The sequence below is a fragment of the Sporocytophaga sp. genome, assembly GCF_017745095.1.
GTDB lineage: Bacteria > Bacteroidota > Bacteroidia > Cytophagales > Cytophagaceae > Sporocytophaga.
On record NZ_JAGHZZ010000015.1, the window covers coordinates 1 to 106,599 of the forward strand.

Genomic DNA, 106,599 nt, shown 5'->3' on the forward strand with positions numbered 1-106,599 from the left:
TTTATGCACTCTGAAAAATTTGGAGGGAGGCAAGTTTTCTTCAAAATATTTCAGCGTTTTAGCAACGGTAATTATCCTTGAATCAGTAAGATAAACTTTGGAATAATTTGAATCAGCATCGCAACGAATAATTTCATCGCTGGAAACTAAAATATGACCATCCTTTACTGATAATGGAATTTTACTATTTGTATTTGAGCGTCTGGATGTTAAAAGTTCCTGCAATTTATCATTCGAATAGAGGCTTTGATTCCGCTTTTTGTATTTTTCTATAGTCTTTTCAAGCTTATCTACATCAATAGGTTTGGTAAGATAATTAAGAGCCAGGTGATCAAAAGCTTTGTCACGGTATTCGCCATATGCGGTGGTAAATATTACCTCATAATCAAATTCGGTAGTTTGGTCCAGTATTTCAAAGCCTGTATTGTTTCCGAGTTTTATATCCAGAAATATCAGATCAGGACTGTGTTTTTTAATCAAGGCAATTGCCTGAGGTATATTGGAAGCTGTTCCTGCAAGATGAATTTCAGGTAAAAACGCATTAATGATATCTTTCAAGACCTCAATAGCAGAGGGTTCATCATCTATAATCAAAGTCTTAATTGACATGCACAGATTTGTTTAATATTGGTAAAGTGATTACAAATTCAGTACCGGAAATTTGATTTGAATTAAATTTTAGTTCAGCATTTACTGAATGCACTTTGTTAAGTATTTCAATACGTTCCATTATATTTCTCATAGCTGTGGATCCATCTTTATTTATATCCGTTGAAGAAAAACCTGTTCCATTATCTTTTACGGAAAAAATAATATAGTTATCATCTTTTGGGTTAACTATTATGGAAAGTTTTGCTTTATGTCCTTCATTAATCAAAGGAAAAAGTACATGTTTAAAAGCATTCTCCACAATTGGTTGAACAAACATTGCCGGTATATAATTACCATTCAGGCTCTGATCCGGTTTATGAAAATCTATTTCTACCTGATTATTCATCCTGAGATTTTCCAGTTGAAGGTACATCTCAAGACTTTCAATTTCTTCTCCTAGTGTAATATATAATTCTCTTGAATGGTCAAGGTATTTTCTTATTAAATTAGCAAATAAAACCAGATATTTATTGGCTTTGCGCTTATCTTCTTTTATCACAAACTGCTGAATAGAATTCAATGTATTGAATAAGAAATGCGGATTCATCTGGTTTCTAAGGGCAGTTTGTTCTAATTGAAGTGCTCTTAGTTTTCTTTTTTGTATTCGTTTGTAATTTATAAACCACAAATAAATAAGTATGAAAATAGCTGCAATGATGAGAAAAATAATCAGTGATAGAAACCAAATGGATTCAGAATAATGAGCTTTTATAGTAAAAGTCTGGTCAGCTGTTTGTTTGCTGATTTTGCCATGTTTAGAAATGGTACGGACTTTAAATGTATATTTCCCAGGTTTTAAACCGCTATATATAACCTCATTGTTGCCGGCATTTAACCATGACTTGTCAAGGCCTTCAAGCATGTATTGATAAGTCATATCGCCGAGACTGGAAATAGATATACCTGAAAAGCCAAATGTTACATTATTCTGATTCCAATCAAGATTGATTTTTTTGCCATATATATAGGGGGCATTGTTCACTTCCATAGATGTGATAAATACCTGTGGACTGCTTTCTGAGATTGATGCTTGAGACGGTATGAAATATGATAAGCCTCTTTCTGAGGCTACAAATACGGTGTCTTGTTTCAGGCAAAAGGAGCTTAACTGTATTGGTAACAATCCTTCAGAACCAGAATAGGAAATTATTTTTTGATTTGGGATATCAAAGTAATTCAAGCCACGATTGGTCAATAACCAGATATTGTTATTCTTATCAGTATGTAGCTCCGAGATAATGTCTCCATTGAGGCCTTTGGATTCGGTAATTTGAATGGTAGTATCCTGATGAAGGATATATAAACCATGACCATAAGTTGCAACGGCAGGGTAGCCCGCAAGATTTTCAATTGAAGTTATTCTTTTGCCTTGAAGGGTATTTCCAGAAAACTTAACTGTATTAGAAGAATCCGAGTAAGTTTTTAGACCTCCTAAGGTTCCTACATAAAGGGTATTTCCTATGAATGCAGCTTCAGTAGTTCTGTAATGATATAGTTTTTTAATTTCATTTTGAATACTGAAAAGACCTACATTGGATGCAACTAACAAAGTGGCTTGAGTAAAGCTAAGATCTTTTACAGCCACATCTGAAATAACTTTGCTAATCGTATTTGTATACTTATACAAGCCAACATCGCATCCAATCCAAATTGTGCCCCGGTCATCTGTTAAAATTCTTTTGACACGGTTATATGTTTGTCCTTCTTCTATTTGAATTTCTTTTATGTCGTTATTTTTCCTGTTAATGATGTAAAAGGTGCCATGATCAGTGCCGGCATAAATAATATCTCCGTCAGAATATAAAGAAATGATGGAATGCAGTAATTGACCTCGCTCATCTCTTAGTTCAAAAAAAGGTAGTGAAGGAGCCATATAAATTCCTTTTCCCAATGTGCTTATCCATACATTTCCTTCAGAGTCTTCAATTAAAGATGTAATGGTTGTTCCTGTTAAGTATTGTTGGGATCTCTTGTGGCTTATGTGAAATAGGCCATTGCCAGTACCAAACCAGGAGTTTTCTTTTGAGTCTTTTAAATAACACAAGACTTTTTCTGCAGGTGCTTTGATGGAGAAATCATTTCTCTCTATTGAATTTTTATGCGCATTAAATTTGAATAATTCAGGCATCCTGTATGACCTTGAATAAAAATAAGCAGAAGCATCTTTTTTAAGGAGTGCAGATTTTGTAAATATAAGAGCGCGATTTTGAGAGGCTGCAATAAGGGTATCATTCTTTTGCACAAAGATATTTATCGCATCAAAGGTTCCTTTGTTGTCAGAATATATTTTGATCGAATTGTTAGGTAGTAATACTTTTATTCCTTCCTCCTTTGAGGAAAACCATACATTTCCATTGTGGTCCGAATATGCAGTTATAGCTAAATATGTAAAGCTGAGTTTTTTAAGAAAAGGGGTGTTTCCTGAATGATGAATGACGCCATTATAGTAATAAGATAGCTGACCATTATAACTCAGAAACCAAATTCTACCTTTATGATCTTCAACGATTTTAAATATTTCATTGTCAGCAAGTCCGTTTTGAGTGGTATAGTATTTAAAGTCGTTTCCATCAAAGCGGCCGACCCCACTTTCCGATGCAATCCAGATATATCCTTTAGTGTCTTGTATGATATCATAGCAGACATTGCTGGGCAATCCGTTGCTGGAAGTAATATTTTTTAAAACCAGTTTTTGAGAAAATACCGGAAAGAAGAAAGATATTAAAAGGATAAATATTAGGAAAAATAATTTTTTACTGAACATAAAATAAAAATATCGATTTTCGTTAAGGAAAAAAATGCTATCATTCATGTAAAATTTAAATTAAAGAAAAATCTCCTGATCTGGCAGTAGACTATTTGATTTTTACCTGTAACTATGAGAACTTTAAAATCAGGCGCCATATCAATTGGCTTTTTTCTGTTTATTTTTTTTCTACATTCCTGCGGATGTAAGTGTAATTGTATCAAAGGATCAGAATGTTCAAAAGTAACAATAAGTCTGATTTCAGATGGTAGTTTAATTCTTGAAAAGGAATATTGTCAAAGCTACGATCCTTATGATGACAACGAGTTAATTATAGATTCAATTAATCAGCTTATAAAGGCGTATCCAGCAGATGAATATAAGATTGTTTCAAAAGATACAACGTATATTTTTGACAAAAAAGAAACCAGACAATGTACAGGTAATCCTGTGGACTATTTTTGTGAATGTTCTAAATAAAAGGTAATCGAAAGATATATAGAGGTAAGTACATTGAGAACCACTGTGTATATTGGTATAGTAAAGATTTTTATTTTAAATACTTCATTAGCAGATGTTCAGCAGAATCTTATCCTCATAAGTAAATTATCTGAATGAAGATGACCAGTAATTTTGTTATCTTTATTGTATTAGTTTTTATAAGTTATACTTCACGAGAAGTATTCCTCGCTGGGGATGATAAGTATCTTCTATTTAGCATATGAAACAATTTTTTCTTTCGAGCATTGCAGTTGTCATGATCTTAGTTTCCGGATGTAACAACTCATCTAATGTATCGGAAATGACCAATAAGCAAGATGTAGGTGCTAAAGCAACCAAACCCGCACCAGAAGCTGGATATACACTAATTAGTGAAAAAATATTCCAGATAAGTAAGAAGGATTATAAAGAATGTTTTTCAGGAACCTGGGACATGAAGGTACCTTTTTTAGTTAATTTGCCTGGGAAGGACATAAGGAATTTAGCTAATGATAGTATTAATAAAATTGTGAATCTGTCTCTGGAAGATACATTAGACTATGAGAATAATGTATATGAAGTAGTATACGATTGTGATACTTCTGATTCTCCTTTTTCAAATCCTTCAACTGTTGAATTCTACAGCAAGCTTGGTAAGAATACACGAAGGGTTTTGAGTCTTAGTATATATGTTAATTACGCTGCAGGAGGAGGAGGTAATGGTTTTGGTACAAATCTTTATTCATTTAATATTGATATTGCTCAAAATAAGATATTATTGATTAATGACTTGTTCGATAATGAAAATATAAAAAAGCTATTGAAATATATCATTGAAAATGTAGAAAGTCCGAATGAGTCAATGTCTTTAGATGAGGACTTTAACGTTTTTGGCAATTCTGAAGACTTTCCTGATTATGGATCGATTGAATACGTAGGATTTAGAATTGAGAACACATCCCTTATCCTTAATTATAGTTTGAGTTACGGAAGAGGTAATGCAATTAATGAAATTGTATTACCATTAAAAGATATCAAACCATTTGTAAATAAGAAATACAGATGGCTCTGTGAAGGTTAATAGTTGAATGAATTTATTAATAGCGGTTATATCTACCTGTGTTTGTTGGAATAATCAGAAGTAGCATGAAAATTAATGATATTGAGAAGAGTATAGTCTCTTTGCTGGCCTTGGTATTTTCATTCTTAGTATGGAGGTTTAATTTCACATCCGTTAAGATTGATTTAGTTGTAGATTTTTTTTTCATGTGTTTGCGGGTTTGATATATTTTTATTGTTCATTTAATATCGATAACAAGACTGTAAGGCTTTTCTGTCTTATATTGGGAATTCCGATCTATGTGACACTGCTTTTCGGGTATTGTATTGTCTTTGCAATTACAGCAAGTTTATATTTAGATCCATTGAGTATGATTCCGCTAATTTCACGGTCATTGTGATCTTTATAATATACCTCTTCTATCTGTGGATTACCGGACTGAATTTATTCCGTGAGCAAATCTTCATGATTCACTAATTTGCACTAGATCTGAATTTTATCGAAATAATTCATCCTTTCCCTAATATTTCCTACAAATAATTCACTTTTCAGCATAAAGAATAAAACTTCATATGCCTATCCTGGTTATTCTTTTACTCCGATATAATGACAGTTTAATTGCAAATTGTTTTACTAAATGGTATTAACTCCCAGTTTAAGTTTATTCCGAATTTTAAGATATACCTGGAAGGTCGATCTTTTGATCATTGCAACCTGCTTCGCCACGTACTATGTACATGAACATATAATACCTAAGTCTATACAATTCCCACCTATGCTACCTACTTTACTTGGTACAGCGCTTGCCTTTTTTGTTGGTTTTTATAACAACCAGGCTTATGACAGGTGGTGGGAAGCCCGTATTATCTGGGGAGCTTTGGTAAATGACTCCAGAAGCTGGTCGCGCAATATATTGCAGTACACAATTCCTGGAAATATAAATGCAGAAGAACTGGAGCTTATCAGGAGAAAAATGATACTTCGTCAAATTGGTTTTGTCTATGCGCTAAAAGAAGCATTAAGGAAAAAGAATGACGGATATTATAAACAGTTCTTTACTCTTCAGGAACTTGACCTAATAAGCAAAGAAAGTAATATACCTAATGCGATCATTTCTCTTAATGCAGTGGATCTGGAGTATTTGTCAAAGCAAAATTGCATAAGCGAGTTTCGCTTTATGCAATTCAATGGGTTTCTTACATTGTTTACGGACCATATGGGGAAATCTGAGCGTATTAATAATACCGTGTTTCCTACCTCTTATATTTATTTTACAAAGCTTTTCATTTGGGTATTGGTGATTTTTATAACCTTCATTCTTGCTGATACCGTTGGTATCTGGTCAGTGCTGCTTGGTTGGATTATGGGTTTTATATTTCATGTGTCGCACCAAAATGGTATGGCACTCATGGAGCCTTTCCAGGAGGTTCCTTCCGGTATGCCACTAAATCAGATTTCAAGAGTCATTGAAATAAATCTTCTTCAGATGTTGGGAGAAAAGAATGTGCCCGAGCCTGTAACTTCTGTTAATGGGGAGTATATTCTATGATCACATATTAGACAGGATGAAAAAAATCAGGAGTGAAAAATTAAACTGGTGCGGTTTAGTTTTTACTCCTGAGATTTACATAAATGAAGTTTTTCTCTAATGAGAAAAGTACTTTAAGTCAATACTATTTCACTATCAGCTTTCTCACTTGCTTCTGATCTCCGATCCTGGCAACTAAAACATATACCCCAGGTGTTGATTGACTTGCATCCCATGAAAACTCAAGAGGCTGTCCACTTTCAACATTACCCTCATAAATTTTTTCCTGAAGTATTCCTGTCATATCGTATATCTCAAGCAGAGCTTCACCTCCGTGAACAGCACTCATTTTGATATTAACAAAGTCGGAAGTCGGATTCGGATAACAGTCTGCAATGACTGGTTGTTCAAAACTGTCAGCCATTCTCGCAGCACTGTTTATTACTGTCAATTGTAATGTATGAGGTAAACCTGCAGTACCTGTAGCATTGATCCCTGAATATGGTATGGCATTAATAGTGTAGGTTCCAGGAGTGAAGGTTCCTATATTAAGTTCGCCATTATTGTCTCCAAATAAAGTAAATGGAGCATCATTTTCGATTCTAACAGTGCTACCATAGGTGAATTTTACACTTCCTACATTTCCTTCTGTAGTAGCAAAAGCATTCCAGTATGGATATGCGAATGTCGCCAGGTCCAAGGTATATTCGTCACTCGTTCCAATCACAGTTCTGCCTGTTCCATTATCGAAATTAGCCAGAGCGAAGCCTGACACAGATATGCCAGTGAATTCAACAGCAACTTCATCATAACTTGTATGCCCGGTATTGTCAGTTGCAGCCAGCCTGAACCAGTAAGTTCCAGGTATATTAATATTGTTGACCTGCGCATTCAGAGAATGTGGATTTGTTACATCAACAAATGGTATTGGCCCTGATATTGAAGTCCATAGAACAGAAGTGATACTCCCATCCGGATCAGAAGCAGTACCGCTCAATGTCACGGAATTGGTAGGAAAGGCAATGCTCTGGTTTGTGCCTGCATTGACAATCGGCACTTGTGGAGTATTTATAATATATACGGAAAAATTAATTGTGTCTGAGGCAAGCAACGTACCTCCACCATTAATGCCTGAATATTGTTTGGCGATTAAAGTATAGTTACCTTGTGAAGCAGGCCATACATTATAGTCACCAGCATTGTCTCCGGCAAGTGCAAATGGTGCTTCACTGTCCACCATATATGTACTTCCATTAAGGAAGAACTTTACACTGGCTGGATTAACTACTGAATTAAAACGGATGTTTATTGGTTGCCCTCCGGTAATTGATATTATATCACCTTTTTTTAGCAAGTTTCTGTCTTTCTCTGTGTTCGCATTTACTACAGAAAAGTAGGGAATTGAAGTAGCTGGTGCATTGGGGTTATATTTCCAAAGAGAAGTCTGACTTCCATTCTTTGACATAAAGAACAATACATCGTTGACATTCTCTATATTTTTTGTGAATGGGAAGGAGGTGCCCGGAAAAATATCTTGTACAAGTTTAGTATTAAAACCAGTGAGATCAGATTGCCATAGTTGATAAGTTTCAAAATCTTCAACGGAATAATAATCTTCTCTTGAATGGTTCGCATAAAAAAGGCGATTGCCGGATACTGTCATATCACTCGGATCAACATAGCCAGGCATGTCGTGTACCTTGTATGTTCCTGCTGTTGTACCATCACTCCTCCATAAATCAGTAGGAGGGCCTTGCTGATCAACATTAAAATACAATTGATCATTTACAACACCAAAGTTGAAAACTGATACATCTACTCCAATGTTTTCCTTCAAAATTGTTGTCCCATTGGCAGTTCCATCACTGATATACATTTCGGAGTAATCAGGGCGCGCAAAGTATAGTTTATCTTTAAATACTGACATTGAGCTAATCCATCCGTCCAGAAATTCTCTCACAATCACGGTTCCTTCAGAAGTACCGTTGCTTTTCCATAATGTAGAACCTGAAGAAAAAAGCAGATTGTCATTAAGAGTTTGCATATTAACCGGACTGATATTTTTCAGAAGCGCTGTTCCTGCTGTCGTGCCGTTTGTTTTCCATAATGTATTGGTTGCTGACGCTGCTACCCTTAGAAATATTGTGCTTCCTGCAATTTTTGCTTCAGTAGCATGAATATTTTTAATCACTTCTGGAGATCCGGTAGAAACTTTGAATAATTTCCATACACCCGACTGTGAGGCACTATAGTATAATTCATTATTGAATACACCAAGTATTTCTAGGCCTGCATACCTGCCTACGATAATTGTTCCTGCATAAGTGCCATCGCTCACCCATAAACGATGAGTACCATCAATTACTGTCTTAAAATAAAAAGAGGAATTAAGAATATATGTTTTTACTGTTTCGTAAGGAGCAGGTTTACTTCCGAGATCTCTAACCACATTGGTACCGGTAGTTGTTCCATCTGACTTCCATAAGCTGTCATTGTGGAAAAAATAATAATTACCCAATGCGTTAAATGCACCATAGCTATTCTCCGGTACGTTTTTAATAAAGACAGGCTGGGAAAATGAATTTAGGTTCAGCATTGTCAAAAAAAGCATGCTGAGGATTGTAATCTTTTTCATCATAGTTTTTCGTGTGTTAAGTTGAAACAAAATTTTTTACAATTATTAATACAGGCTTAACAAGCCGGAAAAGTGTTAGAATAATTTTCATCAAAAAGGTCAAATATTGACTATTCTTCTAAATGAATTATTCTGTTAAGGTGGTAAATAGGTAATAGGTTTTTCCATAGTTTTATAAAAATAAATTGTTAAAGAATGTACTTCCGGAAAGGAATTTGACTGTAATCCGGATTATACTATAACTGATATTAAAAGTAAAGCAACTATAATCATTATCTGGTTTATAAAAGTGATATAGTTGTGGTTATAGACTAAAAGCAATTAAGACGCCAACGGCCTATGTTGTTTGTCTCTGTGAACTGATAGATTTAGAGAGAAGTTTTTAAGCCACAAAGTCCTCACATTATCTGGTTTTGGTAAATATCCATTATGATTTTTCATAGTATTAAAAGTTGGGAATAAAAATATTTTAATGAGTTCAATATTAATATTTTAAAATATACGAGGCAAGTTTTGTTGTTTTTAAGAACATATAACTTTGTTTATGTTCACAGATGTGATTTGAAAAATCACCCAAATACAGGTTTATTCAGTATGAACTTGCGAACTTTATTCTAAGGAATGGCGCGGGTTTATTTTGTTCAAGTGGTTGGAAGGTTATTCATAGGAAAGAAGGGTGTATTATTCTTAACATATTAGGAGAAGAAATATTAAATAAGGAAGTTGTTCAGGATGGTGGGCTTTGTGATATGTTCAAACTAACTTTAGCAGGAGAAAAAAGAATTTATTATTTTGAAACCAGTATAGTAGTACATGGTTTTGTTAAGGTGGGAATAGAATAAAGTAAAAAATAAGGCCACTTATTTATTTCTTAATTTTATAAAAAAGATGAATTATATCTTGATTTTGAGAATAACAAATGTATTGTTAAATAGAAATATTATTTTGAGTTCAGTGTTAGGATAAAAGAATATGGCAAAAACAGATTTTAAGACGATTGATGAATATCAGGCTGGATTTCCCTTAGAGATTCAGGAAAGGATGCAGACTATTCGTCAAATAATTCATAAGGTTGTTCCTGAAGTGGAAGAGGCAATTAGTTATCAAATTCCATGTTTTAAGTATAATGGATACTTGATATATTATGCAGCTTTTCCAAATCATATTTCACTATCAAACCCTTTTAGCGCTGAATTTTTAAAAGAATTTGAAAGCGATCTGAAAAATTATAAAGTTTCTAAAGCCGTGATTCAATTACCCAATAATGATGGTCTTCCTGTAGATATGATTACTAAGATGATCGAATTTAGAAAGCAGGAAAACGAACAGAAGTTGAAAACGAAAAAAAAGAAGTAAAGCAAATTAAAATTCTGAGCAATGAATAATACAAAAGTATTTAAAATGCCCTTTGCAAGTGTGTATCCACATTATATAAATAAAGCAGAGAAAAAGGGCCGCACAAAAGCAGAAGTAGATGAGATTATTTTTTGGCTTACAGGTTATAATCAACAGGCATTGCAAGATATAATTGATACTAAGATTGATTTTGAAACCTTTTTTGCCCAGGCACCACAAATGAACCCCAATGTTTCAAAAATTACAGGGGTAATTTGTGGTTATAGAGTGGAAGAGATTGAAGACGAATTGATGCAAAAGATCCGTTATTTGGATAAGCTGATTGATGAGTTGGCAAAAGGAAAGGCAATGGAAAAGATTTTAAGAAAGTAAAGATTATTAGATTACAGTTATGAAGTTTGTAATTATTTCTGACACTCATGGAGAGCATCGGAAATTAACACTACCCAAAGGAGACGTATTAATACATGCCGGTGATATTAGTCGTTGTGGAGAGGAAGATGAAGTCCTAGATTTTTTAGAATGGTTCAAGGAATTGAATTTTGAACATAGAATATTTATTGCAGGAAATCATGATTTTTTCTTCGAGAAAAATTCTGAAGAAGATATTAAAAAGCTAATCCCTTCCAATGTGACATATCTTTGTGATAGTGGCATAACTATAGAAGGAATAAAAGTTTGGGGTTCCCCAGTTACACCTTGGTTTTATAACTGGGCTTTTAACAGGCATCGGGGAGAAGCCATCAACAGACATTGGGAGTTAATACCTATAGACACTGATATAATCATTACTCATGGACCAGTACTAGGTATACTGGATCAAACTACAAGAGGGCAAAATGTTGGCTGTAAAGATTTGTTAAACACAATAAATGCGGTAATTCCTAAAGTACATATTTGTGGCCATATTCATGAGGCATATGGACAAGAGAATATTTCTGGCACAATGTTTATTAACGCCGCAGTAGTTGATGTAAATTACCTTTTGAAAAATGAACCGATAATTTTTGAATTGTAAGTAAATGAAGCTAAAATATAGAAGCGGAAATATTAATGATCTGGATGGCATAAAGCAATTGGCGAATAAGTCTTGGGGAATTTTTCGGTCAATGCTGTCATCGGAAAATTGGGAGATTTTACACAATAATCTAAATAATGATCAAACATATAAAAGTTTGTTTAATCATTCTGATTGTATTGTTTGCACAACAGAAGATGAAAAAATAATAGGAATGACCTTTCTCGTGCCTAGTGGTAATCCGACAGATATATTTGATAAAGACTGGAGCCACATCCGTTTTCTTTCCGTTGACCCTGACTTCGGAGGGCAAGGAATCGGCAGGCAACTTATATTAAAGTGCATTGACCTTGCAAAATCGAACTGTGAAAGAACAATTGCTCTTCATACTTCTGAAATGATGGATAAGGCAAGACATATTTACGAGAGCCTTGGTTTTAAAATTTTGAGAGAATTAGGTGAACGGTTTGGGAAGAAATATTGGCTCTATAAACTTGATATTTAGAAAATCCAAGGCAGTTCTTTAGATTCCAATTAAATCCATGCTGGAAAATCTCACAAAAAGCTAGGATAATAAAACCAATCTTTAGATTATGGTTTTCTAACTGTCCAAATCACTTTCATAAATTTTTCTGTTATATTCAACATTATCTCTCCATTGCTCAGGATCGTGAGTTAAAATATATTTCAAACCAAGTTCACGTCTTTCCGCTAGTAATTCTTTCCTGGCTTTTCCAATCGACTTTTTCAGTTGTGATAAAGTTAAGTCCGTGCAGTAAACAGGACTTCCTGGTTGTTGTCTCCACGAATCTTGAAGGGAGCCACAATCCAAAGAATCAAATCCGCTATCATTCACAAGAGTAGAGACCAATTCTTTTGCTTGCTTATCATCACCGGATATAGGTAGTGCTATACGTGATGCTGTGCCTTTGGGAAGATCAGAACTTACAAGGGAACCAGAAAAAATACTATTGTAAACCTTTATAACAGGTTGTTGAAGTTGATTTGATACCCAAATACTTTCAGGCATTCCTGCTTCTAGATCTTTAATTTTACCATCTCTGATGGGATAATAGTTACAGGTGTCAATAATGACGGTATTGGTAGAAATATTCTTAAAAAGATTTCGTGGTAAGTCAAGTATAGCAATCATAGGGATACTTACTACAATTACATCAACATCATTTACAACCTCATTCAATGTAGTTGCAACAGCTCCTGTTTCTGAGACTAAACTTTGAAGCTTTTCAATTCCACTTGAATTAGTCATTTTCACATTATGACCTGCTCTTGTATATTGTCGTATCAATGTGCCACCAATCTGTCCTGCTCCAATAATTCCTATTTTCATATTGGTCTATTATTTAAAAATTAAAACCCTTTTATTTATAGCCTTTATATAGCGCTTGTCAATGCTATAAGACAAATATATATGCTTAAATGTTTGTATGGGTGGGGGAGATTGGACTTTTATTGCGGGGGATTCGGACAATCAAATAATTGCTTGATAAAGAGGGACTATTGGTTCCTCTTTATATTATTGTTCAGGTCTTATATATTTCTTTCCTCTTAAGTTGCTAATACCAGTGGTTCCTTCAAAGAATCCGCCTAAATTTTCTGAATGTTTATTTGACCAGAAAACTGTTTGATTTGTTCTGTTCTTATTTTTTATTCATAAAACAGTTTTTGAAGTATTCTCCATTCTTTACAAGGTTCATCGCAGTATATATTCTTGTTAAGAAGTAAATATCAGCTTTGAGGATTTTTTTAAAGCTACTGACATAATGCTGTCACAAGCCCCCCTTTTCTTTGTATCATCATTTAAAATATTAATAACTAAACCTTTGAAATACATGGAAAACGCAGTAGTTAAAAATCAGAAAGTTGTAATCAGTTCAAACCAGCTTTTAGGTCAGTGGCAGGGACATCGCAGATTAACCCGTCGTGTTATTGAAGCCTTTCCCGAAGACAAATTGTTTAATTATTCAATTGGAGGGATGCGCACCTTTTCTGCTCTTGCAATGGAAATGATTGAAATGGTTTATCCGGGAGTACAAGGGTTGATTGATGGGAACTGGAAAGATGAAGTGAAGGAAAAGCCCAAAACTAAAGAAGAGCTCCTTAATCTTTGGGACGCAGTCACGGAAAGAATTGACAGACTATGGCCATTGATTCCTATCGAAAGATTCCAGACAGTTGAGGCCGCATTTGGACTATATGAAGATGCTTTATATTCTACAGTTTTGTACTTTATTGACAATGAGATTCATCACAGAGGCCAGGGTTATGTTTATCTGAGGTCATTGGGAATTACGCCACCGGCATTTTATGAAAGATAATTTTTAAGAATTTATTGAAGATATCCTAAGATTCATTTCTTTAGGATATCTTTATTTAACAGATTAGAAAATTGAACTTCATTGTTTATTTAATTCAATGGAATATGGCAAAATCTAAAATCCTTGGTGAGACAAAAGACTCAGGGTTTCAGTTTGGACTTAGGAAAACATTTAATATACCAATTGAAGAAGTGTGGGACTTTATGTTTTCTGCAAATGGACTTAAAATTTGGCTTGGATCAGTAGCGAAGGAGTTAGTAGAGAAGGAACATTATAAAACCAAAGAAGGTACAGAGGGGGAGATAAGGCTTATAAAAGAACATTCTCATATAAGACTTACCTGGAAGAAAAAAGGATGGGATAATGTTTCGCAGCTTCAGGTCAGGATTATGAACAATAATGGTAAAACAGTAATAAGTTTTCACCAGGATCACATGCTGGATGTTAATCAGCGAAGTGAAATGGATTTTTATTGGAACAAGGTGATGGAAAAGATTTCAAAGGAATTAGAAAATAAATCTTAGTTTATGATTGTTGTTAAAGTTAGTTATACTGTAAAACCAGAGTTTGCAGACAAGAATAGAGAAAACATTGCTTTGTTTTTGGAGGATTTCAGCCAGTTAAATGGTGAAGACTTTCGATATAATGTCTATGAAAGCGAGGATAGAAAGACATTTATGCATTTATCCCACTATAAAAATGAAGAGATTCAGAAAGAACTATTGAATGTTCCATCATTCAAATCTTTTCAGAAGCAAAGAGACGATAGCGGATTAGAAATGGAGCCGAGAATAGAAGTGTTGAATCTGGTTGGAGCAGCTCATCTTCTTTTTAATTAGACGGATATAGTCATTATTAATAGCAAGAAGTGTTAGTGAAATTTTTTGAAGAAACATTTAAGTTCTTGGTGAGGACTGTTGACCTTATATTGATTTTGCTAACTAGTGGAGTTTGAAAAAGGAAATAATCAAACATGAAGATACTACTAGAAAGTATTGCTACTTTATACAATTAGGTAAATGGATGAGGTAATATTGTGCAAAGCATTCGTTGATATAGACTGGTGAAACAGAGTTCCATGCTGAGGCCCTCTTTGGTAATTATCCATTATATGTAGATTTTTAAAAGAAAAGACTTTCTCTCTTTAGAGAAAGTCTTTTTTATTATCAAGAAAAAACAATTTCCAAGTTAGTTAAACCAATAGGGGGATACCTGAATTTCTGTTAGTGAAATGATAGTCCACCAATATTCAGGTTTTGTCCATTTTTTTGCAAAGGCGATTAGCTGACTTTTGTTTTTATAGTTTAAGGGAGTTTATCAATGAGGATATTTCTGTTTATGTAACATTAGTTACACAAGAAGGAAATCCACCAATGTACCTTTCCGAATTGTAAAAAAATCTAAGCATAAAATTTAAGAGCTTCATTTTACTTTGAAGTCCAGGAATGTTGTGATTTTTAATTGTGTACCATTTAATTCTGCATCATTTATCAACCCAGAGTAATATCATTTTTAATCAAAACCAAAAACAAATGAAAAAAACAATTTTACTGTTATGTTGTACAATGCTGTGGCATCTTTCGATGGCTCAGCAACCCATCATTCCGAGTGTAATTAAGGGGTTGACCATTATGCTCGAGTATCAGGATTATAAATTTGCAGAAACGGAACAGGAGATTTCCGATCTAATGAACAAGCAAAATTATACTCTTAATGGTAATCTGGGCTCTGTGAGAGATTATTTTTATGCTCAGACAAATGGAAAGGTTACGATTACAAGCACTGTGGTAAGAGTCTCTTTTCCTGAAAAATATGAATACTACCATTCCAACGGTCGTCAATATGTAGAGGATGCGATTGACTGGATCAATGAGCATTATCCGGAAGGATTTCAGGGGTTAACTGAGGATCCTATGGATGGAAAACTGCTACATATGAACTTTCTTGAAAGAGGTCCTGATTTTCCTGGAGTTACAAATGGAGTAAACAGAGAGATGTACTTAAAAAATAACACTAATGGAAGGATCAGAGTGGGGCAGGGTAATATAAGTGGAGCTCCTGCTGGCTACCCAATTGCGGTTGGTACGATTTGCCATGAAATGGGACACAGTGTAATGAGTTGGCCGGATTATTACCATCCTGCATTCTGTAATTTTGGTAATTACGACCTCATGTCAAGTGCTCAGACAGAACACGGTCCAATGCCTATCAATGCTGCTCTCAGATATCAGAGAGGGTGGGTTGATAATGTAATTGAAATACCAGGAACTGTTACTCAAAACTATACGCTTACAGCCAACGATTATTCGACGGTTCACATTTACAAAAATCCTAATAATTCAAAGGAGTATTTGGTTTTTCATGCACTGAAAGTAGGTGGATATTATCAGTCGCCCGTTGCTGGGCAAGTTATGCCGGAAGGATTAGCTATTTGGTATGTGGATGAAGATAGGGGATCTGACGCACCCGTTCCTGGAAACTATGATTTTATCGTCCGTTTGGTACAGGCAGATAATTTAGATGAAATGAGCGATTATGACTCTCCGGATCAAAATGGCGATATATATGACTTATATGGTAATTTCAATAAATCGTTCCCGGGAGTGCATCCATTAAGATGGAAAGACGGAGGTGAAATCGGAATAAACATCACCAATATAAGCAACCCTGGTGCTACCATGTCATTTACTGTAAATGCAAGACCTAATACAATTGTTGCAAGTTCTGATATATATGGAACCATATCCCCCAAAGGAACATTAAGTGTGGCTAATGGTCAAAGCAAAACATTTACATTTACTCCCAATCCTGGCTATGAAGTGGATGCTGTAAAAGAAAATGGTGTAGCTGTGACTGTCCCTAACCCATATGCAATGCCTGCAGTGACCGGAACAAAGAAGATTTCTGTTTCTTTTAAAAGAAAATCACCTGTGCCAGCTCTATTGGCTCCATGGCAGAAAGCAAGCATCGGTGGGAATAGTTTGGACTTTGTAGCCACCACGAATAATAGCATCTATCTTGAGACATATGGAAATACAGTGACTAATTCTATAGATACGTTTACCTATGCTTATCAATCTATCAATGGCAATGGAACGTTTATTGTGCATCTTGCTAATTTCAATACAATTAAAGACAGTCGTGCAGGCCTTATGTTGAGGGAATCATTGGATGCAAACTCAGAATATTGGGCTGTAGCGAAATATACTCAGGGAGGTGCCATTGCAATGCATCGCAGTGCTGCGGGAGCAGTAACAGAAGATAATCCTTCAGGGTTAAAAGATTTAGAAATATATAATCTTTATAACTGGTTAAGGATTGTAAGAAATGGGGACTATATAGAAAGTTCATGCTCAAAAGATGGTGTGACCTGGAAGACTCTAGGAAGCAAGATTTATCCAATGTCCTCCCAGTTATATATCGGAGTATTTGCTGTAAGTCCGAATAAATCCTATCCCAAAACTGCGACTTTCGATAATATATCTTTCTCCACATTACCAAGCCCATCAGTGACTATTACTTCGCCTGTAAACAAGGCTACATTTGCTTCCGGAACCATTACTATAAATGCAACTGCATCTCCTGGTAATGCCAATAATTCGGTTTTAAAAGTTGATTTCTATAATGGGACTACACTTATAGGAACTGATAATACAGCTCCTTATAGTTTGGTATGGACAAACGCACCTCTGGGGCTGCAAACTATTGTTGCAAAAACCACTGATACAGATCTTTTAGTAGCAACATCAAAAAAGGTAAATGTTGATATTCTGTGTCCATTTACAGATCAGAAAATTACAACAGGAAGTGTTATCGGTACGGCGGGTTCTTATGGAGGAACAATTTATACCCGCGACAAAGTTTTTGATGGTGATGTGACAAATTACTTTGATTCTCCTACCGATGAAGGTTGGGTAGGGCTTGCCTTACCTTCGAGATATAAAATAACAGGAATAAGATTCTTCCCAAGAAAAGACTTCACAAGCAGAATGACTGGTGGAAAATTCCAGGGAAGCAATACAGCTGATTTCAGTTCTGGTGTTATAGATCTTTATACTATTGCTACTGAACCTGCATATAACTGGAACTGCATTGATATACCTGGGGGAGCAGTGTTTAAATATGTACGATATGTATGCGCAGGTGGAGGCTTTACTAATGTAGCAGAAATTGAATTCTATGGTGTTTCGGCCAACGTTATCCCGACTGTAGCTTTTGCTGCTCCTGCTAGCGGTGCAAGCTTCGATGCTCCGGCAACAATTAATATAGTGGCCAATGCTACTGATGTGGATGGAACAATCGCCAAAGTAGATTTTTATAATGGAAGCGCTTACCTTGGTTCTGATGACATTGCACCATATACTTATACATTGTCTAATCTTGCCGCAGGATCGTACGATCTTATAGCATATTCAAAAGATAATGTTGGATCTGTTTCTGCTCCTGTAGTTATTCCAGTTTCTGTTGTTGTTTCTACTGCGGATATATCAGGACCTTCTTGTGGAAGCAATAACACAACCTTGACTTTTGAACTGAGCGCAGCCAAAAAAGCAAATGCAACAAGCTACAATTGGTGGTTTACCGGTTCAGCACAGAATGTTGCATCTGTATCTGGTTCTCCATACAAAATGACTATGATATCGGGAAGTTCTTTTAGTGCAGGCAATGTTTGCGTAGGAGTGAATTATAGCGCGTCACCTTGGTACGCAAGTTATTGCAAAGCCATCACTTTGTGCTCTGCAAGAATAGGTGAAGAAGATATGGAAACAGGTACAATGAATGAATCTTTTATCTACCCGAATCCATCTGCTGATATATTCAATATAGACTTAAATTCTAATGCACAGTCAGTCTCCATTGTGAACAATATGGGAGTGACTGTCTACCAAAAATCGGATCTAAAACAAGGAGAAAAAATTTCTGTAGGTACTGATTTTGAAGCTGGTATTTATTTAATATCCATCAGGTATAACAATGCTAAGCAAGAGATGTTGAAAATGGTGAAGGTTAAGTAATGGAGAGATCGTTTGGTATTCATTGAATAATAATAGCACAGGTTCCAGAGCCTGTGCTATTTGTTTATGTTATAGAAGAAATGTTTTTTTGGATTGGTGTTAATATTGCAAATCATCTCATTTTATTAATATTTACCTATCTTTATAGTAGAATGATTCATTGAATGGAACTTTATACAGAAGAAATAAAGCTAGGCGAATTTTCAAACATTAGTTTTTATAGCGCCTTGGAGGCCTATTACAATATGGGGTTTGTAATAGTAAATGTAAAGGATATGGAAAATATTGAAATACATGCTGATAATATATTTCTGGGTAGTATACAATTTATACATAGAGCTCTGCAAAAGCTAAATAAAACAATTCCTGAACCACTTGATTATCCAAAGAGCTTATCAAAATATTTAGGCAGAAGAATCTGGGAATCAACTATGGATGAAATCGCCAATAATCCGGATAAATGGAATGTATTCGTCAAACCTAAAGGATACGTTAAGAAATTTACCGGCAGGCCTGTCAGATCCACTAAAGATCTGGTAGGCTGTGGAGATATAAATATGAACACTCCTGTATGGGTTTCTGAACCTATAAATTTTACTACTGAATGGAGAGTTTTTGTAAGGTATGGTAGAGTTTTAGGAGTAAAGTTGTATAAAGGAGATTGGAGGAATCATTTTAATTCTGAGGTTATAGAAGCTGCAATTTCTGATTTTGAAGGTGCTCCAGCAGGTTATGCTCTTGACTTTGGATTAACCAGTGATAATAGATTTTTATTGATTGAAGCAAATGATGGGTTTTCTTTAGGAAACTATGGCTTGTTCTACGTAGATTATGCAAAACTATTGTCTGCGAGATGGGCTCAATTAACAGGCAGTAATGACCTTTGTAATTTTTAGAAATAAAAAAATCTTATTGTTTAAGTATAATCCTTAGCAATCAGCGAAATACCACTCTTCTGTGAATTTACAGTTTTTCGGTTTACCGTTTTTCAATTGAAATGTATATTTTTACAGTAATGCCAAACCAGTTAATGATGGCAGATACAAGTTTTACTTTTTAATTTTTAAACACCTGATGAGAAAAATATTTTTCTTTTTGATTTCTCTGATTCCATTACTGACTAATGCTCAGATGAATACATGGGAACGTTTTCATGGCGCTGAAATTAAGCATCCATTTAAAGACTTCATACTTCCTGATCCAGATGTAGATAGTCTTGGTAATAAATGGATTCTCAATAATCAGAAAAAAAGTCTATGGAAGATACACGGAACAGACACTACTAAGTTTGAGAATTTTCCCGATGCTAATTTCACTTTAGGTGTTTTTCCCAATGGTACTGTTGCTCTGTTTGGATATTCTGGATCAGCAGAAAAGGGATATACCAATTATATGGGCTATTGTGACGGAACAACTTTGAAGTTTTATTCAGAGTCAGTTATGAGAGATGTATTGACATCAGCGTCTAACTTTACAGGAGTATTTCAGACTGACAATTATATTTGGATACGTAAGACGGACAGATTAATTCGTTTTGATAAAGTAAATTCTTTTAAAGAATATACTATGGCTGAACATCTTACTACAGGCTCTATGGGGCAAGTTATTCAAGGGAGAGATTATTTGATCATTTTTATGGATCGTGTTCCATATATATACAGGGATGCTGAAGATGTATGGAAAAAGTTATTGCCAGATGACCCGATTTCGGCGGGCTATATACTTACTACATCCAACGCGGTCTACATGATAGGAACCCAAAAGTCCTATCGATTTATGCTTAATTCTGGTACTTTGGAAACATCTGATTTCGGGCCTACTCCGGACCTTGGTACCCTTTCCTCTATAGATGAATTTAATAGGGATTTCTTTGCATATAGTTATACAAGAGGTCTGGTGGTGACATATAAGGGGCAAGTTTCCATTTATAAATTTACTGATTATGTTGATGGTGATGCCTTAGATTACTACAATGAATATGATTATTGGAGTAAAACACTTGAAAATGGCATTTCCATGTTGACTGTTTCTGGAGGTGATGGAAATCGTATGGAAGAGTTGCATTTCAGCTTTCAAAATGGAGTTGTGAAGTTTGAAGGCAAAACAGGTGTTCATAACTCCTTCATGTATAAAGAGCTCAACGGAGATAAATTTTACTATTATACCACCTATGTTAAGGCAGGCGAAAGCTATATGACTATAGTAAAAAACGAACTGGATACAACAAAGGTGCGTATGCCAGAAGAATTCAATGGCTCTGTAGTGCTTGCAGATTCCAGCTATTTATATGTAGGAGGGGAATACCCTTACATCTGGCGTATGAACAGAAACCAATATTTTATGAAAGGTATTTTATTCTATGATACCAATCGAAATGGTATTAAAGATGCCGAAGAGGTTGGGATTAACAAATATGCTATGGAAATAAAGCCTGCAGGTATAAAAGTATTTGCTGATCAGAACGGTTACTTCAGTTTTGCTGCCGAGCCAGGACAGCAATATATTCTTGAAATACCGGCTGATTCTATTTTCGATTATGTGTCCAAAGAATTTCCATATACCCTTTCAGGATCTGAAGTCAATATGATTGGTTTTACTATCCGTGATTTTAAACCGGAGGTTAGAACAAATTTTTATTTACCATGGCCTCGCTGTAATACCACAGCAAGTGCAACCCTGAGAATTGAGAATCCGGGAATTCTGGACATTGAAAAAGTAAGACTTACTCTTATTGGTGATCCTCTTGTGAAAATTACCTCAATGGATGCTGTAGAAAAGACTACGGATACACTTGTTTTCGAAGTAAATGATCTTGGATCTTTTAACTCTAAAACGCTTTTGTATGACATTACCTTTCCTAATGGAAACAGTGTAGGCAAACCATTGGTATTTAAGTTAATTTCCGATTTTTATTCATCTGGATTGTTAGTGCATTCCGATATGGACAGCTTGAATACTACAGTTAAATGCTCTACTGATCCCAATGATAAAGCTGTGACCCCAATTGGACTGGGGGATAATCATCTTACCTTGTTCAACACTCCGCTTGATTATTTAATACGTTTTGAAAATACTGGAAACGATACCGCATATGTTGTTGCGATTCATGATACTTTGGATGTTAACCTTGATGCTTCTACGCTTGAGGTTAAAGGCTCATCTCACGATGTAATTACAGAAGTTAATAAAGATGGCAAAGTAATTTTTCATTTTGAAAATATCATGCTTCCTGATAGTACTACTAATAAAGAAAAAGCTCAAGGATTTGTACGTTTTACCATAAAGCCTAAGAAAAACATAGCTGAGATGACGGTAATCAGGAATAAAGCTGGAATTATCTTTGATAAAAATGATCCGGTTATTACCAATGAGGTTTTTAATACCTTTGTAAGTCATTATCCGGTTGTAGCCTCTGTTGAGGGGCCGAAAGAAAACAACAAACTGATTTATCCTAATCCTGCAAGCACTCAAATCAACATTAAAGGTGTTGAAGGAACCTACACTGAAATATATGATTTTACAGGAAAGCAAGTGTATCAAACAAATGAAACCATTATCAATACATCAGATTGGTTGAGCGGACTTTATGTTTTTAGAATATTCGATTTGAATGGAAAAGCTTTAGGTGTAGAGAAGGTCCTTGTAGTGAAATAAGAGAAAGCATAAAACGATAATAACTCTCATTCAAGACTTATGAGAAAGAACCATTTTACAATTAGTAGAATGGTTCTTTTTTATTTATCTGATCTATATTAGAGATTTAATTCCATCCACCTCCCAAAGCCTGGTAAATATTGACCTTAGCATTCATCTGTGATTTTTTGGTTTCTATAAGTTCGAATTTGGAATCTAGTGCATCACGTTGTGTCATCAATACTTCCATGTAATCAGCCCGGGCAGAATTGAAAAGAGTTGTAGAGATATCGATTGAGCGGGTAAGTGCCTCCACTTGCTGTGTCTTAAGACTAAAGCTTTGTTGCATGTTGTTGATATTAGCAAGCTGATTGGCAACCTCAATATAGGCTTCCAGGACAGTACGTTCATAATTATACACTGCCCGTATCTGTCTTGCGTTGGCCGAATAGTAATATGCTTTGATTGCATTCCTGTTGATCAAGGGAGTGACAAGGTCTCCTGCAAGATAGTATAGTATCGATTCAGGAGTACTGAAGAAATATTGGGCATTATATGCATTGTAACCTGCCGCCCCGGTGATTTTTAATGAAGGATAAAAGTTTGCTCTGGCGGCCTTAATGTCAAGTCTGGCAGCCTGTAAATCCTGTTCAGCTTGCTTTATGTCAGGTCGGTTATCTAAAAGTTGAGAAGGAATACCAGCATAAATTGTATCAGGCTTAAGATCTATAAAGGTTTCGGAATGCCTTAATATCGGCTGAGGGAATCGCCCAATAAGGAAATTAATTCGATTTTCAGTTTCCGTTATTCTCTGCATGATGTCAAACTGACGACTTTGGTTTTTGAGTACTTCAGCTTCAAACTTACGTACGGCAAGTTCAGTGACCTTAGCTGCTTCTTTTTCTAACTTTACTATTCTCAATGCATTCTGTTGGATTTCAATATTCTTTTTAAGAGTTTCCAGTTGATTATCCAGTGCCATCAATTCATAGTAAGCATTTGCTATTTCAGCAATGATTTGGGTAACCATAAAATTTCTTCCTTCCATAGAAGACAGGTACCTGTGCATGGCTGCTTTTCTGGCATTCCGAAGTTTCTTCCAGATATCAATTTCCCATGAAGCTCTTGCCGAAAGGAGAAGATCAGAGAAAGGCTCCGGAAACCTTTTTCCGGGAGCTATATCTAAATTTTCATCAACACTTCCTAATCGGGTATATCTACCCATCTTATCTATGCCAGCACTAGCTTTAATATCCACCGAAGGAAGATAGTCACCTTTTCTTGACCTTATTTCATTCTGAGAAATGTTAATCTCCTGAAGCACAATATTAAGGTCCTGATTATTTTTTAATGCAGTATCAATAAGGAGATTTAGATAAGGATCATTAAAATACTCCTTCCATTTTACTTTAGCAGTATTGGTGGTGTCCTGAGAATCTTTATACGCTGCAGGTACTGTTCTATTTTCGGATTTGTGTACCAATGATGGTATACAACCTGTAAAGAAAATAGTAAAGAATAAAATGAAAGTATATTTATTAAGTCTCATTGTCCTCATCTGATTACTTTCTCAGGGTTCAATTTCTTCTGTTAAAGGATTGTCGTACTCATCCTGTATAAGTTTCCTGCCAGCAGCCAGGTTTCCAAATACGTAATATAGTCCGGGTACAATAATTACCCCGAACACTGTTCCGAAAAGCATTCCTCCCAGAGCGGAAGATCCTATGGTTCGGTTCCCAATGGCCCCCGGACCATGTGCTAATACAAGAGGAATCAATCCTGCAATGAAAGCAAATGAAGTCATTAATATCGGGCGAAAACGAACTCTTGCCCCTTCTATTGCTGCACTATATACAGATGCTCCTTCACGTTGCTTCTGCACTGCAAACTCTACGATTAACACTGCATTTTTTCCTAATAAGCCAACCAGCATAATCAATCCGACTTGTGCATAAATGTCATTAGCCAATCCCATAAACTTAAGCAGGAGAAATGAACCGAATATTCCAACTGGTAATGACAATAGAACAGCAAGTGGCAAAATAAAGCTTTCGTACTGAGCAGCAAGAACTAGGTATACAAAGGCAAGAACAATTAAAAAAATGTATATAGCTTCGTTTCCTCGTTCAACTTCATCTTTCTGGAGTCCTGCCCAGTCTATATCATAATTTTCAGGTAATGTTGTCTCTGCCACTTCCTGTATAACCTTTATTGCTTCACCACTACTGTATCCAGCTGCAGGAGCGCATCTGATGGATGCAGTGGTATACATATTATACCTGTTGATTTCATATATCCCTTGTGTTTTTTTGATCTTCATAAAGGAGGAATATGGAACCATTTCATCACGGTCATTTTTAACATACAATTTCATAAGGTCTGAAGGCAGCCGTCTGAATTCAGGAGAAGCTTGGACAAAAACTTTGAAAAATCTGCCAAATTTTATAAAACCTATGTCGTAAGAGCTACCGATTAATATAGAAAGGTTATCCATTGCTTTGCCAATTGAGACGCCTTTCTGCATCGCTTGTTGATTATCTATCTCTATTTCATATTGAGGATAATCTGTTCTGTAAAAAGTAAACAATGAGGTAAGTTCTTTTCTTTTTTCCAAAGCAGCCATGAATTTTTCAGTCACTTCACCAAGCTTATTGTAGTCGACATCATTGTTCTTGTCCAGAAGTTGTACTGCGAGACCACCGGCTGCACCATAACCTGGCACCGCAGGTGGGTCAAAGAATTCTATCTGTGCACCGGGAATGGTCTTTGCTTTTTCTTCCAGCTCTGCAATAATTTCCTTTACCGTAAGATCCCGTTCATTCCATGGTTTTAGATTAATAAGACAGGTTCCGGAATTAGAGCCACGTCCCTGTGTCAGGATTTCAAACCCTGCAAGGGATGAAACTGATTCTATCCCTTCAATTTTTTTAGCAATATCCTGAAGCTGTCTGCTTACATCGTAAGTTCTTTCCAAGGTAGAGCCCGGAGGTGTTTGAATAACAGCATAGATCATTCCCTGATCCTCAGAAGGAACAAAGCCTGATGGAATATTTCTTGTGATCACCACAATACCTAAGCTGAAGGCTATTAGTATTCCAAATGTGACGAGCCTTCGGTTTACTATAAGTTTTAACAGGCTTGAATATTTTGCTGTAAGTTTGTCAAACCCTTTGTTAAAGCCATTAAAGAATTTATCAATCAAAGATTGTTTCTTAGGTTTGCCATGCTTATGTTTGAGTATCATAGCGCACAGAACCGGTGTAAGAGTTAATGCAACGATACCGGAAAGAACAATGGACGCAGCCATTGTAATGGAGAACTGCCTGTAGAAGATTCCGACCGGACCAGTCATAAATGCTACCGGAACAAATACAGCAGTCATTAATAGGGTGATGGCAATTACAGCTCCACTGATTTCTCCAAGTACTTTTTTAACTGCGTGATAAGGAGGAAGATGTTCCTTTTCCATTTTTTCATGGACGGCTTCTACAACAACAATAGCATCATCCACCACTATACCTATAGCAAGTACCAGGGCAAACAGGGTGATAAGGTTAATGGTAAGGCCAAAAGCTTGTATTACAAAAAAAGCTCCTATCAAAGATACCGGTACTGCCAATGTTGGTATCAGCGTGGAACGCCAGTCTCCAAGGAAAAGAAATACAACCAGCGCCACGAGAATAAATGCATCTCTTAATGTATGAATAACTTCTTCTATAGATGAGTTTAGAAAGTTTGAAACATCATAACTGATTTCATATTCCATTCCCGGAGGGAAAGTTTTTTTTAGCTGTTCAAGTTTAGTTTTTACTTTTTCAATAACTGCTGTGGCATTGCTTCCATACGTCTGGTTAAGGAGTATAGCCGCAGAGGGGTATTGATCTTTGTTGGAATAGATATCATAGTATTCGCTCCCTAATTCCACTGTTGCAATATCTTTTAGGCGCAATACCTCTCCATCGGGACTAGCCTTTATGATTACATCCTGGTATTGCTCAGGATCGCTATATCTTCCTGTATAGGTTAGTACATATTCGATTGATTCGGAGCGCTTGCTGTCAGCTCTTCCCAGCCTTCCCGGAGAACCTATAATGCTTTGTTCATCCAGTGCTTTCATTACTTCATCGGTCCCTATATTATAAGCTCTCATGCGGTCAGGATTTAACCAGATACGCATGGCATATTGCCTGCTTCCCAGAATTCTTGCTTGTCCTACACCTTTGATCCTTTGAAGTTCAGATAATATATTAATGTAAGCATAATTGAAAATCAATTTCATGTCGGCACCAGCATTCTTGCTATATAGATTAATATACATAAGCATGCTTGGCATCATTCGTTGTACTACAATACCTTCCAGCTGTACCAATGAAGGCAGCCTCATTTTCATTTGCTCAATTCTGTTCTGTATATTTACGAGGGCCTGATTCGGATCTTCTCCCAGATCAAATACTATCTGAATATTCGCTTCTCCGGAACTTGCAGCCGTTGAAAACATGTACTTCATTCCTGGAACTCCATTAATAGCCTGTTCCACAGGAATGAGTACTGAACTTACTAATACAGTGGAGCTTGCTCCCGGATAAGAAGCGTTAATCATAATCATCGGAGGAGCTATTTCCGGGAATTGTGATTTGGGCAAAGAATACATGGAGAGCAAGCCCACAAAGACAATGACCAGCGATATAACGATAGCAAATACAGGCCTGTGAATAAATATATTAAACATCTTATCCTCCTACATTTTATTTATTACTCAGCATGTAAATTCAGATTGGGGATTACTTTCTCCGGTGGAAGGTATTCGTAGTTTATTTTATCACCCTCCTTAACAATACGCAGCCCTTCAAGCAGGATTTTATCTTTTTCACTTAAGCCACTTATAACATATAAGTCAGGCATCTCTGTTAATATTTTGATCTCTCGGGATTTAATAATATTGTTTTGATCTACTACATATACATACTTCTTGTCTAAGACCTCATAGGTTGCTTTTTGCGGAATGATCAAAGCATTTTTGATTGGGACGGTCATGAGTATATTGCCAGTCTCTCCATGTCTGAGAAGTCCGTCAGGGTTAGGGAAGGAGGCTCTGAAAGCTATATTCCCTGTTTCATTGTTAAAATCTGCTTCTATCGTTTCAATTTTTCCGGGATAATCAAAGATTTTATGATTGGCCAACTCCAGATTTACTTTTATAGAAGTATCCTTTGACATAGGTTTATAATCAAGATATTCTGCTTCTGGTACATTAAAATATACCCACATAGTACTATTGTCTGATAGTATTGTAAGGAGATCTCCTTCTTCTATGAGACTTCCTTTTCTTACATGAAAACGATCCATTATACCGTTGAAGGGAGCTTTGATTTCAGTGAAATTCAAATGCGTCTTAGCGAGTGCTAATTCAGCTTTGGCCTTGTCCAGTTTGGCTTTAGACATAGATAGTTCGTTTTTTGATACGATGTTACTATCGGCTAGAAGTTTCGTGTTTTTGTATTCGATTTCTGCAAAGTTGACTTCAGCCTGAGCCTTCTGATATTCGGCTTTATAGGAGACCGGCATGATTTGAAACATGGGTTGTCCTTCCTTTACTTTCTGCCCCTCGTCTACATATATTTTCTGGAGATAGCCGCTTTCCAATGCTTTAATTTCAATGTGCTGGATTGCATGGATCTGAGAGACATATTGCCTTGTAATGGTCGTGTCTTTTTTGAGAGGGCTGGTTACCAAAAATTTAGTGGTACTTTCCTTTTCTTCTTTTTTAGACTCACATCCTAAAAATATCATAGCGCACAGAAAAACTATGAGATATAGCTTCATCATACAGATTACTTTAAAATTATATAGTTTACCCTCTAGAGGAGAAAAATTAACTAAATGAGGCAGCTTAAGTTTTGAATTATTTAAAAAGAACGTGGTGTTGCTCTTTTTTTCCCTAAGAAATAAAAAGTTATGGAAGCAGGTTGTCCAATAAAAGGGCTGGATTTTGAATTCAGGGAAAGGAAATAAGGGAATTGTGTTTTTAAACCAAAGTAATGGAAGAATGCAGCTAAGGATATAAAAAAGCCCGAGGATATAATCTTCGGGCTTTTTCACTTAAAACTTATAACCTAGAACTTATAACTATTTTGGAAGGTGTATAAAACCATACTTCCATAAAATAAAGAATAAGATGCCTATCAGGATGGATAATAATAGTACTATTGATAAGAACGGACGCTTCTTTTTAGTAAATGGATCATTTAAGTTAACCTTTGCTCCTTTAGGTAAATGAGCTAGATTGGTAAGCGTATTTCCAAAGGGAATATTAACATTGGCTCTAGCGTTTATAGCCCAGCCATTCGCATCTAAAAGAGGAGCAAGGTTACGCTTACGTAACTTAAGAAATGCCATCACCATAGGAGGGCCGGAAATAATTAAGACAAGCCCAATGAAAGCTAATGGCATTTTCCACCATACTAATCCCATAAATCCTGCAACAATAGAAACTGCTGCAGATCCAATTGCACCAAGGGCTAAACCAATTGCAGCAAAAATTCCGACAAACTTTCCAACATCAAAAGGCTGTGCCGGTGGTTTGGGAGCAGTTGCAGTTGTGATTTCAGTTGAAGCATCTTCAAGGCCTTTGGTAGATTTGGTCTCTACGTTTGCCTCTTGCTCAGCGGCAATTTTGTTGATCTGTGTTTCTATGAATCTATAAACCTTTTTATATGGAGACCAGAAAGCCTGGGCAATACTGATAGGATTGTCAACGATTTTAATGATGGTTGCATCCCAGTCTCGGCCATCTCTGTCATAGAATAAGGCATTTCTCCCAACTACTAAATTATCTATATCTCCATTCGTCAAGGCCGCTGCTATCGTCATTTTTTCACTTGTTGTTTTGGATACACATTCACAGTATATTAAAAACATACCGCTATAGGTGCTCATTGTATAGTGTTTAGGTAGATCAATAACTTTTATACAAAGGTCGCAGCTACGTTGATCGACATATAATGTGCCTGCCTGAAAAATTGCTTTTGAATCAGGAGAATAAAAATCGTAGAATGTGACAAAATTCTTCAGCAAGGTATATAAATCACGATAATAGCGGACAAGCTGGTCAACTAAGATAATATTATTGGCTTCATGTTCCAGTGCTATATCTTCTGCTATCAGAGATTTTAATTCTTCAGGATGGTTACTGGACAGAATTTCTCTCACGCGGTTAATACCTAATGCGGAAACTGATGTTCCTACCGCTTCTGCTTTCCATTGAACAAATGCGGTAAAGATATCTGATATAATTTTCCAATCGACTTCGCTTAATGATTTCTGATTTGGGAATAGTTTATTTGCAATGAACTTGTTAAATGAGTTCATAGTAGTTTCCCATGCTGGATTAATTCCTGTATAAAGTGGCAAATCTTTTTTAGCCTCTATTTTCGCCAGAGGATAGCTTGCAATTTCTTCTATGCAGGTTGAAAGATCTTTTGTACTAATGGCTTCAACACGGGCAACAAGCAAGTTCAACACATCTGTAGAGCGAGGGTCAAATGCTGCCAGTTTGCAACGCAGGAAGTAATCTTCAATTTTTGATTTAATTGTTGTATAGTATTGATAGGCTTCTTCTGTCTGTTCACCGAAAGGAAAAATGGAGGCTGTATAAGCATCGGCTTTATCATGCCAGCTTGCATATAAGTTACATTGTTCCAGAAACGTTGTCATCTGCTCAATAGAAATACCTTGCTTACCACCTCTGTCAGTCGAAGAACCCACGCAGGAAATCACTTCTTTGAGAAGTTGAATAAGCTTTGGATCATTCGTGGTATCCTCTGTAATTATGCCGTCTCCATTGAACTTTGATAAAGCAAATATTTTTGGAATGTCAGATGTCTCTTCAACAGTAAGTATTTCAGAATCTTCTTTATTGATATTCTTTAGAATGACTTTAGCAGAAGATAAAAGTTTACGTCCTGCCTCGGTTTGATCATTAATAGCTGATATGGGAAAGTTTGCTTCTTGCTTTAATAAATCATCAGGGTTTTTGATGATAGACGTAACCCAATCGACTGCTGCTACAATTTCGGGCACACGGATCTTTCCGTCCTTATCCTTATCAATAAGTTCTAATGTTTTTGGATCGATTTCAAGATCATTAACAGGACAGCTTAGTGCTGTCCATAACTTTTGATCAAGCGAACCTAAATGTATCAGGTCCTGACCAGATTCAATGTTTACACGTTTTATACCTCCAACGGTGGAGAAATTCCAGATATGATTATTGTTCACTGAGGATGAGCTTTATAGAAATATTACTTTGACTTAATGGAAGTCAAATTAGCAAATTCTTTACACTGTAAAAAATGTCGCAGGTTTTCAATACTTGTCTTTTAGTCACAATAAACTGGTGAAGAGAGTCATTTTCTTCACCTTATTCTTAAATTTATTAGTCTTAAATAAATGTTTTAAGAGGGAAAAATGAAAAATATATACACCTGATATATAATGAATAAGTTATAGCCAATTTTAAAAATGACAGACGGATCAACGATTACTTTAAGAGTAATGAAGTCGACATGGGGAATATCTATTCGGCTGACTGCAAGACTTATTGATGATGAGTCGAAATCAAGTCAATATTTTGTGACTGACAAAATTGGATTAAGTACTAATTCTATAGGAATTAAACTAGTCGAAGAGGAGATCTTGATGTTGACTAGCGGACTGCGATGGGTTTCAAATGAAATTGAAAAAAGAATTGAACCGGATAAATTTGTAGTCATTGAGCTTGTTAAAGTTGAGTTTGCTGAGGCAGACTTCCAATCAGAAGGACTTTATTATGGAATAGCAACTTGGGCTTCTGAACATTTTGATTTCACTTTGCCTAACTATGAAGTCCACTTTGACAAAAGAGAAAACAAATACAAATTTCCGGACATAGAATTGAGAGAAGGGAATTAAAAACCTGCTATAAGAACGTGAAAATCAAGCGCTGGTTCAGGTTAAGGTTGTATTTTAGCTTTCAAATAAGTATGGTTTTATGGCATCTAGTTTTATACGACATGGAGATTTTGGTTTCTGGGCAAATGATGGGTTTGTAGAAGCTATGCAATTGTGTTTGATTAATGAAATTGAGTCCAATCAAGCTGATTCAGTTGATTGGGTAGCCGCGTTTAAGGTAGAGTTGGCATTGCAATCTTTTCCAATGATTTACGGGGGAATGTCTATGGAACTAGATGATTTTTTGGACACAGATGAAAGAAAAGAGATTGTCTTGAGATTGATTGATCAAATTATGAGTCACATAAATTCTGTATCAGATTATCTCATAGGGACAACGATGCACACCTTTCGAAAACGAAGCATGCAAATATTGCAAGAAACCGGTAAAGTGGATTTTAAAAATGAAAACGAATTCCAGAAAGCAGTCAATGATTCGAATTGGCTTGGGTCTTCAATTCATGAAATTAAAGATCGTTATACTCATTCATTTGTATTACTAAAGAGACTGATACTAGGACAGATTAAGACAACGGCATCATCACCGATTGATTACTGGAACTACTAGGACTAGCCGTATTTGATGATAATAATCAGCTGATCGAAATGTGTTTTAGGAAACTAATTTGTACCCCTGAGTTCGCGCTTGATGCATCTACTTTTCTCTATGGTGGGACAAAAGCATGGAGTAGTAGGTCTACAAGTTTTGGAAATATAATAGTGTTGAAAATTTTATAACAATAGCTTGAACAGATAAAGAAAAAGCCATTTTACTATTCAGTAAAATGGCTTTTAATCATTTTGATGAAATTAAGTTTTAATTACCAACCACCCCCTAAAGCCTGATAGAGATTGACCATTGCACTCATTTGAGCTTTTTTGGTTTCAATCAAATCAAACCTGGAATCTAGTGCATCACGTTGAGTCATTAATACTTCCATGTAATCTGCACGTGCAGAGTTGAAAAGACCTGTTGATATATCAATAGATCTGGTAAGGGCTTCAACTTCTTTTACTTTCAGGTTGTAGCTATTTTTCATGTTGCTGATATTAGCTACCTGATTGGAAACTTCCATGTAAGCTCTTAAAACAGTACGTTCATAATCGTAAACAGACTGAATTTGCTTTGCATTAGCAGAACTATAATAAGCCTTTATGCCATTTCTGTTAACCAGAGGTTGAACCAGTTCACCTGCCAGAGTATATAAAATAGACTCCGGAGATTTTATTAAGAAATTCGGGTTGTAAGCATTGTAACCAACGCTTCCTGTAATTCTAAAGGAAGGATAGAAGTTAGCTTTTGCCACTTTTACATCCAGTTTTGCTGCTTCCAGATTGTGTTCAGCCTGCTTAATGTCAGGTCTGTTCTGTAACAACTGAGAGGGGATACCAGTATGTATTGAATCAGGGACTAATTCTGTGAAGTTCTGAGCATTCCTTGCTACAGGTTGCGGGAATCTACCTACAAGAAAATTAATATAGTTCTCGGTTTCAGTTATCCTTTGCAGAATAGCATACTGGCGGCTTTGATTCTTCAGAACTTCTGCTTCAAACTTCCTTACAGGTAACTCTGTAACTTTAGCAGCCTCTTTCTCCATTCTTACGATGTGTAGGGCATTTTGCTGGATCTCAATGTTCTTCTTAAGAATTTCCAATTGATTGTCTAATGCCAACAAGTCATAATAAGAGTTGGCAATTTCCGCTATCAATTTGGTTACCATGAAATTTCTTCCTTCAGAAGATGCAAGATATCTGAGCATTGCTGACTTCTTCGCATTACGAAGTTTTTTCCAGATATCTACTTCCCATGAGGCCCTTGCAGCTACAATAAGGTCTGTAAAAGGATCGGGAAAAGGTTTTCCAGGGGCGATTTCTAAGTTTTCATCAACCGCTCCCAGTCTTGTATATCTTCCCATTTTGTCTAGTCCAGCACCAACACCGATATCAACGTTAGGTAGGTAGTCACCTTTTCTGGCTCTTATTTCATTTCTGGCAATGTTGATTTCCTGTGTAATGATATTCAGCTCTTGGTTATTTTTAAGAGCAGTATCTATAAGGACATTCAGATAAGGATCATGAAAGAAATCTTTCCAGTTTACCTTTGCCGTATTTGTCGAATCCTCTGGACTATTATACTTTGCAGGTACAGTCTTATTTTCGGTTTTGTGTGTAATGGATGGTATACATGCAGTACACAAGAGAGAAATACCGACTGTCCTGAAGTGTTTAAAAATTTTATATTTCCGCATTGTGTTCAATTTCAACGTGTTCTATTTCTTCAGTTAAAGGGGTTTCATGTTCATCTCTGATAAGCTTACGGCCACCGGCAATTGTGCCGAATATGTAATACAAACCAGGGACGATAATTACGCCGAAAATTGTTCCAAAAACCATTCCTCCGAGAGCAGATGAACCTATGGTACGGTTACCAATAGCACCGGCACCGTGAGCAATAACCAATGGAATCAATCCCGCGATAAAGGCAAACGATGTCATTAGAATCGGCCTGAAACGAACTTTGGCACCTTCTATGGCTGCATCAAGGACCGTAGCGCCCTGTTGTTGTTTTTGAACCGCAAACTCAACAATCAACACGGCATTTTTTCCGAGAAGACCGACAAGCATTACTAGTCCTACCTGAGCATAAATATCATTTGCAAGACCCATTCCTTTAATCATTAAGAATGATCCGAAAACCCCTGCAGGCAGAGAGAAAATAACAGACAATGGTATGATGAAGCTTTCGTACTGTCCTACAAGAACGAAGTAAACAAAGACTAGTACAATAAGGAAGATATATACAGCTTCATTCCCACGTCTTGTTTCATCATATGAAAGTGCTGCCCAGTCTATGTCAAAGCCATGAGGTAAGGTTTTAGCAGCTACTTCTTTTACTGCTTCGATAGCTTCACCACTACTATATCCTCTTGCAGCACCACCTCTGATACCTGCAGTGTTGTACATATTGTATCTGTTGATCTCATTGGCTCCCTGCTTCTTTGTAATCTTCATGAACGCAGAGAATGGAACCATTTCACCTTGGTCATTTTTTACGTACAGATTCATTATATCAGAAGGGAGCTTCCTATATTCAGGAGCTGCTTGCACGAATACTTTGAAAAAACGTTGGTACTTAATAAAACCTAGTTCATATGTACTACCTACAAAAGTCGATAGCGTATTCATCGCGTTTCCGATAGAAACTCCTTTTTGCATCGCCAATTGATTATCGAAATCAATCTCATATTGTGGATAGTTTGCACTGAAGAACGTAAATAGACCTGTTAACTCTTTGCGTTTTTTCAGTTCACCGATGAATTCATTTGTTACTGATTCAAGTTGCTTATAATCTCCACTGTTAGTTTTATCCAATAATTGTAGAGCAAAACCACCTGCAGCTCCGAATCCAGGAACAGCCGGAGGATCGAAAAACTCAATTGTGGCCCCAGGGATTTCCTTGGCTTTTATTTCCAATTCCTCAATAATTTCAGTTACAGAATGGTGTCGTTCTGACCAAGGTTTAAGGTTAATCAAACAAGTTCCGGCATTAGATCCTCGACCTTCAGTAAGTACCTCATAACCTGCTATAGAAGAAACAGATTTTACGCCTTCCACCGTATTAATCACCTCCACAAGTTTGTTAGAAAGGTCATTTGTTCTTTCCAGTGTGGAGCCTGGAGGCGTTTGAATAATAGCATATAGCATTCCTTGATCTTCACTTGGTATAAAACCTGAAGGTAAGTTGTTAGCAATTAAATATATACCTATGGTAAATATTGCAAGTAATACTCCAGTGACTAATCTTCGGTGTGCAATCAACTTTAACAGGCCAACGTATTTGTCTGTAAGTTTTTCAAAACCTCTATTAAAGCTGTCGAGGAATCTGTTCATTAATGTCCTCTTTCTCGGTTTTCCATGCTCATTTTTCAATATCATTGCGCAAAGAACCGGGGTAACTGTAAGTGCCACAACACCTGAAAGAACTATAGAAGATGCCATGGTAATAGAGAACTGTCTATAGAAAGTACCCACAGGTCCAGTCATAAAGGATACAGGAACGAACACAGATACCATCAAAAGGGTAATAGCTATAACGGCACCGCTAATCTCACCAATAACCTTTTTTACTGCCATATAAGGCGACAGATGTTCTTCGTGCATCTTGGCGTGCACGGCTTCCACTACCACAATGGCATCATCGACCACAATACCAATAGCCAATACGAGCGCAAACAATGTAACCATGTTAATGGTAAGCCCGAAAAGCTGCATGCAGAAAAAGGCTCCAATCAATGATACTGGAACGGCCAATGTAGGAATAAGAGTAGATCTCCAGTCGCCAAGGAATATAAATACTACCAGAGCCACTAGGATGAATGCATCCCTTAATGTATGAATAACGTTTTCTATGGATGCGTCAAGGAAGTTGGAAACATCGTAACTGATTTCATATTCCATTCCCGGAGGAAAAGATTTTTTCAATTCTTCAAGTTTGGTCTTCACCTCATCAATTACCTGGCTTGCGTTGCTACCATAAGTTTGCTTAAGTACTAGTGCTGCTGAAGGATAACCATTCAGGTTAGAATAAATATCATAATATTCACTTCCCAATGTAACAGTTGCCACATCTTTCAATCTAAGAAGCTCACCATTAGGATTGGCTTTAATGATAACGTTTTCATATTGTTTCGGGTCATTGAATCTATCTGAATATGCCAAAACATATTCAAGTGCTTCCGCACGTTTGGCATCTCCTCTACCAATTCTACCCGCCTTACCTATAACACTCTGATCATTCAGAGCTTCCATTACTTCGTCTGGAGAAATTTTATAGGCACGCATTCTGTCTGGATTTAACCAGACACGCATAGCATATTGCCTACTACCAAGTATCCTAACTTGACCAATACCCTTTATACGTTGAATTTCCGGTACCATGTTAACCCCTGCATAGTTAAACAGGAACTTCATGTTGGCATTCTTGTCTTTACTGTAAAGGTTGACATACATTAGCATACTGGGAATTACAGGAGTAATTACAACCCCTTCTCTTTGCACCAGTATAGGCAATCTGTTAGTTACCTGTTGAACACGGTTAGAAACCTGCACCAAAGCTTGGTTGATATCAGTTCCTGGTTCAAATACAACCTGGATATTTGCTTCTCCCGCACTGGTAGCATCAGAAGTCATGTACCTCATTCCCCAGGCACCATTTATGGACTGCTCTAATGGGATAATAACCGACTCAGCAAGCGATTTGGCACTCGCGCCAGGATAAGACGCACTAACCATCACCACCGGAGGAGCAACCTCAGGGAATTGTGATGTAGGCAAGGTTTTTATAGACAGTACGCCCAAGAATATTATCACAAGTGATATTACAATTGCGAGAGCGGGTCTATGAATAAATTTACTGAACATCTTCTTCCTATTAAATATTTAACTTATTCTCCATATATGTTTTTCAATATTTAAAACCTATTCAACATATACTTTTAACTTTGGTAATACTGATTTTGGATCCTCGTATTTGTAGGTAATCTTGTCATTATCTTTTACCTTTCTTATCCCCTCAAGCATTATTCTTTCATTTTCGTTTAGGCCTGCTTTAATGACATATATATCCGGCATTTCTGCTGCTATTTCAATTTCTCTTGATTTTACTGTATTATCCTTTCCGACAACATAAACATATTTTTTTTCCAACACTTCAAATGTTGCTTTCTGAGGAATCAAAATCGCGCTTTTCATTGGAATAGTCATTTGAATATTACCTGTTTCACCATGTCTTAGCAGCGCTTTTGGGTTAGGAAATGTAGCTCTGAAAGCGATAGTTCCTGTTTCATTGTTGAAATCAGCCTCGATGGTTTTAACTGTTCCAGGATATTCGAACAGCTTGTTATTGGCCATTAATAAGTTTACTTTCAATAAATTTTCTGTTGTCGTATTGGATTTATAATCCAGATACTCTGCTTCTGGAACATTGAAATAAACCCACATTTGATTGTTATCAGAAATGGTAGTAAGCATATCTCCTTCGTCAAGTAGACTCCCCTGTCTTACATAAAAGTGGTCCATAATGCCATCAAAAGGAGCGCGGATATCTGTAAATCCGAGATGAACATTTGCTAATGATAATTCAGCTTTTGCCTTTGCTAATCTTGCCTTTGCTAAAGCAAGTTCATTTGGAGAGACAATATTGCTGTCTGCAAGTCTTTTGGTGTTTTGGTATTCGATTTCTGCAAATTCGACCTCAGCTTGTGCTTTTTGCTGTTCGGCCTGGTATTGGGTAGGCATGATCTGAAACATCCGTTGTCCTTTTTTAACAAACTGACCTTCATCAACTAAAATGTTCTGGAGATAACCTTTTTCCAGAGCTCTTAATTCAATATGCTGAATCGACCGGATCTGACATACATAATCTCGTGTGATCAAGGTGTCCTTTTTTAATGGACTGGTAACCAAAAACTTGGTTTCTTCTTCCTTTTCCTCTTTGTGTGATTCGCAGCTTGCGAAGAACAAGGTACTTACGCCAATAAGTATGAGAAATTTCTTCATCATTAATTTAAATTTATTTCAAAGTGAAAAAATAGGGGAACATCCTGAAGGAAATTTGAAGACAGTAAAAACCATTAAGAAAATTTCCTTAGATAAAAAGGAGATTTACCCCTAAAATGAAGAGGCAGATAGAGAAAATATTATTGATTTTTTATAAGAAAAAAATCAATCGCAGCTGAGGAGAAAATGTCAACAGTTGTAAACTTTTAAAAAAGAGATAATTATGTGGTTTGCCATTGTTTCGAGTTGAAAAATAGGGGAACATCCTGAAGGAAATTTGAAGACGGTGAAAACCATTAAATAAAAAATCAGAAAATTTCCTTAGATGAAAGAGAAATTTACCCCTAAAATGATGAAATAGATTGGGATATATTTTTTTAAAGAAAGACTGGAAAAAAATACGCAAAAACTTATTAGCTCTATTGATTCTGAATTAATATAATGTGTATTTATAACCTTTTTGTTAGTGATAGAAAATTCACTTAAAATGGTGATTGGAATTTTGGAAAGTTTTGGAAAAGAAATCAAATGCTTATTAAAAAATAAGCAAGAGCAAGATGGGATTCTTGCTCTTGCTCTCACTCAATTCTGTATTATAAAGAGTATCTTAAAGTAACTCCATAAGTTCTAGGATCTCCAAGTACACCTGCATATTGACCGGCATTACCAGCAGCTGGTAAAAGTTGTTCAAAATAATCTTTATCCAGGATGTTACGTCCCCATACGAAGAACGTTAATCCGCTTGTTGCCTTGAATCCAAGTCTAGCATTCAGTAAAGTGTAACCGTCTATATTCAGGTACTTTGAAGGAGATGCGCTTGATGAATACTCAGAACGAAAGTAAGAATCAACACCTAGGAAGAATCTTCCTGTATTTCCTAATAGCTTACTTTCGTTAGTGTTTACTTCACCACCAACAGAACCTGCCCATTTAGATATACCTGGAAGTCTTCCTCCTGATACATCTTTGAATGCATTCGGAGCACCTGTTTCTTCAAGAGGTACAGGAGCATTTTTAAATGAAACATATTTTCCATCCGTATAAGCTGCTGCAGCATTGAAAGCAAGGTTTTGAGAAACTCTTATGCTACCATCTAACTCGATACCCTGCACTCTTACTTTTTCAGCATTTGCAAGATATCCACGGTTTACACCAACCTCTGCAGTTTGAACTTGAGTTTGGTAATCTTTAATAGAAGTGTTGAAGACAACTAAATTCAAGGTAGTGTTAGAAGTTGGATTTGTTTTAATACCAAACTCAACATGCGTTACATACTCTGGTTTTACTTTTGCAAGGTCTGTAAGAACGTCACCATTCGCTGTTGGTAATCCTCCAAGGTTTACACCCACCGGCTTATAACTGTTTGAATATGTTGCAAAGGTATTGATCTGTTTTATTGGCTTATAAGCAAGCGTTACCTGACCAGAGAAGTTAGTATTTTCAGCTTTTGCATGATAGTATTGATCAGTATAAACCACACGTTTAAGTGCAATTAAAGCAGGGTCTGTCGTCTGCAATCCACCATATGTCTGACGATTAAAGTCTACTTCTTTGAAGTCATAATTGTAACGTAGACCAGGTAATAAGTGTAGGTTTTTGGCTATTGCCCAGTCAAGCTGACCGAATACGGCACCACTGAAAGTATTTAACCATGATTTGGTTTTAATTCCATATCCATCAAGTAGACCAGGTGTTTGCCAAAGGTTGCTTGTGGAGTTTTGAGAGAATCTCCACTGTGCAGCTCCTGATTCTTCAATGTGATATGGGTCAGTTACAAGTCTCTGGCCTAAAGCAAAGACTCCCACTACACCACTGAGACGAGAAGAGAACTCACCTGCATAACGTACCTCCTGAGACCATTGCTGATGTTTTGAAGTAGCCTGTGATAATCTTAATACTGGTAAACCTGTGAAATCCCTATCATTTGATGGATCCCAGTTCCAGTAACGCCAAGCTGTCGTTGAAGTCAAAGTTCCTTTTCCGATTTTAATATCAGCATTAAGAGATACACCACCAAGTTCATTGCCTGAGCGCCAAGGTGTATCCTGATCAACTTTTCTGTCAAATGGGTTCTGGCTAGGAAGTGTATAGTTCAAATCTGCTATGATCTGGTTGAACTGACGGTATGCCGGACGCTGGGTCGGAGCAACACCAGCTATAACTTGCGCATATCCTTCTGGATTTTGTCTTGAAGCGTCTCCGGCAAGGGTTAATCTGATGTTGTCAGTCAAGTTATAAAGCAATTGAATTCTACCGCCTAAGTTATTTAAATCGTTGATATACTTCTGGCTTTTAACATTGTATATTAAACCATCACGCTGAGTTCCGGAGAAAGAAGCACGTGCTGCAAGTTTTTTAGTTATTGGACCTGTAACAGATGCTTTTGCCTGGATGTATCCATAATTACCATAGCTAACTTCGAAGTTAGCACCTGGCTGGAATCTTGGAGCACGTGTAGTAATATTAAATGCACCGGCAGTTGTGTTTTTTCCGAATAGTGTTCCCTGAGGACCACGTGAAACTTCAATTTGTTCAATATCAATGAAATCAAGAGTGGTTGCTGCAGGGCGAGCATAGTATACACCATCCACATAAAACCCGACACCCGGATCAATACCGTCATTGGTAAGACCAAATGTAGAACCAAGTCCACGGATATTAAGAGTTGTATTTCTAGGGTTTGAAGAATACAATTGAACAGTTGGCACAAGCTCCTTTACGCGGTTAACATTAAAAGAACCAGAGTTTTCAACCTGAGATCCGCCTACTACAGAGATTGGAATTGGTATTTCCTGTGCGACCTCTTTTCTTCTTCTGGATGTCACCACAACCTCATCCAACAGCTCATCTACGGCAAGTGATAAATTAAGAGGAGTAGGGGTTGAAGCAGTAATTTGAAGTTCCTGAGTTTTAAATCCAGTTGCAGAAATTTGTAGAAAATAAGGTAGAACATTAGGAGCTTCTATTGAGAAATTTCCATCTGCATCAGTGGCTGCAGTTGCGTTCGTACCTTTTATAAGGATTATAGCTCCAGGTAGAGGTAAGCCCTGGTTATCTTTTACAGTTCCTTTCAGGTCATTTTGCGCGATTGCAAAACTTCCGATAAAGAGGAAGGCAATAATAAGTTGTAGTGTTTTAGTCATTGGAAGTTCGAGTTTAAATGTGAAAGTTTCGAAGGTCGTGGTCTTTAGTTTTTTATAAGTCTTTCGAGTAAATATTTTAAATATATTATATATACTATATAGAATTAGTAGACAAATGTAGCTATTTTTTTCATTTCAGTTATTCATTTGATTGAAAATTTTGAAAAAAAATTAATGTACTTGAATTTTCGTTAGTATATATCTTGAAATACAGGTAGTTGATTGCTTTAATTTTTCTGGATAAATGTATTCATTAAAAGTTTGAAATTTTTCTCTCCTTGAATCTGATTCAAAATCACCCATTACTCACTATATATTATATAGTGTAACCAGCATCATTTCCTATACTAATAATCGGTAAATTTTACTGCCTTGTTTGGAAAGATTCTAAATAATACTTAATCTTGTGCCTTTATTTGAATTTAGTCTAAATAGAGTAAGTATGAGTTTATTAATTAAAATGTTACAAAAGAGGGTATTTTTTAGTCTTGTATTTATAATAGGAATGTCCTTGCCAAATCTGAGCAATGGACAAGGGAATTTCGGAAGTATTTCCGGTATAGTTCAGGATTCCGCAGGAAAGAAGCTGGAGCATGCAGCTGTTACAGTAAAAGGTAGTAACCTTTCTGCTATCACTGATTCAAAAGGTGCTTTTATATTAAATAATGTTCCTGCAGGTAATAATGTGCTGGCTATCCTTAAGGTTGGCTTCAAACCGCTTGAAAAATCGGTGGAGGTAGTTGGTGGTGAAACAAGCTTTGTCACAAATCTTGTCCTGGATGAAGATATCCATGAACTGGATGAAGTAGAAGTCATCATTGGAAGACAAAAATTTGCGAAAGCAGAAAGCGATCAGGTTGCCAGAATGCCGCTGAAAAACATGGAAAATCCGCAGGTATATAATGTTGTGGGAAAAGAACTCATGAAGGAACAAGTGGTAATGGAAAGATCTGACATGTATAGAAATATTCCGGGAGCTGTTCCAAACTTCTCAGCAGGTGGATCTCAGGGATTAAACATCAGAGGTTTTTCCAATACCAATGGCTTGAGAAATGGCATGGTAACAAGTGCAATTTTTCTTCTGAATCCGATAGTCCTTGAGCGTTTAGAGGTTTTAAGAGGACCGTCTGGAACATTGTTCGGCAGTAATAGAAATACTTCTTTCGGTGGTGTATATAATTACGTAACGAAGAAACCTTATGAAACACAAGGTGGAGAATTAACTATGACCGTGGGCAGTTTTAACTCTTCAAGAGTTACGGCAGATATCAATACACCTCTTAATGAGAAAAAGAATGTATTGTTCAGATTAAATACTGCATGGCAATCAGAAGGATCTTTCCAGGATCAGGGATTTGCAAAGATTTATACCATTGCACCAAGCTTTACATATAAAGTAAATGATAAGCTTCAATTTACGGTTGACGCAGATTTTACAAGAGGAAACTATACCAATCTGAGCACAGCCATTGGTAATATGACGAATGTAAAAGTAAGAAACTTCAAAGATCTTAAACTTCCATATAATCGCTCATTGATAAATAATAGTGCTGATATCGAGAATGGAGTCAACAACGTTCAGGGAGAGATGGAATATAAGTTTTCTGATAAATGGAAATCTCAGACGAAATTCTTATATTCTGAAGGGTATTATAAGGATTTTATATGGACAACCTTGTCTTATATAACAGATTCAACTGTGATCAGACAATTCAGAAATCAGACTCCGGAGACCTTCGGAAATATTCAGGCTCAGCAAAATTTCATTGGTGATTTTAAGATAGGTCCGTTTAGAAACAGGATGGTAATTGGATTTGATTATAATAAGAATTACAACTCGCTTAACAGGACTGCAATGACCAACTATGATACTATAAATATCAATAAGCCTGTTAAAGATTATAGCGCAGATAAGATCAACGAAATTTCTTCTAAACGTGGATTCAGCGCTACGACCTTCAAGTCTGAAAGCTTTGGTGCGTATGTTTCAGATGCGCTGAACTTTACACCTAACTTAATGGTCATGTTAAGTCTGCGTATAGATAAATATTCAACAAAAGGTAACTATGATCTGGCTACCGGCATTTATTCCGGAACTTACGAGCAGGTTTCCTTGTCTCCTAAATTAGGTCTGGTGTATCAGCTTGTTCAAGACAAAATCACTTTATTTACAAATTACATGAATGGTTTCGTAAACCTTGGTCCGGTTGCTCAACCTGATAACACAGTATTGGTTCTTAATCCTCAATATGCTAATCAGTTGGAGGCAGGTGTGAAATTTGATGTTATAAAAAATAAATTGGCAGGTGGTATTAGTTTGTATGATATATCTGTTAAAAACTCGACTCGTATTGATGTTATCAATGGCAAGAATTTTACGGTACAGGATGGAACTCAAAGAAGCAAAGGTTACGAACTTGAATTAATAGCTAATCCGGTTAAAGGGTTAAACATTATTGCAGGATATGCCAATAACGAAAATAAATATACCAAAGCTTCTGCTGCAATAGAAAACAAGTATGTTACAGCGAGCCCTAAACATGTAGGTAATCTTTGGGTAAGCTATACAATATTTAATGGTGTTCTTGATGGAGTTGGTTTGGGTGTTGGTGGTAACTATGTTGGTGAATCATGGTTCGAAAGTTCTAATTCATTTGTATTGCCATCTTATACGCTTTTGAATGCATCAGTATTTTATGAGCGCCCGAAATACAGAATTACTCTTAAAGGTAACAATCTGTTAAACGAACACTATTGGAATCCTACCGGAACTCCTCAGAAACCAATTAACTTCCTGGCAAGTGTCGCATACAAGTTCTAAAATCAGTATCAAAAAAATAATTGGTCAAATACACCTCTGGCTCGGACTATTGTCCGGGCTAGTGGTATTTATATTGGGTTTTACCGGCTGTATTTATGCATTTCAATCCGAATTAAAGGAATTGGTTTATGCAGATAGATACTTTGTGAAAACCAAAGGCCTAAAATCATTACCGATAAGTGTGCTTAAAGAAAGCGCACAAAAAGCATTAGGAAATGAATATCCCATTACCTTTCTTCACTACATTCCGGAAACCTCTTATGCATATCGTTTCAGAGCTTCAAAGACAGAAGCAGAAGCTTTGACCTATGGAAGTAAAGTGCTTTATAATAAAATGGCATTTGTAGATCCATATACTGCAAAGGTTTTATTTGTGGAAGATACAAAGTGGGAGTTTTTTAATGTTGTATTGCAAATTCATTACGATCTCCTTTTAAATAAAATAGGTCATCAGATTGTTGGATGGAGTACCGTAATTTTTGTTGTGATGTTGATCTCAGGTTTAGTTCTTTGGTGGCCCAAGAACAAAGCAGCTTTAAAGCAACGTCTTTATTTTAAATGGAAGCTTACCACCAAATGGAAACGCAAGAATTATGACCTTCATAATATCCCTGGATTTTATTCATTTGCACTTGCCTTAGTAATATCTCTGACAGGCCTCTGGTTTGCCTTTGAGTGGTTCAGACCACCTATAAAATATATTGCTAATGGAGGAAAGCCTTTGATAGAAGAAAAGAAAGTTTTTTCGGATACCACTGAAGCAGCTTCTCCTGACCTTGTAGATATTATAGAGAAGAATATCAGAGAAAGGAATATAAAAGGAGAATTTTTTTATATGACATTTCCTGAAGCTAAAAAAGCTCCGATCGTGGTTACGGCTATGCATAACAAAGATAATTTTGTTAAAAGAAGTCAGTATTTTTTTGATAAGAATACCGGGAAGGAGTTAAAAAGTAGTCCTTACGAAAGTAAGAATAGTGCTGATAAATTCGGATTTATGATATACGATATCCACGTAGGAAAAATAATAGGTTTACCAGGTCAGATATTAGCTTCCATCACAGCCTTGATTGCTGCCTCCCTACCGCTTACGGGAGTAATGATATGGATCGGAAAAAAAGGTAAGAAGCCTGATTCTAAGTCAACTAAAAAATCAAAAAGAACTATTGTGTCGGTATAGTCTCAAATTAATTTGAGGATGAGAGTCTAGGTCTGCTTACAATAACTTTAGTTGTTTTTGTAAGAAAAGCTTCAATAGCATTGTCCCACGAGTCAACCTTTGTCGTTACCAATTCAGGATTTAATTTTTTAGCTTTTATAAGTTCCAAAACCTTTTCAGCGTCTGTTCTGGCATTTGCAAGACCTGTTTTGAATGTGACACCTTTACTATACATTTCTATTAAAGGCATTTTCATTTTCTTTAAATAGATGCCGGAGCTGGATATCAATCCATTTGGCCTGACATATTTTATCGCTTTAAATAATCCTTGTTTATCAGAATTTGCTTCTACTACTATATCATATTGTTCATTGATGTTGGAAGAGGATTCAAGAACATTGTCTGCTCCACATCGTTTAGCCAACTCTAACCTTTCACTACTATAGTCCATATAATCGATCCTTGATGCTCCCATAGCATTTGCAATCAATACAGTATAAAGACCAATGCTTTTAACTTTTCCTCCGATTACAAGAATACTTTTATCTGGATTTTTTTCAAGCTCAGGTCCAACGTTTCTATAAGCATCGGGAATATTGTCGCTAAGACTTGCCAGATGAATAGGATTAATATGGTTGGGTATTTTTAAAAGCATTGCGTCAGCAAAAGGTACTTTTATCAGATCAGACATAGCTCCGCCATATTGAAGATGAGTACCGAAGCCATATGTAGACACAGGAGGGGTGTTACTGCAAGATCCTGTAACTCCATTGTTGCAATTAATGCAGCTGCCACAGGAGATTTGAAAAGGAACAGTGACTACATCTCCAGGCTTTACTGTTTTTACCAGTTCGCCTGTCTCTATAACTTCTGCAACACACTCATGACCGAATGGAAACGGACCTTTGAAAAAATTTTGTCCAAACAATTTGTGAAAATCCTTATCTACTATTCTTAATACTGAGCCGATATTAAGTTTAGTGCTCAAATTGTTAAAAAGATAAACGTCATCCAGATCACACTTAGCCGATGCAAAGGGCCTTACAATGGCTTGTAAGCTGCCATTAATAACGGGGGTGTTTGTTTCCCTCCATTCGAGCTTTTCTTTTTTTATATAGTATAGTTGATTCATGAGATGTTCGGCATAAAAGTTTGTAAGTATATATAAATACTCTGATTAATAATAGATTTCTGTACACATAGTGCGTAAAAAATATCAGCGCAGTTTTTCTGCGTAATTCTGAAATATTATTATTTAATATTTTTTTTAAAAAAAATATTTGTGCGCAAATTGATTGCGTAGTTTAATCTCAACTTTGAATTATCAATCGGGGATAACAAGAAATACCGATAAAGTAATTAAACGATACAACGATGCGATTCAATTTTTTAAAAGGAAAAAATGTAGTGAGAAACTACGAAGGAGCTAAAGCTTATGAATTAACTCCAGAGATGGAGCTTTATTCTGCAGTTGTAACTGCAGGCCTCAGCGATTCATTTTATGAAAGCGGACATGAACGTTTGAAGAGAATTCAAAGTCTTATGATAGAAAATGATGCAGCGTTTGTCGCTAAGCTTGCTGTGTATGCTCGAACGTCTATGCATATGAGAAGTGTTCCGTTGGTACTTGCGATTGAACTTGCTAAATATTACTCAGGTACAGACCTTGTAAGCAAGACTGTAAAAGGTGTAGTGCAACGTGCGGATGAAATAACAGAACTATTGGCATATTATCAATTGGCAAATGGTAGAACAGGAACCAAAAAACTAAATAAACTATCCAAGCAAGTTCAGAAGGGCTTGTCCCAGGCGTTTAATAGTTTTGATGAATACCAGTTTGCAAAGTATGATCGAGATGGAGAAGTAAAGCTTCGAGATGCTTTGTTTCTAATCCACCCAAAAGCTAAAGATGGTGAGCAACAAAATATTTTCAATAAGATAGCTTCGCAGTCGCTTGAAGTACCATATACCTGGGAAACAGAATTATCTGCCTTGGGACAAACAAAGTTTTCTGACGAAAAGGAAAAAGCATCTGCCTTTAAAGCTAAGTGGGAAGAACTGATTGAAAGTGAAAAGCTAGGATATATGGCATTGCTTCGAAACCTTCGTAACATCATTCAGGCAGATGTTGACTATACATGTATGCAAAAGGTGTGCTCCAGACTGAGTAATGCGCATGCTGTTGCAAAATCCAAACAGTTTCCGTTTCGATTTCTTGCAGCTTACAGAGAGGTAAAAGAGTTGAAGTCTGATTATGTTACAATGGTCCTTAGCGCCCTGGAAGATGCTGTTGTGGCAAGTGCTCAGAATATAAAAGGTTTTGATGAAACAACAAAGGTAGTAGTAGCCTGTGATGTTTCTGGTTCAATGCAAAAGCCCGTATCTGCTAAGAGTAAAGTATTATTTTATGATATAGGGTTGATGTTGGCGATGCTTATGCAGTCAAAATCCAAAAGAGTAATCTCTGGAATGTTTGGGGATAAATGGAAAATCATCAACATGCCCAATAATGGAGTGCTTGCCAATGTAGGAGAGTTTTATCGAAGAGAAGGGGAAGTGGGCTATTCAACCAATGGACACCTTGTTATAGATGACTTGTATCTGAGAAAAATCGTGATGGATAAAATAATGATTTTCACAGATTGCCAACTATGGAATAGCACAGGTGGAAGTTGTTCAATAGCAGACTCCTGGAAAGACTATAAGAAAATAGCTCCTCAGGCGAAGCTTTATCTCTTTGATTTGGCCGGATATGGAAACAGTCCATTACGTATAGAAGAGAACGACGTTTTCCTTATCGCAGGTTGGTCTGATAAAGTGTTTGATGTACTGGAAGCAATTGAGAACGGAGAGTCAGCTATCAGTAAGATCAAAGAGGTGGAGTTATAGCTTTGTGCTTAAAGCAAAAGGCTTAAAGATCAAAGTAAAAGTTGCTGTATATTAAGCTCAGTAAGGGGGGCTTTATGTCAATATATTGAAGCCCTATGCTGGAAGTCATGCGAAGGATCTGAATAGCAAAGAACTTAGATCCTTCGCTGAACTTAAGATGAAAATAATTATGATCCTGTAGCTTAAAAGGAAAAGCTGCGGAAAAATCACTAACCGCGGAGTGTAGGGATAGATCTGGTTGCGACTATGCGTTGCAATGAGTAGAGTTTACAGTGCACCGAAATATTTCAAATGGAATATCTTAGGGAAGCGTATTTACAGCCTTGCTGCTCGGAAACGAGAATGTGAGTTCGAATCTCACCAGGATTACCTTAAGTTGTATTTAATAAGTATTAAGTAGTAAGAATATGAAAATTCAAGCCGTTCTCTTTTGGAGAATGCTTTCAGGTTTGGGAGATAAAAATTGAAATGCCGTAGGATTGGGATACTTCGCTCACTTTGGGGTAGGGTCCTGACTGCAATGTCAGGAAGAGGTGCAAATCCTCAATAGCGGTCCCCGCCCTGATTCGCTTTTTGCTTTCGGTTTTTAATGAACAATTAAGATGTCGTAAATGGGAGATCCTTCGTGGCTGAACTTTATAGTTTAGCAGGTTCGATCCCTGCGTCAGCAGCAATGCTGAATTTGGCTCCCATTGAATATTACTCTTAGTAATGAACAGTGCCGTAAGACAGAGATACTTCGAACCTTCAATGAAAAACTCTGTCTGAATTGTCGCCTGTTTATTTTAAATGATTAAATTCAAAATACTTTAAGCTTTGTGCTTTCTGCTTTAAGCTTATAAGAATGGTGTCGTAGAGAAGAGTTACTTCGGCTTTTAACCGGTAGGACGTGGGTTCGAATCCCACCAGAGTGACAAAGAATTAAACTCACTCTGTAGCTCAGTGGTAGAGCAACTTTGTACTCTTTTCGAATTATAACCCATTCTTTATTCTTAGTAAAAGTAAATACTGATGACAAAATGAGATTTTTGAAACTGATTTTAAATAAAATACTTTAAGCTTTGTGCTTTTTGCTTTCAGCTTAAAAAGATTGGTGCCGTAGAAAAGAGTTACTTCGATTAAGGTTCGACAGGTCGTGAGTTCAATTCTCACCGGATAGATTTTCTTTATCCGTAGCTCAGTGGTTAGAGCAGTTTGTACTCTTTTCGGATTGTTGCCCAATCTTTTTTGAAAGTGTTTTTTGCCTTTAGTGTTATGTTAAGGCTAATAGAATGATGCCGTAGAAAAGAGTTACTTCGGCTTTTCACCCGGTAGGACGTGGGTTCGATTCCCATCAAAGAGATATAAAATAAATCTCTCTGTAGCTCAGTGGTAGAGCGACTGTACTCTTTTTGAATTGTTGCTCATTTCTTTAATTTAATGGTTAACTTTAAACTTAATACTTATTACTTACAACTTTTAAACAGGTGCCGTAGAAAAGAGTTACTTCACTGAAAATGAATCTAAATACTTTTTTCAACTTTAGTCCTGTTATTTTATATTGGATTTGAAAACAAAAGTGAGTCATGCAGGAAGTAATTAAGAAAGAGATATTAGAAATAGAAAAAAGAGAAAATATCAAGATACTTTATGCTTGCGAATCTGGTAGCAGGGCTTGGGGATTTCCTTCCAGAGATAGTGATTATGATGTGAGATTCATATATATAAGACCGAAGGAATGGTATTTGAGTATAGATGATCATAAGGATACATTAGAGTTGCCGATTAATGATCTTTTAGATATAGGTGGTTGGGACATTCGGAAAGCATTAAAGCTTTTTAGGTCTTCTAATGCTGTCATCTTTGAATGGCTTCAGTCACCGATTGTTTATAAGGAAGAATCGAATTTTAAAGAGAAGTTGTTTAAACTTTCTGAGGATTATTTTTCTTTGAGAGTAGGAATGCATCATTATCTGGGGATGACAATCAATCCCTTTAAAAATGATTTGCAGGGTGATATAGTAAAAATTAAAAAATGCTTGTATGCTTTGAGATCTTCTTTGGCCTGCCGATGGATGAGAGAGAAACAAACAGTTCCACCAATGGAGTTTGGTATTCTTAGATCCTTGATTGTAGATGAAGGAGGAATCAATGGGCTGATAGATCAGTTATTAATTCGCAAGAAGGATAATTCGGAAGGCGATACAATTTCCTCTTCTCGTTTATTGAATCATTTTATTCAGAACGAAATAAGAGAAAGTGAATTATATTCCATGAGTCTTGAGAAATCAACTGGCTCTACTGAGGTCTTGGATCAAATTTTCAGAGATTTGTTATTTGAAACTTATAAGTAGGAGGTATGATAGATATTGAATATTTAAGAAGAAAAAGCAGGATATTGTTAGAGTGTATCAGTGGTAGTAAGGCTTATGGTTTGGATCTTCCAACTTCTGATACGGATATTAAAGGTGTTTTTGCTCTTTCTAAAAAAGATTTTTATGGATTAACTTATACTGATCAGGTAAATAATGAAACCAATGATATTGTCTTCTATGAGTTAAAACGATTTATTGAATTGCTGGTTAAAAATAATCCTAACCTTCTGGATCTTCTTTCATCTCCGGAAGATTGTATCTTATATAAAGATCCTGTTATGAATCTTATAAAGCCAGAAATGTTTTTATCCAGATTATGCAGGACTACATTTGCCGAGTATGCAATGACTCAGATAAAAAATGCAAAGGGATTGAACAAAAAGATCAGTAATCCAATGGAGAAAGAACGAAAGTCTGTTCTTGATTTTTGTTATATAGCAAAAGATCAGGAAGCAATTTCGCTGAAGGATTGGCTTATAGAGAAAGGATATGATCAGAGTAGATGCGGCCTTGTTAAGATTGCCCATATGAATGATATATATGGTCTCTATTATGATTTTGACAGCACATTAAAATTCAAAGGTATTATTCATAAGGAGTCTGCAAATGAAGTTGCATTAAGTTCAGTTCCAAAAGGAGTAGAACCAGAAGGGATTTTATCTTTCAATAGAAATAGCTATTCTGTCTATTGTAGAGAATATAAAGAATTTTGGGAGTGGGTGGGGAAAAGAAATAATGAGCGTTATGAAAATACTGTTTCGCACGGAAAGAATTATGATGCAAAGAATATGATGCATGTTTTCAGGTTACTTGATATGGCTGAAGAAATTGCATTATATAAGAAAGTAATTGTGAGAAGACCCAATAGAGATCAATTATTAGGTATTCGTAGAGGTTATTTTATGTATGAAGATCTTGTAAAGCAAGCTGAAGAAAAGATTGAACATATTCATTCGATTTATGAAAGAAGTGATCTTCCGGATTTTCCTGATAAGAGTAGAGCAGAGAATCTTTTGGTTGCTATGCGTGAAAGTTTATATTCCTTATAAAGGTGAATTTTGAAAATTGAAAATCTATTTATTATCTTTGTATCAGAATTTTTAAAAAAATGAAACAGCAATCAATCTTTAATATTTTCATAAATCTGCAAAGGTCAGGGTATCCTCTATGCTCTTTCCGGGATTGTTGTTATTGAAAGAAACTAATATTCTTTATATATAAGCAAAGCCCGGACATTAAAATCCGGGCTTTGTTATTTTATAAGCAAAATGCTTTGTTCACTATTACTAGGATGTATAAAGCGTTAACATCCAATAAACTTTAAACTTTAAGCTTTAAGCTTTCAACTTACAATGTTATTAACAATTACTACAACACATAAACCTGCGACTGATCTGGGATATTTAATGCACAAGCATCCCGACAAGTTGCAAAGCTTTGACACCTCATTTGGCAAGATGCATGTCTTTTATCCTGAATCTTCAGAGGAAAGATCAACCATTGCATTACTTTTGGATGTGGATCCCATAGCTCTGGTGCGCAACCATAAAGGGCCTTCCGGTGAAGGGTTTGCTTTGGAACATTATGTAAATGACAGACCATATGTAGCATCTTCTTTTATGTCTGTGGCGATAAGCAAAGCTTTCAGGTCTGCTATGAGCGGTATATGTAAAGATAAACCTTATCTGGTTGAAAAGGTACTTCCAATTGAAGTGACGATACAAGTATTGCCATCCAAAGGTGGAGAAGCTTTCTTAAGAAGTCTATTTGAACCGTTGGGGTATAAGGTAAGCTTTGGGTTTATCCGGATTCTGGGATAGGTTCAATACTGAGTTGGTTTGTCTTGACTGCGAGTTAATGCCTTGGTCTGCTAAGGCTCAGGCATTACTTAGAGATCAATATGCTTCAGTAGGAGCTGCTTCCTCTGCTGCATTGTCATTTGTTACAGATGTGCTTCAGAGGGCTGAGAACAGAGGCATTGCAACGGATAGCTTATTGTCAGAATTTGTTTCTAAAAAAGAAATGTCTGGTCATTTTGTAGATTCATACAGAAGGTATTGCTGGCCTGTAAATTCCATAGATGATTACAAACTTGCACCTTTTCACATTCTTGCAACTGAAGGGACTGTACATATTGACAAAGACCATATCTGGCAAATGGAAAATATCAGATCCATTTGCGAGGCAGATGTGAAATTGTTTACCGTTACGCCATATAAAGTAGTTGATTTAAAAAATGAAGAATCAGTAAAAGAAGTCACCAACTGGTGGAATGATATGACTGAATCTGGAGGAGAAGGAATGGTAGTAAAGCCATTGAACTTTATTAGCATAGGACAGAAGGGTGTAATACAGCCAGCCATTAAATGCAGAGGGAAGGAATATTTAAGGATCATATATGGACCTACTTATTCTACTGCTGAAAATTTAGCTAGGCTGAAGGAACGTAGCGTAGGAGGAAAGCGAGCACTCGCATTGCGTGAGTTTGCATTGGGAGCAGAGGCTTTAGAAAGGTTTGTAAGAAAAGAGCCTTTAAGAAAAATACATGAATGTGTGTTCGGAGTATTGGCACTTGAAAGTGAAGCCATAGATCCGAGATTGTAAATGTTTAAGAAATTTAATTATGAGTTTAATAATAGTAGATGTAGAGGCTGACGGACCAATTCCTGGGAAGTACAGTATGGTGAGTTTCGGAGCGATTGTGGTAGAGCCGTCATTATTAAAGACATTTTATGGAAAGGTGAAACCTGTTTCTGGAGAATGGATACCTGAAGCACTGGCTGTAAGCGGATTTTCAAGGGAGGAACATTCCTCCTTTGATGAGCCTATCGTTGTGATGTCTTGTTTTGAATTATGGCTGAAAGAAAATGTAAAAGGTAAACCTGTGTTTCTTTCAGATAACCTTGCCTTTGATTGGCAATGGATTAATTATTACTTCCATTTATATCTTGGTAGAAATCCTTTTGGATTCAGCGGAAGACGGATTGGAGATCTGTATTCAGGGATGGTGGGAGATATCATGAAAGGATCAGAGTGGAAGAAATTCCGAATGACAAAGCACACGCATAACCCTGTAGATGATGCAAGAGGCAATGCGGAAGCAATGTTAAAATTAAAAGAACTGGGATTGAAGTTCCCTTTTAAATAACTTAGACTAATATTTTATGAAATTAAAGAAATTGTTTAGGCCCGTAGGAGTGAAGGAACTGGAGCTTATAAAAGAATCAGGAATGAAGGCTTATCCTCCTCGTTTTTCATGGCAACCAATTTTTTATCCTGTGCTCAATTTTGAATATGCAGCGCAAATCGCAAAGGAGTGGAACACTGAAGATGAAGGTTCCGGCTTTGCAGGCTTTGTTACGGAGTTTGAAATTTCTGAAGTATATTTTCTTAACTTCAAAGTTGAGAATGTAGGAGGTAAGATCTATGAAGAGCTTTGGATTCCTTCTGAACAACTGGAAGAGTTTAATAGCAATATTGTGAATGGCATTAAGATAGTTGCGGGCTTTTATGGAGGCAGATTCACCGGTGAACGAAGCTATGAAATCTGAAATTAATAGGATTGCTATTTAGCAATCCTATTTTTTATTTTTGTTTTGAATAGTTTCAATCATGCTTTCTAGAGTTTTCATGTTTGTTTTATAATCTGAAAGATCTAAAATCTCAACTATCAGCCTTGGCTCTTTCAATAAATTTAATTGCTTTAAATTAAGAGTAAGTGGAGTATTATACTGGTACGCCCAATGTATTAAGTCTACACAGTTTACCTCAATAGCCCTTTGTGCATAATTTGTTTGGTTATACCTGCTTGGTGGGAATCTCCAGTTACGCTCCGGATCCTTTGGTTTTTCAGACCAGTGCTTCTACTAAGTTAGCTTGATTCCCAGTATAAAATAAAAATCCCTTAAAGATATGTCTAAGGGATTTTTACAAAAGAATTTAGTAAATCTATCCTCAGACGCTTGAGTGTATTATAAAGCAACAGAAGGTATATGAATGTCTAAATATCATTTTTATAAAGTTTATTAAAATAAAAAAACCGGACTATGTGGCCCGGGTTTTTGTAATGAATTTATTTTTGAATCAATACAAATCTTCCTCAGGCCTGATGAAATCAGGGGAACAACAGAAGTAGAATATGTTTTGAGTTTGTGTCATATCAACAATTATTAATACAAAGGTAAGGCTATTTTTTTTGTATCGTGCAAGTTTGGATTGAAAAATAAATTTAAAAATACTTTTATAAATATATATAAGTGTAGAATAGAACTTTCTGGTATACTATTCAGTTTCTCAATTTCAGAATATATTCTTTTTGTCCTTTTTTAATTAATCTATTTTTCCCGAAATCAACTTCGTTCTAAATAACTCTAAATACCACAATCCGAATTTCGTTTCGCCAAAACAGCCAAAAAAGCCCTGAAAATGGCATTGGCACAGGGTTTGGATCTGTATATGCATTACCGGTAATACTCCATCATCTTTTTCGGAGGATAAATATTAAAAGACTTAAATGTAAATAATCTAAAAAATTTAAACAACGGAGGTTACAATGCATAACATCGACAGAACAACTAATGAAATGGAATTCGGTTTTGAAAACGAATATAATGAAGGGCCATTTGGTAATGAATATGGTCATGAGCTGGGGCATGAATATGGACACGAATTTGGTCACGAATATGGCCACGAGTTAGGTCATGAGTATGGTCATGAATTAGGTCATGAGGGAGAAGGTCCTTTTCACGAAACTATGGAAATGGAGCTTGCTACTGAACTTTTAGAGGTTAGTAATGAAGCCGAGCTCGAACAATTTTTTGGAAAGTTAGTGCGAGGTGCAATCGGTGCAGCATCAAGTTTTGCAAGATCTTCAGCAGGAAAGGCACTTGGTGGTATTCTTAAGAACGTTGCAAAAAAAGCATTGCCTGTTTTGGCAGGAGCAGCAGGGGGAGCATTACTGGGACCTGCAGGAGCTGCTATTGGAGGCAAGCTTGGAAGCTTTGCTGCAAATGCATTTGAACTTGAACTTGAAGGACTCAGTGCTGAAGACAGAGAATTTGAAATAGCAAGAGCCTTTGTAAGGTTTGCCGGAGATGCTGCACAAAATGCCGCAAGATATGGAAGAGGAGGTGATCCTAATCAGATTGCAAGAAACGCATATAATTATGCGGCAAAAAGATATGCTCCAGGATTGCTTAATGGCTGGGGGAATCAGTATCCACAAAGAAGAGGAAGAATCCCAAGATCAGGAAGATGGGAGAGAAGAGGTAATGCAATCATAATAAGATTGTCATGAGACGCTCTGGAGAAAGCACAAGGTATCTGATCAATGAAGCCTTGTCTTTGTTAACGAGGCTTAATCAAATGAAGCCATTTGGCCTTACTATGCCTATGGTTTCGGCAGCTTCCGTTTCTGATGAAGCACTGAAAGGAATCACTGATCTTCTGATGGATGGCAATAGAGAATTGAATGACAGAGTCTGGGCTTTTATTGATCTAATGAAAAGTAATAAAAGCAGACATATGTCTGCTTCAGATGCTCAAGGTCAGTTTTCTATTATCAAGCTCAGATTGAACGAGCTGCTTGATCAGTTGGATATCTTCGCTGATGTGCTTTCTCAGCGTTCTGAACATGAGACAGGTGTATGGGTGGCGGGACTCGATGTGCTTGCAGAAAGTGCATTGGATTTACCAGGTAAATTTTTTGATCCGCCTCCGATCATTTGTTTTCTCGAAAGAGGTCATGGTGCTGCAATCAGAAGAGCTCGTACCAAACTTCCTGGAGGTGATGAAAATCCTGTAGCAATTATTCAGATCCCAAGGGAAAGAATGGTAGGCAGTGGCATTGCATCTTCTTTGATACATGAAGTAGGACATCAAGGTGCCGCATTGCTGGATCTTGTTACTTCTCTGAGAACTGCTTTAAAGCACAAACAACAAGTTGACAAGGCCAATGCTCAAGCCTGGGTTTTATATTCCTTCTGGATTTCAGAAATCATTGCGGACTTTTGGGCCATAGCTCATTTAGGGATAGGAGCCACTCAAGGCCTTATCAATGTGGTGAGTTTACCCAGATATTTTGTCTTCAGAATTGGTAAAAATGATCCACATCCTTTTGCATGGATAAGGGTGAAGATAAGCATTGCCTTTGGCAAAGTGCTTTATCCTCATGCACAATGGAAAAGAGTAGAGAAGCAATGGGAAGAGTTGTATCCAAAGAAAGGGTTAAAAAAGCCTGTATTGGATATTATCGCTGGGCTTGAAAAGGTCTTGCCTGAGTTTGCACAGATGGTTTGCAATCACAAAACCAAAGCACTCAAAGGACTTAGACTCAAAGAAGTGTTTCCTTATAAACACAGACAACCGGATGAGTTAAGGTTTTTATATAATTCCTGGCGGCACTCTCCGCATCTGATTGCAAAAGCTCCGCCAAGTCTTGTTTTTGCAGTAATAGGACAAGCGAGAGCAGACACAACCATAGATGCTCTTACGGAAAGTAGGATACTCATGAGGTTACTTTCAAAGTGGGCACTGATAAGATCAGAAAGTAGATCTATTAAAGAAAGTAAAAGGATCATGGGAAGTTTTAAAAAATATATTTCAGTTTAATGATCAATTTAAAAAGATAAGTTTATGGCAAAGACAACAGATGATATAAATTTATGGCTCGAGGGAAGCCAGAAGTCAGGTTATGAGATTGAAATCAGCCCTGAAAGAATTGATGAAGGAAATATTATAAATGTACAGGTAACTTCTAATATTACCCAAACCAAGTTAGTTGTTGCATTAATATTTAATAAACAATTCATAGAGGCCTATGTCCTCAAAAGAATTGGAAATGGTAAAGCTTATAAACTTGAGCTTCCGACGTCTGAAATTTATGAGGAAGATGATGAACGCTTTAATGCTGGCTATTTAGAAAATAAAAATATACTTCCAGGTGAATATTCAGTTTGTCTCTTAGGCTTTGATAATAATGGTAATGATGTTTGGAAAACGAATACTAACTATATTAAGAGTTGGATTGATAATCACAATGATCAAAAATCGAATAAGAGATTTTCGAAAATTCAAGCTCGAGATTTCATAGAGAAAGAAAAAAAGAATAATGATAATACTATCATTTGCTACAACCTTAGTCAATACTTAATTGGAATCCGAGAAATTAAAGTCCACGCAGATTTTATAGACTTTTCGGATGACCCTAAAGATGAAGACAAACCTTCCGAAAGCAATGTCAGCCTTAAGAGAAGCCAAAGTCCTTTAACTCCTGATCAGGTACTTTGGGTAATCATAAAAAACGGAACCATTTCATTTAAGAACTATAAACGTTTTATAGATGATGTGATGTGCGGTCCAACAACAGGAGGTAAAAGGAGCGGAGCAAGTCTTCCTTTCCCTAAAGTAGAGATGTATAGTATGCTCAAACATGCCACTGAGTGCTATATGATGCAAGAATGCAGGACTTATAATGATCCCAATGGAAATACAAGGCCCTTTATTGAAGATTCCTTTTTTGTAAACCGTAATATTGATAATAGTGCGGAGTCCAGAAGAATGGGTTGGAAAATTACAGATAAGCGTCTGGAGTTATTAAAAGATGAATATCTTGAAAGACTTGAAGATGATAGCCGAACTATTCCATACTTTAAGCTCATTCGTGAAAAACTTCATGATGTTCCATTAAAGGACAGTTCTTCTCTATCTTCAAATTGTTATGGAATACTTCGTTCTGAAATTTCTCAACCTTGTTTAATGGATTTAATATGGAGTTATTGGCAAGAGCAAGGCATGCTTGTACAAACCATAAATGCGATAAGTCTCAGGTTTCAGAATATTAGTCAAAATGGAAATAGAGATCCTCTGATGCGTTTTGCCGTAGAACCCTTAAGGGGACTAAGCAATCTGCTTTGGGGTTATGCTCAGGATGAACAGCACCGTTTAACCATTGCCAGACGTGCTTATGAATATGATCATCAGTTTGGCTTGCTATTGCAGGGCCGAGCCGTTCCTGTTATTCGTTCGGTGGAGAGCAGATCACAATTTATAAGTTCTTTTCACCGATTACTTTACAGCTGTACTGTATTCTTTAAGGAAGACGATGATACTACAAGAATTGCAGATAGTTTTCTAATGCTGAATCAATTGAGAGAGCTACACATGATTCTTGCGGAAGGAGCGCATAATCAATATGGTAGTCTTACTTGGACCGCAAGACAGGAAATGTTGATGCAACAATGGTTAATTTCAAGGCCTGAATTGAGAGAATTTCTTGGTGGGAAAGCTATGGTCCCTTATAAGGAGGAATGGATGGATAGAGTAGATTCAATGAGGTCTATCCAGGGATGGGGTGAAACAAGTGTAACTAATTTTGCTGACCTGGCTACTTATGGAGAGCAGATATTGCTGTCTATCCGCTTTGGCAATTGGAGTATGGTTACAGACAGAGCTCAAGTGATGAACTGGGTAAGAACATTCAGAGATGAAATCCAGATGTATATTCACGCATACAATGCTGTGACTGGTGTCGACCTTTCAGCCGATAGTCTCGATCAGAAGGAGGATCGTTTTATTCAACCTTCTTTGTTGATTCAGCGCAAAGTAAGAGCTTCATTACCTAGTGGAGTATTAAGTAAAGCTGGAATGAAGAGGCTTTAAGGCCTTTTCATTCCATAATAAATTGACGTGGTTATTTAAATCTATAAAAACATACTACTATGTATTATTCCGAAGATGACAATTATTTTAATAACGGTTATGACGAAGGTGATTTTTATGATGAACCGGACTATTGGGATGAATCTTACTCAGGTGACTTCTATGACTATGATGATGAACCTCAGAATTGGAGAGGTTCAACTGGCTATCAATATCGTCAATATTATCCGAACAACAATGCTGATTTTGACGAGTATGATGATAATGTTTATAACGATGATGATGGATTATCGGATCTTGATTCTATAGCTGATGATTATACTCCTTATGGATCTTTTGATCAGAGGGTGGGAGGAGCTATTCCGAGAACTTCTGTACGGATAACAATGCGAGACCAAAGACCGGTATTTAGAGGTGGACAATCCAATCCGGCTGTTTTTCAGGATTCTGCTGGGTTATATAGTCAACGTATCTTTAACAGAAATCATGTCGGAGGTCCGTCAAAACCTTTTGTTTATTTACCAAATGCTGATGGGAAAAGGAAAGGTTTAGGTGGAGTAATGTTTGTACCTCAAAGACGAAGCAAATCTGTTGATTTTATCACCTGGAATAATAAACCAATTCAAGGAAATAGAAATGTTTCTGCTAAACCAGAGCGACCTTTCATAACATGGCTTGAGCAAAAGAAGAAACAAGATCCTGGATTTACCAATAGGATTAGCAAAGTTGACATGAGAATCAATGGAACTTCTTGTAAACATTGTGCAAAGGGTGTTAAAAATAGTATAGCAAGTATAGTAGGGCCTAGAGCAAATGTTAATGTTAGAGTACAAGGTCCAAAAACCAAGGCTATATCGTCACAAACCGGAGCAAAAAGACCCGGAATAAGAAGAGTAGTTCTCAATGGGTCCGGAATACCATCAGGAGTGAGAACTCCGCTGTCAACTGTTAAAAATGCATCTGCTAGACACATTCCTAAAGTTGAACAAAGAACATCTCCGAGAAAATATGTCACGCCTTCTCAAAATACTACTAGTGGTAGAACAGATTTGAGAAATAGACCAAATTCTGATTTAAGAAACCAGACTTTCTCAAAACAGATTCCTAAACCAAGAAATTTGGCTTTTGCTACTCCTTCTACAAAACCTAAAGCATCAGTAATTCAAAAAAATGCTTCGGGATCCGGAGGAAGCAGAAGACCTGCTAATACAGGTACTTTTGATAGAAATCAAAATGCAAGATCTACTTTAACATCAGGCAGACAGGTTACAAGACTAGTAAAACCAAGACATATAGATAGAATATCGTCAGATGAACTAAATAAGGGGTCGTTTATTGAAGGAAGTGAAAAGTTAAAAGCAGCAGGTCTGGTATCAGTTAAAAGCCAGGACGGATCGATTGATTTTATTCAGAATCAAAACGGGAAAAAGATTATCAGGGCAAGATGGATTCCTCAAAAGGGAAGGCAACCGCAGCAATGGTTGATGTTTAGTCAGAATGAAGGACCTAATCAAAAGCCAAATCAGAGCCTTTCACAAAGACCAATTGCTGGTAATGTTCGCCCAGGTGCTCATGGAGCAGGAAGACAACGGGTAGTAACTAATTCAACAAATTCCAGACTCGTACAACCTTCAAAACTTAGAAAGGAATTTTTCTGAACAGTGAGATCTTGAAAAGATTATTTATATGACTTCATATTATTGAATTGAGTATTTAAAAAACAAGTATGCTGATTATAGATTGTCATTGTCATGCGGGTAAAGGAGATGGTCTTCAAGGTCCTTGGGATACAAATGCTCCTTTGAAAAAGTTTCTTCAATGGTCAGAGGAAGCTGGTATAAAAAGAACCAATCTTTTTTCAGCTTTCCATTCTGACTATTCTCTTGCTAATGCAAAGGTTGCAGAAGTTGTCAAACGTAATCCGGAGAAGTTCTATGGCTTTGCCTTCATTAATCCAATACGAGATCAAGGAAGGGTTTTCGAGATGGTAAAAATTAGTGTACAGGATTTCGGATTTAAAGGAATCAAGGTTCACAAACACGATGCCCGGATATCAAGAGAAATATGTGAAGTGGCCAGAAACTTTTCAGTTCCTGTGCTCTATGATGTGATGGGAGAAGTGCATGTCATCGAATTGCTGGCAACAGAATATCCTGATGTAAATTTTATAATTCCTCATTTAAGCAGTTTTGCGGATGATTGGAAAGCACAAATAGCTTTTGTAGACCATCTTGCAAGGCATCCTAATATATATACTGATACGTCGGGGGTCAGGAGGTTTGATGTACTGGAGATGGCTTTAAACAGGGCAGGTGCTGACAAAATACTTTTTGGAACTGATGGGCCCTGGCTTCATCCTGCAGTTGAACTGGCAAAGATATATGCCCTTAAGTTATCAAGGAGAGAACTCCATGATGTATTAGCGGGAAATTTTTTAAAGCTGATAGCAAATGTGAGATACAGGCCAAAGAGAATTCCTACAGAGTATGTTAAAAGGAATTTAGAAGAAAACCGAAATTTTGCGGACCCTTGGCTACTTCCGGACATTCAATTATAATTTATTTATTAGAAGAGGAAGCCTTGCGGAGCTGTAAGGCACGGTCAGTAACACCGAGCTTGGATGCCGCCTTCTGAAGGTTCCCGTTTTCTTCTCTTATTACAAGATCTATAGCTGTTTCGGCAGCAGACTCTTTGATATCCTTTAAATTCATGCCTTGCAATAAAGCTCTTCGTATAAATGTTTCCATATCATCTTTTTCCGAATCCTTTTTGTGAAAATCCGGAAAAGGTCTGTCGCTTTCAGGAATTGTTCCAACAGAAATAGGGCCATTGCCTACGTATCTCATAGCAATTCGGTTTACCAGTTGATGAAGTTCTCTGATGTTTCCAGGATAGTCTCTCGTCAGCAGAAAATCATATACAAGATTATCAATAGGGGGTAGTTCTTCCACTTTAAGGCATTTTTTTAAAAAATGATTGACCAATAATGGGATGTCTTCGCGCCGTTCTCGCAATGGCGGGAGATGACATATCCAACCGGAAATTCTATAATACAAGTCCTGGCGAAAATGTCCCTTTTCAATTTCTTTCAACATGTTTCTGTTAGTTGCAGAAACAAGTCGGAATTCGGTTTCCTTCCACATATTGCTTCCAATTTTTTTATAGGTGCCTTCCTGAATTACCCTTAGTAATTCGGGTTGAAGATTTAGAGGAAGTTCGCCTATTTCATCAAGGAATAGTGTCCCCTTGTCTGCTAAAGCAAATGCACCATCTCGCGCTGAAATGGCATTTGTATAGGAACCCTTTTCATGTCCGAAAAACTCACTACCTGACAGATCAGACACAATAGTAGTACAATCAACAAGAACCAGATTCCCTTTGGTTTTTCTTGTATCCAGTGTATGAATTAGTTTTGAAATGAGTTCTTTACCTGTTCCGCTCTCTCCAAGAATTAATACAGGAACAGAAGTATAGACAGAAAGCTCTACAATTTCTCTTAGTACAGATTTCCATATCCGACTTTTACCTATTAAACTATTTTTGACAATAGACGAATTGATAAGGCTATCTACTGAATGCCATCGTTTGATTCTTGAGGCTACCATTTCTGCAGCAACAGCAGGTTTTTCCCAGTGTAGGATATCTGAAACTCCTGCTCTTAAAAGATGCCAGGATTTAACAGTTCTTAATCCTGATGCGTCCAAAGCTATTGCAATAATCTGATCATTTCCTTCCTTTATTCTGCCTTCAATAAAAGAATAAATTTCTTCAACAGAACTGGAAGAGTTAAACGAAATTACTCCTGGCATCGAAGCATGACAATCGTTCCAATCAAAGATATCAACCCCATTGGGCTTTATTGAATCCATAATTTGAGCATCATTAGATTCCTCTTTAGCGAAATTATAATACCATGCACTAGGTTTTATATAGGTTGTTTTCATGGCATGAACATTATTCAAGTCTCATTCATTAGAAAAATTTTGAATTCAATAAAATGTCTCAGTATACCAACTACTGAATTGTTGGGAAAGAGAGGTAGTTCTCAAAAATTGTAATCAAATAGTAAAAATTAATTAAAATAAACAAAAGGTATTGTTAACCAATTTATTATGTGGTTTTCGAGATTCTTTATAGGACAATTTTATTTTACATGTTTTTATTTAATTTGTTGAAAATTAGTTTGTTGTATTGTTTTTTGAGTTTGGTGAGGGTGATTTTGATGTTTTGTATTGAAAATTAATTGATTAAGTGGTTTTAGTACTGATTTGATTATCAGTCTTTTTTACACATTGAAAAATGATTGACTTTAAAGCGATATAAAAATTCTGGCTTTTTAATTTGACCAATTTATATTTGCGGATATATTTTAAAAAATCATTCAATGCTTACCCATCACGTTTTATTCTGGCTGAAAGCCGATACTACTGAAGATCAAAAGAAGGCTTTCCGTGCCGGTCTTGATTCTCTTGTTAAAGTGGAAACAGTTAAGTCTATGTATGTAGGAACTCCAGCTCCTATTAGCAGACCAGTTGTAGATACAACATATACCTTTTCACTAGTGATAGTATTTGATGACCTTGCAGGTCATGATGTTTATCAGGTACATCCGGTACATAAGGCATTTCTAGAAGAATTCAGACAGTATTTTGAGAAAGTAGTCATTTACGATGCTCAGTAACTTTTAAATATTCTGCTTTTAATGAAAAGAGCTCTTCAGGTTTCAAAACGAGGAGCTTTTTTTATTTGATTTAAGGGTATTTTGGATATTTAACCCCTACAGCTCTCATTGCGGTCATAGCTGATTTTGAGTGTACCTTTCTAAGGGAATATAAGGGAGGAGATTAACCTTTTGATCTGTCTGATGTTGAATTTAAAATGGGTGAAGGTATGAAAAGGATATTCGCTTCTTTTGTAGTTATTGTGGCTGTATTTTCCTGGGGATGCAATAGTAATAGCTCAGGAAATGATACGGGAGACCGCGTAAAAAGCGAGCAGAAGGCTTTGAAGAAAAGATCCAAGTCGGAGCAGAATCTTGATAAGCAACACGCTAAAGAAAATGTGAAATTCGAAAAGAAGAGAAGGAAAGCCGATGAAAAATCAGGCAGCGTTATTGAAATTCCCAAAAGTGAGCGTGGAGTGGAAGAAGCGAGAAAGGATAAAAAGAGAATGGATAAAGATATGCTTTTTTGATTTCTTGGTACTATTTTGATAATTAATTATATTTTTTTATCTTAAGGGTAAACAAAAAACTACTCTTATGAAAAAGATTTTTTATTATGTAATTCCATTATTGGTATTTTTCAGTGCTTGTCAAAATGAAAAAAAAGATTTGATTGGTCCCGAATACCAAGTGGCACCAGTTGGTTTTAATCTTACTTCTAATTTTTCATCTAACTTGAGCAATGTAAATTTTGCAACTGGTGATAAGCAATTTTTCAATGCTCAGTTTAGTGAACGTGCAACCTGGACTATCACGTTAAAAGGACAGACTTCACAAGCTATTAAAACGATTACGGGCTTAAGTGATAGAATAGATGAAAATAATTCATTGTGGTTAGGTACTCATGATGAATTGATGTTCTTTCGATCAGGCGAGGATGTTGAAGCAACCCTTTCTATTCTTGGGTTTAAAGATTCTTATAAGCTGAATTTTAAGATCACTAATGCAAGAGTTTACCCCGGCGCAAAAGAGATGGGAAGTGGTTTTGAAGGATTTGAATATAATCAACTTGATTGGTATTACAGTCCTTACCCGAATAAAACTGTAGGAGGAAAAGTTTCTTCCCCGGTAATAGAGGGAAATTATGCCTTTAAATTGTCAGGAGTAGATGATAATAATGATTATTTTATTGGTTCAGTAAGAAGGACAATCCCTAAGAATTTTCTAACTTCTGCAACTAAAGATTTTTATGTGAATGTTTTTGTTTACGGGACTGGAAGCAATACATCTAAATTGAAGGTATCGTTGAAGCACGATTCTGATTCAAAGTTTCCTTATGGGGTACCTCAAGGTTATGTTGATACTGAGGATGATGCCTATGAATATGAAGTTCCTTTAAATTTCAAGGGGTGGCAACTGGTTAGCATAAAATATAGTTCTTTTACCAGAACATTAGACAGGGATTTTGGAGGAAGTGGTCCGAATACTAAAGACCCGAGCAAACTTGTATTTGTGGATTTTGCCTTGCTTACCAAAACTATAGGTGAAAAGGCTGAAGTTGTTTTAGATTATCCTACTATTACCTTTGATAAGGCATTTATGCAATAAAATAAATTGTTCAATCTTACCAGTTTTATAAGGAGTTGACTAAAAGTTGGCTCCTTATATTTTTATAAATGATCTCCTGTCTAAAACTGTTAGCTGGTAAAATACTGTAACCTTCCAGCATTATACTTTTAAATCTTTGAATATGTGAATAAAATATTTGAATAGTCTTTTAATGAACAGTTTTTTTTTACCATTTTTAAAGGTTTAAAGTAAAAAAGACGTATACTATTTTATAATTATTAAAATTAATTTTGTTTTATGGGGTTAGGATTTTCGATCAAAGGGAAGGTGGATGGAACAACTGATTCAGAATCAATTCTTCAAATAATTGCAGATTACACTGAAGCTGAAAGTAAAGGAATTTTTGCTACTTTTCTTGAAATTGATCTGGAAGAGGATACACTTTACCTAAGCTTTCATCCTTGTGAAGAGCCGGTAAGCTTATTTGTTGAAGACGGAACACTTTTCTGCTCAGCAAAAACCAATAGTGTAGGACCTGGCTATCACGCATATCTCATAGACTTTTTTGAAAAGGCCGGTAAAGACTTATCTATAGACTGGATTTGGAATGAAACAACGGATGATGAAAGCTATGGGGATGAAACAGGATATCAGGAACATAAAAATTTTAATGATTTGCAGGAATGTATGGCTGAATGGCTGCAAATGCTCTCTACAATATTCCTGAAAGATGATCAGAAAGGATATCTGGTTTCTCTGCCTGCTAATACACCAAGAGTTGCACATAAAGATTTCTTTGTAGCTTCTTCTCTTGGCTTCTGGTCCAGAAACTGGTTTGAAGAACTACAGAATAAAGACTTAACTGAATTAGAAAAATATGGAAAACAATTTTTTATCTGGTGGGATAGAGAGCCAGATGCACGCTTCCTCGTCAGAACAGGTGTAGCCCTTCTCAATGCTGACTGTGGCTGGCATGCTCCTCTTGATGATGATGAAATGATGCTTTATGAAATCATTGATAAATGTTTTGAAGAAGCAAGAAGACTGAATCCGGATGTGATTGTGCCTGAGAAAGATTGGGAATATATTAAAGCATATCTCGCAGGTGAGGAAGATGTTGAAATTCCAGAAAGCCCTCTTGGATTCAGAAAGAATGCAGTAACGTATGATATTGCAGGTGAATGGAAAATAACTTTACCAGGATTCTTCTACTCAGGCCTTGATGAAGAAACGGAAGTGTTCTGGTTTGGCGATAAAACTGTGCGAAATACAGTTTATTCATTCGATGCAGAAACTACCCCTGAGGAGATGCTGGCTTCATTGCTCAGTGAAGAGGATTATCCAAGTGCTGAAAAGATATTTTTTAATGATGAGAAAATAAAAGGCCATGGATATGTCTACTACTATATGAATGCGGAGGAAGAAGCTGAATACTGGCTGCTTCAAGCCGTAAAAGTAGAAGAAGGTTCATTCATATTTACAACCATCTGTTTCGCTAGTATGGATGAAAAAGATTGGGCTATAGAAGTCTGGAATTCCATTACGCACTGATTTAATAAAAAATAAAAAAATGAAAAGAATCTTATTGTTAGTGGTGTTCCTATTAAATATGGTTGCAGTTGAATCCTTTGCAACTCATATAAAAGGCGGACAGATACTTTATCAAATTATTGGTGACAAAGCCTCTGTCGCTCTTATTACATATACCAATAGAAGTGCTGTAGATGCAGGTGTAGATGATCCAACCGCATCAATAGATTTTGGAGATGGAACTTCCTCCGAATATCCCAGGTCTTCAAAGCGACTAATAAATGATGATACCTATGAAAATGTTTACATGGGAGAACAACATAGATTTCCGGGCACAGGTACTTATAAGATTGGCTATACTGAATCAAATAGAACCGGAGATATAAAGAATATGTCCAATTCTATAAATACTCCATATTATGTTGAAACACTTGTAAGTATAGTTTCTGGTAGTCAAACCACATATTCAGGTCCGTTGTTTTTATCTGCTCCTATTTTTCAAGCAGAAAAAAATAAAACCTTTACTAATAACATTTCAGCATATGTTCAAAATGGAGATAGTCTTGCTTATAAGCTAGTTAGCTGTAAACAGGCAAGAAATGTCGATGTGTCAAATTATTTTATTCCTAATGGTTTTAAAATTGATCCCTATTCTGGACAGATTACTTGGGATAACCCGTCAATTGAAGGAAGGTATAATTTTGCTGTTATGGTTGAACTATATAGGAGTGGAGTAAGAATAGGTTATGTAATCAGAGACTTTCAGATATATGTTAATAAGGATCAACTATCCGGACAAAAATTTGACATAACATCATCTCACAGTCTAACTCCTGGCAACAGTATATCTTTGGATCCCGGCAATGTTTTTTCAATGGAGGTATTCTTTCAAGATACTGCAAATAGTATAGCTAATCTTAAGTATTTCGGGGAATTACAGAATGAAGATGGCGTGTTTAATATAACTATTGAACAAGCTAATGCAAGCGCCAGGGAAACTTCAACAGCATTGAAGAGCCCTCTTTATAAGGCAACGGTGACAATGAATGTCGAAGAGAAGCATAAAAGATCAATGCCATACAATCTTATTTTCAGAGGAGAGACCAAAGGAAGCTCAGCTACTATAAGTAATGATTTAACAATTCAGTTATATATTGGAGTACCGGTTCCTCTTGGGATTAATTCTAAAAGTGCTAAAAGCAAGGCGAACTTAAGTTTATATCCTGTACCCGTCACAGATCGTTTCACTATAAAAAAGGAAAGCAACGTCTCAGGCACCCTTATTATATATGACATAGAAGGGAAGGATGTGAAGAGAATTTATCTTAGCAATGGTGCGTTGGAAACTCAATATAGTATTGAATTACAAAGCGGCACTTATATGTATAATTTTAATTCAGACAATGGCGAAGAGTTCTCTACGGGCAAATTTCTAGTTAATTAAAGAATCGAGTTAGAAAGTTATTAATAAAGAACGCCCGAACTTTAAACAAGTCCGGGTGTTTTTTATATCTTAAAATTTACAACTTAATAGATGTCATCCAAAGCCATGAACTATTGCTGGATTGGCAATTGTTAACTTTCAACTTTCAGCTTTAGGCTTTTCGCTTTTTTCTTAAAACTTATTACTTCTCAGTATTCCCATAGATGATGTTCGTATTCCAAAAGTTCGTTTGCAGCCCACTGAGATGCCATAATTCCTTTTGTTTGGTCAGAGTATATGTCAGCAAGATAATAATCCTTGGCATTGGAAACCTTTACGATGTATGAGCTGAAAAGCCGGAGTTCAAAGGCATCTGCTAGGTTTTTATGCTGTGCTTCGTTTTGAGTGTTGTACGAAATAGCTTTTGGATTATTTTTAAATAAGTTATTTTTTAGTTCATCGAAGCTAAAGGAAGCAACTATAGATTGCAGCCCTTTGATATTGGCCGGGTGATCAGCTGGTATGAATAAGCTTATAGATAATATATTGTATATCAATTTTGATTTCTCTTTATCAAAGATAATTTCCTCCTTAATTTCAAGTTGATACAAATCATTGGCAAGATACTCTTCAACTGCCGGTATCTGAAATCTCCAGTCTGGGCCATAAGCAATAAATGCATCAACTGTATCTGCAGGATTATTGACATTAATAGAAGGAACTGCAGAAGGTATTTTTAGCCTTTCTTGTAATTCGGTTGACGTTAATTTTAAAGCCAGAGAGTCATTATCATATGCAGTTATTTTATTCTTTTTTGCAGCATCAATAAGTAGTCCAGGCAATTCATAATTTTTGGCAAATAATCCTTCATTCTGTTTTTCTCTTAAATCCAAAGCCCTTGTTATGGTCTTTTTATGCATGGCATCACAGGATCTTTGTTTCAGATTTTGTCCAAAGGAAAAAAAAGAAAAAATGATAAAACACGTTGATAGCAAGTAACTTTTGCTGTTTAGGTAGTTTGATTTACAGGTTTTCATATGCATATTTCGTTTGTTTGAATCCTGTAATGAATAAGAAATAAAAAAGATACAGCGTTAATGAAAAAAATATTAAATTAATATTCCATTAGAAACTCCTTTTAGATTTAAATATTGCTGTTTGGAAAATTATAAAGAGGTAAATCAGGAAGAAGAAAAAGCAATTATTGAGAAAGCTAAAAAAGATCCTGAACAGTTTGGCATTCTTTACAACCGGTATTATAAACCCGTTTATATTTTTATTCATAAGAGGACAAATGATAAGGAATGTTCTGCAGATATTGCTTCACATGTTTTTTTAAAAGCGCTTACAAACCTTAAGAATTATATTCATCAGGGATTTCCTTTTTCATCCTGGTTGTATAAGATTGCTCTGAATGAAGTAAATGAGTACTATAGAAAAAAAAATAAAAGGAGAGTTGTAAGCATTGAAATCACTGGCTTGGAAAGGTTGACTGATGCATTAATAGAAGGTGAATCAGATCTTGAACTAAATGAAAAGAGATTTCATCTTTCAGAAGCATTGAAGCAACTTGACGCTTTAGAAATACAATTAATAGAGCTTAGATTCTTTGAAGAAAAATCATTCAAAGAAGTCGGGTATATTCTCAACATTACGGAGAACAATGCAAAAGTTAAAACATATCGGTTACTTGATAAGATAAAAGCTGCAGTGCTTTTGAACTATAGATAAATGAAAGACTTTGATATTATAGATGATTATAAACAACCTTCTGACGAAGAGATAGAGAAGAGTCAGAACTTCTCTGAACTCATGGCCAGATATAATATGTCGCATAAAAATGGTAAATCTAATAACAGGATTAAGTTTATTGGTGGAACTATTCTCTTAGTTTCAATTGTATCAATACTATCTTATTATGTTATAAATAAATATGATAATCATAGAAACGAGGAGTTGGAGGTTAAGCCAAAGGCCTTAATACTTCAGGTAATTAAAGATTCAGTTTTTGATAAAAGAACTTTGGTACAAGAAAAAGATACACTAATAAAACCAATTCAAGATCATGCTGTTTCTTTAAAGGAAAGATCATCGAAGATGAAACATTCTTCTATTGATATTACAAAACAACTAAACCCGAAAGACTCAGTACATAATACCTCAAAAGAATTATTACAAGATAAACCTGTAAAGACCGATTCTATTATAGATCCAGCAAAGAATAAAGTAAAGGTGAAAAATGGAAATCAGACTATATATGAACAGGATCAGCAGGAGTTGGAAAAGAAATTCTTGGAAAGATATTATCAAAAGAAAAAATAAATAAAAAGCCCCGACATGTCGGGGCTTTTTATTTCAAGTTTAATATCGGATGATCGCGTATAAACGGCCATTGTCATAATAATATTTCCAATGATCTGTTTTACGATTGTTGTTAAAATTACCTTCAGACTCCATTATTCCATTAGGGTAATAAAATTTCCAGTATCCGGATTGAAAGCCATTGTTAAAGTTACCTTCAGCTCTAAGTCTGCCGTTTGGATGGTAGAACTTCCAATATCCTGAAAACTGGCCGTTATTGATATTACCTTCTTTTTTCATTGAGCCTGTGTCGTAATAAAATTTCCAATAACCAGAAGGCTGGCCATTGTTATAGTTTCCTTCACTTTTAATTTTGCCATCAGGATAGTAGTTAACTTCGCTGCCTCCAACGTCCCCTGGAGCATAATCGAAAACATATATACTGGTGTCATTCAGGAAATAGTTGGACTCACTCTGTACCACCGGTGAAGGATCATATCTTCGTCCTCTTCTGCTTGTTGTCCACTCGCATGAACTCAAAGTAACAAGACAGAAAAAGATAATAGTAATGTGTTTTACTTTCATAAATTTTCTTGTTAAAGTATAATTTGTATCCAAATTTAATAAAATCTTTATTCACTTATATAAGATTTTATGGATATCAAACCTGGTCGAAAGCAGAAACATAGAAAAGTCCCTTATCCATTGTTTGCCATTGTGAATGAGTGTTATGAGAGGATAACATGATCATTGGTTGTATTTTGGATTCTATTTTACTCAGAAAACCCCTGTCACTAACTTTAAAGGACTTAGTAATAGGTGATTTAGGATCCCCATAATATATGCCTGAATGGCAGTTGAATGCAGCCAATACAGACTCAAATAGCATGGGGACAATATTTTCAAAGCCTTGTTTTACATATACTGAATCGAATGCAATGAAATGATAATTTTTGGGGTTAAAAACCTTTGATAACTTGGGAATGAAAGGTAGTATATTTTGTGCAGCAAGGCCGGACAAACCGGGTAGGGTCTTAAACTGCCAATGAGCTGGAACAGCTTGTACTCCGGCGATTATTTCACCTTTATTTCTGATTACAAAATAGTTGTTATCCCGTCCTATATAGTCTAGTACTACCAATTGATAGGCGCTGTAATATTCTTTAAATAATTTTTTTAATTCATCTATTCTTTCTTTTTCAAGTCTTGAAAATCCTGGAAAGAATTTAGGATTAAACCTGCTAAAGCTAAGAACCTCATAGATTCCGGCAGGTTTGTTTCCTTGTTTTCTGGAAAGTTTAAGAGAATATTTATTTGCTTCTTCAATATAAGAATATACTATAAATGGTCTTGGCTCTGATTTTCGAATATATTCGTAAGCCTTTTCTTTTAATAAGGTCCCCATTCCTTTTCTTCCAAATTCCGGCAATATGGAAAGGTATCTTCCGTAAAATCCTTTCTCCGGATAGCCTTTGTTGATTAATATTCTTTCAGATAAGCAGAAGGTGCCGATAGGGTTATCACCCTTGTACAGTGTAAAGAAGTGCGGATTGACTGTTTTTCCTGCCCGCTCTCTGATATTTCTATGGCGATAGCTAAGTCCATGACTTCCATAGAATGTCCTTTCCAGAATATTCAACACATCTTCAGTTGCAAAGGAAGAATATAGGATTTTAAAATCCAGATCATGGAAGATTTCTTCCTGATGTTTTTCAATTGAAGTGATCATGGTGGAGGAAATAAGGAAGAGGTAATTTATTCGATTTTTCCTTCAAACTCAATTTCTATGAGAATGTTTTTCTCTCTTTAAAAGATCAGAAAAAAATTCTCAGGCCAGCATGAATCATCAGCAGATTGCCATTTATCTTTTTCCTGTCAAAAAAAAGGTCATTGGAGGCATTAACTCTAGCAGATCTTTGATTGATGAAATCAAAGGATGTACCGGAAAGAAAAGTACCTTTTAAATTAAAAAATATATTGTCATTCATTTTTAATTCAATCCCACCGGCTGCTCCCAGATCAAAAGCCCATGAGCTGTTGAAGGATGAATTTGTATTAAGAGAATCTGAACTCTGATCATCACTGACACTGGCAAATGTAAGAAAGGTTTTAGCTCCTGTAACAATATCTGCAAATGGAATTACCCTACTCGCCCATAATGGTTTAAATCTTATCATTCCATGAAAGTATGCAATATTATGATTAATGGTAAGATTCGCATTTACAGCGTTACCAAAAGCTGTTTCAATGTTTTCATTTGACTGTTGTCTTCCGAAAGTTAAATATGCAGCCTGGACACCAATACTAATAGGCCTTTCTCGGAGCTCCCTTAAAAGACTTACATCCAGCCCTACACCGATATTATTATTGTTTCTGCTAAATTCTCCAACAGGAAAACCAACAGTAAGTGTAGGAACCAAGCTCCATTGAGCCAGGACTGAAAATGGCAGAATGGAAAAAATAAATATGATAAACCTTAAAGTCATTTTAAAGGATTCTGTAGCTCACTTATTAAATGACTTAGAAGGGGAATTGTTTAGGGGATTTATGGAAATTTACGAATGGAGCGAAAAGCGAAAAGCCGAAAGCTTAAAGCAAAAGGCATAATGTTAAAATTGGAAGAATATTAATCTGCGACTTACCTGTCTTCTCGTAGATAAAAACAATCTATTGATTGTTAGGTGAATATTGATAATTTAATCTGTGTCAACTTTCAACCTTTAACTTTCTGCTTTAAGCTTTTCGCTTTCAGCTCAATGTAGTTTCCTTCCAGCTGTACGTGTCATTTTTTATTTTCCAAATGAATCCGTCTATTACATAGTGAGTCAGCTGTGGAAGAGCAAGCAAAGGAACAATGAATGCCAGGATATTTTTGTCAGTTAACATCGGGAGAAATTTAAATAAAAAGAAAACTTCTTTCCTGCTTTTCCATACAAGGGAATCCCACAAGCCTTCTTCCGTATAAGCCAAAATAAAAATGATTACAATAAATAATACTAATCCAAATGAGCCGAATGTCCAACTATTGATGGTGTTGCCTGAAAATACTCCCAGCTTCTTTTTCTTTCTTCCGTAAAACCAAATAAGAGCCATATAGGGAATCCCGTGTGAAACAACGTTAAGAAGGGTAAAGGTAAGATCCCCGTTATAGTATACGATACCTGCATACCATGAAAGCAAAGTCCCTGCGATGAGAAGATTCTTCGGGATATTTATGTGTCTGTTAATTACTGAAATGTATATTTCCTTGATTAAATAAATGAGAATTATGGCGATGTAACACCATGTTAACACATCCAGCAATATTTCAGGTTGTTTATAAATGATAAAATCACCTTTGATAAACCATTCAAAGGTTCTGTCTCCGGATAAATGCCAGTATATAATGGGATAAACAGTTGCAGCGTATATTAATACTGTATCTGCTTTTTGAGATAAAATTGATTTTTCGTTTCTCGAATAAATTCTTAAAAAGCCATACTGTTGTCTTATGAAATGAAAAACAGCGATGTAAGCCAACACTCTCCAAAATGTCAGTGCATCAAATTCATACAGTATTACACCAGCTATAAAACATATAACTGGTGTATTTACAAGCATTAATTTATGTTTAGTAAAAACATCTTTATCAAAGTAAGTGCGGAATATTGTGCTGTATACATGTGCAACATCTATAAGTAGCACAAGAACAACCCATTGAAATGTGGAAACTTCATTGTCTTCAGAAAATATTTCAGGAAAAACGCCGATTAACAAAAGGCAAAAGAAGGGTGGAGACAAAATGAACAACAGATCATTTACCGGTGTTCCAATCCATTTTTGTTCTTTCAATAATTGCATATTATGACTTGTTTAAAAGCTCTTTTGCAGCTCTTGTGCCTTGATAAAAGGCTTCTTCGAATATCGATATTCCGCTGAGATCTGAATGGGCAAAGAATATTTTTTCTTCTATGCTCTGCCTTGCATTTTTCCTCTCATCACTCCATATAAATCCTGGAATTGGTCTCACCATGCCATGTCCCCAGCGCCATATATCAATGTTTTCAATGCTTTTAGCTATTTCAGGATGTATTTGGGATAAATCATTAATAATGTGATTTCTCCAGTACAAGGCATCTGTGTCATAGAGTTTTTTTCTTTCTGCGACTGGATCACCATCTGTAAGAGGTAGATAATAAGTGATCACTCTTTTATCATGAAATGTATTTTCATTCTGGTGATTGGCATTCACATATCCCAGAGACTTGCTATCATAGAATACATTGTCCCAGCTTAGCGGAGCTCCTTTTCTGTCTTTAAATTCCTTGATTGTAATATTTGCCACCATCCAAGGTGCATAAGAGAATGTTGACTGCGAAATCGTTTCATGACTACGGTCCAATAAGCGATTGGCTATGAATTGTGGCGTTGCCATTATACAATTGCTGCCTATATATCTATGAGTCTTATGGGTTTGGCTGTCAAGGTAATCTACCAGCACCTTACCATTTTCTATTTTTACAGAATAAACTAATTGATTGCTTATGACTTTATCCTTAAGTTTTTCTGAAAGTTTTTTTACAAGAAACCCGTTTCCTTCTGGCCATGTAAGCACTGTACCTTGTGATGCATTAGCTGCTTCTCCTTTTCTGGCAGCGAAGTAATGTATGCCCGCCCAGGCAGAAGTATTGTTTACATTTGTTCCATAGTCATCACGACAACAGTAATCTGCGTACCAATAAAGATGAGAGGAGGTAAATCCTTTTTGTTTAAGATACTCGGCCATTGAAATTTTATCAAGAGCTGTGAATTCACTGTCTTGGCTTGAAAAATCAACAGGGATAGTAAAAGCATATTTTCCATCCATACCTTTTCTTCTTCTGAAATCTTCCATCAGAAGCATAAAGTCTTTTATTTCCTTGCGTTCTTTTTCCGATAATCCGAAATTCGGAATAATACCATCCTGCCAGTACCCGTTAATAAATAAACGTTCCTCCGGATCAAAACAAAGATAGTAATCATTATATACAGGCAAACCTTTACTGTTAAAGGAAGTCACGATGTTGGCTTCTTTGAGAAAATCAAACAGATCCTCTGAGTTTTCAGGATTAGGAATCGGAAGATAATGCGCACCCCATGGATATGCAGAAATATTATTGCTTCCATATGCTGAATTACCACCTGCGCTATTCTCTAGCTCGAGAACCTTGAAATGGTGATTTCCTTTTTTGTGTAAATATCTCGCCGCTGAAAGTCCTGCAACACCTCCTCCTACAATAATTGTATCGATTTCTTCAATAAGTGTTGGCTCGGGGATCTTATCAAATCTAAGTTTATGTCCTATGGCCACTGATGCTCCAACGATTGATGCTGGAATATCATTTGACTTTTCCGAACAGGAGAAAGAAGATGCGACCATGGTAGCGCCAATGGCTTTCATGGAGTTGATAAGAAAGGATCTTCTGTTAAAGAGAATCATGGAGTATCAGTGGAGGTATTCGCTCCATTCTTTTTCGAAGTAATGAACGATCGCTTGGTTGTTCAGCTTGTTTATCTCTGTTTTTTTCTTCTCCATATCCTTTGGGAAGATCAACATCTGCTGAAATGTTTCATGATTCAGAAATCTAAGATTAGAGATAAAGTTGTCTGGAATGGAATATTGAGTACCTTTGACAGCGAGTATGTATCCCCAATCACCAAAGGAAGGAACAAAAGCATGATATGGCAAGGTTTTAAAGCCTACAGACTGTATTGTAGTATCTATGCACCAATAGGAGAGAGGGGCTACGAAAGGAGATGTAGACTGAATTACAGCTGCCCCATTTTCTTTTAATGCACGATATATTAATCTGTAAAATGTATCTGTATATAATTTGCCTATTGAATAATTGGAAGGATCAGGAAAGTCAATGATAATAAAGTCAAACTGACGAGGACTGTTTTCTTTCAGCCATTTAAAGGCATCGGCATTGATTACCTTTACCTTTTTGTCAAGCAGTGAGCCTTTGTTAAGGTCAAGCAGCATATGGTTGTTTTTGAATAAACTGGTAATAGCTCCATCGAGATCTACCAGAGTTATGGTTTTTATTGTATTATATTTTAAAAGCTCTCTTACAGCCAAACCATCTCCTCCTCCTAAAACAAGCACATCATTGTGTTCCTGCAAGCCTTGCATTCCCGGATGTACCAGTGCTTCATGGTATCTATACTCATCAAAAGAGCTAAATTGAAGATTACCATTTAAAAAGAGTCTTAGCTCTTTTGAATTTTTTGTTAACACTATCCTTTGATAAGGAGATGACTTGGCATAAATGACCTTATCCGGATAAGACAAGCTTTCTGTAAAGGCCATTATTTTTTCCGAATACACAAATCCTGCAAGCAACAGAATAATTACTGCTATAGATTGTGTTTTTAATACCGAAGCCCACTTTACTTCTTTTTCAAACTTAATGCACAATACTGTAGCTACTACCACATTAAGAATGCCGAAGAAAAAAGAGGTTTTTATCAGTCCCATATAAGGTACAAGAACCAAAGGGAAAATAAGGCTTGCGAGCAATGCACCTATGTAATCGTAGGTGAAAATTTTCGATACAAGATCTTCAAACTCAAGCTTGTTCTTGAGAATACGCATGAGTAAAGGTATTTCCAGGCCAACAAGTATACCGGTGAGAGAAACCAGCATATAAAGAAGAAATCTGAAAGATTCTACTTCTTCAAACAGGAGAAATAAGATAGTTGAGCTTGTTCCTCCTATCAGCCCCACCATTATTTCAAGTTGAATAAACCAAGCCAGCAGGTTCTTTTTAAAATATTTTGAAAAGAAGGAGCCGATACCCATAGAAAACAGATATACTCCTATGATGGTGGAGAACTGTGTTACAGAATCTCCAAGCAGGTAACTTGCTAATGTTCCTGCAATTAATTCATATATCAGTCCGCAGGTAGCTACTACAAATACTGACAATAATAGGAAAAACTGCATGCTACTCTTTCTTGTTAACCATGAATAGCAGAAGCAATGATGATTGCAACAGCGATTATGAAAGCTGCAGCGATGATTGCTAAGGCTTTGTTATGATTTACGATGATCTCTTTCCATAAGTTTTCCGGAGTTATTTTCTCAATTACCCAGAAAGAGATTACCAGTATCACAATTCCGATCAGTGAATATAGCACTGAAGCGATGATGTACTTAATGTTAAATAATGATTCCATAATTTTTTTGAAAGTTTATTTATGATGTCCTTTTTCTTGTGTTGGTGACCATTTCTCGGAATTAGATCCGAAGAATTTCCAGCCGGTTAACGCTGCATACACATATACTGAAAGTATGATGCCAAGAATGATCAGATAATTTCTTAAGTTAAACATATGTATTATTCATAACTATAAGGTGAAAAGTCACTGTTCATCCATCTTTGGGCTTCAAAGGAACTTATAGAGATCCAGAGCGCAATAGGAAATATCAAAGCAATCAGCAGAGTTATAAAGAAATTTGAAAGCATAGATACATCCTGGGTCAGTTTCAGCTGAAAGTATCCAGGACCACCATCCGGAGGAGTTGCAGGGAAAATGTTTAGATGATATTTACCGGCCGGAATGCTGCTTAAAGTATTGTCCGTATAGTTCTGACCTTCTGACCACGCTTCTCCGCCTTCATATCCTGAATAATATTCAACTCCTTGTTCGAAATGAAATTCTTCCCCCGTTTTGTCATTAATAAGAGTAATATCTGCTTCCATCCAGCTATTATGCACCGGAGCAATTAGTTCAACCTGCAGGTTTGATTTTCCGAACAAGGTATTTTCAAGTTCAAATGGAGGTGATACTATACCTCCGGCTTGATTTCCTGGAATGTTAAACTGGTCCTTAAAAACAATTTTATCTCTGGCGGAAATGGATAAGATTATCTGCAATACTAGCATAGATAGTACAACATAGAGTGTTATTTGTTTTACCTTAGATAAAGAGGCGGCTGATGAATGAAGCTGAGTTGAACCTATTCCTGTTTGCTCAGGGAAATGGCTTTGAAGGTTGAACGCTTCTTTGATTTCTTTGGGAGTTATATATCTACCCAAAAACCACGTTTCCTCATTAGTATCTTTGTCATGAGCAAGGATATGGGGCGGGTTAATATATTCAGTTATAGTGCTAGGATTTTCACTTATATCCCAAGGGAATTCACCTAAAGCATAATCTGTTTTTTGTTTATACCGGTTAAAAATTCTATAAGAGTCACCATTAAGATTCACATCGCCTCCTTGAGGCCTTGGACGAAGGATAGTTTGTTCAAAATAATTCCAATGGCCTTCATATACGCTTAGAAAGGTGAATCCGTGAATAGGATTGAACAAAGTATATTCATCCCATGCATAGGGTGTATTAGCCTCTCGATAGTTTGCGAAACCTACTACCTCAAATTTTCTTCCATCTATAGTTCCTTTTGTACCAATCGGAATGTGATTGTGTTTTTTCTTTTCCTTCTTGAAAATCTTAATCACTTTCAGATTACCGTTGGCATAAGCAAATAAGCTATGGCATTTCCCGCATGCTATGTTTTTCGTTAGAAGGAAACCTGTAAGCCTTAAGTCAGATCCACACTTAGGACACTCTAAAATCTCAGCAGAAGGTAGATTGTTGACGCTATTTATTTCAGATCCATCCATTGAGGTTCCTTGTATTTTTGAATGAAAAATCTTCAAAGTTTAAAAAACGTCCTGAGGAAATTTTAATGTCATTATCCCCGTATATATTGATTATCAAAGATTCAAATTTGTTATTTGAAAGCTCGATGGTTATACATTGAGGCTGAAGTATAACAGGTGTCGGAAGATCTCCTTCAGCAGTTATAGACTTCATCTCATATATTCCATTTACGTAAAAGAAATGTTTGGGTGCTATCTGCAACTCTTTGCCTACTTTCAGATTTCTGAATTTAGCAGGAGAAGCTTCGATCGATAATTCATTTAGTATGGAATATGTACCATAAGATTCTCCGATTTGAAAGTGTTCACCGTTTGTATATGTGGCGCTCCAAAGATTTCTGTACGAGCTGCTATAAATAATTTGTTGTCTCCCGGTTATGCTGAATTCTTTTGACTCTGATTTTCCCTCTGTGTGTATTTTCAATGGAGAAACGTCTTCTACTACAGGTCTTAAAGTGCTTATTTTGAGAAAAGTATTATTCGTCAAACAATAAAGATTTCTGCATGATGTACAAGCTATTGAAACTGTAATTTTTTTTCTAAAGCTTATAGGATGGCCACAGGTACAGTCGAATTTATCTTCCATGCTTATCTTTTGATTTCCTGTACTTTGTAAGATTTTGCTTTGAAAAATAATTTCAGATTCTCAAAAATTTCCCTGGCTTTATAGTCATTTTGTTTTTGGTAATTGGAGAGGTATATGTCCAATGTGAGTAAGTGGTTTTCAGGCCAGGTATGAATGGAGATGTGTGATTCGGTTAAACAAAGCACACCTGTAAAACCTGAAGGCTCGAAATTATGAAACACCTGACCAACCTCGGTCAATTCGTATTTTTTTACAAGCTCATTAAGATGTTTTTTCAGGGAAGAGTATTCTTCAAGAAGATAATGTTCCTCTGTAATGATCTCAGCCAGAATGTGCAAGCCAGGAATGTAACTCATTTATATTAATTGGATTCTAAAATCAGCTAAAGGGATCAGTTTAATAATTGATTAATTTTTTTGAAAAATTAACAATATTTAAAAATGATTCGTATTTAAAATTACGAAAAAAATCTATAGTATATTTACGTAAAATTTATTTTTATAATAGAGGTTTTAAAAAATGGGTAATTCATCATCCAACGTTGCTATTCTGGGAGCATTGGCATCTAATATTGCTGTTGCTGCCACCAAATTCATAGCAGCATATTTTACAAGGAGTTCGGCTATGGTATCCGAAGGTATTCACTCACTTGTAGATGCTGCTAATACCTTACTTATTCTTATAGGAAGCAAACGAAGTACCAAACAGCCAACTGCCAAACATCCTTTTGGTTATGGCAAGGAAATATATTTTTGGACACTGGTAGTCTCTATCTCTCTGTTTGCAATAGGTGGCGGTATGGCGATATATGAAGGAATAGAACATATGTTGCATCCGGAACCACTTCAAGATGCTTTCTGGAACTATATAGTTCTCGGTTTCTCACTTGTATTTACCGGCATTTCCTGGGTACTTGCATTTAAAGAATTTTCTAAAACAAAAGGTGAGAAAAGTTTGCTTAATGCTATAACAGATAGCAAAGATCCGGGAGTGTTTGCAATCTTATTTGAAGATACTGCTGACCTTCTTGGTCTTGTGATTGCCTTTATCGGTGTGTATCTTGGACATAAACTTAATAACCCATACATAGACGGAGCTTCATCTGTATTGATTGGCCTTATACTTGCTTTCACTTCTTTCATGCTTGCTTATGAAAGTAAAGGACTTCTGATAGGTGAAAGTGCTGATCCGTTAATGATTGAAAGTATCAGAAAAATCGCTTTGCAGGAGCCTTCTGTAGAAATGGTGAAAACCCCTGTTACCATGCACATGGGACCTCAGGATATCATTCTTGCTTTAGGAGTAAGTTTTAAGAAAGAACTCAATGCTGAAAGTGTTGCTGAAGCAATTGACAGGATAGAAGTCTCTATCAGAACCAGCTACCCGGAAGTTAAGAAAATCTATATTGAAGCAAAATCATTGACATATTTCATGTCTGGGAATGAAAGTGTTAAGTTGTAAGGAAAAAGCGTAAAGCTGAAGGCATAAAACTTAAAGTGAAAAGTACAAAGTTAAAAGATAACAACTTTCAGCTTTGTGCTTTCCGCTTTCAGCTTAAATCAGCATTCTTTAATCACCTTACAAGGCACACCTCCGGCAAATACATTAGCTGGGATACTTTTCGTTACAACACTACCTGCACCAATGGTTGTATTATCACCTATTGTTACGCCTTGACAAATAATTGCTCCGCCTCCTATCCATACATTGTTACCTATAGTTATAGGTGCAGCAAGCTCTGGTCCCTTTATGCGTTCTGAAGCTAATAGAGGATGATAGGCCGCATAGATTTGTACGTTTGGCCCCATCATGACATTGTCACCGATGGTTATTTTGGCACAATCCAGAATAATGCAGTTGAAATTCATGTAAAGATTTTCACCTACATAAATGTTACTTCCATAATCACAGTAGAAAGGCATTTGAACATCAATCTGATTGCCTGTTCCTCCGAAAAGCTCTTTTATTACTTTTGTTCTTTCTTCTATGTTTTCCCATGGGATAGCATTGTATCTCATTAGTATTCTACGAGCTCTGTATCTCATCTCTGTTAGTTCCTGATCAGCTGCATTATAGAGCTCGCCATCAAGCATTTTCTGTAGTTCTGATTTTGCCATTATCGGATGGAGTATTTTTGATTGTATAAAACAGAATTTTGGAGATATGGTTATGGCTTCCTTATGAATATTTACAGATCATTATTGTCAAGAATTTTATCTGCTGATGAAGGCTTGGAAGCTCCTGTAACCTGAGAACTATAAATCCCAAAATGTCCGGAGAACAAGTAGGAAGTAACACAGGCAATACCGGCAAATATCCCGATTTCAGCTCCGAACAGTTCTATAGCCATGAATGTAGTGGCCAAAGGCGTGTTGGCCGCTCCTGCAAATACTGCCGCAAATCCCATCCCTGCAAGTAAAGGCATAGGAAGTGGTATGATCAGAGCAAGTGCATTACCAAGGGTTGCTCCTATAAAGAATAGCGGAGTTACTTCTCCCCCTTTAAATGCTGCTCCTAACGTAAGTGATGTAAATAAAATTTTCAATGCAAAAGCATAAACAGGAAGTTGTTCTTTGAATGATGCTTCAATTACAGGAATCCCTAGTCCTATATAATCTGTTGCTCCCAATATCCATACGCCTAATGCAACAACACATCCTCCGATAGCAGGCCTCAATGGAGGGTATTTAATTTTGCCCTTATAAAAGTTACTTATGAAATGCGTGAAATGAGCAAAGAATTTGCCGGTAAGACCAAATGCTATACCTGCTAATATGCAATATAAAATTATCAGACTGTCAATTTCAGGAAATGAGATGATTGCATAATGCGTATGTTGAATATTCCATAAATCGCATACATAATCACCGGCAACGGCAGCCATAAAGGAAGGAAAAATAGCACTATAACTAAGCTTGCCGATAAAATATACTTCAAGGCCAAAGACTGCTCCAGCAAGTGGCGTACCGAATACAGAAGCAAAACCAGCACTTATACCGCAGATAAGAATAAGAATTCTGTCTTCCTTAGTAAACTTAAAAATATGATTAAGCTGATCCCCAATGGAGCCTCCCATTTGAACAGCAGTACCTTCACGACCAGCAGATCCGCCAAAGAGATGTGTTGCTACAGTTCCGAGTAGTATGAGCGGAGCCATTTTAAAATGAATGACTTTAGTAGGATTATGAATTTCATCGATAAGAAGATTGCTGCCTCTTTCTACCTCTTTCCCAAGATAATGATACATAAGACCTATCAATAATCCTCCTAATGGAAGAAGTGCAATGATCCATAAGTGATCTTCTCTCCAGCTTGTTGCCGCGTCAAGGCTTAATAAGAAGAGAGCTGATGCGCTCCCTGAAAATATTCCAATGATTGAAGCTATCAGAATCCATTTCAGGGTATAATTAATTACAGCAAATAATTCTTTGGTACTAAAATTCATTTAAGCAGTTTTCTATAGTTGAATAAAGCCATTTTTTTAGATTGTAAAAAGGAAAATGCCTAAATAAACAATAAATTCTGAAATCAATCTTTCCTCTTTAGTTTTGGAAGTATTGCATTTGTCTGATTTATAACCTTCATTGATAGTTCACTTATGTGCCTGTTGACGAATTTCTTATTATTGTATAGGGTAGGTGTTTTTACTTAGAAGTTAAATTGCTTATTTTGAAAAGAAATTACGATACATGGATTATAACTTGCAGCCATTACTGCTATCATTAAAGTTATCTCTCACTACAACACTGTTATTATTTGTGATAGGTGTTCCTATAGCCTATTGGCTTTCTAAAAGCAAAAGCAGTCTGAAACCTTTTTGGGAAAGTCTGATTAGTTTGCCACTTGTTTTGCCCCCATCAGTATTAGGTTTTTACTTGTTGCTTGCCTTTAGTCCAAATTCTATTTTTGGAAGATTTCTGAAAGAGCATTTTGATCTTAATCTCATATTTTCATTTGAAGGATTGGTAATTGCATCTGTTATTTATAGTCTGCCTTTTATGGTTCATCCTGTGCAGTCAGGGTTTCAGAGCCTTCCAGATTCTTTGAAAGAAGCAGCTTATACACTGGGGATCTCACCCTTAAATACCTTTGTAAGAGTATTACTTCCAAACATAAGGCCTTCTTTGCTTTCGGGCATAGTATTGAGCTTTGCTCATACAGTTGGTGAGTTTGGAGTTGTACTGATGATTGGCGGAAGTATTCCCGGAGTAACGAGGGTTGCATCCATTGCTATATATGAAGAGGTAGATAGTATGCATTATGATGTTGCTGATTTCTATGCTAAAGTATTAATCCTGGCTTCTTTTATCATTCTCTTTTTATTATTCTTGGCTAATAAGAAATACAAAGGAAAAATTATTTGATGTATAAGATACAAGTCATTAAAGAATTACATTCTTCTGAAGGTAAGATGATTCTGGATGTTGATATTTCAGTGAAACAGGGGTCTTTTACTTCTATTGTTGGTAAGTCGGGGGCTGGTAAAACTACTATCCTAAGAATGCTTGCGGGGCTTGTAAAACCTGATAAAGGAAGCATACATTCTGGTGGAGATGTTTGGTTTGATAGCAATACAAATAAAAACAAGATTCCGCAGGAGAGGTCTATTGGTTTTGTCTTTCAGGATTTTGCATTATTTCCCAATATGACTGTTCTCGAAAATCTTAAATGTGTTCAAAGTGAAAAAGATGAGAAGCAGATCAAAGAATTACTTTCATTGACGGGTTTAACTGCTCTTGCGAGCTGCAGACCAGACTCACTTTCTGGTGGGCAGAAGCAAAGGTTGGCTCTCGCCAGGGCTTTGGTACGAAAGCCCAAACTATTGATTCTGGATGAACCATTTTCTGCTATTGACCAGGATACAAGAATAAGACTGCAACAGGAAATTCTTAAAATTCATAAATCATATAACCTGACTACTATACTTGTCAGCCATGACCTCACTGAAGTCCTTCGATTAAGTGACTATGTAATTGAAATAGGAAATGGTAAAATTATGAGACAAGGTAATACTGATTTATTTTTTTCAAATGAAGGTAAAACAGATCAGTTTAGAATGACAGGGCAGGTTGTAGATCTTTTTTATGAAAATGAAAAAAGGTTTGCGAATGTGATAGTGGGCAATATGCTGATTAAAGTGCGAGTAGAAGATTCTATGGAAGCATTGTTACGTATTGGAGATATTGTGTTGTTATCATTGAACGATTTTAATCCGATCATTAAAAAGATAAATACTTAAAGTTTTTACGAGTACAAACAATTTTCTTTGAATTCAATTCATATTATACAGGTTTATATAAAAATTCTGTATGCTTAAAGAATTCAAAGAGTTTATTCTTCGCGGAAATGTAATCGATCTAGCTGTAGGTGTAATCATCGGCGCTGCATTTGGAGATGTGGTTAAATCTTTGGTAGATGACATCATTATGCCTCCCATAGGATTATTGGTTAAGGGCGTAAATTTTAAAGATCTTAAACTGATTATAGGAGGGGAAACCAGTAATCCGGTGACTTTTAACTATGGAAATTTCCTTCAGAATGCATTAACGTTTCTAATCACTGCAGCAGCTGTATTTCTTATGGTGAAATTTGTAAATATGCTATACAAGAAGAAAGAAGAAAAAGCTTTAGCTGAACCATCCAATGAAGAGATATTATTAACACAGATAAGAGATTTGCTTAAAGAAAGAAAATAATAGATCTGTCTATGAACAATAGAGAACGTTCGCCTTTATTTTATTTTTTTGCAAGGATCATTGCATTTATAGTAACCCTTGTTCTTCTATATTTAATATTTGAGGTTTTATTCAAAAAATAATCCTACATGTCTTAAGGAACTTTCCCTGTTAATAATGAGATCAATGCAATATTGATATCTGAAAAATGGTTGATGCTCTATAAATTTATTTTTCTTTTTTAAACATTTTTTTATCTCAGGAATTATCTCACACTGAAATTGTAATCGCAAAGACATGATATTTGGTGAAATTTTCTGGTTGTATAAAGCTCTTGCATTGCATATTCTTTTGGTTCCAAAATTAATATAACCCAATTAACATACTTAAAAGAAAGACACTTTATGACAAGAGTTGCAATCAACGGATTAGGCCGTATCGGAAGAGCCACTTTTAAAATCCTTATTGAAGATAAGGACATGGAACTGGTAGCAGTTAATGATATCATTCCTCCTTCTCAACTGGCTTATCTTCTGAATTTTGACACAGTTTATGGTAAAATGCCATCTAAAGTCAATTATGATGATCATAATCTTTATGTGAACGGTAAAACCATTCGTGTCACTAACATTAAAGAGCCACAATATCTTCCATGGAGAGACATGGGAGTGGATGTAGTATTTGAATGCAGTGGAATATTCAGAAAACGTGAAGAACTTCAATTGCATTTAAATGCCGGTGCTAAACAAGTAATCCTTTCTGCTCCTGCAAAGACAGATGACGTGCAAACCATAGTTCATGGGGTAAATCAACCTGAGGAAAATGATAATATTATATCCACTGCAAGCTGCACAACAAATTGTATAACTCCTGTTATCGAAATTCTTAGCAGAAGGATAGGAGTTAAGAAAGCAGTACTGAATACTATACATGCTTATACTTCTTCACAGTCTTTAGTAGACGGACCGTCCAAAGACCAAAGAAGAGGCAGAGCAGCTGCTAGTAATTTGATCCCAACTACAACAGGAGCCGCCAGAGTAGCAGGAAAAGTGCTTCCTGAATTTTCAGGAAAATTTGATGGACTCGCAATCAGAGGTCCTATTCCTGCTGGTTCTATTGCTGACATTACATTGGTTATGAATAGAAATACATCTGTAGAAGAAATTAATAAAATATTCGGAGATGAAGCAGGCACAGACAGATATATGGGAGTTGTCGGTGTAAATATCGAACCAATTGTGTCTTCGGATATTATCATGGATCCAAGAGCTGCTGTAATTGACCTTTCTCTGACACAGGTAATTGATGGCGATCTGGTAAAGATTATGGCATGGTATGACAATGAATGGGGATATGTTAATCAAATGGTGAAAGAAGCTAAAAGGGTTTCAAAGCTTCAAATGGAAACAGTCATTATTTGAGTATGTAGTTTATAGGTTTAAAGGTCGAGGGATGGCAGCAATGTTATCCCTCGTTTTTTTAAGGCATACAAAAGGGAACAAATCATATTTTTTCCTATGTTTTTATATAAATGAGGAGGGAAAGATTATGATTGTTACAACTGAGCCAAGGACAAAAGCAAAAAAGACTGAGGAAACTAAATTGGTTAGATGTCCTATTTGCAGAGAGTTTATGGATATGAACAATTGGGGAAGTGTATTAACTCACGAACATCGCGGTATGACACATCATATGTGGAAAAAAACAAAAGCTTGTAGTACAAGAAAATAGAATAAGTCCAGTCGGACTTATTTTTATTTATTGTTATTATATAAATGATTCTCATATGAAAAGTAAGATACTGAATGAAGGTGCCGAAAAGCGGTATTTACTCATTTTTGAAGAAGGAGAAGAGTTCATGTCGACTCTTGAAAAATTTGCAGAAGATAATAAGATCACTGCTGCTTATTTTGAAGGAATAGGAGCGTTTAAAACTGTTGTTGTTTCTTATTTTGACTGGGAGAGAAAGGAATACCTTGACAATCCCTTCAATGAACAAGTTGAGATTTTATCATTAAATGGTGATATAGCTTGCTCTGGAGACAAGCCAAAGGTCCATGCTCATGTAGTTTGTGGAAGGAGGAATGGTTCTGCAGTTGGAGGCCATCTTTCTAAAGGGTACATCCGACCTACTCTGGAACTTGTATTATCTGAGTCAGATCGAATTTTAAAAAGGGTCAAAGACCCGCAAACTGGGGTTTATCTTATAAAATTATAACAGTAAGATTGAGAGACTTTTTAGTTCAATGTAAGGAAGATTTATTCCGGAAAAATTTTCTTGGCTTGTTTATTGTTTATACATACTCAGTATTAAAGTAAATTTGACAACTCTTGGAACTTTCTTTTTGCTTCTGTTTATCAGGAGTTCAGAAAGACGATTTTGAAATAAGTGAAAACAAACCATTCATATTTTGATTGTTCAAATTACTTTTTTATTATATTCCAGTTTGTGAAATTGATTTACCATTAATAAAACTAATTCTAGAACAATGAAAATCGTTTATCTTTTTATCCTGACCTTAGCTATGTCATTACAAACTTCATTTGGTCAAGAGACCAAAATCCGAACATTAACAGCAGTAGGAAGAGGCGAGATCAAATCGGCTCCGGATCTGGTAGTTTTGAATCTCGATATTTCTGCAAAAAATATGGATTTCAACAAAGCTATAGAAGAGCTGAATAAAAAAGCTGCAGCCCTTGAAAAACAAATAATTGCTGCTGGCTTTAAAAAAGAAGATTTGAAAACTACTTCATATACAGTTAATAAAAATTATGAATACCAGAATGGAAGATCTATAGATAGTGGTTTCATTGCGAATCATTCATACACTTTAGAATTTCCGAATGATCAATCAAAGATTGTGACTGTTGTAAAATCCATTTCAAAAGGAGTTGATGTTACTTACAATTTTGGATTCACTCTTTCGGATGCAAAAAATAAAGAACTGAAAGCGGAGTTGTTAAAGAGGGCAGTAAAAGATGCAACGGACGAAGCTACGGTGCTTGCTGCTGCGGGTGGAGTAAAGCTTAAGCAAATTAATGAAATCAATTATGGATTATCAGAAGTAGTGCCTTTCGCGATGGCTAATGCCCGAATGGCCAAAATGTCTGCAGAAGGTGATTTCGGCGGATTTGATGCAAAAGATATTTCTTTATCTGAGAAAGTAACGATTACTTGGGAGATTGCGCAGTAAGTTAAAGCGCAATCTCATACAATAAGAACCCTTGCTTGTAACCTGACTTTTCAAGCAGGGGTTTTGATACGTTAAATACTTTTACTCCTTTTGAAGTTTCTCCCTGAAGGCTCCCGATATGAGCATGTCCATGAAATGCAACCTCCACGGATCTTCTGTTTATTGTATCTGCAAGTCTGGAAGATCCAAGGAATGGGAAAATCTGTTCCGGTTCTCCTATTACAGTAGATTTAATTGGTGAATAATGAAGGATAACAACCTTCTTGATATCATCATCCAGACGGGCCAGTGCTTTATCAAGTTTAAGTGATTCTTCTACTGATTCCTGCACATACTTTTTATTCATTTTTTCTCCCCACATGGGCAGCATATGTTTATCGAAACCTCCTCCAAAACCTTTTACTCCTGCAAATCCAATTCCCTTTATGATTATTGATTCTCCATCAAGAATATGGATATTGTGTTTTATAAGTTCATGTCTTATCTCTTCCTGATGGTCAAGTTCATAGTCATGATTTCCCAATACTCCAACTATGGGAATATGGACCCCTTTCACTTCTTCTCCAAGCAAAACAGCTTCTTGTACATGACCAGTATCGGTCAAGTCTCCACAAAGTACAATTACATCAGCTTGCTCCTCTATGTTTTTGAAAAAGTGATGCCATCGGCCTTTATCGGATTCCTTTACATGTATATCACCTAGTGCTGCTATCCTTATTACCTTACCTGGTTCCATTTTTAAATGCTTTTAACCGTAATAATTTTATAATGCCAGTCTACGATGTCAATGGAATAAGAGCTGTGATCGACTAGTGGTCCTCTACATACTTTCTCCACAGGAGCCGGAAGCTCATACTGACCTTTGGCTCTCTCCAGCAACATCTCAAACAACCATCTTGGTATCTTGTCCCGTTCAGAGGGGTATATAAACTGAAAATTCAGAAGTTGCCCCAAAAGCAAATGCCAATGCTGATCAAGCCTTTGTAAAACTCTTTTCCAGTCAATGTTATCACTCTTTTTCAGAATTAGATGATTAACATCAGAGCCATCATAATGCGCTCTATCCTGAATATAAATTTTACTCCACATCAACTCTTCTGGTGCTACATATTTAACCTTTACACCGTAAAGTTCTCCCGGAACAGAATGCTCAAACCAGCTATCGTCTACAGGACAAAGATTGTTTGTGGTGTTAAAAATAAAATCTACAAAATAATTATCTTTTAATGCTTTTGCAATCCATCTTGCATCGGTGATTTCAATCGTCCAACCATGGGACGATAACAATTTCAGAATTTTAATATAATCACCAGGTTTGCAAAATAAGTCCAGATCTTTTTCCCTGACAATTCCTGTATAGTTTCTAAGAGCCACAGCTCCTCCTACAAGTATGGGCAGATTGTTTTCCGTTACAAATTCCAGCACAGACCGGAAAAATTCATGCGCCTCTTTTTTTAAAATCATATCTTAAATTCCCTCCATCCTCAGATAATTCTCTAAACTCTGTTTCTTGGATATAAAATTATTCTCTTTGGAAAAGATTGATGTTGTATCATAATCTTTTGCCTAGTCTTTTGACCATGATGTCTTAGGGTTGAAAAGATATTAGACCTTTTCCAAAAGCTTTGGTACTGTTTTCTTTTTTCCCATAAATATTGTGAACAGCAATGCCACTGAACTAAATACAACTGAGCCCCAAAGTACCGATCCCGGAATTTTTCTGGAGGGGATATCAAGTTCCCAGCCACCACTTATCGTAGCACACTTTTCATTAGATTCATAAAGGTTACCCTTTGTATCTTTTGTATCTTCCAGACTAAAATGTCCTGTTAGTACAGCTTCTCTGTAATCTTTATTAAAGCGCTTTCTGCCAAGAAATTTAAATAGCTTAGAGAATTTTCTTTTTCTATCAATAAAAGTTTCAGCCTTTGGTTTTGAAATTAGTTTAACAATTTGGCCTGCTACAATATGCGGACTGAGTGGATTACCAGGGGCCACTATTCTTTTTCCCATATAGTTTGCAGCTTGATTATAAATGGGTGTATCTGTAGTATCAGGTATTACATTGCAAATGTGTATGCCTTCGATATCTGAAAGTTCTTCTGCAAGGCTCAGACTTAAACCTCTGATTCCAAACTGAGTCATGCTATATGGTATGGCAAAAGGTTCTCCAGCTATGCTGGCAACAGAGCCAACATTAATCAGTATGCCCTGCCTGTTACGTTTGAAATGAGGCACTACATGTTTTGCCCCATAGGCATACCCTAATAAATTCGTGTCCAGAACTTTCTTCAGATCTTCGGAAGGAATATCTTCTAACCTTCCTAATACTGTAACGGCGGCATTGTTAATCCAGACATCTATTTTCCCATATTCAGTTATGGCTCTGTCTATTAATATTTTTATTTCTACTTCTTCGGATACATCTGTAGAAACCGCAATTGCTTTACCACCAAGTTTTACACACTCGTAAGCCAGATCTTCCAGTGCCTTTTTTCTTCTTGCTGCCAGTACTAGATAAGATCCTTTTTTTGCCAGTTTTAATGCGGTAGCTCTTCCTATTCCACTTGATGCTCCGGTGATGACGACTACCAGGTTCTTTAATTTCATATAATATAATAAGTGTCTGTATGCTTTAATCATAACCTTTAAAGTTTTATTATTGTTGAAATAGTAGAGTATGGAACAAATAGCAGTAGTAACAGGCGCCAATAGAGGCATAGGGTTGGAAATTTCAGCAAGGCTGGCTGACCTTGGATTTACAGTAGTCTTTACTTCAAGGGATGAAGCAAAAGGATTGAAAGCAATGAACGGTCTTCTTAAATCAGGAAGAAAGTTTGTTTTCTTTAAACTCGATGTTACTAATAAAACTGATGGACGAAAGTTATATGAATTTCTGGAAAAAGAATACGGAAGAGTAGATGTGTTATTTAATAATGCTGCGATTCTTCCTGATGAAAATGAATCAGCAGTTGCAGTCGATCTCTCCGTCGTAAGTAAGACATTTGAAACAAATACTATCGGAGCGTTTATGGTTGCTCAGTCTGTGATTCCTTTGATGAAAAAAAATAATTACGGAAGGATTATCAATATCTCCAGTGGGCTGGGAGCGCTAAGCTCTATGGGGGGCGGGTATCCTGCATACAGAATATCAAAGGCTTCCTTAAATGCTATTACCAGAATGCTTGCCGATGAACTTTCGAATTCCAATATATTAGTCAATAGTGTAGATCCAGGCTGGGTAAAGACTGATATGGGTGGTCCGAATGCCAGCAAAACTACTGCTGAGGCTGTAGACAGCATTTTATGGCTTGCTCAGTTGCCTGAGAATGGTCCATCTGGAAAATTCTTCAGAAATAAGCAGGAAGCTCCGTGGTGATAAGTTATTTTTGTAATATAGTTTTAAAACATGGAAGGTACACTGCATCAGAATAAAACATTCGAGAAGATTATATTTACTGAGAAAGAACTAAGAAACAGGGAATTTGAAGGATGCACTTTTATAGGATGCGATTTTTTAAATAGTAATCTTTCAGGAAATACATTTACTGATTGCACCTTTATTAGTACCAATCTTACAATGGTCAAACTACAAGGGACCAGTCTCAAAAATGTACATTTTAAAGAATGCAAAGTGATGGGCGTTGACTTTAGTAAATGCAAAGACTTTCTATTCTCGGTTAGCTTTGATAACTGTATGGCTGACTACACATCATTCGCAGCTAAAAAGATGGCTAAAACAAAATTTATAAACTGTTCGATGAAAAGTGCTCAATTAGCCGGAGCAGATCTAACTTCCGCACTATTCGATAATTGCAATCTGGACAGTGCTGTCTTTAACAAAACTATCCTCAATGGTGCAGATCTAACTACCGCCTTTAATTTTACGATAGATCCCGAAATGAACAGTCTCAAAAAAGCAAAATTTTCCACAGGTGGACTATCAGGTTTATTGACCAAATATGACTTGTTAATAGAATAAGACGAAATTTTCTTAACATTTAGATTAAAAAGGTCTTAATTAACTGTCAAAAGTTTGATGAGATTATAGAATAAACAAGTTGACTATCTGAAACTTTTGGGAATCTTTACGAAATAAACTAGATTTAACTTTTCAAAAATATGAAATCTATCATCCAGGGGTCTCTGCTGCTTGCTTGCATGGCTTGTTCAAAGCCTCAAAAAAAAGAACTTTCCTTATCGGATTTTGAAACGAAAATCAAATCTGATATGGATTATTATACAATGGTGGAAGCCTTTGGAAAGCCTTCAAAAGATATAGGAAGGGGTATTCATATATATGTCTATGACTTGAAAGATTCTACGAAGATGTTAGTGGGATTTACCGACAAAGTTTTGTATGCAAAACAAGTCAATCATAGGGAAGAAATCGTGAAAGACGTACTGGTCGGTAACTGATTACATCAACCCCAGACCTTCGTTCCTTCTGTGCAATTTTTGCACATTTCTATTTGATTCCTGCTCTTGAATAATTGCTGTCTGAAGTTATTATAACTTGTTCCAAACCAAACTTCTCTAAAAGTACTTACCTGTAGGGCTCCTAGTTGGTGTTGTGCATCCTTATCGAAACAACAAGGGACTACTTTGCCATCCCAGGTGATTACGCAGGAATGCCACATTTTCCAGCAGCCATCATCCAGATTGTTTTTGATTTTATATTTTCCCGAAGAGTCCTTATAGTACCTTGAGTATTTTGAATTATCTGGCATCAGGGAAGAACCATCTTCATAGTCATATATCTGAGCTGTCTTTAATCGCACCTCATCAACGCCTAATTCTTTTGCCAAGGCATAAACCTCATCGATCTGATGTTCGTTTGGCTTTACTACCAGAAATTGGAAAATGACATGAGGAGTTTGAGATTTCAGTTCATTCTTCCATTTGATAATATTTTTAGTCCCTTCAATTACTTTATTTAGTTGGCCTCCTACACGATAAGACTGGTAAGTCTCCTGAGTTGTACCGTCTATGGAGATTATCAATCTGGATAATCCTGATTCTATAGTTTTTTTTGCGTTTTCCTCATTCAGATAATGAGCATTGGTGGAGGTAGCTGTATAAATCTTATGAGACTTGGCAAATTTTACCATAGATAAAAAATCAGGATGAAGGTACGGCTCGCCCTGGAAATAGAAAGTGAGATAAGTCAAATGATCTTTCATTTGGCTAATTACATTTTCGAATAGTTTGGCTTCCAGCATCCCTGTGGGGCGGGTAAATGAACGTAAACCGCTGGGGCATTCTGGGCATCTTAAGTTACAACTTGTAGTCGGTTCAAAAGAAATACTGACAGGCAAGCCGAGTACATGAGGCTTTTTTAAAAGTCTGGAATAATAAAAGCTAAAAAGGACCAAAAATGCATTTTTGATCCTTTTTAGCTTGAATGAGGAAAGCAGATTCAGTGAATCATGAAATTTTCCCATTATTTTTTGGAAAGATATGATACTATTCCTGCATGCGGATCATCTTTTACAGATGCCCATGTGGTTGCAGAGTTCTTTAAATATTCTTTTACTTTTTTCTGAACTGAGCGGTCATTGATCTTAAAATCAAAATAACCGGATTTCCAGGTGAAATCTTCATAGACGTTTTTGCGCAATTCAATTAAAGATGCAGCTTTAAACCATGAAATCAGATGAAATACAGAGCCTTTTAGCATGAATGGATTTTTTCTTCCAACCATAAGACCAAAAGAGATTTCAAATCTGGAAATATCGTGTACTATAAAATTTCTCTTTCTGGTATTAGAGTCAATCTCCACTATAGCATGAAGGCAATTGGGCATTATCACTAGGTCCTTTACCGTAATATTAGAAAAGTGATCTTCTGCCTGATTTAGATAATTCTCTACTATTTTACCCGCCTCTGTCAGGATGATTTTTTTACCATCGACTTTGCTAAGGGTAAAGTTATCGTTATTCGTTACGATGGTAAGGCAAAATTCACCTTCCAAGCCGTAATTGTCGTCTTTAAGCAGTTCTTCCAATTTCAGATTTCCGTATTCGTCTGCCATAAAGGTAGAAACTAAAAGGTTTTTGTGAAAGAAAAATTTAAACCGAGCCCGGAAGATTTAGAGGGCATTGCCACATATTCTAAGAATAATCCATTTAAAGAAATAAAATATTTGTCTTTAAAAGATTTGGCTAAGCCCAACTCTACATCTCCTTTTCCGTACCCACCATAGCCAAACGCAGGTATTACAATGAGGGTTTCGGTTATGTAATAAATTCCTTTTAAATACACCCTCGGAAGATTACTAGCATTCCACACATATTTTAATCCTCCTGAAAGACTGATTTTTGAATTAAAATGCTGCACATATTGAATGTGAAAAGTTGCAGGAATGAGGTATGAAATATTCTTTTTTGTGTTTTGAATTTTCAAATCCTTAGCCAATGAATCCGGATTATAACGATCCAGAAATCCATTGTTCAGGCTGAAAATATCATCAACGAAAAAACCATCATACCGGAAGGTGGAATCTCCACGGTAATTATTTAAATTTTTCCATCTGATAAATCCTATGTCTCTGGCTTCCAGTAAAAGTGTTGATTTTTCACTCACCTGATATCTGCCATAAAGATTTAAGGAAGCTCCCAATCCGTCAGAACTGAAGGTGCCTTTGCTTCTGTCGGAATAAGAAATATTTGGGTCTGCATTGATATCGATATATGCTCCGGATGGTTCTGTATACAAATCACCACGGTTTAATATGGCCTGATTAAATCTTCCACCTCGAATAAAAGACAATCCACCTCCGACTCTTAATTTTTCGTTCAGATCTTTTTCAAGTCCGACATACAGGCTTTGTGAATCAAAATATCTGTATTTAAGAGGAGCAATGTTGATAGTTTGTCCTGCAAATTGGCTATTACCTCTGAATACAAGCTCAAACAAGTCTTTGGAAAACTTGGCATCCAGATGTTCTTTATAATAAAGCCCTGCTACGAAACTTACAGAGCCTAGACTTGCCCTGCCACTTATACCAGCTGAAAAATCAAATCCGAAGCGGTTGGCATCCTTCAATCTCTTGCTTACCTGGTCTTTTAAACCATTGTCAATAAATCCTCCGAAAACCAGCTTTTTGATAAATGAACTGGTAACTGCATTGCTGTTGTAACCTGAGCCAACCGTTATGTCAAGGTAGTCTGAATCTCCGGCTTCATTGACGTAAGCAGGATTTTTCAGATCGTATAAGAATCTGAAATTTCTGTCGGTTTCAAGCTGACCGAAAGAGGATGTAGCTATTAATAAAAAGGTTAAAAGGTAAACGTATTTCATCACTGATTCAATTATTCAATAGTTACATTAACATTTCCGGAGACAGTGACATCCAATTCGTAGTCACTATAAATTTTATAAAATTCTCCTGCTGGTTGTGTGTCAAAGACTGCTTTGAAAACCATGTATTTGGAGTGCAGTATGTTTTGAATAGAGTTTTCGCTGCTAAGGTTATATCTGATGATACTCTGAGATTTGCCAATTGCTTTTCCCGCACTGGCAGGAGCTGGTGTAATAGTTTCAGGAGAAACAAGAGAGTCTGTCAGGTTTTTATTAGCGTCCAGGAAATAAAGCTTTAAATTGGCTGATATTGGAAAGCCATTATTAGCAATGAGATTCAAATAGCCACTTTTGACTGAAGTTTCTATTTCCTTCGTCAGAAATTCTATAGTATCAGAAAGCTGAAGCTTATTTGCCAGAAGGTTTAATGGAACTTCCATGTCCAGAAATATATTTAACGGGGAACCATAGTAAGCAAATTGATTAAGGTTGTTTGGGGCAAAGTCTACATCTTTGTTTGCAAATGCCTGCACCTTGTAGTCTATAGAATAAGGCATCATGTTTAGTAAGTCTTTACCTTTTTCACCCAAAGAAAGAGTTGAAGTTACAGACTGCAATGGAGTTTCTATGGCTGGACTAATGTTAGCGGAAATATCCTTGATTTCGACAGATGTAACACCAGGTCGATTTCCCTTGATACTGCTTACATCTACGAAACCGCTGACACCAATCCCGTTTTCTATCTTAATTCCGATATTTGTAATTTCCTCAAACTTTAATTCTCCACCTGTGACCTTCTTAAAGAGATCTATAGCAGCTGTTCCCGTCTTAGTAACGCTATATTGGCCTAAGTATCCCCTTACATATTCCGGGACCATATTTTCCATGCTAATCTTTACAGACATGGAATCATTCAAGGAAAGGTAAATGAGCTTGCCGGTATACTCAATTCTTCCGGTAATCTTATTGAAGAAAGCGTTATAAGTTGTATCACCTTCTCGGATCTGACCTTTTGAATTCATGCCTCTGAGATTCAAGACATATCCAGCAAGGTCATATTCCTTAACGAATGGCTTACCGGACTGGTTTGGAGGTACAACATCCTCAATTCTGAATCTGGTGCCTGCTCTATCTATGGCACCTGGGATGTCGTAAGTAAAGTAAATATTGTCTTGAGCTGTACTGGTAACTTCTACTCGAACATTGCCAGAACGTAATTTCGCTTCGGTTAATTTAGCATCTCCCATACTAACGAGATACACATAGCTGGAATCATCGATTACATTTTGAGCGGGGAAAATAGCATTTGCTGAATTTACTTTTACATCAGAGATTTTAATAGTGACTGTGATAATGGAGTTGGGATCCATATAAGGAATATTTCCAGCCGCGATTGTAGCCATATTGAGCACATAGGCATTCATAATATCTCCTTCCACTTTTTTTCCGGCAAGGTCTGTAGCGCTGTTCTGGGGAGTTCCAGTCAGATTTTTAAATACTTCATTGTAATAGATATTACTCCCAGAAGCATTTGACAGTCTGAAGTTGACAGAATCAATAGTAAACGGAAATCCATTGTTTACTGTAACTTCCATTTTACCTTCCTTAATGTCGGCTTCTTTAAAGAACAGCCCTGTAGGAAGGCCAATTGGAGGCAAATTGATACCAGATATTGCAGGAACAGGCCCATTTCGTTGTTCTACATATTTTTTTAACTCTTCGTTACCAGGCTGATCAGCAAGCTGTTGCAGAGTAATCTTCTGTGAAAAAGTTTTAGAATCTAGTTTAAGTTCGCTTAGTTTTTTTGAAGTGTTGTATTCGGGAAAATTCTTCTTACCAAGATTCAGGAGGCTATCTAATGTCATGGAATACAGCAACTCTCTGTTTACTATTTTCAGGCTGTTGTCTGGATTTTTCTGAATGACACTGTCTTTAATGATATCGCCAATTCCAAGTTTGGTTTTAATCAGCGGGGCAAGGATTCCTGCATCCCATCGTGGTTTTTCAAATTCCTTTCTGCAGGATACAAACAATACCAATAGGAAAATGATAATTATATTGAAAGTCTTCATAATCTGTTAAATGCTTTAGCTATAGGATATTTGTCGAAGCAAATGAGCCATTTACCACAAAGGTGAGTAGCATATATTCCGGATGAGAGCAAAAGGTAATCATTGAATCGTACAAATTTGCTAAAATTCAAATACAATACGCTTACAATTTAGGGCTTTAAGTGTATAAAACGTTAAATTTCTGTCAAGATAACTTACATGCCGTATTTTGTGAGATTCATATTGTATTTGTCCTTGATTTTCAGTTATCCTGCTTTCTCCCAGATTTCAGGAGTAATAAATACATATGCCAAAGTTACAGTTATAGACGAAACTTGCAATTCGGTTACAATTGCTCCGGCTTCTGGGTTTTCAGTAGGAGACAAAGTGCTGATAATTCAGATGAAAGGAGCTCAGATTGACCAGAACAATTCTACTGCTTATGGTAATCTTACTGGTACGGGCCTTGGGAGTGCAGGTAATTATGAAATCAATGAAGTCGCAGCAATCAATGGGTCGGTTTTATATTTAAAATATGAATTAATCAGGACTTATGATCCTGCAGGGAAAATCCAGGTAGTTAATATCCCGATTTATTCAGATGTAACAATTAGCGGCGTGTTGACTAGCGCTCCTTGGGATGGTGATACCGGCGGTATTCTGATTTTTGAATCTACGGGTGACGTGACGATGAATGCAGACATTGATGTTTCCGGTAAGGGATTTAAAGGTGGTGAATGCAGTGCAAACGGAGGTGATTGTGATTATATTCTGGATGGTCCTTATAATAGCCGAACTCTTCCGGGAGAATCTGGGAAAAAGGGAGAAGGAGTAGCGGAGTTTTCACCTGGAATGGAATCCGGAAGAGGTAAACAATTGAATGGAGGAGGAGCAGGTCTTGATTTAAATTCAGGAGGAGCCGGCGGGGGGAATTATGGAAAAGGTGGTGATGGTGGTAGCATCTCTTCTGGCTGCAAACCAGTATTGGGATTTGCGGCTAAAAATAACTTCGGATTAGGTGGTGTTGGATTTAGCACTACTATAGAAACTCAGAATAAAATATTTCTTGGCGGCGGTGGTGGTGGTGGGCATCAGGATAATAGCCTGTGTAATGCAGGTGGTAATGGAGGAGGGATTGTTATTGTTAAAGCCGTTCGAATAGAAGGCAATGGACATTCCATATTAGCCAATGGAAATTCAGTTGCTGAAAACTTACCGGATCATGGAGATGGGAATGGAGGTGGTGGAGCAGGGGGAACTGTATTGCTTGATGCATCCGTGTCTTCAAGTTTTATTTCTACACCTCCTAATATAAACGTAGTAGGTGGAAAGGGAGGAAATACCAATGACCAGAATAGTCCTGGAAAAAACTTCGGTCCAGGTGGTGGCGGTGGTGGAGGTGTTGTGTGGTTAAAAGGGGCAGCATTACCGGTGCTTCCTATTGCAGTGCTAGGCGGATCACCTGGAACTTCCAGAGCATGCGCCTGTTCTCATGGAGCAGTGCAAGGATCAAATGGCGCAACCTTACTAAATCTTGCCATTCCAATCAGCAATCCTGAAGGAGATGGAGTATGTTACAAGACAACTTCTGTTCAATTACTAAACTACACAGCTACTTGTAAAGACGGCTTTGCTTTGTTATCCTGGAATACAATAGCAGAGATAGACAACAAGCTTTTTACCATAGAAAAATCTGAAGATGGCATTCATTTTTTTGAGATTGGGAGAGTTACAGCAACTAATAATTCCTCTGTGACCTCTGCATATTTTTATAGCGATGATTTAAAAGGGGAAGAGGGTAAGTATTACTATAAACTGAGCCAGACAGATGACGATGGAACAGTAAATTTTCTTGGCATCCGTTCTGTATCAATTGATGGAGATACAAAACTTGTTCATAGTGTCTATCCCAATCCATTTACAAGGTCAGTGACTATCCAATTAAATAAGGATGAGGAAGACGTGACAATTTCTATTGTGGACATGACGGGGCGAACGGTACTTCAAAGTAATGTAAATAATACTAAAGACCAGAAGATAGTGCTTTTTGATGAGCATATATCTTCTGGACCATATATTCTAATTGTTAGAAGTAATGAAGTAGAAGAAAAGATACTTTTGATAAAAGAATAATTTGTTGAATCAATATCCCACAGTAAATCGGCCTTTTTTGAAACGGGGGTTTTCTACCTCATTTAAAATAGCTACGGCAAAGTCTTCCATTGAAATCTTACTGGTTCCTTCTGAGTCAATCAGTAATTTGTTGCCACTGATTCTGAAAATACCTGTCCTGTCTCCCGGTTCTATCAAGGCAGAAGGACTAATATTGGTCCAATCCAAACCAAATTCTTTTTCATAAAGAGTCAAAGCTTCTTTATGAGCTCTAGCGATGGGCTTCCATTCCTGAGGGAATTCGGGAGAGTCGACGAGTAATCTTCCTTCACCTACCTCGAGAGATCCTGCTCCTCCGACAGCAATAAGCCTTATGTTTCCTGAATTTTTTATAGCAGTAATAAGTGCCTGAGTTGCTTTTATGAGGTTATCTGTTTCTTTCAAACCAGGACCAAAAGCACTTATCACAACTTCTGAATTTTTAATCATTTCAGAGATTTGATTCGGATCAAAAATATCTCCTTGAGCAATTTTTAGTCCTGCTCCTGTGTAAGCTAGCTTTGAAGGATCTCTGACTATTGCTGTAACTTTATGTCCTCTGTTTAAAGCTTCTTTTAATATTCTACTTCCGATATGGCCGGTTGCCCCTATTAATGCTATTTTCATGTGTGATCAAAATCTTTGGAAAAATCCCCGGAGTTATTAGAATATTGCCCGGCACTTTTTCCATAGATTAAGCTGATTTATGAAAAAGTGTTGTATAATTTTTTCATGAAGCCTTAGGGATTGAAGATTCATTTAGTACTTCAAGGTAAGTAATCAGTATAGGATCTTGTTCATTTTTCCTTATATACTCTTTCACTTTTCTCAGAAAATCCCACAATGGCTCATAGTATTTGTGATTGGTATTCACCTGAAGCTCATCTACAGTAAGTGTATTCCCTTTTTTTAATAATAAGTGTAGGGTTATAAAGAAATATGAAATTGGAAGTTTACTGCCCTCCAGGACTGTACCGCTTCTTATGGTTGTCCTGAATTTGCAATCCTTGCATTGGAATTGTTGTTTGGATTTAAGCCAATAATGATGTGTAGAACCACATTTTTTGCAAACTACTCCTTTTTTCAGACGGAATTTTTTGAAAGCTTCAATAGCAAAACCTTCATCCTTATATACGTTTAAATATTCTACTGTTGCCTGCATAGTTTTATAATGGTTTAATGTCACATTACAAAAGTAGTAATTCTATATTAAATCTATAGAGTAATAGTAGATTATTTTAACCGATTTGGTGGTATGATTCTCAGAATGATATTTTAATTAATGTTAATTGTCTGATAGTTAAACTATTATGGATTTAATGATAAGTGATTAGAATAATTATGAATTAATAATTTAATGCCATTAAACACGGGATGGCTTAGATGAGTTAAAATCAAATGGCACAATCAAATGAGCGAGGATTTACGGATAATGCATATTTTAGATTTTCGATTTTGGTTATTACAACCTATTTTTTCTTTTCAGGACTTTATTATATCCAAGGCATCATTTCTCCCATACTCTTTGCTGGAATCCTGGCAATGCTGGTTTTGCCAGTGTGTAATAAACTAGAAGAAAAAAAACTGAGCAGAGGAATTTCTATAGTTATATGTCTCTTACTTATTATACTGGTAGTAAGTAGCATCATATATCTATTCACCTCCCAACTGATAGAATTAAGTGATGATTTTCCCTATATCAAAAAAAGGGCACTGGAGAAGTATGTAGAGATTAATAAATTTATAGAGCAGGAAACCCGGATACCTGTAAGTAAGCAGAATTCCATGTTGAAGGAAGGGGTTCAGAAGTTTCTTTCAGGTGCAGGAGATACCTTTAAAGAATTATTGATGAGCCTTAGTTCTGGTTTTGGTAATTTCCTTCTTGTTCTGATCTATATATTTTTCTTTTTATTATTAAGAGATAGAATAAAAAACTTTATCCTGATGCTGTTTAAGCCTGAAATGCATGCTCAGGTAAATCTCATCATCAATAAAATCAAGAAACTATCAATCCATTACCTCTCAGGCTTGCTGATAGAGATGATTATATATGGTGTGATATCTTCAATAGGCTTTCTTATTTTGGGAGTTAAACAGGCTATATTTTTTGGATTTCTTGGTGGTGTTCTGAATCTGATTCCATATTTAGGAGCGCTTATTGGTGCTGCATTACCTTTCATAGTTGCCTTTATTTATGAGGATTCATTTATATATCCTCTAGGTGTAATAGGGGTAGTTCTGATTGTACAGTTTATTGATAATAATTTTGTAACACCAAAAATTGTAGCTGGATATATTAGAATTAATGCTCTTGCCTCCATTATAGTGATTTTTATTGGAGGGGCAATATGGGGAGTTGACGGAATGGTGTTGTTTCTGCCATTACTGGGTATCGTAAAAATTATTTGTGACAATGTTCCTGCCCTCAAGCCATATGGTTATCTGGTTGGGGAGGATGATGAAGAAGCTAGTGGCGGATTTGGAACCAGATTGAAGGATTGGATACAAAGTAAACTAAAGAAAAACAGATAAGATAAAGAAGCCTGTATCAATAAGCTTCTCTATCTTATCGGTTTAGTTAACGAAACTTCGGACACATCACCTTACCGGTTCTTTTTATTATAACCACCTTATCTCTGGGGAATTTTACAGAATAGCCCAATTTTATTTTGGACGTCATTGAAGCAGGAATATCAAGCTTCCAGGTAAGCTTGCCATTTTCTTTCATATAAGAGGCTCCATCGCTTTCTTCCAATGAAATTTGTATTTCTTCTTGTTGGGCAATTGGAATCTGATCAAAGATTTCAATCTGAACAGGTTTTGAATTAAGGTTTCTGACGTCTATTTCATAGCTGAAGTTCTCCACTAACTGAAGTCCTATTAGTTTGCGAGTGCTGAAATCTTTTTTCTTTACCCTGGATACCTGTATAGCTGGGTCTGGTCCTAATGAAACTTCAAGAGAATCCCCAGCAGCCAATGGATCAATATAAGTCTTTCCTGCAAAGGTTCCATTCTGGTAAACATTTACCTCACCCTCAATAAGCTTTAATCCTTCCCAGTCTTTTATGCGCGCAATAAGATAAGCTTTTGCATCCATTTTGGGAACGGATTGGTATAGGTAAGAAGCCTCCAATACTGTTTGTTTTATATCTGCAAGATATTCCTTTGTTGAAGAAGGAATAGAGTGTTCTCCTTCAATGTTAAAAATCATTTCACCTTCTTCCAGCTCTATTTCCTGTTCTTCCGTAGCTCCTTTTTTGATTTGTTTTTTAGATAGAGAACCTTCATTTCCGGATTCATAATAACCATAATTTTTACCTGTTCTTTTTTTCTGATGATAAGATAGCACCCATGTCTCTAGGACAGGCGCCGTAAGGGATCGAGAGGGATTACCTGCATGAAGTGAGATTTTACTACTCTTCCAGTTTTCTCCTGAATTATTAAGGATATTGGCTTTGTATTCAAGTTTTAATGGTTCCTGTATACTTTTATAGAACACAGAATAGATAGGTGACCATCCGCAGGATTTTACATAGTAGTGGAGTTTAAAGGTGACCTTCTGCAGAATTGAACTTTCAACCAACATATAAATATGCGCTGAAGTTGCAGAATCCGCTCTAAGTATCTGTTTCTGACGGCTTGTAAGTTTTTGAAGTTTCTTATTTAGTAGCTGTTTCTCATCTTCTCTTTGCAGTAAAAGATTATTGATCTCGTCCAACTTTTTTCTTGTATAATTCAGAGCATTGTCCAGTTCGGCTACAGAAAGGCCCTGGGCATTTCCCACGCGTTTTGAATTAGCAAGAAGAGATTTCTTTTCTTCTTCCAAAGCATCGTATTGAAGTTCTTTATATTCAATTTTTGTATTAACCTTTTCAATACTATCATTTAATTTATTAAGCTCTTCAGTTTGACTCCATTCATTTGTGAAATCTATTCTGCTTGAAACGGAAATGATTTTTACCAATGGTGTTGATGAGATATTAATGCTTCCAGGATCAATATTAGAAGAAAGACCAGTTATGATCATTTCTGTTTTCCCCTGATTTAGCTGAATGTTAAAGACTCTGCTGATCTCAGCTCCCTGGGAAAATACACTCACCTCTTTGATTTCAGAATTGTCAATAATTTTTTGTCCATGTATTTTAAAAGAAAAAAATAAAAGGAAAAGCAGGAAAAATGATCTCATATTTAAAACAGTTTGCTATTAATTATCTTCATTGAAAAAAGGTAAGCGCAGAGAATGTTGATATTCACCCACTGGGTTTAGATTAGGGCAGGGTTAAGTCTGTGCTGAGAGCTCTGTTAAAGATTGAAGCTTAAGTAGTCAAAATGATTTTGTCAATTTTGCCTTTAATTTAGCTTTCCTTAAAACCCATATGGAGGTGAATCTAAATCAGCATCAAGCCAGGACTTGTGGTGGACTATGAAACGCCAGCATGGCGTCTCTATATATTTTGCACTTTCAACTTTCAACTTTCTTATAACTTATCACTTACAACTTTCTCAGCCCATTCCATATCTCCAGGTAATTCAGAAGAATTAAATTCAATATGCAGAACTCGTCTGTGTTTCTGATTAGTCCCTTTTGAAGAGGCATGCAATAAGAGGGGCTTCATAAAATGTATTCCTCCGGCTTTTACATCGCAGGGGAGTGGCAAACTGTTCTGTGTAATCGTTGCAATCTGCTCGTCATTAAGCTTCTTCTGATGAGAGCCGGGTATCATTTTTAAACCACCGTTCCTTTCATCTGTATCATCCAAATGGATTCTGATGGTCAATGTATTTTTTAGTATTTCTTCAGGGGGACATACACTGATAACATTACCTTTCTGTGTCCATCCAGTATAACCTTCTGTTTCTATTTTTTTGTCTACATTAATAGTGATATCCTGATGCCATGTAACATACCAGTTGGATTCTGGAGGTTTATCGAAGTAAATAGCTTTGGATAAAAAAAGATTATCTCCTTTACTGGCAAGTATTTTCTTTAAGTTCTTGTTAAACAGGAAAGGTTTAAGTTCAGGGAGTTCAATTAGTAGCTGCCTGATAGCATATACCTGTTTATTTTCTTTTGGAACTGTTTTGTTAAAATATTCTTGGATAATGGCCTTGATCCTGTTTACTTCTTTTTTAGTATAAACATTCTGAAGGATCGCAGATCCTCTACCTTCTACTTTTTGCAAAGCCATTTTTATACCTGAAGAAGTGAGATCTGCATCATAAAGATCAACGGCATGGGCTAGTCTTTCTCTGATTCTTCTTTTCAGATTTTCAGGTTTAATCACCCTGATAGCATCTCCAAATCCAAGAATTTCTTTTTCCAATTCGAAATTGAGTTGAACTTTCAAGGAGATTACAATACCATTGTCAGTGGTTTCTATTAATTGCTGAGAGTGATGAAGCGGTTTGGTAATTACGTAGGGCGCATTTGTCTGGTCAACAAAAAGCATTACATTTTCAGGTTCACCATTAGGGTTGACTGAAACACCTATCACGTCTTTGAAATAGTCTTTGATATCATCCTGCTTGTATCTAATATAAGTAATATTGGAATGAGACAATCCCTCAATACGGTCCAGAGCGAGATTCAGCATAGGTTGCCCTCTTTTAGTGATGCCAAGAAGAAACCATCTGTTTCTAAATTCTTTTAACAGATAAGGATGAAAGGATAAAGTATTGGCTGTTCTTGATTTGAAAGATTTGTATATAATATTCAAAGGAGTTTCATTGATAATAGCCTGATACAAAGCATCCAGATACTGAAGGCCTTTAAGGTTTTCATTCTTTTCAAAATCAATAACAGAGCTTTTATTGGTTTTGGAAGAATGTATCTTATCTTCCAGGCGTTGCACCATTCCGCTTAATTCCTGAAAGTGACTAAAGCCGCTGAATTGCTTTAATAATTCAACTACCTCCGTTAGCTTATTCAGATCTTGTCCGGTTAAAGGTATATTAGTGATGGAATATTCAGGATCTTCGTATGTATAATATTTTTTTTCCAAAACAATGATAGGAGCATTATAGCCTAACTTATCACTTCTCATCATCTGAATATCCATTTGGATGGATCTTTTGCTTATTCCCTTATCTATTCCTTCATATTCATATAGCGCTTCAGAACAAGCCTCAATCAGGTCTTCCAGTGTCCATTTCCTATATCTGTTTTGCAGGCAGTTGTCGATGGTTTTATATCTTATTAATGCGTTTCTGTTTACAGGCATTTTTTTCAAGTTGGATTAACCTCACCCTAAATCCCTCTCATGAAGGAGAGTGACTTTGGTGAGCATGTTAATATTTGGATTTGTAGGTAAATTTATATTTAAATTCTACGATTTCATGTTGTAGACTGTTCCCATCTCCTTCAGGTCATAGTGTCCGCTTAAGCAAGTTTAGAATTACATAATTCTTAATTAAAGTAAATTAGCAACAGTTT

87 protein-coding genes are annotated in these 106,599 nt (G+C 36.3%); 48 read left to right on the plus strand and 39 right to left on the minus strand.

The features are described from left to right. Both J7604_RS19195 and J7604_RS19200 read right to left on the minus strand, forming a co-directional pair. The coding region (locus J7604_RS19195) for a LytTR family DNA-binding domain-containing protein (protein ID WP_293899282.1) at positions 1-609 on the minus strand (609 nt) is incomplete at its 3' end. Beyond that, positions 599-3,415, minus strand: coding sequence for a sensor histidine kinase (locus J7604_RS19200; protein ID WP_293899285.1), 2,817 nt, complete (start codon positions 3,413-3,415; stop codon positions 599-601). The genes J7604_RS19200 and J7604_RS19195, both read right to left, overlap by 11 nt. A 114-nt stretch (positions 3,416-3,529) precedes the next feature. Here J7604_RS19200 and J7604_RS19205 point away from each other — a divergent pair, with 114 nt between their 5' ends. From J7604_RS19205 to J7604_RS19215, 3 genes are all read left to right on the plus strand, one after another. Continuing rightward, positions 3,530-3,877: a hypothetical protein gene (locus J7604_RS19205; RefSeq protein ID WP_293899288.1), complete on the plus strand. Its 348-nt coding sequence runs from the start codon at positions 3,530-3,532 to the stop codon at positions 3,875-3,877. A gap of 241 nt (positions 3,878-4,118) precedes the next feature. After that, positions 4,119-4,958, plus strand: coding sequence for a hypothetical protein (locus J7604_RS19210; protein ID WP_293899291.1), 840 nt, complete (start codon positions 4,119-4,121; stop codon positions 4,956-4,958). A 616-nt stretch (positions 4,959-5,574) separates the two neighbouring features. Then, entirely contained in the window at positions 5,575-6,486 is a 912-nt protein-coding gene (locus J7604_RS19215) for a bestrophin family protein (protein WP_293899294.1), read from the plus strand. A 124-nt stretch (positions 6,487-6,610) separates the two neighbouring features. On the opposite strand, the gene J7604_RS19220 is transcribed toward J7604_RS19215, so the two are convergent. Beyond that, the gene (locus tag J7604_RS19220; RefSeq protein WP_293899297.1) at positions 6,611-9,103 is read right to left on the minus strand and encodes a T9SS type A sorting domain-containing protein; all 2,493 of its coding nucleotides are present in this window, start codon (positions 9,101-9,103) and stop codon (positions 6,611-6,613) included. Positions 9,104-10,072: 969 nt separating this feature from the next. Here J7604_RS19220 and J7604_RS19225 point away from each other — a divergent pair. The 4 genes from J7604_RS19225 to J7604_RS19240 are packed head-to-tail and all read left to right on the plus strand — an operon-like array spanning position 10,073 to position 11,979. After that, complete coding sequence (locus tag J7604_RS19225; protein WP_293899300.1) at positions 10,073-10,456, plus strand: iron chaperone; 384 nt, start codon at positions 10,073-10,075, stop codon at positions 10,454-10,456. Positions 10,457-10,477: 21 nt separating this feature from the next. Beyond that, on the plus strand, positions 10,478-10,828 hold the full coding sequence (locus J7604_RS19230; protein WP_293899303.1) for a DUF2200 domain-containing protein: 351 nt from the start codon (positions 10,478-10,480) through the stop codon (positions 10,826-10,828). 19 nt (positions 10,829-10,847) lie between these two features. Then, positions 10,848-11,474: a metallophosphatase domain-containing protein gene (locus tag J7604_RS19235; protein WP_293899306.1), complete on the plus strand. Its 627-nt coding sequence runs from the start codon at positions 10,848-10,850 to the stop codon at positions 11,472-11,474. Positions 11,475-11,478: 4 nt separating this feature from the next. Next, positions 11,479-11,979, plus strand: a complete 501-nt coding sequence (locus tag J7604_RS19240) for a GNAT family N-acetyltransferase (protein WP_293899309.1) — start codon at positions 11,479-11,481, stop codon at positions 11,977-11,979. 96 nt (positions 11,980-12,075) lie between these two features. On the opposite strand, the gene J7604_RS19245 is transcribed toward J7604_RS19240, so the two are convergent. After that, positions 12,076-12,825, minus strand: a complete 750-nt coding sequence (locus J7604_RS19245; protein ID WP_293899312.1) for an NAD(P)-binding domain-containing protein — start codon at positions 12,823-12,825, stop codon at positions 12,076-12,078. Positions 12,826-13,327: 502 nt separating this feature from the next. On the opposite strand from J7604_RS19245, the gene J7604_RS19250 reads away from it, so the two are divergent. The 6 genes from J7604_RS19250 to J7604_RS19275 all read left to right on the plus strand — a co-directional run bounded on the left by J7604_RS19250 (position 13,328) and on the right by J7604_RS19275 (position 22,482). Further along, complete coding sequence (locus tag J7604_RS19250; protein ID WP_293899315.1) at positions 13,328-13,813, plus strand: DinB family protein; 486 nt, start codon at positions 13,328-13,330, stop codon at positions 13,811-13,813. Between the two features lie 104 nt (positions 13,814-13,917). Next, positions 13,918-14,337, plus strand: a complete 420-nt coding sequence (locus J7604_RS19255) for an SRPBCC domain-containing protein (RefSeq protein ID WP_293899318.1) — start codon at positions 13,918-13,920, stop codon at positions 14,335-14,337. A 3-nt stretch (positions 14,338-14,340) separates the two neighbouring features. After that, positions 14,341-14,652, plus strand: coding sequence for a hypothetical protein (locus J7604_RS19260; protein WP_293899321.1), 312 nt, complete (start codon positions 14,341-14,343; stop codon positions 14,650-14,652). A 693-nt stretch (positions 14,653-15,345) separates the two neighbouring features. Continuing rightward, positions 15,346-18,828, plus strand: a complete 3,483-nt coding sequence (locus J7604_RS19265) for an Ig-like domain-containing protein (protein ID WP_293899324.1) — start codon at positions 15,346-15,348, stop codon at positions 18,826-18,828. Between the two features lie 164 nt (positions 18,829-18,992). Continuing rightward, positions 18,993-19,724: an ATP-grasp domain-containing protein gene (locus J7604_RS19270; RefSeq protein WP_293899327.1), complete on the plus strand. Its 732-nt coding sequence runs from the start codon at positions 18,993-18,995 to the stop codon at positions 19,722-19,724. 178 nt (positions 19,725-19,902) lie between these two features. Then, the gene (locus J7604_RS19275) at positions 19,903-22,482 is read left to right on the plus strand and encodes a T9SS type A sorting domain-containing protein (protein ID WP_293899330.1); all 2,580 of its coding nucleotides are present in this window, start codon (positions 19,903-19,905) and stop codon (positions 22,480-22,482) included. A 106-nt stretch (positions 22,483-22,588) separates the two neighbouring features. Here J7604_RS19275 and J7604_RS19280 read toward each other — a convergent pair whose 3' ends face one another. From J7604_RS19280 to J7604_RS19295, 4 genes are all read right to left on the minus strand, one after another. Further along, positions 22,589-24,010 carry a TolC family protein gene (locus J7604_RS19280; RefSeq protein ID WP_293899332.1) on the minus strand — a complete coding sequence of 474 codons (1,422 nt, stop codon included), beginning with the start codon at positions 24,008-24,010 and terminating at the stop codon, positions 22,589-22,591. A 21-nt stretch (positions 24,011-24,031) separates the two neighbouring features. After that, a complete protein-coding gene (locus J7604_RS19285) occupies positions 24,032-27,190 on the minus strand; it encodes an efflux RND transporter permease subunit (RefSeq protein WP_293899334.1) in 3,159 nt (1,052 codons plus the stop codon). Between the two features lie 23 nt (positions 27,191-27,213). Further along, complete coding sequence (locus tag J7604_RS19290; protein ID WP_293899336.1) at positions 27,214-28,287, minus strand: efflux RND transporter periplasmic adaptor subunit; 1,074 nt, start codon at positions 28,285-28,287, stop codon at positions 27,214-27,216. Positions 28,288-28,587: 300 nt separating this feature from the next. Next, on the minus strand, positions 28,588-30,738 hold the full coding sequence (locus tag J7604_RS19295; RefSeq protein ID WP_293899338.1) for a hypothetical protein: 2,151 nt from the start codon (positions 30,736-30,738) through the stop codon (positions 28,588-28,590). Between the two features lie 243 nt (positions 30,739-30,981). Between J7604_RS19295 and J7604_RS19300 the strand changes: the two genes are divergently transcribed. Continuing rightward, positions 30,982-31,410 (plus strand): hypothetical protein, encoded by a 429-nt coding sequence (locus J7604_RS19300; protein WP_293899340.1) that lies wholly within the window; start codon positions 30,982-30,984, stop codon positions 31,408-31,410. 79 nt (positions 31,411-31,489) lie between these two features. Then, entirely contained in the window at positions 31,490-32,017 is a 528-nt protein-coding gene (locus tag J7604_RS19305; RefSeq protein WP_293899342.1) for a hypothetical protein, read from the plus strand. A gap of 253 nt (positions 32,018-32,270) precedes the next feature. On the opposite strand, the gene J7604_RS19310 is transcribed toward J7604_RS19305, so the two are convergent. The 4 genes from J7604_RS19310 to J7604_RS19325 form a co-directional block, all read right to left on the minus strand. Then, positions 32,271-33,698 (minus strand): TolC family protein, encoded by a 1,428-nt coding sequence (locus J7604_RS19310; RefSeq protein WP_293899344.1) that lies wholly within the window; start codon positions 33,696-33,698, stop codon positions 32,271-32,273. Next, positions 33,685-36,870 (minus strand): efflux RND transporter permease subunit, encoded by a 3,186-nt coding sequence (locus J7604_RS19315; RefSeq protein ID WP_293899346.1) that lies wholly within the window; start codon positions 36,868-36,870, stop codon positions 33,685-33,687. The genes J7604_RS19310 and J7604_RS19315 overlap by 14 nt, the downstream gene beginning before the upstream one ends. Before the next feature lie 57 nt (positions 36,871-36,927). After that, entirely contained in the window at positions 36,928-38,007 is a 1,080-nt protein-coding gene (locus tag J7604_RS19320) for an efflux RND transporter periplasmic adaptor subunit (RefSeq protein ID WP_293899524.1), read from the minus strand. Between the two features lie 593 nt (positions 38,008-38,600). Further along, positions 38,601-41,150, minus strand: a complete 2,550-nt coding sequence (locus J7604_RS19325; RefSeq protein ID WP_293899348.1) for a TonB-dependent receptor — start codon at positions 41,148-41,150, stop codon at positions 38,601-38,603. A gap of 442 nt (positions 41,151-41,592) precedes the next feature. Between J7604_RS19325 and J7604_RS19330 the strand changes: the two genes are divergently transcribed. After that, positions 41,593-43,971: a TonB-dependent receptor gene (locus J7604_RS19330; RefSeq protein ID WP_293899350.1), complete on the plus strand. Its 2,379-nt coding sequence runs from the start codon at positions 41,593-41,595 to the stop codon at positions 43,969-43,971. Then, positions 43,952-45,151, plus strand: a complete 1,200-nt coding sequence (locus tag J7604_RS19335; RefSeq protein ID WP_293899352.1) for a PepSY domain-containing protein — start codon at positions 43,952-43,954, stop codon at positions 45,149-45,151. The genes J7604_RS19330 and J7604_RS19335 overlap by 20 nt, the downstream gene beginning before the upstream one ends. Positions 45,152-45,158: 7 nt before the next feature. On the opposite strand, the gene J7604_RS19340 is transcribed toward J7604_RS19335, so the two are convergent. Further along, the gene (locus J7604_RS19340) at positions 45,159-46,262 is read right to left on the minus strand and encodes an alcohol dehydrogenase catalytic domain-containing protein (RefSeq protein ID WP_293899354.1); all 1,104 of its coding nucleotides are present in this window, start codon (positions 46,260-46,262) and stop codon (positions 45,159-45,161) included. 242 nt (positions 46,263-46,504) lie between these two features. On the opposite strand from J7604_RS19340, the gene J7604_RS19345 reads away from it, so the two are divergent. The 12 genes from J7604_RS19345 (at position 46,505) to J7604_RS19400 (ending at position 61,588) form a co-directional block, all read left to right on the plus strand. Next, positions 46,505-48,019, plus strand: coding sequence for a TROVE domain-containing protein (locus J7604_RS19345; RefSeq protein ID WP_293899356.1), 1,515 nt, complete (start codon positions 46,505-46,507; stop codon positions 48,017-48,019). Between the two features lie 1,565 nt (positions 48,020-49,584). Beyond that, positions 49,585-50,352: a nucleotidyltransferase domain-containing protein gene (locus tag J7604_RS19350; protein WP_293899359.1), complete on the plus strand. Its 768-nt coding sequence runs from the start codon at positions 49,585-49,587 to the stop codon at positions 50,350-50,352. Between the two features lie 5 nt (positions 50,353-50,357). Next, the gene (locus J7604_RS19355) at positions 50,358-51,422 is read left to right on the plus strand and encodes a nucleotidyltransferase domain-containing protein (RefSeq protein WP_293899365.1); all 1,065 of its coding nucleotides are present in this window, start codon (positions 50,358-50,360) and stop codon (positions 51,420-51,422) included. Positions 51,423-51,725: 303 nt separating this feature from the next. Then, positions 51,726-52,193, plus strand: coding sequence for a hypothetical protein (locus tag J7604_RS19360; RefSeq protein ID WP_293899368.1), 468 nt, complete (start codon positions 51,726-51,728; stop codon positions 52,191-52,193). After that, a complete protein-coding gene (locus J7604_RS19365) occupies positions 52,168-52,977 on the plus strand; it encodes a hypothetical protein (RefSeq protein ID WP_293899370.1) in 810 nt (269 codons plus the stop codon). The genes J7604_RS19360 and J7604_RS19365 overlap by 26 nt, the downstream gene beginning before the upstream one ends. Before the next feature lie 19 nt (positions 52,978-52,996). Next, a complete protein-coding gene (locus tag J7604_RS19370; RefSeq protein WP_293899373.1) occupies positions 52,997-53,521 on the plus strand; it encodes an exonuclease in 525 nt (174 codons plus the stop codon). A gap of 16 nt (positions 53,522-53,537) precedes the next feature. Then, the gene (locus J7604_RS19375; RefSeq protein ID WP_293899376.1) at positions 53,538-53,924 is read left to right on the plus strand and encodes a hypothetical protein; all 387 of its coding nucleotides are present in this window, start codon (positions 53,538-53,540) and stop codon (positions 53,922-53,924) included. Between the two features lie 1,001 nt (positions 53,925-54,925). Further along, a complete protein-coding gene (locus J7604_RS19380) occupies positions 54,926-55,669 on the plus strand; it encodes a hypothetical protein (RefSeq protein ID WP_293899379.1) in 744 nt (247 codons plus the stop codon). Further along, a complete protein-coding gene (locus J7604_RS19385) occupies positions 55,666-56,982 on the plus strand; it encodes a hypothetical protein (protein WP_293899382.1) in 1,317 nt (438 codons plus the stop codon). Before J7604_RS19380 ends, J7604_RS19385 begins: the two co-directional genes overlap by 4 nt. Positions 56,983-57,006: 24 nt before the next feature. Continuing rightward, positions 57,007-59,031 carry a hypothetical protein gene (locus tag J7604_RS19390; protein WP_293899385.1) on the plus strand — a complete coding sequence of 675 codons (2,025 nt, stop codon included), beginning with the start codon at positions 57,007-57,009 and terminating at the stop codon, positions 59,029-59,031. A gap of 59 nt (positions 59,032-59,090) precedes the next feature. Continuing rightward, entirely contained in the window at positions 59,091-60,689 is a 1,599-nt protein-coding gene (locus J7604_RS19395) for a hypothetical protein (RefSeq protein WP_293899388.1), read from the plus strand. Between the two features lie 68 nt (positions 60,690-60,757). Then, positions 60,758-61,588 carry an amidohydrolase family protein gene (locus tag J7604_RS19400; protein ID WP_293899391.1) on the plus strand — a complete coding sequence of 277 codons (831 nt, stop codon included), beginning with the start codon at positions 60,758-60,760 and terminating at the stop codon, positions 61,586-61,588. Between the two features lies 1 nt (position 61,589). On the opposite strand, the gene J7604_RS19405 is transcribed toward J7604_RS19400, so the two are convergent. Then, complete coding sequence (locus J7604_RS19405) at positions 61,590-62,975, minus strand: sigma 54-interacting transcriptional regulator (protein ID WP_293899394.1); 1,386 nt, start codon at positions 62,973-62,975, stop codon at positions 61,590-61,592. A 440-nt stretch (positions 62,976-63,415) separates the two neighbouring features. On the opposite strand from J7604_RS19405, the gene J7604_RS19410 reads away from it, so the two are divergent. From J7604_RS19410 to J7604_RS19430, 5 genes are all read left to right on the plus strand, one after another. Next, positions 63,416-63,712 (plus strand): Dabb family protein, encoded by a 297-nt coding sequence (locus J7604_RS19410; protein ID WP_293899396.1) that lies wholly within the window; start codon positions 63,416-63,418, stop codon positions 63,710-63,712. A gap of 209 nt (positions 63,713-63,921) precedes the next feature. Continuing rightward, on the plus strand, positions 63,922-64,224 hold the full coding sequence (locus J7604_RS19415) for a hypothetical protein (protein WP_293899398.1): 303 nt from the start codon (positions 63,922-63,924) through the stop codon (positions 64,222-64,224). A 67-nt stretch (positions 64,225-64,291) separates the two neighbouring features. Next, positions 64,292-65,302 (plus strand): hypothetical protein, encoded by a 1,011-nt coding sequence (locus J7604_RS19420; protein ID WP_293899400.1) that lies wholly within the window; start codon positions 64,292-64,294, stop codon positions 65,300-65,302. 258 nt (positions 65,303-65,560) lie between these two features. After that, on the plus strand, positions 65,561-66,814 hold the full coding sequence (locus tag J7604_RS19425; RefSeq protein ID WP_293899403.1) for a hypothetical protein: 1,254 nt from the start codon (positions 65,561-65,563) through the stop codon (positions 66,812-66,814). A gap of 19 nt (positions 66,815-66,833) precedes the next feature. Then, complete coding sequence (locus tag J7604_RS19430; protein ID WP_293899406.1) at positions 66,834-68,237, plus strand: T9SS type A sorting domain-containing protein; 1,404 nt, start codon at positions 66,834-66,836, stop codon at positions 68,235-68,237. 188 nt (positions 68,238-68,425) lie between these two features. On the opposite strand, the gene gldN is transcribed toward J7604_RS19430, so the two are convergent. Beyond that, positions 68,426-69,259: a gliding motility protein GldN gene (gene gldN / locus J7604_RS19435; protein ID WP_367113591.1), complete on the minus strand. Its 834-nt coding sequence runs from the start codon at positions 69,257-69,259 to the stop codon at positions 68,426-68,428. 115 nt (positions 69,260-69,374) lie between these two features. Between gldN and J7604_RS19440 the strand changes: the two genes are divergently transcribed. Both J7604_RS19440 and J7604_RS19445 read left to right on the plus strand, forming a co-directional pair. Continuing rightward, positions 69,375-69,947 (plus strand): sigma-70 family RNA polymerase sigma factor, encoded by a 573-nt coding sequence (locus J7604_RS19440; protein WP_293899412.1) that lies wholly within the window; start codon positions 69,375-69,377, stop codon positions 69,945-69,947. Continuing rightward, positions 69,948-70,538, plus strand: a complete 591-nt coding sequence (locus J7604_RS19445; RefSeq protein WP_293899415.1) for a hypothetical protein — start codon at positions 69,948-69,950, stop codon at positions 70,536-70,538. It abuts the gene before it with no gap. Positions 70,539-70,577: 39 nt separating this feature from the next. Here J7604_RS19445 and J7604_RS19450 read toward each other — a convergent pair whose 3' ends face one another. The 11 genes from J7604_RS19450 to speD form a co-directional block, all read right to left on the minus strand. Continuing rightward, the gene (locus tag J7604_RS19450; protein WP_293899418.1) at positions 70,578-71,102 is read right to left on the minus strand and encodes a toxin-antitoxin system YwqK family antitoxin; all 525 of its coding nucleotides are present in this window, start codon (positions 71,100-71,102) and stop codon (positions 70,578-70,580) included. 76 nt (positions 71,103-71,178) lie between these two features. Further along, the gene (locus J7604_RS19455) at positions 71,179-72,246 is read right to left on the minus strand and encodes a GNAT family N-acetyltransferase (protein ID WP_293899421.1); all 1,068 of its coding nucleotides are present in this window, start codon (positions 72,244-72,246) and stop codon (positions 71,179-71,181) included. 85 nt (positions 72,247-72,331) lie between these two features. Further along, positions 72,332-73,003, minus strand: a complete 672-nt coding sequence (locus J7604_RS19460) for a hypothetical protein (protein ID WP_293899424.1) — start codon at positions 73,001-73,003, stop codon at positions 72,332-72,334. A gap of 262 nt (positions 73,004-73,265) precedes the next feature. Next, positions 73,266-74,357 (minus strand): hypothetical protein, encoded by a 1,092-nt coding sequence (locus J7604_RS19465; RefSeq protein WP_293899427.1) that lies wholly within the window; start codon positions 74,355-74,357, stop codon positions 73,266-73,268. A gap of 1 nt (position 74,358) precedes the next feature. Then, on the minus strand, positions 74,359-75,975 hold the full coding sequence (locus tag J7604_RS19470; protein ID WP_293899430.1) for an NAD(P)/FAD-dependent oxidoreductase: 1,617 nt from the start codon (positions 75,973-75,975) through the stop codon (positions 74,359-74,361). Between the two features lie 6 nt (positions 75,976-75,981). Beyond that, positions 75,982-77,484 carry a polyamine aminopropyltransferase gene (locus tag J7604_RS19475; RefSeq protein ID WP_293899433.1) on the minus strand — a complete coding sequence of 501 codons (1,503 nt, stop codon included), beginning with the start codon at positions 77,482-77,484 and terminating at the stop codon, positions 75,982-75,984. Between the two features lie 14 nt (positions 77,485-77,498). Next, entirely contained in the window at positions 77,499-77,717 is a 219-nt protein-coding gene (locus J7604_RS19480; RefSeq protein ID WP_293899436.1) for a DUF350 domain-containing protein, read from the minus strand. Between the two features lie 15 nt (positions 77,718-77,732). Continuing rightward, entirely contained in the window at positions 77,733-77,873 is a 141-nt protein-coding gene (locus J7604_RS19485) for a hypothetical protein (protein ID WP_293899439.1), read from the minus strand. A 5-nt stretch (positions 77,874-77,878) separates the two neighbouring features. Next, complete coding sequence (locus tag J7604_RS19490) at positions 77,879-79,204, minus strand: DUF4178 domain-containing protein (protein ID WP_293899442.1); 1,326 nt, start codon at positions 79,202-79,204, stop codon at positions 77,879-77,881. Beyond that, positions 79,155-79,793: a hypothetical protein gene (locus tag J7604_RS19495; protein WP_293899445.1), complete on the minus strand. Its 639-nt coding sequence runs from the start codon at positions 79,791-79,793 to the stop codon at positions 79,155-79,157. Before J7604_RS19495 ends, J7604_RS19490 begins: the two co-directional genes overlap by 50 nt. Positions 79,794-79,795: 2 nt before the next feature. Beyond that, on the minus strand, positions 79,796-80,149 hold the full coding sequence (gene speD / locus J7604_RS19500) for an adenosylmethionine decarboxylase (protein ID WP_293899448.1): 354 nt from the start codon (positions 80,147-80,149) through the stop codon (positions 79,796-79,798). 163 nt (positions 80,150-80,312) lie between these two features. On the opposite strand from speD, the gene J7604_RS19505 reads away from it, so the two are divergent. After that, positions 80,313-81,254: a cation diffusion facilitator family transporter gene (locus tag J7604_RS19505; protein WP_293899451.1), complete on the plus strand. Its 942-nt coding sequence runs from the start codon at positions 80,313-80,315 to the stop codon at positions 81,252-81,254. A gap of 98 nt (positions 81,255-81,352) precedes the next feature. On the opposite strand, the gene J7604_RS19510 is transcribed toward J7604_RS19505, so the two are convergent. Together J7604_RS19510 and J7604_RS19515 are read right to left on the minus strand one after the other, a co-directional pair. After that, positions 81,353-81,910, minus strand: coding sequence for a sugar O-acetyltransferase (locus J7604_RS19510; protein ID WP_293899454.1), 558 nt, complete (start codon positions 81,908-81,910; stop codon positions 81,353-81,355). A 71-nt stretch (positions 81,911-81,981) separates the two neighbouring features. Further along, positions 81,982-83,238 carry a voltage-gated chloride channel family protein gene (locus tag J7604_RS19515; RefSeq protein ID WP_293899457.1) on the minus strand — a complete coding sequence of 419 codons (1,257 nt, stop codon included), beginning with the start codon at positions 83,236-83,238 and terminating at the stop codon, positions 81,982-81,984. A gap of 244 nt (positions 83,239-83,482) precedes the next feature. On the opposite strand from J7604_RS19515, the gene modB reads away from it, so the two are divergent. From modB to J7604_RS19545, 6 genes are all read left to right on the plus strand, one after another. Next, complete coding sequence (modB, locus tag J7604_RS19520) at positions 83,483-84,157, plus strand: molybdate ABC transporter permease subunit (protein ID WP_293899460.1); 675 nt, start codon at positions 83,483-83,485, stop codon at positions 84,155-84,157. Beyond that, positions 84,157-85,032, plus strand: a complete 876-nt coding sequence (locus tag J7604_RS19525) for an ABC transporter ATP-binding protein (protein ID WP_293899463.1) — start codon at positions 84,157-84,159, stop codon at positions 85,030-85,032. Before modB ends, J7604_RS19525 begins: the two co-directional genes overlap by 1 nt. Before the next feature lie 70 nt (positions 85,033-85,102). Beyond that, positions 85,103-85,489, plus strand: coding sequence for a large-conductance mechanosensitive channel protein MscL (gene mscL, locus J7604_RS19530; RefSeq protein ID WP_293899465.1), 387 nt, complete (start codon positions 85,103-85,105; stop codon positions 85,487-85,489). A gap of 383 nt (positions 85,490-85,872) precedes the next feature. After that, complete coding sequence (gene gap / locus J7604_RS19535; RefSeq protein ID WP_293899468.1) at positions 85,873-86,889, plus strand: type I glyceraldehyde-3-phosphate dehydrogenase; 1,017 nt, start codon at positions 85,873-85,875, stop codon at positions 86,887-86,889. 365 nt (positions 86,890-87,254) lie between these two features. Then, positions 87,255-87,686 carry a PPC domain-containing DNA-binding protein gene (locus J7604_RS19540; protein WP_293899471.1) on the plus strand — a complete coding sequence of 144 codons (432 nt, stop codon included), beginning with the start codon at positions 87,255-87,257 and terminating at the stop codon, positions 87,684-87,686. Between the two features lie 271 nt (positions 87,687-87,957). Continuing rightward, on the plus strand, positions 87,958-88,662 hold the full coding sequence (locus J7604_RS19545; RefSeq protein ID WP_293899474.1) for an SIMPL domain-containing protein: 705 nt from the start codon (positions 87,958-87,960) through the stop codon (positions 88,660-88,662). 1 nt (position 88,663) lies between these two features. Here the strand turns inward: J7604_RS19545 and J7604_RS19550 are convergent, their stop codons facing one another. The 3 genes from J7604_RS19550 to J7604_RS19560 form a co-directional block, all read right to left on the minus strand. Continuing rightward, positions 88,664-89,398 (minus strand): metallophosphoesterase, encoded by a 735-nt coding sequence (locus J7604_RS19550; RefSeq protein WP_293899477.1) that lies wholly within the window; start codon positions 89,396-89,398, stop codon positions 88,664-88,666. A gap of 2 nt (positions 89,399-89,400) precedes the next feature. Continuing rightward, on the minus strand, positions 89,401-90,126 hold the full coding sequence (locus J7604_RS19555) for a nucleotidyltransferase (protein ID WP_293899480.1): 726 nt from the start codon (positions 90,124-90,126) through the stop codon (positions 89,401-89,403). Between the two features lie 141 nt (positions 90,127-90,267). Beyond that, positions 90,268-91,305 (minus strand): SDR family NAD(P)-dependent oxidoreductase, encoded by a 1,038-nt coding sequence (locus tag J7604_RS19560; RefSeq protein WP_293899483.1) that lies wholly within the window; start codon positions 91,303-91,305, stop codon positions 90,268-90,270. Between the two features lie 37 nt (positions 91,306-91,342). On the opposite strand from J7604_RS19560, the gene J7604_RS19565 reads away from it, so the two are divergent. The 3 genes from J7604_RS19565 (at position 91,343) to J7604_RS19575 (ending at position 93,081) form a co-directional block, all read left to right on the plus strand. Then, complete coding sequence (locus J7604_RS19565) at positions 91,343-92,041, plus strand: SDR family NAD(P)-dependent oxidoreductase (RefSeq protein WP_293899486.1); 699 nt, start codon at positions 91,343-91,345, stop codon at positions 92,039-92,041. A 30-nt stretch (positions 92,042-92,071) separates the two neighbouring features. Next, the gene (locus J7604_RS19570) at positions 92,072-92,644 is read left to right on the plus strand and encodes a pentapeptide repeat-containing protein (RefSeq protein ID WP_293899489.1); all 573 of its coding nucleotides are present in this window, start codon (positions 92,072-92,074) and stop codon (positions 92,642-92,644) included. 140 nt (positions 92,645-92,784) lie between these two features. After that, on the plus strand, positions 92,785-93,081 hold the full coding sequence (locus tag J7604_RS19575; protein ID WP_293899492.1) for a hypothetical protein: 297 nt from the start codon (positions 92,785-92,787) through the stop codon (positions 93,079-93,081). 5 nt (positions 93,082-93,086) lie between these two features. Here J7604_RS19575 and J7604_RS19580 read toward each other — a convergent pair whose 3' ends face one another. Genes J7604_RS19580 through J7604_RS19595 form a run of 4 tightly spaced genes read right to left on the minus strand, consistent with a single transcriptional unit; the run spans position 93,087 to position 98,036 of the window. Further along, the gene (locus J7604_RS19580) at positions 93,087-94,106 is read right to left on the minus strand and encodes a radical SAM/SPASM domain-containing protein (protein WP_293899495.1); all 1,020 of its coding nucleotides are present in this window, start codon (positions 94,104-94,106) and stop codon (positions 93,087-93,089) included. Beyond that, a complete protein-coding gene (locus J7604_RS19585) occupies positions 94,106-94,696 on the minus strand; it encodes a transposase (RefSeq protein ID WP_293899498.1) in 591 nt (196 codons plus the stop codon). Before J7604_RS19585 ends, J7604_RS19580 begins: the two co-directional genes overlap by 1 nt. Before the next feature lie 11 nt (positions 94,697-94,707). After that, positions 94,708-95,964 carry a DUF5723 family protein gene (locus J7604_RS19590; protein WP_293899501.1) on the minus strand — a complete coding sequence of 419 codons (1,257 nt, stop codon included), beginning with the start codon at positions 95,962-95,964 and terminating at the stop codon, positions 94,708-94,710. A gap of 11 nt (positions 95,965-95,975) precedes the next feature. Continuing rightward, complete coding sequence (locus tag J7604_RS19595; RefSeq protein WP_293899504.1) at positions 95,976-98,036, minus strand: hypothetical protein; 2,061 nt, start codon at positions 98,034-98,036, stop codon at positions 95,976-95,978. A gap of 210 nt (positions 98,037-98,246) precedes the next feature. On the opposite strand from J7604_RS19595, the gene J7604_RS19600 reads away from it, so the two are divergent. Next, positions 98,247-100,148, plus strand: a complete 1,902-nt coding sequence (locus J7604_RS19600; protein ID WP_293899507.1) for a T9SS type A sorting domain-containing protein — start codon at positions 98,247-98,249, stop codon at positions 100,146-100,148. 9 nt (positions 100,149-100,157) lie between these two features. Here the strand turns inward: J7604_RS19600 and J7604_RS19605 are convergent, their stop codons facing one another. Next, positions 100,158-100,793 carry an NAD(P)-dependent oxidoreductase gene (locus J7604_RS19605; RefSeq protein ID WP_293899510.1) on the minus strand — a complete coding sequence of 212 codons (636 nt, stop codon included), beginning with the start codon at positions 100,791-100,793 and terminating at the stop codon, positions 100,158-100,160. A 103-nt stretch (positions 100,794-100,896) separates the two neighbouring features. Then, positions 100,897-101,328 carry a transposase gene (locus tag J7604_RS19610; protein WP_028981722.1) on the minus strand — a complete coding sequence of 144 codons (432 nt, stop codon included), beginning with the start codon at positions 101,326-101,328 and terminating at the stop codon, positions 100,897-100,899. A 236-nt stretch (positions 101,329-101,564) separates the two neighbouring features. Here J7604_RS19610 and J7604_RS19615 point away from each other — a divergent pair, with 236 nt between their 5' ends. Further along, a complete protein-coding gene (locus J7604_RS19615; protein WP_293899515.1) occupies positions 101,565-102,698 on the plus strand; it encodes an AI-2E family transporter in 1,134 nt (377 codons plus the stop codon). Between the two features lie 46 nt (positions 102,699-102,744). Here the strand turns inward: J7604_RS19615 and J7604_RS19620 are convergent, their stop codons facing one another. Both J7604_RS19620 and J7604_RS19625 read right to left on the minus strand, forming a co-directional pair. Next, positions 102,745-104,352, minus strand: coding sequence for a DUF4139 domain-containing protein (locus tag J7604_RS19620; protein WP_293899518.1), 1,608 nt, complete (start codon positions 104,350-104,352; stop codon positions 102,745-102,747). 292 nt (positions 104,353-104,644) lie between these two features. Beyond that, complete coding sequence (locus J7604_RS19625; RefSeq protein ID WP_293899521.1) at positions 104,645-106,387, minus strand: WYL domain-containing protein; 1,743 nt, start codon at positions 106,385-106,387, stop codon at positions 104,645-104,647. Positions 106,388-106,599 lie beyond the last annotated feature (212 nt).

Coding starts and splice junctions, on each gene's coding strand:
- J7604_RS19200 (WP_293899285.1), bottom strand. CDS start 3,415: ATGTTCAGTAAAAAATTATTTTTCCTAATATTTATCCTTTTAATATCT.
- J7604_RS19205 (WP_293899288.1), top strand. CDS start 3,530: ATGAGAACTTTAAAATCAGGCGCCATATCAATTGGCTTTTTTCTGTTT.
- J7604_RS19210 (WP_293899291.1), top strand. CDS start 4,119: ATGAAACAATTTTTTCTTTCGAGCATTGCAGTTGTCATGATCTTAGTT.
- J7604_RS19215 (WP_293899294.1), top strand. CDS start 5,575: ATGGTATTAACTCCCAGTTTAAGTTTATTCCGAATTTTAAGATATACC.
- J7604_RS19220 (WP_293899297.1), bottom strand. CDS start 9,103: ATGATGAAAAAGATTACAATCCTCAGCATGCTTTTTTTGACAATGCTG.
- J7604_RS19225 (WP_293899300.1), top strand. CDS start 10,073: ATGGCAAAAACAGATTTTAAGACGATTGATGAATATCAGGCTGGATTT.
- J7604_RS19230 (WP_293899303.1), top strand. CDS start 10,478: ATGAATAATACAAAAGTATTTAAAATGCCCTTTGCAAGTGTGTATCCA.
- J7604_RS19235 (WP_293899306.1), top strand. CDS start 10,848: ATGAAGTTTGTAATTATTTCTGACACTCATGGAGAGCATCGGAAATTA.
- J7604_RS19240 (WP_293899309.1), top strand. CDS start 11,479: ATGAAGCTAAAATATAGAAGCGGAAATATTAATGATCTGGATGGCATA.
- J7604_RS19245 (WP_293899312.1), bottom strand. CDS start 12,825: ATGAAAATAGGAATTATTGGAGCAGGACAGATTGGTGGCACATTGATA.
- J7604_RS19250 (WP_293899315.1), top strand. CDS start 13,328: ATGGAAAACGCAGTAGTTAAAAATCAGAAAGTTGTAATCAGTTCAAAC.
- J7604_RS19255 (WP_293899318.1), top strand. CDS start 13,918: ATGGCAAAATCTAAAATCCTTGGTGAGACAAAAGACTCAGGGTTTCAG.
- J7604_RS19260 (WP_293899321.1), top strand. CDS start 14,341: ATGATTGTTGTTAAAGTTAGTTATACTGTAAAACCAGAGTTTGCAGAC.
- J7604_RS19265 (WP_293899324.1), top strand. CDS start 15,346: ATGAAAAAAACAATTTTACTGTTATGTTGTACAATGCTGTGGCATCTT.
- J7604_RS19270 (WP_293899327.1), top strand. CDS start 18,993: ATGGAACTTTATACAGAAGAAATAAAGCTAGGCGAATTTTCAAACATT.
- J7604_RS19275 (WP_293899330.1), top strand. CDS start 19,903: ATGAGAAAAATATTTTTCTTTTTGATTTCTCTGATTCCATTACTGACT.
- J7604_RS19280 (WP_293899332.1), bottom strand. CDS start 24,010: ATGAGACTTAATAAATATACTTTCATTTTATTCTTTACTATTTTCTTT.
- J7604_RS19285 (WP_293899334.1), bottom strand. CDS start 27,190: ATGTTTAATATATTTATTCACAGGCCTGTATTTGCTATCGTTATATCG.
- J7604_RS19290 (WP_293899336.1), bottom strand. CDS start 28,287: ATGATGAAGCTATATCTCATAGTTTTTCTGTGCGCTATGATATTTTTA.
- J7604_RS19300 (WP_293899340.1), top strand. CDS start 30,982: ATGACAGACGGATCAACGATTACTTTAAGAGTAATGAAGTCGACATGG.
- J7604_RS19305 (WP_293899342.1), top strand. CDS start 31,490: ATGGCATCTAGTTTTATACGACATGGAGATTTTGGTTTCTGGGCAAAT.
- J7604_RS19310 (WP_293899344.1), bottom strand. CDS start 33,698: ATGCGGAAATATAAAATTTTTAAACACTTCAGGACAGTCGGTATTTCT.
- J7604_RS19315 (WP_293899346.1), bottom strand. CDS start 36,870: ATGTTCAGTAAATTTATTCATAGACCCGCTCTCGCAATTGTAATATCA.
- J7604_RS19320 (WP_293899524.1), bottom strand. CDS start 38,007: ATGAAGAAATTTCTCATACTTATTGGCGTAAGTACCTTGTTCTTCGCA.
- J7604_RS19325 (WP_293899348.1), bottom strand. CDS start 41,150: ATGACTAAAACACTACAACTTATTATTGCCTTCCTCTTTATCGGAAGT.
- J7604_RS19330 (WP_293899350.1), top strand. CDS start 41,593: ATGAGTTTATTAATTAAAATGTTACAAAAGAGGGTATTTTTTAGTCTT.
- J7604_RS19340 (WP_293899354.1), bottom strand. CDS start 46,262: ATGAATCAACTATACTATATAAAAAAAGAAAAGCTCGAATGGAGGGAA.
- J7604_RS19345 (WP_293899356.1), top strand. CDS start 46,505: ATGCGATTCAATTTTTTAAAAGGAAAAAATGTAGTGAGAAACTACGAA.
- J7604_RS19350 (WP_293899359.1), top strand. CDS start 49,585: ATGCAGGAAGTAATTAAGAAAGAGATATTAGAAATAGAAAAAAGAGAA.
- J7604_RS19355 (WP_293899365.1), top strand. CDS start 50,358: ATGATAGATATTGAATATTTAAGAAGAAAAAGCAGGATATTGTTAGAG.
- J7604_RS19360 (WP_293899368.1), top strand. CDS start 51,726: ATGTTATTAACAATTACTACAACACATAAACCTGCGACTGATCTGGGA.
- J7604_RS19370 (WP_293899373.1), top strand. CDS start 52,997: ATGAGTTTAATAATAGTAGATGTAGAGGCTGACGGACCAATTCCTGGG.
- J7604_RS19375 (WP_293899376.1), top strand. CDS start 53,538: ATGAAATTAAAGAAATTGTTTAGGCCCGTAGGAGTGAAGGAACTGGAG.
- J7604_RS19380 (WP_293899379.1), top strand. CDS start 54,926: ATGCATAACATCGACAGAACAACTAATGAAATGGAATTCGGTTTTGAA.
- J7604_RS19385 (WP_293899382.1), top strand. CDS start 55,666: ATGAGACGCTCTGGAGAAAGCACAAGGTATCTGATCAATGAAGCCTTG.
- J7604_RS19390 (WP_293899385.1), top strand. CDS start 57,007: ATGGCAAAGACAACAGATGATATAAATTTATGGCTCGAGGGAAGCCAG.
- J7604_RS19395 (WP_293899388.1), top strand. CDS start 59,091: ATGTATTATTCCGAAGATGACAATTATTTTAATAACGGTTATGACGAA.
- J7604_RS19400 (WP_293899391.1), top strand. CDS start 60,758: ATGCTGATTATAGATTGTCATTGTCATGCGGGTAAAGGAGATGGTCTT.
- J7604_RS19405 (WP_293899394.1), bottom strand. CDS start 62,975: ATGAAAACAACCTATATAAAACCTAGTGCATGGTATTATAATTTCGCT.
- J7604_RS19410 (WP_293899396.1), top strand. CDS start 63,416: ATGCTTACCCATCACGTTTTATTCTGGCTGAAAGCCGATACTACTGAA.
- J7604_RS19415 (WP_293899398.1), top strand. CDS start 63,922: ATGAAAAGGATATTCGCTTCTTTTGTAGTTATTGTGGCTGTATTTTCC.
- J7604_RS19420 (WP_293899400.1), top strand. CDS start 64,292: ATGAAAAAGATTTTTTATTATGTAATTCCATTATTGGTATTTTTCAGT.
- J7604_RS19425 (WP_293899403.1), top strand. CDS start 65,561: ATGGGGTTAGGATTTTCGATCAAAGGGAAGGTGGATGGAACAACTGAT.
- J7604_RS19430 (WP_293899406.1), top strand. CDS start 66,834: ATGAAAAGAATCTTATTGTTAGTGGTGTTCCTATTAAATATGGTTGCA.
- gldN (WP_367113591.1), bottom strand. CDS start 69,259: ATGCATATGAAAACCTGTAAATCAAACTACCTAAACAGCAAAAGTTAC.
- J7604_RS19445 (WP_293899415.1), top strand. CDS start 69,948: ATGAAAGACTTTGATATTATAGATGATTATAAACAACCTTCTGACGAA.
- J7604_RS19450 (WP_293899418.1), bottom strand. CDS start 71,102: ATGAAAGTAAAACACATTACTATTATCTTTTTCTGTCTTGTTACTTTG.
- J7604_RS19455 (WP_293899421.1), bottom strand. CDS start 72,246: ATGATCACTTCAATTGAAAAACATCAGGAAGAAATCTTCCATGATCTG.
- J7604_RS19460 (WP_293899424.1), bottom strand. CDS start 73,003: ATGACTTTAAGGTTTATCATATTTATTTTTTCCATTCTGCCATTTTCA.
- J7604_RS19465 (WP_293899427.1), bottom strand. CDS start 74,357: ATGCAATTATTGAAAGAACAAAAATGGATTGGAACACCGGTAAATGAT.
- J7604_RS19470 (WP_293899430.1), bottom strand. CDS start 75,975: ATGATTCTCTTTAACAGAAGATCCTTTCTTATCAACTCCATGAAAGCC.
- J7604_RS19475 (WP_293899433.1), bottom strand. CDS start 77,484: ATGCAGTTTTTCCTATTATTGTCAGTATTTGTAGTAGCTACCTGCGGA.
- J7604_RS19480 (WP_293899436.1), bottom strand. CDS start 77,717: ATGGAATCATTATTTAACATTAAGTACATCATCGCTTCAGTGCTATAT.
- J7604_RS19485 (WP_293899439.1), bottom strand. CDS start 77,873: ATGTTTAACTTAAGAAATTATCTGATCATTCTTGGCATCATACTTTCA.
- J7604_RS19495 (WP_293899445.1), bottom strand. CDS start 79,793: ATGGAAGATAAATTCGACTGTACCTGTGGCCATCCTATAAGCTTTAGA.
- speD (WP_293899448.1), bottom strand. CDS start 80,149: ATGAGTTACATTCCTGGCTTGCACATTCTGGCTGAGATCATTACAGAG.
- J7604_RS19505 (WP_293899451.1), top strand. CDS start 80,313: ATGGGTAATTCATCATCCAACGTTGCTATTCTGGGAGCATTGGCATCT.
- J7604_RS19510 (WP_293899454.1), bottom strand. CDS start 81,910: ATGGCAAAATCAGAACTACAGAAAATGCTTGATGGCGAGCTCTATAAT.
- J7604_RS19515 (WP_293899457.1), bottom strand. CDS start 83,238: ATGAATTTTAGTACCAAAGAATTATTTGCTGTAATTAATTATACCCTG.
- modB (WP_293899460.1), top strand. CDS start 83,483: ATGGATTATAACTTGCAGCCATTACTGCTATCATTAAAGTTATCTCTC.
- J7604_RS19525 (WP_293899463.1), top strand. CDS start 84,157: ATGTATAAGATACAAGTCATTAAAGAATTACATTCTTCTGAAGGTAAG.
- mscL (WP_293899465.1), top strand. CDS start 85,103: ATGCTTAAAGAATTCAAAGAGTTTATTCTTCGCGGAAATGTAATCGAT.
- gap (WP_293899468.1), top strand. CDS start 85,873: ATGACAAGAGTTGCAATCAACGGATTAGGCCGTATCGGAAGAGCCACT.
- J7604_RS19540 (WP_293899471.1), top strand. CDS start 87,255: ATGAAAAGTAAGATACTGAATGAAGGTGCCGAAAAGCGGTATTTACTC.
- J7604_RS19545 (WP_293899474.1), top strand. CDS start 87,958: ATGAAAATCGTTTATCTTTTTATCCTGACCTTAGCTATGTCATTACAA.
- J7604_RS19550 (WP_293899477.1), bottom strand. CDS start 89,398: ATGGAACCAGGTAAGGTAATAAGGATAGCAGCACTAGGTGATATACAT.
- J7604_RS19555 (WP_293899480.1), bottom strand. CDS start 90,126: ATGATTTTAAAAAAAGAGGCGCATGAATTTTTCCGGTCTGTGCTGGAA.
- J7604_RS19560 (WP_293899483.1), bottom strand. CDS start 91,305: ATGATTAAAGCATACAGACACTTATTATATTATATGAAATTAAAGAAC.
- J7604_RS19565 (WP_293899486.1), top strand. CDS start 91,343: ATGGAACAAATAGCAGTAGTAACAGGCGCCAATAGAGGCATAGGGTTG.
- J7604_RS19570 (WP_293899489.1), top strand. CDS start 92,072: ATGGAAGGTACACTGCATCAGAATAAAACATTCGAGAAGATTATATTT.
- J7604_RS19575 (WP_293899492.1), top strand. CDS start 92,785: ATGAAATCTATCATCCAGGGGTCTCTGCTGCTTGCTTGCATGGCTTGT.
- J7604_RS19580 (WP_293899495.1), bottom strand. CDS start 94,106: ATGGGAAAATTTCATGATTCACTGAATCTGCTTTCCTCATTCAAGCTA.
- J7604_RS19585 (WP_293899498.1), bottom strand. CDS start 94,696: ATGGCAGACGAATACGGAAATCTGAAATTGGAAGAACTGCTTAAAGAC.
- J7604_RS19590 (WP_293899501.1), bottom strand. CDS start 95,964: ATGAAATACGTTTACCTTTTAACCTTTTTATTAATAGCTACATCCTCT.
- J7604_RS19595 (WP_293899504.1), bottom strand. CDS start 98,036: ATGAAGACTTTCAATATAATTATCATTTTCCTATTGGTATTGTTTGTA.
- J7604_RS19605 (WP_293899510.1), bottom strand. CDS start 100,793: ATGAAAATAGCATTAATAGGGGCAACCGGCCATATCGGAAGTAGAATA.
- J7604_RS19610 (WP_028981722.1), bottom strand. CDS start 101,328: ATGCAGGCAACAGTAGAATATTTAAACGTATATAAGGATGAAGGTTTT.
- J7604_RS19615 (WP_293899515.1), top strand. CDS start 101,565: ATGGCACAATCAAATGAGCGAGGATTTACGGATAATGCATATTTTAGA.
- J7604_RS19620 (WP_293899518.1), bottom strand. CDS start 104,352: ATGAGATCATTTTTCCTGCTTTTCCTTTTATTTTTTTCTTTTAAAATA.
- J7604_RS19625 (WP_293899521.1), bottom strand. CDS start 106,387: ATGCCTGTAAACAGAAACGCATTAATAAGATATAAAACCATCGACAAC.